The sequence below is a fragment of the Streptomyces sp. NPDC001220 genome, assembly GCF_053597895.1.
Genome location: NZ_JBSFJE010000012.1, coordinates 1 through 114689 on the forward strand (window position 1 = coordinate 1; position 114689 = coordinate 114689).

The window sequence follows — 114689 nt, forward strand, 5'->3', positions numbered from 1 at the left end:
AAACGCCCGGTTACATTCCGAACCCGGAAGCTAAGCCTTACAGCGCCGATGGTACTGCAGGGGGGACCCTGTGGGAGAGTAGGACACCGCCGAACTCCTTTTAGAGCTCTGGCTCTTGGGCATCAAGCCCGAGAGCCAGAGCTTTTTTGCGTTGAGGTAAGGTCAGGGGGCAAAGTTGGCTCGTTTCCCATCACAGGAGGCCCCCGGGTGGAGGTCCAGGAGACCCGTGTCCAGACGAACCGGGTCCTCACCATCCCGAACATCCTCAGCATGGCGCGTCTCGTCGGCGTACCCGTCTTCCTGTGGTTGATCCTCAGGCCCGAGTTCGGCGGGCCCAAGAGCGACGGCTGGGCGCTGCTGGTGCTCGCTTTCAGCGGCATCAGTGACTACCTGGACGGCAAGCTCGCCCGGCGCTGGAACCAGATCAGCAGCCTCGGCCGGCTCCTGGACCCCGCCGCGGACCGGCTCTACATCCTGTCGACGCTCGTCGGACTCACCTGGCGCGAGATCCTGCCTCTCTGGTTGACCGCCGTACTACTGCTGCGCGAACTGGTGCTGTTGGTGATGGTGGGGATCCTGCGCCGGCACGGCTATCCGCCGCCGCAGGTGAACTTCCTCGGCAAGGCCGCCACGTTCAATCTGATGTACGCGTTCCCGCTCCTGCTGCTCAGTGACGGAAGCGGCTGGATCTCGTCACTCGCTGCAATTTTCGGATGGGCGTTCGCCGGATGGGGTACAACGCTCTATTGGTGGGCAGGAGTGCTCTACGTGGTGCAGGTCCGTCGTCTCGTTCGTGCGGACGCCACAGCCGATTGAGCTCGGCGATTGTCCGGACGTAGTGCCTCGCGATGGCCCGCGGCGGAAAAGTGCGGGACAATCTGGACGGGTGAAGTCGGCTAGACCGTCATCTCTTAGAGGAGGACGCTTCCGACATGAAGGCCGTCGTGATGGCCGGTGGTGAAGGCACACGCCTTCGCCCCATGACCTCTAGCATGCCCAAGCCGCTCCTTCCGGTGGTGAACCGGCCGATCATGGAGCATGTGCTACGGCTGCTCAAAAGGCATGGGCTCACCGAGACCGTCGTCACTGTGCAGTTCCTGGCATCGCTGGTCAAGAACTACTTCGGGGATGGCGAAGAGCTCGGCATGGAGCTCACCTATGCCAATGAGGAGAAGCCACTCGGTACCGCCGGAAGCGTCAAGAACGCCGAAGAGGCGTTGAAGGACGATGCTTTCCTCGTCATCTCCGGCGATGCGCTGACCGACTTCGACCTCACCGAACTCATCAACTTCCACAAGGCAAAGGGCGCACTGGTCACGGTCTGTCTGACCCGTGTGCCCAATCCGCTGGAATTCGGCATCACCATCGTCGACGAAGAGGGGAAGGTCGAGCGGTTCCTCGAGAAGCCGACCTGGGGGCAGGTCTTCTCCGACACGGTGAACACCGGCATCTATGTCATGGAGCCCGAGGTATTCGACTATGTCGAGGCCGACGTTCCGGTCGACTGGTCCGGCGATGTCTTCCCGCAGTTGATGAAGGAAGGCAAGCCGATCTACGGCTACATCGCCGAGGGCTACTGGGAGGACGTCGGCACCCACGAGTCGTACGTCAAGGCCCAGGCCGACGTCCTGGAGGGCAAGGTCGACGTAGACATCGACGGCTTCGAGATATCGCCGGGTGTCTGGGTGGCCGAGGGCGCCGAGGTGCATGCCGATGCCGTGCTGCGCGGACCGCTGTACATCGGTGACTACGCCAAGGTCGAGGCCGGCACGGAAATCCGCGAGCACACCGTCGTGGGATCCAACGTCGTCGTGAAGAGCGGTGCCTTCCTGCACCGGGCGGTGGTCCATGACAACGTCTACGTCGGGCAGCACAGCAATCTGCGGGGCTGCGTCGTCGGGAAGAACACCGACATCATGCGGGCCGCCCGGATCGAGGACGGAGCGGTCATCGGTGACGAGTGCCTGATCGGTGAAGAATCGATCGTGCAGGGCAACGTCCGGGTCTATCCGTTCAAGACCATCGAGGCCGGTGCGTTCGTCAACACGTCCGTGATCTGGGAGTCCCGCGGACAGGCGCATCTGTTCGGCGCCCGCGGTGTCTCCGGAATCCTGAACGTGGAGATCACGCCGGAGCTGGCCGTACGGCTCGCCGGCGCGTACGCGACCACCCTGAAGAAGGGCTCCACGGTCACCACGGCCCGCGACCACTCCCGGGGTGCCCGTGCGCTCAAGCGGGCGGTCATCTCCGCCCTCCAGGCCAGCGCCATCGACGTACGCGACCTGGAGAACGTGCCCCTGCCGGTGGCACGGCAGCAGACCGCGCGGGGCAGCGCCGGCGGCATCATGATCCGGACCTCGCCCGGGGTGCCCGACTCCGTCGACATCATGTTCTTCGACGGGCAGGGCGCGGACCTCTCGCAGGCCAGCCAGCGCAAGCTGGACCGGATCTTCGCTCGGCAGGAGTACCGGCGTGCGTTCCCCGGTGAGATCGGCGACCTGTACTTCCCGGCCAGCGTCTTCGACTCCTACACGGGTTCGTTGCTGCGGAACGTCGACACGACCGGGATCGCCGAGGCCGGCCTGAAGGTCGTCGTGGACGCCTCCAACGGCAGCGCCGGGCTCGTTCTGCCCAGCCTGCTCGGAAAGCTCGGCGTGGACTCGTTGACCGTCAACCCCGGTCTCAACGAGGCCAGGCCCACGGAGACGGCGGACCAGCGTCGGTCGGGGCTGGTGCGCCTCGGCGAGATCGTGGCGTCCTCCGGGGCCGCGTTCGGTGTGCGGTTCGACCCGGTGGGTGAGCGGCTGTCCCTGGTGGACGAGAAGGGCCGCATCATCGAGGACGACCGGGCGTTGCTGGTGATGCTCGACCTGGTCGCCGCGGAGCGGCGTAGCGGCCGTGTGGCGCTTCCGGTCACCACGACCCGGATCGCCGAGCAGGTGGCCGCGTACCACGGCACCCAGGTCGAGTGGACGACCACCTCGCCCGACGACCTCACCCGTGTGGGGCGTGAGGAAGGCACCATCTTCGGTGGTGACGGCAAGGGCGGATTCATCGTCCCCGAGTTCAGCAGCGTCTACGACGGTACGGCGGCCTTCGTGCGCCTGATCGGTCTGGTGGCGCGCACACAGCTCACGCTCAGCCAGATCGACGCCCGGATCCCGCGGGCGCATGTCCTCAAGCGGGACCTGGCGACCCCATGGGCTGTCAAGGGCCTGGTCATGCGGCGTGTCGTCGAGGCGGCCGGTGATCGTTTCGTGGACACGACCGACGGGGTGCGGGTCGTGGAGACCGACGGGCGCTGGGTGATGGTGCTGCCCGACCCGGCCGAGGCGGTCACCCATCTGTGGGCCGAGGGCCCAGACGACGCCTCCGCGCAGGCCCTGTTGGACGAATGGTCGGCGATCGTGGACAGCGCCGGACGGTAGCCGCACCGCACGCACGCGTGCCGGACAAGTGTCCCCGAGGGGGCCTGTCCGGCACGCCGGTGGGGCCGTTCGGAGGTACCGGTCGCAACGTGCGACGATGTGCGGCATGCCGCAGCAACCCCCCGTTCGGAGCAGCGCCACCCGGCCGCAGCGTCCGGACGCCTCCATGTCGTTGATCACCAACGTCATGGACCACAGCCTCGACGACGGGTACGCCGAGGCGGCGGCCCGCAAGCGGGCGCGGGGAGAGGGCGGCGGCATGCCGAAGACCCTCCGGGCCAGGCTGGGCCTCGCCGGCGGTCTGGTGCTCGCGGCCCTGGTGGTGACCGTGGGCGCGGCGCAGGCGCGTGTGACGGCTCCGGTCGTGGCCAAGGAGCGCCAGGAGCTCATCGACCGCATCGACCGTGAGACGACGACCGCCGACAAGCTGGAGAGCAATGTCGACAAGCTGCGCGACGACGTCAGCGCCCGCCAGCGTGCGGCCCTGAAGGAGAGCGGCGGCAGCGGGCAGGCGGACCTGGTGGGCATCCTGTCGGGTGCCACCGCCGTGCACGGTCCCGGTGTGAAACTGGTCGTGAACGACGCCAAGGAGGCCTCCTCGGGTGGCGACGGCAGCAACCCGCGGGAGACCTCCGGGTTCTCCGACACCGGCCGGGTGCGGGACCACGACATGCAGCGCGTCGTGAACGGGCTGTGGGGCTCGGGCGCCGAGGCGATCTCCATCAACGGGCAGCGGCTGACCGCCCTGTCCGCGATCAGGGCCGCGGGAGACGCGATACTGGTCGACAACAGGCCGCTGGTACCGCCGTACACGGTGCTGGCGGTGGGGGACGGGGAGAGGCTCAGCTCCAGGTTCCAGGACAGCCCCGACGGGCTGTATCTGCATGCCCTGGAGGAGAACTTCGACATCCGGGCGACGATCTCCACGGAGAGTGACGTCCGGCTGCCCGCCGCACCCAGCGTGATCGTACGTACGGCCCAGCCGTACACCGAGAAGACTGAGAAGGGCACATCGTGATCGCCGTACTTGGCCTCGTCGTGGGCGTCGTGGCCGGACTGTTGGTCCGTCCGGAGGTTCCGGCGGTCGTCGAGCCGTATCTGCCGATCGCCGTCGTCGCGGCGCTCGACGCCGTCTTCGGCGGTTTGCGGGCCATGCTCGACGGGATCTTCGACGACAAGGTCTTCGTGGTGTCGTTCCTGTCCAACGTGGTGGTGGCCGCGCTGATCGTGTTCCTGGGTGACAAGTTGGGTGTGGGCTCGCAGCTGTCCACGGGTGTCGTCGTGGTCCTCGGAATCCGCATCTTCTCGAACGCCGCGGCGATCCGCCGGCATGTCTTCCGGGCGTGAGCGGCATGAGCGAGCACGAGAAACAGCCGGAGCACCGGTTGCGCAAGGAACTGCCCGCCGAGGTGCCCGCCACGGCACCGGAGGCCGGGTCCGCCGCCGAGCCGAAACCGGAGGCCGGGCCGAGCGGCCGCCGGAGGCTGGTCCAGGGGCTGTGGCCGCCGCGGGCGAGCCGGGCCCAACTGATCGTCGCGGTGCTGCTGTTCGGACTCGGATTCGGGCTTGCCGTGCAGGTGGCGTCGAACAGCGACAGTGACAGCGCGTTGCGCGGGGCCCGCCAGGAGGATCTTGTTCGCATCCTCGATGAACTCGACGACCGTACTCAGCGTCTTGAGGACGAGAGGACAGGACTCGAAAAGCAGCGTCAGGAGTTGCAGAGCAGCTCCGACCAGGCGGCGGAGGCTCGCAAGCAGACGGCCGAGAAGGAGCGGCAACTCGGCATTCTGGCGGGCACCGTGGCGGCGCAGGGTCCTGGCATCACGATGACGGTCGATGACCCGAAGGGGACGGTGCAGGCGGACATGCTGCTCGACGCGATCCAGGAGTTGCGTGCGGCCGGCGCGGAGGCGATCCAGGTCAACGGGGTGCGAGTGATCTCCGGCACCTACCTCACCGACTCCGGCAAGAGTGTGAGCGTCGACGGGAACAAGATCACCCAGCCTTACGTTTTCAAGGTGATCGGCAAGCCGCAGGACCTCGAGCCGGCTCTCAACATCCCGGGAGGCGTGGTGCAGACCCTGGAGAAGGAACAGGCGACTGTGACCGTCGAACGATCGACCAAGATCGTCGTGGATGCCTTGCGACCGGCGAAGCAGCCTGACTACGCTCGGTCGTCCTCACAGTGAACCGGCGGTGCATGCGGGACGTCCGGCGAGGGCATGAGGATGCGGGGGGTCGGCGCACCGGGGAACCGGTGCGTGGTGGAAACTGTCTGGTGGATACGGACGTTGTGTGGTTGTCCGGGTCGGCCGGTTTATTCAGTCAGGGTTCGTCCTGCCCCACGGGCGGGTCTGTTTCGGTCAAGGGGAATCGCCCGTGAAGTTGTTTTCGAAGTTGTTCGGCAAGAGCGCGCGAGAGGGCAGCGACAACGCGACCGCTCGCCATCGCGCACAGCCCGACGCGGACGGTCAGCGCCCGCTGTTCCGGGACCAGGTGGCTGGCCCGGGGGGTGACATTTCGGGAGGTCAGGGCGCGCCGTCAGTTGACCCGTCACAGTCCGGCGGCATAGGTTTCGGGCAACCGTCAACCTCAGGTGCGGGTGGAGGGTTTACCTCCGGCCCGTACGCGTCCAACGCCCCGGCGGGGCAGCCGCGGCAGGAGGATCCGTCCATGTCGGCCCTGGTTTGTACGAGGTGCGGTAACCGCAACGCGGAGAACGCCCGCTTCTGTTCCAACTGCGGCGCTCCGCTGCGCGCGGGCGCCGTCCCCGAGCGGGCGGCGGAGACGACGTCCACGATCTCGATCTCCGGCCTGGAGGCCTACGACGCCGAGGTCACCGGCCAGACCCAGGTCCCGGCGCTCTCGCCCGAGGCGCAGGCGGCCGTCGACGCGCTGCCGCTGGGTTCCGCGCTGCTGGTCGTGCGCCGCGGCCCGAACTCGGGCAGCCGCTTCCTGCTGGACAGCGACCTGACCACGGCCGGCCGTCATCCGCAGAGCGACATCTTCCTGGACGACGTCACGGTCTCGCGCCGCCATGTGGAGTTCCGCCGCCAGCCGGACGGCTCGTTCACCGTGGCCGACGTGGGCAGCCTCAACGGCACCTACGTCAACCGGGAGCGTATCGACCAGGTCGCTCTGTCGAACGGCGACGAGGTCCAGATCGGCAAGTACCGGCTGGTCTTCTACGCGAGCCGGCACGGCATCTGACCCTCCGGACCTCGTCCGGGGACCCCAGGGAAGAAGGTCCATGCTGCACACACCGAGCGGCGGTACCGGTCACGGCACCGCCGCCACGGAAACCGGGCTGATGAGCATCGGCACGGTACTGAACGTGCTGCGCGACGAGTTCCCCGAAGTCACCATCTCCAAGATCCGCTTCCTGGAGTCGGAGGGGCTCATCGAGCCCCGCCGGACCCCGTCCGGGTACCGCAAGTTCAGCGCCGGGGACGTGGAGCGTCTCGGACACGTCCTGAGGATGCAGCGGGACCACTACCTGCCGCTGAAGGTCATCCGGGAGTACCTGGACGCCATGGAGCGCGGCGAGGCCGTACAGCTGCCCGTGCTGGGGCGGCAGCGGGACGGCGAGGCGGTGCCGATGATGCCCGAGGCTCCGACGGTGGCCCGGATCGGCCGGGACGAGCTGCTCGCCGCCGCCGAGATCGACGAGAACTGCCTGGCGGAGTGGGAGTCGTACGGGCTGCTCGCTCCCCTGGAGGACGGCGTGTACGACGCCGAGGCGGTCACCGTGGCCGCGCTCGTGACCGAGCTGGGCAGGTTCGGGATCGAGCCGCGCCACCTGCGGGTGATGAAGGCCGCCGCCGACCGTGAGGCCGGCCTGGTGGACCAGGTGGTGGCCCCGCTCAAGCGGCACCGCAACCCGCAGACCAGGGCCCATGCCGAGGCCCGTACGAAGGAGCTGGCGGCGCTCACGGTGAAGCTGCATGCCGCACTGGTGCAGACCGCGCTCGGGGTGCGGCTGCCGTGACCATCGTGACAGGACCCGGGCGGAGGCCGGATCGGGCGCGCGTTCCGGGCCCGACTACCCAAACGTCCCGGGCACGGCCTAGGGTTGCTGTGTGAACGAGCTCGATGTCGTAGGTGTCCGGGTGGAAATGCCCTCCAACCAACCGATCGTGCTCCTGCGCGAAGTGGGAGGCGACCGTTACCTCCCCATCTGGATCGGGCCGGGGGAGGCGACGGCGATCGCGTTCGCCCAGCAGGGCATGGCCCCCGCGCGACCGCTGACCCACGACCTGTTCAAGGACGTGCTGGAGGCCGTCGGTCAGGAGCTCACCGAAGTACGCATCACCGACCTGCGTGAGGGCGTCTTCTACGCGGAGCTGGTGTTCGCCAGCGGCGTCGAGGTGAGCGCCCGTCCGTCCGACGCCATAGCGCTGGCGCTGCGCACCGGGACGCCGATCTACGGGAGCGACACGGTGCTGGACGACGCGGGCATCGCGATCCCGGACGAGCAGGAGGACGAGGTGGAGAAGTTCCGCGAGTTCCTCGACCAGATCTCGCCCGAGGACTTCGGCACCAGCAGTCAGTGAGAGACGAGAGCGGCCCGTCACTCGCCCACCAGAGGGCGGTGGCGGGCCGGTTCACTGCTGGTCACGGTCGAAACTCAAGGGCAATTGCCAGCGGCCACTGAGAGCGTCCTACGCCTTCCCGCCAGAGCATTCGGCTAGCCTTTCCCCGCGGTGGGGCACGGGAAACCACTCCTAGGGTGATTATCACTCGGCGTGCCGAGTGTGGCGATCGTTGACGCACCCCTGGTGACTGCCTACCGTCGAGAAGGCAGGTCAAGGACGGAGGTCGGCGTGAGAAGCAGCGGCGACGGTATGGCTGGGGGTGCCCCGGGACGCGGTCTCGGGGAGAGCGGTCCGTACCCTCCCTCGAGCTCTCGACTTCGTTCGAGTTGGGGGGACCCCCAGCACGGCAGCACTGCCGGTCACGCTCCGCAGCGGCCGACCTCAGTGCCGAGCGGCGGAGGGGCGGCGTCCATGACGACCGAGGAGATCGGCTACCGGGGGCCCACGGCCTGTGCGGCGGCCGGCATCACCTACCGGCAACTCGACTACTGGGCCCGCACCGGCCTGGTCGAGCCCAGCGTGCGGGCCGCCTACGGGTCGGGGACCCAGCGCCTGTACAGCTTCAGGGACGTCGTCGTCCTGAAGATCGTCAAGCGGTTCCTGGACACCGGGGTCTCCCTCCAGAACATCCGCACCACGGTCCAGCACCTGAGGGAACGCGGTTTCCGCGACCTGGAGCGCATGACCCTCATGAGCGACGGCGCCACGGTCTACGAGTGCACCTCGCCCGACGAGGTCCACGCGCTGCTCCAGGGCGGTCAGGGCATCTTCGGGATCGCGGTCGGCGTGGTCTGGCGGGACGTGGAGAGCGCGCTCTCCCAGCTGCACGGCGAGCGCGTCGACACCGGCGAGACCCTGATCGGGCCCAACCCCGCCGACGAACTGGCCCGACGCCGCAACAAGGCGGTCTGAGGTCCCGGCCCGACCTCCCTCGAATCTCCTGAGCCCGCTGGGATGCCCCGGCACGGTCGTGTGCCGGGGCGTTGTCAGTGGTGTGGTGCAGCATCGGAGATGTGAGAAACGCGCCCACGATCCTGCATCTCGACATGGATGCCTTCTACGCCTCGGTGGAGCAGGCATCCAAGCCGAGTCTGCGCGGGAAGGCCGTGGTCGTGGGCGGGCTCGGACCGCGCGGTGTGGTGGCCACCGCGTCGTACGAGGCCAGGGTGTTCGGGGTGCACTCGGCGATGCCGATGGCGCAGGCGCGCAGGCTGGCGCCGAACGCCGCGTATCTCGTGCCGCGCTTCGGGCTGTACCGGTCGATCAGCGAGCAGGTGATGGCGCTGCTGCACGAGCTGTCGCCGCTGGTGGAGCCGCTGAGCCTGGACGAGGCCTTCGTGGACCTGGAGGCGGGTGAGGTGGCCTGGGACGGCGGGTCGGCGCGTCTGGTGGGGGAGAAGCTGCGCGCGGACATACGGAGCGCCACAGGGCTCTCCGGGTCGGTCGGGCTGGCCGCCTCCAAGATGCTCGCGAAGATCGCCTCCGAGCAGGCCAAGCCGGACGGGCTGGTGCTGATCGAGCCGGGCACGGAGCGGGCGATGCTCGGGCCGATGCCGGTGCGGACCCTGCCGGGCGTGGGGCCGGCGACCGGGGACCATCTGCGGCGGGCCGGGATCACCACGGTCGACGAGATCGCCGAGGCGGGCGAGGACGAGCTGGTACGGCTGCTCGGCAAGGCCCACGGGCACGCGCTGTACGCGATGGCGCTCGCGCACGACGAACGGCCCGTGGTCGCCGAGCGGGGGGCCAAGTCGGTCTCCGTCGAGGACACCTACGACGTGGACATCCATGACCGGATGCGGGTGGGGATGGAGGTGCAGCGGCTGGCCGACCGGTGCGTGCGCAGGCTGCGGGCGGCCGGGCTGTCGGGGCGGACCATCGTGCTGAAGGTACGGCGCTACGACTTCTCGACGCTCACCCGGTCGGAGACGCTCAGGGGGCCGACCGACGATCCGGCGGTGGTGCGGGAGGCGGCCGCGCGGCTGCTGGACTCGGTGGACACGACAGGGGGTGTGCGGTTGCTGGGCGTGGGTGTGTCGGGGCTTGCCGACTACACCCAGGAGGATCTGTTCGCGCAGGCGGCGGCCGGGGAGGGGGCCGAGTTCACCGCGGAGCCGGTCGCCGAGGCGGAGCCGACCGCCGAGGCGGAGCCGGCCGCCGAGCGGCGGTGGCCCGCCGGGCACGACGTGCGGCATGCGGGGTACGGACACGGATGGGTGCAGGGGAGTGGGCTGGGGCGGGTGACCGTGCGGTTCGAGACGCCGGGGGAGGTGGAGCCGGGAAGAGTGCGGACTTTTTGGGTCGACGACCCTGAGCTGGAGCCGGTGGATCCGTTGCCGCTGGTGCCGGGATGACGGCCGACGGTGTGTGCGGGCCGGTGGGGGGCTGATCGCGCGGTTCCCCGCGCCCCTTACGGGGCGCTGAGGCCGCCGCTCGACCCCACCCCGGCCCGCGGTCAGGTGCCGGTGTCCTCCGTCCCCGCCAGTTTGCCGAAGTCGTGGTCCGGGTGGTCGGGGGGTGGGGCGGTCGTGTCCAGGCCGTAGTGGTGATAGAGCTGGAGTTCCTGCTCAGGGGAGAGATGGCGGCCCACCCCGAAGTCGGGGGCGTCCTTGATCAGGGTGCGCTCGAAGGGGACCTGGAGGGTGCCCTCGACCAGCTCACTCGGCTCCAGGGGCACGAACGCGTCCCGGGAGAACAGGCCGGTGCGTATGGCCGCCCACTCCGGCACCCCGGTCGCGTCGTCGAGGTAGACCTCGTCGATCGTGCCGATCTTCGTGCCGTTGCGGTCGAACGCCTTGCGGCCGATCAGGTTGCGCGGATCGATGTCGGTCTGCACGGGCCCTCCACTTGGTCGCAACTCATCCGTAAGCACTACAAAAGAGCACATTGAAGGAGGCGGCCACTCGAAGACCCGTGCGTTGCCCTCGCTGGTAGGCTGGCAAGCGGCTGCTGACCCCGTGCGGGAGAGTCCTCCGGACAGACCGGAGGCGCCGAAGGAGCAAATCCTCCCCGGAATCTCTCAGGCTCACGTACCGCACGGACGAGGTCACTCTGGAAAGCAGGGCGGGCGTCCACGACGTCCGCTCTCACCGACGGTGAAAGCCGGATCCCCTGGGCATCCGGCGAAGCTCTCAGGTTGAGATGACAGAGGGGGAGGCCGTCGGGGTGCCCGTGCCGGGGTACCCCTCGAAGGTCGCGTCAGACCAGGAGGCCTCCGCAATGACCGCCCAGCGTGTTCCGCTCTCCGAGCTAGAGCAGGGAATCCCCTTCGAGCAGCGCCATATCGGGCCCGACCACGAGGCCCGGGCCAAGATGCTCGCCCAGGTCGGGTACGGCTCGCTCGACGAGCTGACCGCCGCCGCCGTGCCGGACGTCATCAAGAACGCCGACGCTCTGGAACTGCCGGGCGCGCGCACCGAGGCCGAGGTGCTGGCCGAGCTGCGGTCGCTGGCCGACCGGAACCAGGTGCTCGACTCGATGATCGGTCTGGGCTACTACGGCACCTTCACGCCGCCCGTCATCCTGCGCAACGTGATGGAGAACCCCGCCTGGTACACGGCCTACACCCCGTACCAGCCGGAGATCTCCCAGGGCCGGCTGGAAGCGCTGCTGAACTTCCAGACCGTGGTCGCCGACCTCACCGGACTGCCCACCTCCGGTGCCTCGCTGCTCGACGAGGGCACCGCCGCCGCCGAGGCCGTGGCCCTGTCGCTGCGCATGGGCAAGAACAAGAAGGGTGTCTTCGTCATCGACGCGGACGCCCTGCCGCAGACCATCGCCGTGATCCAGACCCGGGCCGAGCCGACGGGGGTCGAGGTCGTCGTCGCGGACCTCAGCGACGGCATCCCGGCCGATCTCGCCGCGCGCGAGATCAACGGCGTGCTCGTCCAGTACCCCGGCGCCTCCGGTGCCGTACGCGACATCAAGCCGCTCGTCGACCAGGCGCACGAGCTGGGCGCGCTGGTCACCGTCGCCGCGGACCTGCTCGCGCTGACCCTGCTGACCTCGCCGGGTGAGCTGGGCGCCGACATCGCCATCGGTACGACCCAGCGGTTCGGTGTGCCGATGGGCTTCGGCGGGCCGCACGCCGGCTACATGGCGGTACGCGAGAAGTTCGCGCGCAGCCTGCCCGGCCGGCTCGTGGGCGTGTCCGTGGACGCCGACGGGCACCGGGCCTACCGGCTCGCGCTGCAGACACGTGAACAGCACATCCGCCGGGAGAAGGCCACCAGCAACATCTGCACCGCGCAGGTGCTGCTCGCCGTGATGGCCGGCATGTACGCCGTCTACCACGGACCCGAGGGGCTGCGGGCCATCGCCCAGCGGACCCACCGCTACGCCACGATCCTGGCCGCGGGGCTCACCGCCGGCGGGGTCGAGGTCGTGCACGGCGCCTACTTCGACACCCTCACCGCGCGCGTGCCCGGCAAGGCCGCCGAGGTCGTCGCGGCCGCCCGGCAGAGCGGTGTCAACCTGCGGCTCGTGGACACCGACCACGTCTCCATGGCCTGCGACGAGACCACCACGCGGGCCCAGCTGGGTGCCGTGTGGACGGCGTTCGGGGTCGAGGGCGACGTCGAGGCGCTGGACGCGGTCGCCGCGGACACGCTGCCCGAGGCGCTGCTGCGCGAGGACGGCTACCTGGGCCACCCCGTCTTCCACGACCACCGGTCCGAGACCGCGATGCTGCGCTACCTGCGCCGGCTCGCCGACCGGGACTACGCGCTGGACCGGGGCATGATCCCGCTGGGCTCCTGCACCATGAAGCTCAACGCGACCACCGAGATGGAGCCGGTCACCTGGCCCGAGTTCGGCCAGCTGCACCCCTTCGCGCCCGCCGAGCAGGCGCAGGGCTATCTGACGCTCATCCGTGAGCTGGAGGAGCGGCTCGCCGAGGTCACCGGCTACGACAAGGTGTCGCTCCAGCCCAACGCCGGGTCGCAGGGCGAACTGGCCGGGCTGCTCGCCGTACGCGCCTACCACCGGGCCAACGGCGACGAGCAGCGCACCGTCTGCCTGATCCCCTCCTCCGCGCACGGCACCAACGCCGCCAGCGCCGTCATGGCCGGGATGAAGGTCGTCGTCGTGAAGACCGCCGAGGACGGCGAGATCGACGTCGAGGACCTGCGGGCGAAGATCGAGCAGCACCGCGACCAGCTCGCCGTGCTGATGATCACGTACCCGTCCACGCACGGCGTGTTCGAGGAGCACGTCGCCGACATCTGCGGTCAGGTCCACGAGGCCGGCGGCCAGGTGTACGTCGACGGCGCCAACCTCAACGCCCTGGTCGGGGTCGCCAAGCCGGGGCACTTCGGCGGCGACGTCTCGCACCTGAACCTGCACAAGACCTTCTGCATCCCGCACGGCGGCGGCGGTCCGGGTGTCGGTCCGGTGGCCGTCCGGGCTCACCTCGCGCCGTACCTGCCGAACCACCCGCTCCAGCCGGCCGCAGGACCGGCGACCGGCGTCGGACCGATCTCGGCCGCGCCGTGGGGCTCCGCGGGGATCCTGCCGATCTCGTGGACGTACGTCCGCCTGATGGGCGGCGAGGGTCTCAAGCGCGCCACCCAGGTGGCCGTGCTCAGCGCCAACTACGTCGCCAAGCGGCTGGAACCGCACTACCCCGTGCTCTACACCGGCCCCGGCGGGCTGGTCGCCCACGAGTGCATCATCGACCTGCGGCCGCTGACCAAGGCGACCGGGGTGAGCGTCGACGACGTCGCCAAGCGGCTCATCGACTACGGGTTCCACGCGCCGACGATGTCCTTCCCGGTGGCCGGCACGCTGATGATCGAGCCGACCGAGTCCGAGGACCTCGGTGAGCTGGACCGGTTCTGCGAGGCGATGATCGCCATCCGGGCGGAGATCGACAAGGTCGGGGCGGGGGAGTGGCCGGCCGAGGACAACCCGCTGCGGGGTGCCCCGCACACGGCCGCCGCGCTCGGCGGGGAGTGGGAGCACGCGTACTCGCGCGCGGAGGCCGTCTTCCCGGCCGGGGTGTCCGCCGCCGACAAGTACTGGCCGCCGGTGCGCCGGATCGACCAGGCCTTCGGTGACCGGAACCTGGTGTGCTCCTGCCCGCCGCTGGACGCGTACGAGGACTGATCCGCGGCAGTACGGATGGATGTGACTGGCAGAGGCCCCGCTTCGGCGGGGCCTCTCGCGTGTGGCCCCTCGCGTGTGACCTCTGGTGTGTGGCTCTACGCCGGGTAGGCGTGGGTCTGGGTCGCCTTCACCGTCGCCCACACCGGGGTGCCCGGGTGCAGGTCCAGTTCGGCCGCCGCGACGGTGGTGAGGTCGGCGGCGAGGGACAGTTCGCCGGTCAGGTCGGCGCGGATCCGGTCGCCGTGGATCTCCAGGCCGGCGACCTCGCAGCGCCACAGGTTGCGGGCGCTGGTGCCGGTGGGGCGGTCCCGGAAGAGGGTGACGGCGCTCGGCGGGAACGCGACGAACACGTCACCGGCGAGATCCTCCGTGGTGGCGACCGCGGTGCCGGTGTCCAGCCTGACCACGTGGCCCCCTGCCTCGGCCCGGCCGCGGTAGAGGTTGAGGCCGACCAGGTGGGCGATGTAGTCGGTGCGCGGGTGGCGGGCGATGTCGGCGGGAGTGCCCTGCTGGACGATCCTGCCGTGCTCGATGACGATCAGGCGGTCGGCCAGCACCATGGCGTCCAGCGGGTCGTGCGTGACCAGGACCGCCACGGCCTCGAACTCGGCCAGGTGGCGGCGGAGCTGGGAGCGCACGTCCAGGCGGGTGCGGGCGTCCAGGGCGGCGAGCGGCTCGTCGAGGAGGAGCAGGCGGGGGCGGGTGGCCAGGGCGCGGGCCAGCGCGACGCGCTGGGCCTGGCCGCCGGACAGGCGGCGGGGTTTGGCGCCGCCGTGGTCCGCGAGGCCCATGCGGTCCAGCCAGGCGGCCGCCTGGGCGCGGGCCTCCGCCTTCGTCGCGCCATGGCAGCGGGGGCCGAAGGCGACGTTGTCGAGGGCCGTGAGGTGGGGGAAGAGGAGGTAGTCCTGGAAGACGACGCCGACCGGGCGGGATTCGGGCGGCGTGCGGTCCAACTCCTGTCCGTCCAGGCGGAGATGACCGGCGGTCAGGGGAGTGAGGCCGGCCAGGGCGCGCAGCGCGGTGGTCTTGCCCGCGCCGTTGGGCCCGAGCAGGGCGACCACCTCGCCGGGGGCGGCGGTGAGGGTGATGTCGAGGTGGAAAGCGGGGCGGGTGACGACCAGACGGGCGTCGAGGCCGTCGGTGTTCCCCGGACGGGTGGGAGGAACCCGGCCTCCGGCCGGATCGTGTTTCCCACCCGCACCACCCGTGCGGGGCCCGGTGTCAGGGGCGGGTGGCCCCTGCGGGGGCGGTGCGCCGTCGGCGGCTGCGGCCGGGGTGTGGGGCGCGTCCGGGTGGTGGGTGTTGTCCGGGGTCGTCATGAGGCGGTCATCCAGCGGTCGCGGAGGCCTGCGAGGACCGCGATCGAGACGGCCAGCAGGACCAGGCTGAGGGCGATCGCCGCGTCGGGGTCGTTCTGGAGGGCCAGGTAGACCGCGAGCGGCATGGTCTGGGTGCGGCCCGGGAAGTTGCCGGCGAAAGTGATCGTCGCGCCGAACTCGCCGAGCGCGCGGGCCCAGGCCAGTACCGAGCCGGCCGCGATGCCCGGGGCGATGAGGGGGAGCGTGACCCTGCGGAACGCCGTGAAACGGGAGGCGCCCAGGGTCGTCGCCGCCTCCTCGTAGCGCGGGTCGGCGGCGCGCAGCGTGCCCTCGACGCTGATCACCAGGAAGGGCATGGCCACGAAGGACTCGGCGATCACCACCGCGGTCGTCGTGAACGGGAGCGTGATCCCGAACCAGGAGTCCAGCCACTGCCCGACGACCCCGTTGCGGCCCAGGGCGAGGAGCAGGGCCACACCGCCGACCACCGGCGGGAGGACCAGGGGGAGTGTCACCAGCGCTCGTACCAAGCCCCGGCCGGGGAACTCCGTGCGGGCCAGCAGCCAGGCCAGCGGAACGCCGAGGACCAGGCTCACGGCCGTCGCCGCGGTCGCGCTGAGCAGCGAGAGCTGCAGGGCCTGCCACACCTCCGTGCTGGTCAGCAGCGACGGGAGGCTGCCCCAGGGGGCGCGCAGGAGGAGCGCGAGCAGGGGCAGGAGGAGGAAGGCCAGGGCTACCGCTCCGGGGAGGAGGAGCGGTAGCGGCACAGCCGACCGGACGCGCCGGCGCCGTGGACCGCCCGTGACGGCGGCGGCCCCGGCGTCCGGCTCGTCGACCTTCGTCACGGCTTGAGGAATCCGGCCTGGTTCAGGACCTGCTGGCCCTCGGCGGACCGCACCAGCGCGATGAACGCCTTGGCCAGCGTCGGGTTCGGGGCGTTCTTCAGCAGGGCGATCGGGTAGTCGTTGATGGCGTCGGCGGACTCGGGGAACTCCACGCCCTCCACCTTGTCACCCGCGGCCTTCACATCGGTCTTGTAGACGACCGCGGCGTCGGCCTCCTTGAGCACCACCTTGTTGAGGGCGGACTTCACGTCCTCCTCGTAGGAGACCGGGGTCAGCTTGAGCTTGCCGGCGTCCAGGGCCTTCTGCGCTGCGGCGCCGCACGGCACCGTCTTGTCGCAGAGGACCACCTTCAGCGAGGACTTGGTGAGGTCCTTGAGCGAGGCGACCTTGTCGGGGTTGCCCGGCAGGGTGGCGATCTCCAGCTGGTTGCGGACGAAGGTGGCCGGCGTGGTGGCCGTGTCCTTCTTGTCCGTCACGATCGCCATCGTCTTGGGGCTGGCGGCGGCGAAGACGTCGGCGGGGGCCCCGCTGGTGATCTGCGCGGCGAGGGTGTCACTGCCACCGAAGCTGAAGTTGACCTTCGTCCCCGGGTGGGCCTTCTCGAAGTCCGCCTTCAGCGTCGTGAAGCTCTCCTTGAGGGAGGCCGCCGCGAACACGGTGATCGAGCCCGACAGCTTGGGCGACGCCGAGGAAGAGGTGTCCGACTTCGTCGTCGCGGACGAGTTGTCGTCCGAGGAGGAGCAGGCGCTCAGGGCCAGCAGGGCCGCGACCGCGGTACCGGCCACCTGAAGCGTCCGCCGGGTCCGGCGCGCGGAACGGGTCATCACGAGTGAACTCCTCTTGATCCAGATGAAAAAGCTGTCGCGCCCTGTCGCGACCTGTCTATCGGCCGCCACGCGATGATACTGCCGCACTTGCCAGGCGTAAGTCTTCTGTCACATCGCATGAGCTGCACACTTATGACCTGAGCCTGGCATGTGCGTTTGTACGGAGGTGTGCCGCGGGTACCGTCATCCGGGAGGAGGCCGCACATGACGCTCGCCGAACTCGACCTCACCGGGGACCTGGCACGGCCGGCCCGGCTCACCGTGTCCGACCTCCTGCGCTGGCCCCAGCACCGGGTGCGGGTCAGCTTCGACTGCGCCACCAGCGGCGTGCAGCGCCACGGCTTCAGCGGACCCCTGCTGTACGACGTCCTGAGCGACGCGGGCCCGGGTTTCGACCCCGCCCGACGCAAGGACCGCCTGCGGTTCCTCATCGCGGTCAGCGGCGCCGACGGGCACCACGCGCTGCTCTCCTGGGCGGAGATCGACCCGGATTTCGCGCACGCCCCGGTGCTGCTCGCCGTCGGTATCGACGACACCTCACTGGCCCTGGCGGGCCCGCAACTGGTGCTGCCTCAGGACCGCTGCGGGGCCCGGCACATCAGCGGCATCACGGCGATCCGGGTGGACGGGGCGTACGGCGGCTGGCGTCCAGCGCCCGCCACACCCGGTCACGCGTCAGCGGCAACTCCGTGAACCGCACACCGGTCGCGTCCCGCAGCGCGTTGGCCAGCGCCGGGGCGACCGGGTTGAACGGGCTCTCGCTCATCGACTTGGCACCCAGCGGGCCGATGGCGTCGGCGGTCTCCATGAAGTGCACCTCGGTCCGTGGGATGTCCGCGTACTGCGGGAGCCGGTAGCGGCGGAAGGCCGCCGTCTCGACCGCGCCGCGCGCGTCCAGCCGTACGTTCTCGAAGAGCGTGGCGCCGAGCGCCTGTGCCACCCCGCCCTCCACCTGGCCCCTGCACTGCATCGGGTTCATCACCTTGCCGGCGTCGGCCGCGTGCACGCTGCGCAGGATGCGGATCTCGCCCGTGCCGGGGTCGACGGCCACCCGGAACCACTGCGCGTTGAAGGCGACCGAGCGCGGGGTGCCGCCGAAGTGGCCGTCGGCGGTGAGGTCGACGCCGACCCCGCGGGCGGCGGCGTACAGCTCCTTGAGCGGGAGCCGCCCGCCCGGGTGCTGGACGGCCTCCTGGGCGAGCCGGCAGGCGGCGCGGGGGACGCGCAACTGGGCCGCGGCGAAGTCCAGGAGCAGGTCGGCCAGGGCACGGGCGGCCCGCAGGGTGGCCTTGCCCGCGACCACGGTGCCGGTGGAGGCGAACGCGCCCGTGTCGTGCCGTACGACATCCGTGTCGGACTGGCGGATCGTGATCCGGTCGACGGTGGTGGCGAGTTCACCGGCCGCGATCTGTCTGTGCACGGTCGTGGTGCCGTTGCCGAACTCGGCCGTGCCGACGGCCAGATCGAAGCTGCCGTCGGGGAGTACGGCGGCCTTGGCGTCGGCGATGTGGCCGCCCGGCGGGCCCGTCGCGATCATCGCAAGCGCCGTGCCCTCGCCGACCAGCCAGCCGTCCGGGACCTCTTCCGGGACGGGCTCCGCCTTCGCCCGGCGGACGATGGACACGCACTTGTCGAGCCCGTAGCTCGCGATGTGCAGGTCCTCCTCGTGGCCGCCGGGGGTGAGCATCGCATCGCCCGGGCCGATGATGTTGCGCGCCTTGAAGTCGACGGGGTCCAGGCCGAGTCGGCGGGCCAGCTCGTCGAGGGCGGACTCCACGGCGAACAGGACCTGGCCCAGGCCGTAGCCGCGGAAGGCGCCCGCCGGGACGGTGTGGGTGTAGACGGAGTAGGCGTCTACCTTCTTGTGCGGGGCCCGGTACATCGCCGTGGACTCTCCGACGCTGTGGAACATCACCGCCGGGCCGTGGTTGCCGTACGCGCCGGTGTTGGAGACCACTCGCAGCTGAAGTGCGGTCAGCAGGCCGTCGCGGCCGGCGCCCGCCTTCACGTGGACGGTGAAGGGGTGCCGGGTGGTCGCGCCGTAGAACTGCTCGGCCCGGGTGTACTCCAGCTTCACCGGGCGGCGCAGCCGCAGGACGGCCAGCGCCACGATGTCCTCGACGAGCATCTCCTGCTTGCCGCCGAAGCCGCCGCCGACCCGGCCCGCGACCACCCGGACCTGGTCCAGGGGCAGGTCGTAGAGGGCGCACAGGGCGCGGCGGGTGAGGAACGGGGTCTGCGAGCTGGTGCGGACGGTGAGCCGGCCGTCCTCGTCGATCCAGGCGACCGCGCCGTGCGTCTCCAGGCTGGCGTGCTGGACCCGCTGGGTGCGGAAGGTGTCCTCGTGGACCACGTCGGCCGCGGCGAACCCGGCCTCGACGTCCCCGATCTCGCCGTGCGCCTCGCCGACGACGTTCGCCCGCGGACGGGAGATACGGGCGGCGGACGGGTCCTTGTCGTGGACGACGGGGGCGCCGGGGCGCATCGCCTCCTCCGGGTCCAGGACGGCGGGCAGGACGTCGTAGGTGACCTCGACCCGGCGGCAGCCCTCCTCCGCGGCCGCCTCGCTGTCGGCGACGACCGCCGCCACCCGCTGGCCGATGTAGCGGACCGTGTCGTCGAGGAGGCGGGTGTCGTCCGGGTCCTCCTCGGGGTGCTCGTGGCGGGCGGTGGAGTAGTGCCGCTCCGGGGCGTCGTGGTGGGTGAGGACCGCGTGGACGCCCGGTACGCGCAGCGCGGCCGAGGTGTCGATCGCCGTGATCCGGGCGTGGGCGTGCGGGGAGCGCAGCAGCTTCATGTGGAGCAGGCCCGGCACCTCGATGTCGAAGGTGTAGCGGGCGGTGCCGGTGACGACCTGCGGTCCGGCCGGGGCGGGCAGATTGCGTCCGACGGACTCGCCTGGGGACGGCTCCTCGACGTGCCTGACCCCGCGTACCGCGTCCTCGATGGCCCGGTATCCGGTGCAGCGGCACAGGTTGCCCTTGAACGCCCGCGGGAGGTCGGTGAGTTGGTCCTCGGACAGGGCGGCGGTCGTCATCAGGAAGCCCGCCGTGCAGAAGCCGCACTGGAAGCCCTGGGCGTCCAGGAACTTCTGCTGTACGGGGTGGAGTTCGCCCTCGGGGGAGGCCAGGCCCTCGACGGTGGTGACCGTGCGGCCGTCCGCCCGGAAGGCCGGGTAGAGGCAGCTGTGCACCGGCTCGCCGTCGACGTGGACGGTACAGGCGCCGCAGTCGCCGGCGTCGCAGCCCTTCTTCACCCCGAACCAGCCGCGATCGCGCAGATAGGTGCGCAGACACTGCCCGGAGCGCGGCTCCACGTCGTGGGACCGGCCGTTGACCTCGATCCTCATCGCTCCTCCAGTTCACGGCGGAGCTCCTCCGCCAGCCGGAACGTCATGTGCCGCCGCCACTCGGGCAGGCCGTGGATGTCGTCGAACCACTCGTCGTCGGCGACGGCGGACCCGATCGCCGCCCGCAGGGCCCCGGCCGTCGGCGGGAGCGGGAACCACAGCCGCACCGGGCGCACGGTCGACGCGGTGACCGTGAGGGCGAAGGAGCCGTCGGCGGGGTCGACGGCGCCGATCACCAGGACGCCGGAGCGGCCCAGGCCGTAGAGGGAGGCCTGCCGGAACGCCGTACGGCAGGCCAGGGTCCGGGCCGGCAGTGTGACCGAGCGCAGCAGTTCGCCCTCGGCCAGGTCCCTGCGGCCCGCGCCGGTCACGAAGGCGGTGACGGGGACCTGCCGTCGCCCGCCGTCCTGGGCGATCAGCAGGCACTGTCCGTCGAGGGCGGCCGTGAGCGAGATCATCGGGCCGGCCGGGAGGGCGTTGCAGAGGTTGCCGCCGACCGTGGCCATGTTCCAGATCTTGAAGGAGGCCAGGAAGGCCCGGCAGCACTGCTCGAACAGGGGGGCGGCCCCCGTCGTCGCTGTGGCCGCCCATCGCGACAGCTGGGCGATGGTGCAGGTGGCGGCGATCTCCAGGGCGCCGTCCGGGGTGACGGCGACGGGCTGCCAGCCGGTACGGCTCAGGTCGACCAGGCGGCGCAGGTGCGGCTGGGGTTCGGAGAAGAGATACGTCCCGCCGCCCAGCCAGGCGTCGCCGGGCCGCCAGGGGGCCGGGTCCCGGGCGTCGCGGATCGCCACCACCGTGTTCAGGTCCATGCCGGCCAGTGAAGCAATGTGCCGAGGCCCCGCACGACTGGTGCGGGGCACGGAAAAAACGAGCCGGGCGGGGCCGGTCCTGGATGATCCACCAAGAGGCGTTCCGTACGGAGAGACTTGCATTTACGATGCCGTAACTCGCACTCACCTGGTGAATGCGAGTTTGGCACGAGGAGTCTGAGCACATGCACGTCGAACACCTCCTGAAGGACGTCTCCCTCGGGCTGCGCCCGTTGTGGGCGCAGGACGCGCTGCTGGCGCGCGAGATCAGCGGGGTCACCGTGACGGATCTGGAGGACCCGGCGCGCTTCGTGCGCCCCGGCGAGGTGGTGCTCAGCGGGCTGGTGTGGTGGGCGCCGGGCAGGTCGGAGCGCTTCGTGTCGGGCCTCAGGGAGGCCGGGGCCGCCGCGCTGTTCGCGGGCGAGGAGACCCACGGAGGCGTGCCCGAGGAACTGGTGGAGGCGTGCGTACGGCACCGCGTCCCGGTCGCGGGGGTGCCGGCGCACATCATGTTCCGGGCGATCACGGACACCGTGTACCTGCGGCAGTGGGGCGAGCTGAGCCGTCGGCAGGCGCTGCCGGAGAACGCGCGGGTGCGGCTGAGCCGGCTGCTCGCGCAGGAGGCCGGGCCCGGGGACGTCCTCGCGGCCGCCTTCGCGCATCTGGACGGGATCGCCGCCTACGTGTTCACGCCGTCCGGGCGGACCGTCACGGCCACCGCGGGTGCGGTGGCCGTCCCGGCGCGGGAGGCGGCGGCGCTGGTCGCGGACGGGCGTGGGGTGACCGTCTCCGTGGCCGCCGACAGCGTCACGCCGTACGAGCGCTGGCTGCTGTATCTGCCGGACCCGGACGGCGCGCCGGCCGGGATGCTGCACGAGGTGGCCGGCGCGCTGGGACGTTGCCAGGAGGCCGGGGTCCGGCGTCGGGCCGCCGAGCACCAGGCCGCCGACGAGCTGGGCGCGCTGCTCACCGCGCCGGGAGCGACCGAGGGGGCTCTGTCGGCCGCCGTACGGGAGTGCGGGCTGCCCGCCGACGGGCCCTACCGGGTGTTCGTCGCCGACACCGGGGCGCGCCGGCCCGGGCTCGCCGAAGGGGCGCTGGCGGAGATCGCCGGGCAGGTGGCGCCCCGGGCGGCGGTGGGGCGGCTGCCGGAGGGGCTCGCCTTCGCGGTGCTGCCCACCGCGGCGGACGTACCGGGCGACGTCTGGGCCTCGGTCGCCGGCTGCGAGCCCGGCGTCCCGCTGCACGGCGGGACCGGGTCGGCGGCCCCCGGGCCCGGCGCCCTCGCCGGGGCGCTGGCACAGGCACGGTACGCGTTCACCTCGGCCCGCGGCACCGCCCCGGACACCTCGGCCCTCATCGACGCCACCGCGCTCACCAGCCTCGCCGCGCTGCTCACCGGCGTGCCGGCCGAGGTCCGCGCGGCCTACAGCCGGACCGTGCTCGGCCCCCTGCACACGGGCGAACGCACCGCCTCCGCCGTGCTGTTGAGCACCCTGGAGACCTTCCTGGCCTGCGACGGCTCCTGGGCGCGGACCGCCGAGGCGCTCCATCTGCACGTCAACACCGTGCACTACCGGATGCAGCGGGTGGAGCACTTCACGGGGCGCGACCTGTCCCGGCTGAGCGACCGGCTGGACCTGTGGGCGGCACTGATGTGCCGGTGACCGCGTCGGCCCGGTGGCCGGTACGGGCGTCGGCCGGGGGGTGCCGGGAACGGCGTTGGCCGGTCGCCGGGAACGGCGTTGGCCGGGTCGCCGGGAACCGCGCCTGCCGGGGACGCCGGTGCGGATCTCGGGTGGGGGCGCCGGTGACGGGGTCAGACGCGGTCGATGTGCACGTTCGTCGACTTCACCCGGGCGGTGGCCTCCATGCCCACCTCCAGGCCCAGTTCCTCGACGGCCTCGCGGGTCAGCAGGGAGACCAGACGGTGCGGTCCGGCCTGGATCTCGACCTGGGCGGCGACGTCACCCAGCTTGATCGCGGTGACGATGCCGGGGAAGGCGTTGCGGACCGAGGTGTAGGAGGCGTCCTCCTCGACGCTGCCGGCCCTGGCCAGTTCGACGGAGAAGGCGGCGAGGTCCTTGCCGTCGATGAGCCGCCGGCCGCCCTCGTCGCGATGGGTGGTCACCCGGCCGGCGTCGGCCCAGCGGCGGGCGGTGTCCGGGCTGACGCCGAGCAGCCGCGCCGCCTGGCCGATCGTGTAGGACTGCATGGGGTCACGATAGGGCCGGTCGGCGGGGCCCGCGGACCCGGCATCCGGCGGTCGGGGATGCCGGTCGGATGTGGCAGCATCCGGCGCATGACGACCACAGGAGCAAGCCGGGGCCTGGACCTGTTCCGGTACCAGGACATCCCGATCTACACGCTCACCTTTGTGCGGGACGTGGCCCCCGAGGAACTGCTGACCCGGATGGGAGCCGACCCCGGGACTCTCGCGCTGCGCGGTGCCGCCGTCGATCTCTCGGACGACCTCGGTGACGATCTCTACGACGGGGACGAACCGGTCGTCATGACCGGTGTCGACGGCCCCTGGACGTGGGCCTGGGAGCTGGGCGGCCTGCACGGGCTCGACGAGGGGATCCTCGGTGCCGTCTCGGCGGGGACCGAGGCCGTCGTGGTCCACTACAACGAGAAGCCGATGCACTGGTTCAAGTACGCGGTCGGCGGCGACGTCCTCGTGGACTTCCACACCCTCCACGCGATCGACCCGATCGGGTACGACCCGGCACGGCTCGACGACACCATGCGGCCGCTGGGGCTGGTCCGGGGCGAGATGGCGCCGCCGCACAGTGTCCTGGCGCTCCTGGAGAACGCCTTCGGCATCGGCCTGACCGACCCCGCCACCGCCGGCGGCGAGCGCTGGAGCGGCAGGCTGCGCGCCCTGCCCATGGAGTGAACGGCGCGGCGCTCAGGTCAGGCCCGATGCCCTGAGGACCGCGAGCGCGTTGGTGTCGTCGATCTGGTGGCCGAGCTGGGTGAGCACCTCGGCGCCCCGGCGCAGGGTGCCGCGGGCCAGGGAGCGGCGGACGCCGGTGTCGAGTTCGTGCCAGAGCAGCGGATTCGCGTGCAGGACGTTCGGGTCGAGTTCCAGGCGGTTGCCGGCGGTGTCACGGAGCACCAGATGGGCGGAGACGTCGCCGTACCGGCCGACGTAGACGAGGGAGTCGGTACGGACGGTACGCCGGCGCAGGGGCCCGCGGACGGCCAGCCAGCCGGGGCCCGCCGTGACCCGGGCCGGCAGCAGAATGACGAGGATGGCCGCCGACAGGGAGACCCAGAGCAGGGCGCGGCCCGGGGTGAGGGTGCCGGCGTCCCAGTCGACCACGAGCGTCAGGCCACCGAAGCCGAGGGCGCAGCCGACGGCCAGCCGTGCGCTGCCGCGCCAGGTGCGGTCGCCGGCTGCCCGGCCCCTGAGTGCTCTGTCCTCCATGAGGCCGACGGTAGGGGCCGGTGGGCGGCCGGGGACGGCGGCTGACGGGGTTCTAATGCGGACCGAGCGGTTATTGACGGGATTCTTACGATCGGGTCGTCTCCGGTGGGCGGTCAGCCCGTGTGGACGCGCGGTCGGCGGGAGCGGTCCGGCTCCGCCTCACGCAGTACCTCCCGGGTGACCGGGGCGACCTCGCCCTGGCCGAAGAGGAAGAACCGCAGGAAGTTGGCGAACGGGTTGCCCTCGGTCCACTCGAAGTAGATGTGCGGGATGCAGCCGGTGTCGTCACGGACGTGCAGCAGCAGCGCGGCCAGCGCGTTGGGGATGGAGGCCGACTCCAGGGTCAGGACGCGGTAGCGGTTGTGCAGCACCTCGCCGCGCACGGTCAGGCCCGCCTCGAACTCGGAGGGGTCGGTGACCGTGACCTCGACGAAGACGAAGTCCTCCTGCTCGGGCATGTCGTTGTCGGCCCGGATCTGCTCGATCTTGTCGCGGTACTCGGCCTTGTCGCGCCGGTCCGGCTCATTGGCGATGAACCGCATCCTGCGGCTCGCCATGTCCCGGATGAACCGTTCCGCCATCGGGTCCAGGCTCACGCTCGTCACGCGCAGTTCGAAGGCACGGGCGAGGCGGGAGAGCAGCGATACGAGGATGATGCCGACGATGAAGCAGGCACCGATCTTCACACCGTCGGGCCGCTCGATGACGTTCACGACGGTCGTGTAGAGGAACACCGCCGAGATGACCCCGAACCCGATCGTCCACTTGCGCTGCCCGGCCTTGTGGGCGGCGATGGTCACCGCGACGGCGGCGGAGCTGATCAGCACCAGCACACCGGTGGCGTAGGCGCCGCCCTGCGCGTCGACGTCGGCGTCGAAGATCCAGGTGACCAGGAAGGCGACCAGGGTGAAGACGATGACCATCGGGCGCACCGCGCGGGCCCAGTGCGGGGCCATGCCGTAGCGGGGCAGGTAGCGCGGCATCAGGTTGAGCAGGCCGGCCATCGCGGAGGCGCCGGCGAACCACAGGATGCAGATGGTCGAGACGTCGTACACGGTGCCGAAGGCGTTGCCGAGGTACTCGTGTGCCAGATAGGCCAGCGCACGGCCGTTGGCGTCGCCGCCGGACTTGAACTCCTGCTCCGGGATCAGCAGCGTGGTGATGAAGCTGGTCGCGATCAGGAAGCAGCTCATGATCAGGGCGGCCGTGGTGAGCAGCTTCCTGGTGTCCCGGATCCGGCCGGTGGGCCGCTCCTCGGTGTCGCCCGGGTCGCCCTGGACGTGCGGCATGACGGCGACGCCGGTCTCGAAGCCGGAGAGGCCCAGCGCCAGCTTGGGGAAGACGATCAGGGCCACGCCGATCATGACGAAGACGTTGCCGTGTTCCGTGGTGAGGGCGCTGGTCCAGTCGGTGATGACGTGCTCGGCGGTGATGACGTGGTAGATGCCGACGATCACGACGACGACGTTCAGCGCGAGGTAGATGCCGACGAGGGCGACCGCGACGCCGATGGCCTCCAGGAAGCCCTTGAGGAAGACCGCGCCCAGCAGGGCCACCAGGATCAGCGTGATGATCATCTGCTTGCCCTGCAGGGCGGCGGTCAGATGCGGGTTCTCGACCAGGTGGGTGGAGGCGTCGGCGGCCGACAGGGTGATGGTGATGAGGAAGTCGGTGGCGGCGAAGCCCAGCAGGGTGAGCACGAAGAGCTTGCCCTGCCAGAAGGAGAGCAGCCGCTCCAGCATGGCGATGGAGCCCTCGCCGTGCGGGCTCTCCGCGGCGACGCGCCGGTAGACCGGCAGGGCGCCGGCCAGGGTCACGATGACCAGCACGATGGTCGCGATCGGCGACAGCAGGCCGGCCGCGAGGGCCGCGATGCCGGGCTGGTAACCGAGGGTCGAGAAGTAGTCCACGCCGGTCAGGCACATCACCCGCCACCAGCGCTGGCCCTTGTGCGCGGCCTCGGGCTGCGCGTGGGGCCCGGTGTGGCCGCCGCTCTTGCCCATGTCGGACAGCCCCTCCAGCATCCAGGCGCGCAGGCGACCGGGAGGGGGGTGTTCGGTCGTGGCCATCGGTCGGGCTCCTGGTGTCCGGCGCGCTGAATGCGGGGCAGTTCGATTCCGGCCATCACGCGGACGGCGGCACCAGCGTAAGCAGAGAGTGACGCGTGGGCCCACGGATCAGTGGGTGCCGGGCGTCAAGCTTGCGTTAAGAATCCCCTGGCAGGCGCCGGTGCAGCATCAAGAAGCGGGGGCCGGCAGTCAGGGACCGGGCATTCGGCTGTACGGGGGACGACGAACGGGTGCGCGGGGCCGGACACCGAGCGTTATCCCGCTGGAGTGCGCCGCGGCCCCCGCCGGCGGACTCTCGGTGACGGGACGTCACACGTCCGTCAGTCGCGCCTCCTCCAGGTCCAGGGACCGTTGGAGGCGCCTTCGGGTCGTGTCGCTGATCGTGTGTTCGTCGTACAGCCGCCGGAGCTCCGCCGCCTCCACCGCTATCAGGTCGCGGCGCAGCTGCCGGTAGACCAGGTCGGCCGACTCGACCGTGCTGTCGGTCAGCCGGTCGCGGGCGTCGTCGAGGCGGGCGTGGAGGCCGCGCCGGAGCCGGTCGAGGACCACGTCCGGCACGGCCTCCAGCTCGGACAGCTCCGCCAGGCGCCGGATGCCCGCGTCGGCCAGCCGGCAGCGGGCGGCGGCCTCCTCGCGCTCGGTGTGGTCGGGCTCCAGGGCTATGCCGGAGCGGCGCACGACGGAGGCCAGGGAGAAGCCCTGCACGACGAGGGTGACCACGACGACCGAGGTGGTCAGGACCAGGACCAGCGGGCGCTCGGTCAGCGCCGAGCCGTCCTCGGCCGCCACCGGGATCGACAGCGCGGCCGCCAGCGGCACCACACCCCGGGTGCCGGCCCAGGTCAGCACCACCGGCACCCGCCAGTTCGGCCGCTGGATGCCGCCCTTGCGCTGCACCACCGCCGACAGCGGCGCCACCCACAGCAGGCGTACCGCGATCAGCGTGCCGGCCACCGCCAGCGCGTACAACGGCCACGCCCTGTCACCGTCGGACAGTGCCCGCACCTGGCCGGGCAGTGCGAGCCCTATCAGGCTGAAGACCACGCTCTCCAGCAGGAAGACCACCGTGCCGTAGACGGCGTGCAGCTGCAGCCTTATGCGGGCGTTGGTGAGCCGGTCGCCGCGGCCGCCCAGGACGACCCCCGCGACCACCACGGAGGTGACACCGGAGGTGTGGGCCGCCTCCGCGAGGACGTACGCGGTGTACGGCGTGACCAGCGATATCACCGTCTCCAGGACCGGATCCTCGGTGCGCCGCCTGATCACCGCCACGACACCGGCGACGACGGCTCCGATCAGGGTGCCGCCGCCCGCGAGCAGCAGGAACTCGCCTCCCGCGGCCCCCCAGTTCGCCGCCGCCGAGGCCACCGCGACGCTCACCGCGACCCGGTAGAGAACCAGGGACGTCGCGTCGTTGAAGAGGCTCTCGGCCTGGACCAGCATCTGCACCTTCGGCGGCAGGGCGAGCCGGCGGCCGAGCGCGGTCACCGCGACCGGGTCGGTGCTGGCCAGGATCGCGCCCAGCACCAGCGCCATCCGCCAGGACAGCGGGGTGACCAGCGAGGCGACCGCACCGACGGCCGCCGCCGAGGCCAGCACCAGGCCGACCGCGAGTACTCCGACCGGCTTCCAGACCGCGCGCAGCTCGCGCCAGGAGAGTTCCTCGGCGCTGGCGTAGAGCAGCGGCGGGAGGACGACGAGACCGATGACCTGCGGGCTGATCCGGATCTCCGGGGTGCCCGGCAGCAGGGCCACGGCGAGGCCCGCGACGACGAGGAGGGAAGGAGCGGGAATCCGCCACCGGCGGGCGAAGGTCGCCACCACCGTGGCCAGGACCACAAGTGCGAGAACCGTACCCACGCCGCGCATGCCGTCCCCCTGGGGCCTCAGGGCCTGGCTGTCGGATCCCGCCGCAGACGCGGAGCCGACGGGTCACCGCCGATCTCCTGCGACCTGGTCCGAGAGACAGGCCCGACAGGAGCCACTGTGACTCCCGGCCGACCAGACTTCCCGGCACACCGCCTTCACCCTATCGGGCCAAGGTCCGTCAAGACAGTGTCAACGTCCTCGTCAGTGGCGCCAGAGACGCGTCAAGACGCCGCTCCCGGGGCCATGCGGCGCGCTTGTCTTTGAGGTGATGAACGACGTACCGCGCGGACGACTGAAGGTCTACCTCGGTGCCGCCCCAGGGGTGGGCAAGACCTACCGCATGCTCGACGAGGCGCAGCGCCGCGCGTCCCGGGGTGCGGACGTGGCGGTGGGGTTCGTGGAGTTCCACGGGCGCCCCCGGACCGAGGCCATGATCGACGGCCTGGAGGTGGTGGCGCGGCTGCGCTGCGACTACCGGGGCGGCGAGTTCGAGGAGATGGACGTCGCGGCCGTGCTGGCGCGCCGCCCGAAGGTGGCGATCGTCGACGAGTTCGCCCACACCAACATCCCGGGCGGCGGCCGGCACCCGAAACGCTGGCAGGACGTCGAGGACCTGCTCGCGGCCGGCATGGACGTGATCACCGCGGTCAACATCCAGCACCTGGAATCACTCAAGGACGTCGTCGAGAAGATCACCGGGGTGCCGCAGCACGAGACGGTGCCCGACGAGGTCGTCCGGCGGGCCGAGCAGATCGAGTTCGTGGACATCCCGCCGGAGGGACTGCGCCGTCGCATGGCGCACGGCAACATCTACGCCCCCGAGAAGGTCGACGCGGCCCTCGCCAACTACTTCCGCCCCGGCAACCTCACCGCCCTGCGCCAGCTGGCCCTCCTCTGGGTCGCCGACCGTGTCGACGAGGCACTCCAGTCCTACCGCGCCGAGCACGCCATCGGCGGGGTGTGGGAGACCCGGGAGCGGGTCGTGGTCGCGCTGACCGGCGGTCCGGAGGGCGACACGCTGGTACGACGGGCCGCCCGCATCGCCGACCGGTCCGCGGGCGGCGACCTGCTCGCCGTGCACGTGGCCCGCAGTGACGGACTGGCCGCCGGTGTCTCGCACGCCTCGCTGGCCCGGCAGCGCAGGCTGGTCGAGGACCTCGGCGGCAGTTACCACTCGGTGGTCGGCGACGACGTGGCCGCCGCCCTGGTCGAGTTCGCCCGCGCCGAGAACGCCACCCAGCTCGTCCTCGGCACCAGCCGCCGGGGCCGCCTCGAACGCTTCCTCACCGGACCGGGCACGGGGGAGACCGTCACGGCGCTCTCCGGTGACATCGACGTCCACCGGGTCACCCATGAGCGCGCCGGCCGCGGCACGCTGCTGCCCTCCCGGCGCCGTACCCTCTCCCCCCGCCGTCTGATCGCGGGACCGGTGGCGGGGCTGGTGCTCCCGGTGCTGCTGACCGTCGCCCTCGCCCAGGTCCGCGGCACCGTCAACCTGACCAGCGAGGCCCTGCTCTTCCTGCTCGCGGTGGTCGGCGTGGCCTGCATAGGCGGGGTCACCTCCGCCGTGATCGCCTCCGTCACCGCGTCCCTGCTGCTCAACTACTGGTTCATACCGCCTGTCGGCCAGTTCACCCTCGACGATCCCAACGCCCTGCTGGCGCTCGGGGTGTTCGCGGTGGTGGCCGCCACCGTCGCGGGGGTCGTGGACCGCTCGCTGCGGCTGTCGCGGCGCGCGGCCCGGGCCGCCGCGGAGGCGGAGACCATGTCGTCGCTGGCCGGGAGCATCGTGCGCGGCGGCCAGACCATCCCGGCCCTGCTGGAACGCACCCGCGAGACCTTCGGCATGGATTCCGCCGTGCTCGTCGACGAGCCGCCCGACGGCGCCGACGCCACCACCGTGCCGGCCGGCCCAGGCAACTACCTGGTTCTGCGCGGTCGTACCCCCTCCGCCTCCGAGCGACGGGTGCTCGGCGCCTTCGCCGCGCACGTCGGCTCGGCGGTGGAGAGGGCCCGGCTCGCGCAGGCCGCGGCCGAGGTCGAACCGGTACGCGCCGCCGACCGGATGCGCACCGCGCTGCTGCGGGCCGTCGGCCACGACCTGCGCACCCCGCTGGCGGCGGGCTGGGCGGCGGTCACCTCGCTGCGCAGCCGCGAGGTGGATTTCTCCCCGGAGGACCGGGACGAACTCCTCGCCACCGCCGAGGAGTCCATGGCCCGGCTGAGCCGGCTGATCGACAACCTCCTCGACCTCAGCCGCCTGGAGGCCGGCGTCCTCACCCTCAACCTCCGGGCCACCGCGCTGGAGGAGGTGCTCCCGGCGGCCCTCGCGGACACGCCGACGGCCGACGTGCACGGCGAGCCGGAGAACATGCCCCCGCTGCTGGCCGACCCGCCGCTGCTGGAGCGCGTGATCGCCAACCTGGTCGGGAACGCGGCCCGTTACAGCCCGCCCGGCAAGCGGGTGCTGGTGACGGCGAGCGCGCTGGCCGGGCGCGCCGAACTCCGGATCATCGACCGGGGTCCGGGCCTGCCCGCGGGCGGCCGCGACCGCCTCTTCGAGCCCTTCCAGCGGCTCGGCGACACCGACAACACCACCGGCCTCGGCCTCGGACTCGCCCTCGCCCGCGGGCTCACCGAGGCGATGGACGGCACCCTGACCCCCGAGGACACCCCGGGCGGCGGACTGACCATGGTCGTCTCGCTGCCCCTGGCCGATCGCACCCGTCCCTCCCGGACGCCGCAGAGCGTAGGAGGCGGCTCATGAGCAGCACACCCGCCGGTGCGGGACGGAGGAGTCGCACCTCAAGACCCCGGGACGAGGTCTAGCCGTACATCGATGCGGCCCCGCGCCCCTTTGGGGCGCCCTGCGGTCGGCGTTGTCAAGAAGGCGTCAAAGTCGGTCTGTTCGGCGCGAAGAAAACGCAAGGGATTGGCGGACCCGGCCGGGACGGGACAGAACCTGGTCGCATCGCGCGCGGTACCACCGCGCGCGAAGGCATATCCCGTTCGTGAAGGAGCACCCTCCCATGTCCGTACTGACCGCCGAACCGGGCGCCGTGCCCGCCGGTGAGGAGCCGCCCGATACCGACGAGCGGCACCGGCTCACCGCCGTCACCGGCCTCGCCGCGCTGTCGCTGGACGCCATGGCGTCGGTGGCGTACGGACCGGAGGCCATCGTGCTCGTGCTGGCCGCCGCCGGTGCGCACGGGCTCGGCTTCACGCTGCCGGTCACCCTCGCCATCGCGGCTCTGCTGGCGGTGCTCGTCGCCTCGTACCGGCAGGTCATCGCGGCCTTCCCGGACGGGGGAGGGTCGTACGCCGTGGCCCGGCGGCATCTCGGTGCCCGCACCGCTCTGGTGGCCGCCGCGTCCCTGGTGCTCGACTACGTCCTCAACGTCGCCGTCGCCGTGACCGCCGGTGTCGCCGCCCTCACCTCCGCCTTCCCGTCGCTCTACCCGGACCGGCTGTGGATCTGTCTGGCCGTGCTGGTGCTGATCACCGGTGTGAACCTGCGGGGCATCGTGGAGTCGGCCAAGGCGTTCATCGTGCCGACCGCGGTGTTCGTGGGATCCATCTTCGTGCTGATCGTCGTGGGGCTCTTCCGGTCCGCACCGGCCAGCACCGCCACCGCCGCCGGGCATGCCTCGGTGCTCGCCGACAACGCCTCCGGCGTCGGCGCCCTGCTCCTGCTGAAAGCCTTCGCCTCCGGTTGTGCCGCGCTCACCGGTGTCGAGGCCATCGCCAACGCCGTGCCCTCCTTCCGGGCGCCGCGCGTCCGGCGGGCCCAGCGCGCGGAGATCGCCCTCGGCGCCGTGCTCGGCGTGATGCTGATCGGGCTGTCGGTGCTGATCTCCCGCTTCCACCTCCAGCCGGTCGCGGGCGTGACCGTCCTCGCGCAGCTCGCCGACGCCTCACTCGGCCACAACTGGGGTTTCTACGTCATCCAGTTCGCCACGATGATCCTGCTGGCGTTGTCCGCCAACACGTCGTTCGGCGGCCTTCCGGTGCTGCTCAAGCTGCTCGCCCGGGACAACTACCTGCCGCATGTCTTCGCGCTCAAGGCCGACCGGCAGGTGCACCGGCACGGGGTGCTCGCCCTGGCCCTGGTCTCGGCGGCGCTGCTGGTGTTCTCCGGTGGCGACACCAACACGCTGGTGCCGCTGTTCGCCATCGGTGTCTTCGTCGGCTTCACGATCGCCCAGGTGGGCATGGTGAAGCACTGGAGACTGGAGCGCGGGCCCGGCTGGCGGGGGAAGGCGCTGCTCAACGGCTTCGGGGCGGTCCTGACCGGTGTCGCGTCCGTCGTCGTCACCGCCGGCAAGTTCACCGCGGGCGCCTGGCTCGTCGTCGTGATGCTGCCGCTGCTCGTCGCCGCCTTCGGGGCCGTGCATCGCGCCTACGGGCGGATCGGGGAGCGGCTCGGGCTCGGGCGGATCCCGCGGGCACCGTACCGCGAGCGCTCGGTCGTGATCGTGCCGGTGTCGACCCTGTCCCGGCTCACCTCCCAGGCGCTGTCCGCGGCCGCCTCCCTCGGCGACGAGGTCCGGGCCGTGACCGTCTGCCATCCCGACCCCGAGGACCGGGCCCAGCTGCACGCCCTGGAGCGCGCCTGGGCCGAGTGGGACCCCGGCGTGGAGCTCGTCCGGCTGAACTGCGACCGGCGCACGCTGGGCCGTCCCATCGCCGCCTACGTCCGTGAGGTGACCGCGGCCGAGCCGGCCACCCAGGTGACCGTGCTGATCCCGGAGACCGAGCCCGAGCGGCTGTGGCAGCGACTGCTGCAGAACCAGCGGGGCGCCGTCGTCGCGCACGCCGTGCGCCGGGAGACCGACGCGGTGATCTGCCGGCTGCGGTTCCGGCTCTCCTGACGCCTGCCCGGCCATCCGTCCCGGCGTCTGTCCTGACGCCTGCCCCGGCGTCCGTTCTGGCGCCGTTCTGCCGTGTCCGCCGCGCGCTGCCCGTGCTGTGTGTGTGGCGCAAGAGGCCCGCGTTCCCCCTGTTCAGGGGGTTTCTGAGGCTGAACGGCGGCTTCCGGTCGCGGGTCGGTCGAGCGGGCGTAAGAGTCCCGTCAAAGGCGTGAACACCGCCGTATGGGACCCGTCAACGGCGGCTGAATCCGGCCAGAAAGACGCTTTCCTCTAACAGTCCGAGTCCGTTCCGAACCTCATCCAGGAGTTCACGATGGCCGATCTGGCCTTCGTCGTCACCGTACTCGCGGGTTTCGCGCTGGTGGCCCTCGTCGCCAAGGGGGTGACCAAGCTGTGACCGCCGAGAACATCGTCGGCCTCGTCGTGGCCGTCGCCCTGCTGGGCTATCTCGTCCTCGCCCTGATCTTCCCGGAGAGGTTCTGAGACAGTCATGGGTCCCGTAACCGCCGCCGTGCTCCAGCTCGCCGCCCTCATAGGCGCGCTGGCGCTCTGCTACATCCCCTTCGGCAACTACATGGCCAAGGTCTACTCCTCCGACAAGCACTGGCGCGTCGAGAAGTGGATCTACAAGGGCATCGGCGCCAACCCCGACACCGAGATGCGCTGGCCCGCCTATCTGCGCGGAGTTCTCGCCTTCTCCTTGGTCGGCGTCATCTTCCTCTACCTGCTGCAGCGGCTCCAGGGCATCCTGCCCGGCTCGCTCGGCTTCTCCTCGGTCAACCCGGCGCAGTCGTTCAACACGGCCGTCTCCTTCGTGACCAACACGAACTGGCAGTCGTACTACGGCGAGCAGACCATGGGTCACGTGGTGCAGACCGCCGGTCTGGCCGTGCAGAACTTCGTCTCCGCGGCCGTCGGCATCGCCGTCGCCGTGGCGCTGGTGCGCGGCTTCGCGCGCTCGCGTACCGGTGAGATCGGCAACTTCTGGTCCGACCTGGTGCGCGGCACCGTCCGCATCCTGGTGCCGGTCGCCGCGGTCGCCGCGGTGATCCTGGTCGCCTGCGGTGCCATCCAGAACTTCTCCGGCATCCACGCGGTCGGTCAATTCTTCAATGGGCACAGCATGGGCGGCTCGCAGCAGTGGAACGGCGGCGCGGTCGCCTCCCAGGAGGCCATCAAGGAGCTGGGCACCAACGGCGGCGGTTACTTCAACGCCAACTCCGCCCACCCCTTCGAGAACCCGACGCCCTTCACCAACCTGTTCGAGATCTTCCTCATCCTGCTGATCCCGTTCGCGCTGACCCGCACCTTCGGTGTGATGGTCGGCTCGGTCAAGCAGGGTTACGCGATCCTCGCCACCATGGGCACCATCTGGCTCGGCTTCACGGCGCTGATGATGTGGACCGAGTTCGCCCACCACGGTCCCGCGCTGCAGATCGCGGGCGGTGCCTACGAGGGCAAGGAGGTCCGCTTCGGCGTCGGCGGCTCGTCGATCTTCGCCGTGGCGACCACGCTCACCTCGACGGGCGCGGTGGACTCCTTCCACTCCTCGTTCACCGGCCTGGGCGGCGGTATCACCCTGCTCAGCATGATGCTGGGCGAGATCGCCCCCGGTGGTACCGGCTCCGGCCTCTACGGCATCCTGATCATGGCGATCATCGCGGTGTTCATCGCCGGTCTGATGGTCGGCCGCACACCCGAGTACCTGGGCAAGAAGATCGGCGCCCGCGAGATCAAGCTGTCGGCGATCTACATCCTGATCACTCCGGCGCTGGCGCTCGTGTTCGCCGCGGTCTCCATGGCCCTGCCGACTCCGCCGCACTCCATGCTGAACCCGGGAGCGCACGGCTTCTCCGAGGTGCTGTACGCCTTCACCTCGGCGGCCAACAACAACGGCTCGGCCTTCGCCGGCCTGAACGCGAACACCGACTGGTACAACACCATGACCGGACTCGCGATGCTGTTCGGCCGCTTCCTGCCGATGGTGTTCGTGCTGGCGCTGGCCGGCTCGCTCGCCGAGCAGCGGCCCGTCCCGGCCACGGCCGGCACCCTGCGCACCGAGAAGCCGCTCTTCACCGGCCTGCTCGTCGGCGCGATCCTGATCATCACCGGTCTGACCTACTTCCCGGCCCTGGCGCTGGGCCCGCTGGCCGAGGGGCTGGCGTCGTGACCACCCGAACGGAAGCCCACGAGGACACCATGTCCACACCCACCCTTGCGCCCCACCAGGACGCGCCGACCGGGCACAAGCCCGCCGAAGGCCGCGTCGGCGCGGGCCTGTTCGACCCCAAGCAGCTGATCAGGTCCCTTCCCGAGGCCTGCCGCAAGCTCGACCCGCGGGTCATGATCAAGTCGCCCGTGATGTTCGTGGTGTGGGTCGGCTCGATCCTGACCACGGTCTTCTCCTTCAAGGACCCGGGCGACTGGTTCGGCTGGACCATCAGCGCCTGGCTGTGGCTGACCGTCATCTTCGCCAACCTCGCGGAGGCGGTCGCCGAGGGCCGCGGCAAGGCCCAGGCCGACACCCTGCGCAAGGCCAAGACCGACACCGTCGCCCGGCGACTGGTCGGCGACACCGAGGAGCAGGTGCCCGGCACCGAGCTGAAGATCGGTGACCTGGTGGTCTGCGAGGCCGGCGACATCATCCCGGGTGACGGAGACGTCATCGAGGGTGTCGCCTCGGTCGACGAGTCGGCGATCACCGGTGAGTCGGCTCCGGTCATCCGCGAGTCCGGCGGTGACCGGTCCGCGGTCACGGGCGGTACCAAGGTGCTGTCCGACCGGATCGTCATCAAGATCACGACGAAGCCGGGCGAGACCTTCATCGACCGGATGATCGCCCTGGTCGAGGGCGCGGCCCGGCAGAAGACGCCGAACGAGATCGCGCTGAACATCCTGCTCGCCTCGCTGACGATCGTCTTCCTGCTGGCCGTCGCCACCCTCCCGCCCTTCGCGGACTACGCGGGCACCCACCTGACGATGGTCGTGCTGGTCGCCCTGCTGGTCTGCCTCATCCCGACCACCATCGGCGCGCTGCTCTCCGCGATCGGCATCGCCGGCATGGACCGGCTGGTGCAGCGCAACGTGCTCGCCATGTCGGGCCGTGCGGTCGAGGCCGCCGGTGACGTCTCCACCCTGCTGCTGGACAAGACCGGCACCATCACCCTCGGCAACCGCCAGGCCTCCGAGTTCCTGCCGGTGCGCGGGGCCACCGAGGCCGAGGTGGCCGACGCGGCCCAGCTGTCGTCGCTGGCCGACGAGACCCCCGAGGGCCGCTCCATCGTCGTCCTGGCGAAGGAGAAGTACGGGCTGCGCGAGCGGCACCAGGGCGAGCTGGCGCACGCCGAGTGGATCGCCTTCACCGCCCAGACCCGGATGTCGGGTGTGGACGTCGACGGCAGGAAGATCCGCAAGGGCGCGGCCGGTTCGGTCATCGCCTGGGTCCGCGAGCAGGGCGGCACCGTCGCCGAGGACGCCGACACCCTCGCCGACCGCATCTCCGAGTCCGGCGGCACCCCGCTCCTGGTCGCGGTCGAGGACGCCGAGGGCGCCCGGATCCTGGGCGTCATCCACCTCAAGGACGTCGTCAAGGACGGCATGCGCGAGCGGTTCGAGGAACTGCGCCGCATGGGCATCAAGACCGTCATGATCACGGGTGACAACCCGCTGACCGCCAAGGCGATCGCCGACGAGGCGGGCGTGGACGACTTCCTCGCCGAGGCCACCCCCGAGGACAAGATGGCCCTCATCAAGCGGGAGCAGGCGGGCGGCAAGCTGGTCGCGATGACCGGCGACGGCACCAACGACGCGCCGGCCCTCGCGCAGGCGGACGTCGGCGTGGCGATGAACACGGGTACGTCGGCCGCGAAGGAGGCCGGCAACATGGTCGACCTCGACTCCAACCCGACCAAGCTCATCGAGATCGTCGAGATCGGCAAGCAGTTGCTGATCACGCGCGGTGCGCTGACCACGTTCTCCATCGCCAACGACGTCGCGAAGTACTTCGCGATCATCCCGGCCATGTTCGCCGTGGTCTACCCGGGCCTGGACAAGCTCAACATCATGCACCTGTCCTCGCCCAGCTCCGCGATCCTGTCCGCGGTCATCTTCAACGCGCTGATCATCATCGCGCTGGTGCCGCTCTCGCTGCGGGGCGTCCAGTACAAGCCGGTCAGCGCCGACAAGATGCTCCGCCGCAACCTCGGGATCTACGGCCTCGGCGGTCTGGTCGCGCCCTTCATCGGCATCAAGATCATCGACCTGATCATCTCCCTCATCCCCGGGCTGTAATTTCTTGAAAGCGTGCTGAACGCCATGAACAACTCCGTAAGCAACACCGCCCGGTTGCTCTGGGCGGGCCTGCGTGCCCTCCTCGTGCTGACCCTGGTGACGGGCGTCGTCTACCCGCTGGTCGTCACCGGCATCGCCCAGGCCGCGTTCAGCGGCAAGGCGAACGGCTCCGAGGTCAAGGCGGACGGCAAGGTCGTCGGCTCGTCCCTGATCGGGCAGTCGTACAACCTGCCGCTGAAGAAGGGTCAGGAGACCCCGGACGCGGCCCTGCAGTGGTTCCAGGGCCGCCCGGCCAACGGGCTCGGCAGCAACAGCATCAACACCAAGTACACGTTGATCCTCTCGGGTGCGACCAACCTCGCCGCCGACAACAAGGTCCTGATCCAGCAGGTGAAGGACGCCAAGGCCGCGGTCGTCAAGGACAACTCGGTGCCCGGCCACCCGGTCACGCCCGCCCAGGTGCCGGCCGACGCCGTCACCTCCTCGGGCTCCGGCCTGGACCCGGACATCTCCCCGGCCTACGCCGAGCTCCAGGTCCACCGGGTCGCGGCGAAGAACCACCTCTCCGTCGCCCAGGTGGAGAAGCTGGTCAAGGACCACACCGACGGCCGCACCCTCGGCTTCATCGGTGAGCCCCGGGTGAACGTCCTCGAACTCAACATCGGGCTGAAGGAACTGATCAAGGGCAGCTGATGACCCGAGTGCTGGTCGTGGAAGACGACCCCCAGCTCGTACGGGCACTCGTGATCAACATGCAGGCACGCCAGTACGGAGTGGACGCGGCGCCCGACGGCGCCACGGCCCTCCGGCTGGCGGCCGCGCGTCAGCCGGACGTGGTGATGCTCGACCTCGGACTGCCCGACATGGACGGGGTCGACGTCATCAAGGCGCTGCGCGGCTGGACCCGTGTACCGATCCTGGTGCTGTCGGCACGGCAGGCCTCCGACGAGAAGGTCGCCGCGCTGGACGCGGGCGCCGACGACTACATCACCAAGCCGTTCAGCATGGACGAACTCCTCGCCCGGCTGCGGGCGGCTGTGCGCCGTACCGAGGACGTGCCGCTCGCCCCCGAGACCACCCTGGTGGAGACGGACGACTTCACCATCGACCTGCTCGCCAAGAAGGCCCTACGCGCCGGCCGCGACGTACGGCTCACCCCCACCGAGTGGCATCTGCTGGAGATCCTGGTCACCAACCCCGGCCGGCTCGTCACACAGAAGCACCTGCTGCTCGAGGTGTGGGGGGTCACCCAGAGCAACAAGACCAACTACCTGCGGGTCTACATGGCCCAGCTCCGCCGCAAGCTCGAGGCGGATCCCTCCCACCCCCGATACCTGATCACCGAGCCCGGCATGGGCTACCGCTTCGAAGGATGACATGGCACGCGGCAGGCTTCGGATCTACCTCGGCGCGGCACCCGGCGTGGGCAAGACCTACGCCATGCTCTCCGAGGCCCACCGCAGGATCGAGCGCGGCACCGACTGCGTGGTCGCGTTCGTCGAGCACCACGACCGGCCGCGCACCGAGGTGATGCTGCACGGCCTGGAGGAGATCCCGCGCAGGGAACTGGAGTACCGGGGCGCGGTGTTCACCGAGATGGACGTCGACGCCGTGCTCGCGCGCCGCCCCCAGGTCGCCCTCGTCGACGAGCTCCCGCACACCAACATCCCCGGCTCCCGCAACGCCAAGCGCTGGCAGGACGTCGAGGAACTGCTGGCCGCCGGGATCGACGTCGTCTCCACCGTCAACATCCAGCACCTGGAGTCGCTGGGCGACGTCGTGGAGTCCATCACCGGGGTACGGCAGCAGGAGACCGTCCCCGACGAAGTGGTGCGCCGCGCCGACCAGATCGAGCTGGTCGACATGTCCCCGCAGGCGCTGCGCCGCCGCATGGCGCACGGCAACATCTACCAGCCGGACAAGGTCGACGCGGCCCTGTCGAACTACTTCAGGCCCGGCAACCTCACCGCCCTGCGCGAACTCGCGCTGCTCTGGGTCGCGGACCGGGTCGACGAGTATCTCAACGAGTACCGCAGCGAGCACCAGGTCTCGAAGATCTGGGGCTCGCGGGAGCGGATCGTGGTCGGCCTGACCGGCGGCCCGGAGGGACGCACCCTCATCCGGCGGGCCGCACGGCTGGCCGAGAAGGGCGCCGGCGGCGAGGTGCTGGCCGTCTACATCTCGCGCAGCGACGGGCTCACCTCGGCCTCCCCGAAGGAACTCGCCGTCCAGCGCACCCTGGTCGAGGACCTCGGTGGCACCTTCCACCAGGTCGTCGGCGAAGACGTCCCGGTCGCCCTGCTCGACTTCGCGCGCGGGGTCAACGCCACCCAGATCGTGCTCGGCGTCTCCCGTCGCAGCAGTTGGCAGTACGTCTTCGGGCCGGGCGTCGGCGCCACGGTCGCCCGCGAGTCGGGACCCGATCTCGACGTCCACCTCATCACGCACGACGAGGCAGGCAAGGGGCGGCTCCCGCTGGGGCGTTCGGCACGGCTCGGCCGGTCCCGGATCATCTGGGGCTGGCTGACCGGCGTGCTCGGGCCGGTCCTGCTGACCTGGCTGCTGACCAGTGCCGCACCGGAGGTGGGCCTGGCCAACGACATGCTGCTGTACCTCACCCTGACGGTCGCCGCGGCCCTGCTCGGCGGACTGCTCCCGGCGCTCGCCTCGGCGGCGGTCGGATCCCTGCTGCTCAACTGGTTCTTCACCCCGCCGGTGCACACCCTCACGATCGCCGACCCCAAGAACATCGTCGCCATAGCGATCTTCGTCGGGGTCGCGGTGTCGGTGGCGTCGGTGGTGGACCTGGCGGCCCGGCGCACCCAGCAGGCGACCCGGCTGCGCGCCGAGTCGGAGATCCTCTCCTTCCTCGCCGGCAACGTGCTGCGCGGCGAGACCAGCCTGGAGGAGCTCCTGGAGCGGGTGCGGGAGACCTTCGGCATGGAGTCGGTGGCGCTGCTGGAGCGGGCGGACGACGTGACACCGTGGACCTGCGCCGGCAGCGTCGGGCCGCGGCCCTGCCGGACACCGGAGAACGCGGACGTCGACATGCCGGTCGGCGACCATATGACGCTCGCCCTGTCCGGACGGGTGCTGCCGGCCTCCGACCGGCGCGTGCTGGCCGCGTTCGCCGCCCAGGCGGCCGTCGTGCTCGACCGGCAGCGGCTCCGGCAGGAGGCGGACCAGGCGAAGGAGCTGGCGGAGGGCAACCGGATCCGTACCGCGCTGCTGGCCGCTGTCAGCCACGATCTGCGCACCCCGCTGGCCGGCATCAAGGCCTCGGTGTCGTCGCTGCGTTCGGACGACGTGGAGTGGTCCGAGGAGGACCGGGCCGAGCTCCTGGAGGCGATAGAGGCGGGCGCCGACCGGCTGGACCTCCTGGTGGGCAACCTGCTCGACATGTCCCGCCTGCAGACCGGCACCGTCAAGCCCATAGTCCGCGAGGCCGACCTGGACGAGGTGGTGCCGATGGCACTCGGCGGGGTCCCCGAGGACAGCGTCGAGCTGGACATCCCGGAGACGCTGCCCATGGTCCACGTCGACAAGGGGCTGCTGGAGCGGGTCGTGGCCAACGTGGTCGAGAACGCCGTCAAGTACAGCCCCGCGGACACGCCCGTGCTGGTGAAGGCCAGTTCCGTGGCCGACCGGGTGGAGGTGCGGGTCGTGGACCGCGGGCCCGGCGTCCCGGACGAGGCCAAGGAGCGCATCTTCGAGCCGTTCCAGCGGTACGGCGACTCGCCGCGCGGCGCCGGGGTCGGTCTCGGTCTGGCCGTGGCCCGGGGGTTCGCGGAGGCGATGGGCGGCACACTGACGGCCGAGGACACGCCGGGCGGAGGGCTCACGATGGTGCTGGGCCTGCCGCCGGCGCCGGGCCGGAGACCGGGGCGGCCGGATCTCTCGGCCGCGGTGACGTCGTAGGGTCCGGTCCGCCGCGGTGACGTCGTAGGGCCCGGTCCGCATCTGACCTCGTCGGGTCTGGTCCGCCGCACCGACGCCCACACGTGTCAGGACGACAACTGCCGTACGCTCATCGGCAGATGCCAGCTGTTGCGGCGGTGTGCCGACGCCAGCGCGTCCTCCAGCGGGGACGGCGGTATCGCGAGGACCGGACAGTGCGCGTGGGTCAGGCAGTAGCGGGTGACGCGGCCCGAGAAGGCCCGGTGCCAGCCGCGCCGGCCCGCGCCGACGACCAGGACGTCGTCGTCCCGGTCCGCCGTCTCCACCAGGGCCAGGCCGGGGGTGGCGCGGACGACGAGACCGTGCAGCGGCACGCCGGCCGGCGTCGCCTCGCCGAAGACCTCGCCGAGCACGACCAGCAGCCGCCGGCGGGCCAGCCGCTGCCACTCCTCGACCAGCGCCGGCGGGGTGGGGGAGTGACGCGCCGCCAGCTCACCGCCCGGCGGCTCCCAGGCCAGCACCGGCCACAGCTCGGCTTCCCGCCTTCGGGCCTCCGCCGCCGCGCGGCGCAGGGCAGTGACGCTGCCCAGCGAACCGCTCACACCGACGACGACCCGACCGGATGTGCAGGTGTCGTAACCGGACATGTATCCACCGTACTTCCGCAGCGGACCCCGGGCGTGTCCCGGGGACGGACCGCCTCCATGACACTCCCCGGAGCCGCGCGCGGGCCAGCCCGGCAGCCGCTTCTTGGCACGCCTCTGACGCCCGCGACCAGCATCGGCGGCCCTTCCGTCAGCGTCCCGTCAACGTCACCGCGATCACCGTCAGCGTCCCGTCATGAGGCATCCAAGGACCGCCGGGGGCGGCCATAGCTTCTTGGGTGAGCCCCGGTCGGCCTCCCCGCTTCCGGGGCACCAGCTCTTTCCTGTACCAGGAGGCATCCCATGCCAGAACTCTTGTGCGGTGACGATCCGGAGCCTTCCGATCGCTCCCCGGCCGGACCCCTGTTCGTACCGGTCCGGCCGGGACCCGCGGGATGTGCGGCCCGTCTGTTCCGCACTCCGCTGGGCGAGCGCACCGCCGTCGGTTTCACCTCGGCCCGCGCACTCGCCGCGACGCTCGGCCCCGACCAGGCCTGGATCCGGCTCGCCGAGCCCGCGCTGCGTGCTCTGACCGCACCGCTCGGCGTCACCACCGTCACGGTCGACCCCCAGTTGTCCGCACCGGCCCCGACGCCGGTACGACCGCTCGCGCCCGTCGCCGTGCCCCTGCGGATCGTCCGAACCGCCTGAACCGTCTGAGAGGGGAGCGGTCGATGACCACCCTGCACGAACCCGTCCTCACCACCACGCCCGCCGATCTGTCGGTGTGGCCCGCCTCCACCACCGAGCCCAGGGCCGGCGACCTGGCCGTGGGCGGTGTCCCGCTCGCCGAGGTCGCCGACCGCTTCGGCACGCCCGTCTACGTCCTGGACGAGGACGAGGTCCGCGAGCGCTGCCGCACCTACCGCCATGCCTTCCCCGACGCCGAAGTCCTGTACGCCGCCAAGGCGTTCCTGTGCCGGGCGATGGTCCACTGGACCGAGGAGGAGGGCCTCGGCCTGGACGTCTGCTCGGCCGGTGAGCTGGAACTGGCGGTCACCACCGGGTTCCCGCCGGAGCGGATCGTGCTGCACGGCAACGCCAAGTCCCCGCGGGACCTGGAGACCGCGCTGCGGCTGGGCGTGGGACGGATCGTGATCGACAGTCCGTCGGAGATCGCCCGGCTGGCCGCCGCCGTCGGGCCCGACGGGCACCAGAAGGTGATGGTGCGGGTGGTGCCCGGGATCAGCGCGGGCGGCCACGAGAAGATCCGCACCGGCACGGACGACCAGAAGTTCGGGCTGTCCATCGCCGACGGGTACGCGCAGCACGCCATCGCCCGGATACTGGACCAGCCGCAGCTGGAACTCACCGGACTGCACTGCCACCTGGGCTCCCAGATCACCAGCGTCAAGCCGTACCTCGCGGCGGTGCGCCGGATGGTCGGCCTCATGGCCCGCCTGCACGAGCAGCACGGACTGGTGCTGCCCGAGCTGGACCTCGGCGGCGGACACGGCATCGCCTACCGGCCCGGCGAGGAGGCTCTCGACCTCACCGCCCTGGCCCGTAAGGTACGTGCCGAGCTGACGGAGGCGTGCGCGGCCGCCGGGCTGCCGGTGCCCCGCCTGATCATCGAGCCGGGCCGGGCGATCGTGGGGCCGGCCGGGATCGCCGTCTACCGCGTCCTCGCCGTCAAGAAGACCGGTGACCACACGTTCGTCGCCGTCGACGGCGGGATGAGCGACAACCCGCGGCCCGCTCTGTACGGCGTCCGGTACGCGCCCCGGCTGATCGGCCGCACGAGCGGCGCCGCGCCGGCGCCGGTGACCGTCGTGGGGCGGCACTGCGAGGCCGGGGACATCCTGGCCGCCGACGTCGAACTCCCCTCCGACCTGCGCCCGGGCGACCTGCTCGCGGTCCCGGTGGCCGGTGCCTACCACCTCTCCATGGCCTCCGGCTACAACCTGGTCGGCCGTCCGCCGGTCACCGCGGTCCGGGACGGCCACGCCCGGCTGCTGGTCCGCCGTGAGTCCCTGGAGGACATCCGCCGCCGGGACGTCGGGCTGTAGTCCGGCCCGTCCCCCCGATCCACCTCCGGGCGAGCGACGGCCCGGCCCTCGCCCGGAGGTGTCCCATCCCAAGTCATCACATCGGAACCGCTCCTCCAGAGGCTCCCGGACGGGCCGGCCATCCTCACTCACGCCGGCCGGCCCGTCCGGGCCTGTCACGGGGCGGTCCCGGCGACCGCGGAGGACACTGTTGCCGACCGTCCCACCGGCCGTTGATGGGGTCCCGATGGCGTATGGCCTGGCACGTCGTGAACTGAGACCGAGGGTTCCGCTGCGCCCGGGCGAGGGCGGCAAACACGGTCTGACCAGTCTGCAGGGGCTGGCCGCGCTCTCCCTGGACGCGCTCAGCTCGGTGGCGTACGGCCCCGAGGCGATCGTGCTGGCCCTGGTGGTCGCCGGCACCGGGGCGCTCACCGCCACCCTGCCCATCACCCTGGCGATCACCTTTCTGCTCGCCGCGCTCGTCGTGTCGTACGGCCAGGTCATCGCCGTTCACCCGGACGGCGGCGGCGCCTACGCCGTCGCCAAGACGGATCTAGGCGGCACCGCGAGTCTGCTCGCCGCCGCCAGCCTGGTCGTCGACTACGTGCTCACCGTCGCCGTCAGCCTCGCCGCCGGTGCCGACGCGCTCGCCTCGGCCTTCCCGTCCCTGGGCCACGACAAGCTGCTCGTCTGCCTGATCGGCCTGGCACTGCTGACGGCCGTGAACCTGCGGGGCATCGCCGAGAGCGCCCGGGTGCTGATGCTGCCGACCCTCCTGTTCATCGTGGCGATCCTCGGGGTGATCCTGCTCGGCCTGCTGCGCTCGCACCCGGTCGCCGTCGTCGGCACCGGCCGGCCCGTGCACGCGACCGAGGCGCTGGGCGTGCTGGTGATCCTCAAGGCGTTCTCGTCCGGCTGCTCGGCCCTGACCGGCGTGGAGGCCATCGCCAACGCCGTACCGACCTTCCGGCCCCCCAGCGTCCAGCGCGCCCAGCGCACCGAGCTGATGCTCGGCGGGCTGCTCGGGATCATGCTGATCGGCCTGGCGGTCCTCATCCACCGCGACCACGTGGCCCCCCGCGGCGGGGTGACCGTCCTCGCCCAGCTCACCGCGGGCGCCTACGGCACCGGCTGGCCCTACTACGTCACCAACCTCGTCGTCACCCTGGTCCTGGGCCTGGCCGCCAACACCAGCTTCGGCGGGCTCCCGGTGCTGATGAGCCTGCTCGCCCGCGACCACCGGCTGCCCCACCTCTTCGGCCTGCGCGCCGAACGCCCGGTCTACCGTTACGGCGTGGTGGCCCTCGCCGTGCTGGCCGCGCTGCTGCTGATCGCCACCGACGCCGACACCCACCGGCTGCTGCCGCTCTTCGCCATCGGCGTCTTCATCGGCTTCACCCTGAGCCAGACCGGCCTGGTCCGGCACTGGGCGACCCAGCGGCCGCCCGGCTGGAAACGCCGGGCGCTGATCAACGGCACCGGCGCCCTGCTCACCACCCTGGCCGGCGTCATCCTGCTGCTCACCAAGTTCCTCGGCGGCGCCTGGGTGGTCGTGATCGCCGTACCGCTGCTGATGCTGCTGTTCGCCCGCATCGAGCGCTACTACACCGCCGTGGGCCAGGAACTGGGCCTCGGCCGCACCCCGCAGCCGCCGCCCCGGCACACCGGCAGCCTGGTGATCGTGCCGATCGGCGAGGTCAGCAAACTCGCCCGGCACGCCCTGGGCGCCGCCCTCGCCCTCGGCGACGAGGTGGTCGCCGTCGCGGTGCACGCCGACCCGGTCAGGTCCCGTGCGCTGGAGGAGGCCTGGGACCGGTGGAACCCCGGAGTGCGCCTCGACATCGTCAACAGCCCGCACCACTCGCTGGTGCAGCCGATCGTCGACTACGTGCAGCGGGCTGCGGAGGGCGGCCGCCAGGTCGCCGTCCTCATCCCGGAGGTGGAGCCGAAGCACCGGCGCTACGAGATCCTGCAGAACCAGCGCGGCCTGCTCCTCGCCACCGTCCTGCGGGCCCGCACCGACGTCGTGGTCTGCCTGCTCCCCTACCGCCTGAAGCTGTAGTACACCCGCCTTGTCGGGCCCCGGACACCCCCTTACAGTGCGCTTCGTAATGTTCGCCGACCTTGCCGAAACTTTCGGCGACGGCTGCGGAGGGGCACGCACATGCGGACGTACGACAACCCGGTCATCCCCGGCTTCCACCCCGACCCGAGCGTGTGCCGGGTGGGGGAGGACTACTACCTGGTCTGTTCCAGCTTCGAGTACTTCCCCGGCGTTCCGCTCTTCCACAGCCGGGACCTGGTGCACTGGCGGCAGCTCGGCAACGTGCTGGACCGGCCGGGTCAGTTGGCGCTGCCGGACGGGACGCCGGCCTCGGGCGGGGTGTACGCCCCGACGATCCGGCACCACGACGGGCTCTTCCACGTCGTGACGACCCACGTCGGCGCGGGTGGCAACTTCCTGGTCACCGCCGAACGCCCCGAAGGACCCTGGTCCGACCCGGTGTGGATCGACGTCCCCGGCATCGACCCCGACCTCGCCTGGGACGAGAACGGCGACTGCTGGTGCGCGGTGGCGGGGGTGGCGGTGGCCCGGATCGACACCCGGACCGGGAAGGTGCTGGAGGGGCCGCTGCCGATGTGGTCCGGGACCGGGCTGCGCGACCCCGAGGCGCCGCACCTGTACCGGGTCGGCGAGTGGTGGTACCTGCTGGTCGCGGAGGGCGGTACCGCGCTCGGGCACGGGGTGTCCGTGGCCCGCGCCCGCTCGCCGCGCGGCCCCTGGGAACCCTCGCCGGGCAACCCGCTGGTCTCCCACCGGGGCACCTGGGAGCCCGTCCAGTGCACCGGCCATGCCGACCTGGTCCAGGCCGCCGACGGCAGTTGGTGGGCGGTGCTGCTCGGCACCCGGCCGCGCGGCTGGTTCCCGGAGTTCCACGTCCTCGGCCGGGAGACCTTCCTGGCTCCGGTGGAGTGGGCGGACGGCTGGCCGCGCATGGGACGGGTGCGGGAGCGGGAGCAGGCCCCGGCGGTCTGGCATCCGGTCGAACAGCCGCCCGTACGGGACGACTTCACGGCCGCCGTCCTCGCGCCGCACTGGATCTCCCCGCGCAGCCGGCCGGACGGCTCCTGGTCGCTGACCGAACGGCCCGGGTGGCTGACGCTCACGGCCACCGGGGACAGCCTCGACCGGGCCGGGCACACCTTCGTCGGCCGCCGCCAGCAGCACCCGGACTGCCGTGCCGCCGCGCTGCTCGACCCGGGCTCGGCACGCGCGGGTCTCTCGGTCCGTATCGACGAGGCCCACCACTACGACCTGGAGGTGAACGGGGGCACGGTGCGTGCGGTCGCCCGGATCGGGCCGCTGCGGCAGACAATCTCCGAACACCCCGTACCAGCAGGGCCGGTGACCCTGGTCGTCGAGACCCGCACGACCGGGGCCGGCCGCGGAGGGCCCGACGCCGTGACCCTCTCGGTCGAAACGTCCGACGGTGTCGTTCGGCCGGCCGAACTCGACGGGCGGTATCTCTCCACGCAGGTGGCGGGCGGGTTCACCGGCCGGGTCATCGGTATGTACGTCACCGAGGGCCGGGCCGCCTTCGACTGGTTCGCGTACGCGCCCATGAGCTGATGCGCGACACCTTGACGCTCCTGATGCGCCTTTCTAGAGTCGCCGTTCGGAACGTTCGGTGAAATTGTCGAATGTTTCGAAAACGGCGACCCGAGAGCACCACCGAACCAGGACGGCGTCGGTCGTCCCGTATCCCAAGGAGCGCATCATGGGCGACCCGGCACTGTCCCGACGCGGTTTCCTGGCGGCCACCGCGGCCGCCGGACTGGGCATGACCGCCCTCAGCGGCTGCGGCGGCGACTCGGACGGAGGCTCGTCGGGGGGGAACACCACCATCGAGTGGTGGAACATCTCCACGACCAACCCGACCAAGGGCGTGTGGGCCGCCCTCGCCAAGAAGTTCGAGGCGCAGAATCCCAAGGTCAAGGTAAAGATCGTGCAGTTGGAGAACGACGCCTACAAGTCGAAGATGACGGCCCTGATCGCCTCCGGGAAGCTCCCCGACATCTTCCACACCTGGGGCGGCGGAGTCCTTCAGCAGCAGGTCGACGCCGGGCTCGTCAAGGACCTCACCGACCCCACCAAGTCCTGGGCCTCGGGGCTGCTCCCGGTCGCCAAGGAGCCGTACCTCATCGGCAACAAGACGTACGGCATCCCCTTCGACATCGGCATGGTCGGCTTCTGGTACAACAAGGCGCTCTTCAAGAAGGCCGGCATCAGCACACCCCCCACCACCTGGAGCGCCTTCCTCGACGCCGTGAAGAAGCTGAAGGCCGCCGGTGTCACCCCGCTCGCGCTGGCCGGCAAGGAGAGCTGGACCGGCATGTACTACTGGGCGTACCTGGCGATGCGCACCGCCGGGATCGCGGCCCTCAAGAAGGCCGACGAGGACAAGGACTTCACCGGCGACGGGTTCGTCCAGGCCGGGCAGCACCTGAAGGACCTGGTCGCCCTGGAGCCGTTCCAGAAGGGCTTCCTGGGCGCCGCCTACTCCAGCCCGACCGGCCAGGCCGCCACCGTCGGCAACGGCAAGGCCGCGATGGAGCTGATGGGCCAGTGGGCCCCGGTCGTCGAGGCCGACGCCGGCAAGGGCGTCGGCGCGAACCTGGGCTTCTTCCCGTTCCCGGCCGTGGAGGGCGGCGAGGGCACCATCACCGAGGTGTTCGGAGGCGGCGGCGGACACGCGCTGCGCGCCGACGCCCCACAGGCGGCCGTCGACTTCCTGAAGTTCTTCGCCTCCGAGACCACGGACGCCGAACTGGTGAAGAAGACCGGCGTGCTGCCCGTCGTCCCCGCCGCCGAGAGCGCGCTGACCGACGCCAACCTGAAGCTCGTACAGACCCAGTTGAAGGCCGCCACCGGCTTCCAGCTCTACCTCGACCAGGCGTACGCGCCCGCCGTCGGCCAGCAGGTCAACGACAGCGTCGCCGGGCTGATCGCCGGGTCCAAGTCGCCCGGGGACGTCACCCAGGCGATCACCAAGACCGCGAAGGAAGAGCAGTAGGCCGGCCGATGACCTCGACCTACCTGTCCGACATGCGGTCGGGACCGGACGCCCCGCCCGAGCCGCCGCCGTCCGCCGACCGGAGCCGATCCCGGCGCCGGCTGCTGCACTGGCTCACCGCGATGGGCTTCCAGCTGCCCGCCCTGGTGCTGTTCGGCGTGCTCGTCCTGCTGCCGATCCTGTTCGCGGTCTACGCCTCGTTCTTCCGCTGGGGCGGCTTCGGCATGCCGTCCGACTACACCGGCACCGACAACTTCACCCGGCTCTTCCAGGACGACGTCTTCCTCGGCGACCTCTGGCGCTGTCTGCTCCTGGTGCTGCTCTCACTGGCGCTGCAACTGCCGTTCGCGCTCGCCATGGCGGTCCTGCTCAACCAGAGGATCCGGGGCCGGGCCGTCTACCGGATGCTGTTCTTCGCGCCCTACGTGCTGTCCGAGGCGATCACCGGTGTGCTGTTCGGCATGATCTTCGCGCCCGACCAGGGGCTCGCCGACCACGTGCTGGGCGCCATCGGGCTCGGCGGCCTCGGCGGGGAGTGGTTCTCCGACCCCTCCACCGTGATGGCCACCCTCTTCCTGGTCATGACCTGGAAGTACTTCGGCTTCCACATGATGCTCTACCTGGCCGGACTCCAGTCCATCCCGGCCGAGTTGACCGAGGCGGCGACCGTCGACGGCGCGAACCCCTGGCAGCGCTTCCGCCACGTCACCCTGCCGCTGCTGGCCCCGACCCTGCGGATCAGCGTCTTCCTGTCGGTCATCGGCTCCATCCAGCTCTTCGACCTGGTCTGGGTGATCACCGCGGGCGGCCCCGACCACCACTCCGAGACCATGGCCGTGACCATGTTCCAGTACGGCTTCAAGCGCTACCAGGTCGGATACGCCAGCGCGATCAGCGTGGTCATGTTCGCCATCAGCCTCGTCTTCGCCCTTGCCTACCAGCGGTTCGTGCTCCGCCGCGACCTGGCGGGCGCGACCACGAACATGAGGGGAGACGGCGCATGAGCGGCCGTAGGACGACCGTCCGGAACCTGCCCCTGCACCTGGTCCTCGTCGTGGTCGGCGCGGTCATGGTCGTACCCCTGCTGTACGCGGTGCTGTCCGGGTTCAAGTCCACCGACGAGCTGTCCCGCAACCCGGTCGGGCTGCCGGACTCCTGGATCGTCTCCAACTACACCGACATCCTCGGATCCGGCGGGTTCTGGCGGCTGGTCGGCAACAGCACGCTGATCGCGGTGGGTACGACCGTGCTGGTGGTCGCGGTGTCGGCGCTCGCGGCCTTCTCCTTCGCGCGGTTCGCCTTCCGGGGCCGTGAGGTGCTGTTCACGGTGTTCACGATCGGGCTGATGTTCCCGTTCGCGGTGGCGGCGCTGCCGCTGTTCCTGCTGCTGCGCTCGATGCACCTGCTGGACAACCCGCTGGGCGTGATCCTCCCGCAGGCCGCGTTCGGACTGCCGATGACCATCATCATCCTGCGCGGCTTCTTCCGGGAGATCCCGGGCGAGCTGGAGGAGGCGGCCACCCTGGACGGCTGCGGTCCCTTCGCCTTCTTCTGGCGGATCCTGCTGCCCATGGCCCGGCCCGCGCTCGGCACGGTCTCCGTGCTCGCGGTGGTCACCAGCTGGAACAACTTCTTCCTGCCGCTGCTGGTCTTCACCGACTCCACCTGGTGGACCATCCCCATCGGCGTCCAGCAGTTCCAGGGCCAGTACTCCGCCGAGTACGCCCGGGTCTTCGCCTATCTGGTCCTCGCCATGGTCCCGGCCCTGGCCTTCTACTCGGTCGCCGAGCGCCAGCTCGTCGGCGGCCTCACCGCCGGCGCCACCAAGGGCTGAATCCGCACTCCCCACTGATCGGAGTCGCACGATGTCCCGCACACGTCTCAGACTCGCCGGTGCCCTCGCGGCCGTGCTGGTGGCCGCGGGGGTGGCCACCGGCCCCGCCGCCCAGGCCCACGGCCGGCCGCCCACCCTCGCCGAACTGGCCCAGCGGCACGGCCGTTACTTCGGCAGCGCCACCGACAACCCCGAACTCACGGACACCGCCTACACGAAGATCCTCGGCACCGAGTTCGACATGATCACCCCCGGCAACGGAATGAAGTGGTACGCCACCGAGCCCCAACAGGGCGTCTTCGACTGGACCAACGGCGACCAGATCGTCAACTCGGCTCGCAGGAACCACCAGCGGGTGCGCGCCCACACCCTGGTCTGGCACAGCCAGCTGCCCGACTGGCTCACCTCCCGCGCGTGGACGGCCACCGAACTGCGGGCGGTGCTGAAGAAGCACATCCAGACCGAGGTACGGCACTACCGGGGCAAGGTCTACTCCTGGGACGTCGTCAACGAGGCCTTCAACGAGGACGGCAGCTACCGCGACACCCTCTGGTACAGGACACTCGGCCCCGGCTACATCGCCGACGCGCTGCGCTGGGCCCACCAGGCCGACCCGCACGCCAGGCTCTACCTCAACGACTACAACATCGAGGCCACCGGCCCGAAGAGCGACGCCTACTACGCGCTCGCCCAGGAGCTGAAGGCGGCGCACGTGCCGCTGAACGGCATCGGCTTCCAGGCCCATCTCGCCCTCCAGTACGGCTATCCGGCCACCCTGGAGGAGAACCTCCGCCGCTTCTCCCGGCTCGGCCTGGACACCGCGCTCACCGAGGTGGACGTCCGGATGGAACTGCCGGCCACGGACGAGAAGCTGGCCGAGCAGGCCACCTGGTACGCCGATCTGGCCAAGGCCTGCCTGGCGGTCCGGCACTGCGTGGGCATCACGGTCTGGGACTACACGGACAAGTACTCGTGGATCCCGGCGTTCTTCCCGGGTGAGGGGGCGGCCCTGCCCTGGGACGAGCAACTCGCGCCCAAAGCGGCCTACTTCGCGCTGCGCCTAGCCCTCGGTTACAGGGGGTGATCACCCCTGGACGCACGTCGGGGCCGGTGCGCACCATGTGTGTGCGTCCGGCCCCTGCTGGTCACCGGGCGGAGCGGCGGGGCCGCCCGGGGGTGGTGCGTCGGCTGTCAGGCGGCGGTCACCACGCGGCCGGCACCGAGCGGGCGGTGCGGCGCGATGATCTGACCGTCGGGCAGAAGCTCACCGGTGTCCTCGAAGAGCAGGACGCCGTTGCACAGCAGGCTCCACCCCTGCTCCGGGTGGTGTGCCGTCAGGCGGGCGGACTCCCGGTCGGCGGACTCTGCTGTCGGGCACGGTGGCTGGTGCTGGCACATGGGTGGGGTCTCTCGCTCTGTCGTGGTCATCTCGGTCCCCCGTGGTGATGAGTCGGTCGGAAACCAGTGTTGCCCTCCGGGCGATGTTCCGCAGGGATTTAGCCGCACCGCTTCTCACAGATTGGAGACGCGTCACTCGCGCGGACGGTTCATCTCGACCGGGCTGCCAATTCGGATGGTTCCGCATGGCCGGATGGAGCTAGTCAGGTCGGCGGAGGAGGGTTATCGGGCTCTTAGGAGCGGTGAATTGCTCGTACGAGCGGCTTCCGATGTCCCACGGATCGACTTGTGGAAATACGACCGTACCCCGTCACTCGTACAAGAGTGACGGGGTACGGCGGGTGACGGTCTCAGGCGGGCGTGATCAGCAGGGGTGCCGTGGTGACCCGGTGGGTCAGCACGGGGAGCAGTTCGGCCACCTGGTGCGGCCGGTGGGCCGCGATGCCGGGCGGGGCCGGGGCGAGCGGGACGAGCAGGTCGTCGGCGGCCGGGTGGCCCTCGGCGCCGTCCGCCGTGCGGTCGCCGTGCAGCCACAGGTTGAGCATGTAGAGGCCGGGCACGGACAACAGGCGCGGCTGGTAGGTCTGTTGCAGGGCCTCGGCCTGATGCAGGGCCCGCTCGGTGGAGGAGATGTAGGGCCCCTCGAAGAAGTGCGAGAAGGCCCAGCCGTCCGGGGTGAGCATCGTCTCGGCCGCGGCCACCGCGCGGTCGCCGCAGCGGATCAGGAAGCGCCAGCCGGCCAGCCGGGTGGTGGACACGCCCTCCGGGGTGATGCGGTCCATGACGTGCACGGGCAGGGGGAGTTCGGGGGTCGCGGGTCCCTGGGCGGTGCGCAGGGAAGGGGTACGGGCCTCGCGGACCGCAGTGGGGGAACCGAGGGCGGTGAGGACGGAACGCAGGGCGGGCGCGGGGGCAGGAGGGAAGTGCAGCGGCATGGTGGGTCGCCTCTCGTTCGACAGGCGCGGCGGCGCGAGGGCAGGGGCGGACGGCGCTGTCAGCTCACAGGGGGGTCAGAGAGGCGGGGGCCCGGCTCGGTGAAGAGAGGTGCGGGCGTGTCTGCCGCACATCATTCAGAGGGCAGGAACCAGACCGTGGGCGCCAGCCTTCTGCCTTGTTCGCGGAGTTTATACGACGCCTGTTCAGACGGCGTTTCACCGCGTCGTTTCACAGAACAGAACAAGGCGCAATTCAGCCGTTGATACGTACGGAATCCTCCCGATTTCCGGCCTACCGCGACCGCGCTGACCTCGGAATACGGGGTTCTCGCGGTCGGCCGAATGTCGTCGGCGTTTTTCACGAGGACATCGGGGAACCCGAAGTTGCATGATGCCCCATGCCCCGTGAATGTGCCGCAGGACACATTCCAACAGACTAGCGGCTACCGGTGCCGCGCGCGACGTTATCGATCGCTTCCGGTGGGCATCATCCCACCTGGACCCGGGACCACCGGCGGCCGGAACCCCGGTCCGCCCATTCGAGGAGGGACGCTTCGATGGGGGAGAAGGTCGTGGCGGGCCGGTTCGACCTGTCCGATCGCCAGCGCTACCGTGAAAAGCTCCGCGACTGTCTGTCGGGGCTGGAGCGACTGCTGGTGGAGAAGCGGTTCGACCGCCCCAAGAACCTCATGGGCGTCGAGATCGAATTGAATCTCGCCGGTGCGGACGGCATGCCGAGAATGTTGAACGGACAGGTGCTGGAACGCATCGCGAGCCGAGATTTCCAAACAGAACTCGCCATGTTCAATCTGGAAGTGAACATAGCTCCACACCGGCTCGGCGGCCGGGTATTCGACCGGCTCGACGAAGAACTCCGGACCTCGCTGGCGTACGCCGACCGCAAGGCGGGCGAGGTGGACTCCGGGATCGTGATGATCGGCATCCTGCCCACGCTGGAGCGGGACGACCTGGTCTCCGCGAACCTCTCCGAGGTCGACCGGTACACCCTGCTCAACGACCAGATCGTGGCCGCCCGGGGCGAGGACTTCGTGCTCGACATCGAGGGCGTCGAGCATCTCAGGTGCACGTCGAAGTCGATCGTCCCGGAGGCCGCCTGCACCTCCGTGCAACTGCACCTCCAGGTCACCCCCGCCCGTTTCGCCGACGTGTGGAACGCGGCGCAGGCGGCGTGCGCCGCGCAGATCGCGGTGGGCGCGAACTCCCCCTTCCTCTTCGGCCGTGAACTGTGGCGGGAGTCCCGGCCCCCGCTGTTCCTCCAGGCCACGGACACCCGGCCCCCCGAACTCCAGGCGCAGGGCGTACGGCCGCGCATCTGGTTCGGTGAGCGCTGGATCAGTTCCGCGTACGAACTCTTCGAGGAGAACCTGCGTTTCTTCCCGTCGCTGCTGCCGATCTGCGACGAGGAGGACCCGCTGGCCGTGCTGGACGCGGGCGGGGTGCCGAAGCTCGCCGAACTCGTCCTGCACAACGGCACGGTCTACCGCTGGAACCGGCCGGTGTACGGCATCGCCGACGGTGTCCCGCACCTGCGCGTCGAGAACCGGGTCCTGCCGGCCGGGCCGACCATCACCGACGTCATCGCCAACGCGGCGTTCTACTACGGCCTGGTGCGCGCCCTCGCGGAGGAGTCACGGCCGGTGTGGACCCGGCTGCCGTTCGCCGCGGCCGAGGCGAACTTCGACGCGGCGTGCCGTCATGGCATCGACGCGCGGCTGGTGTGGCCGAGGAAGGGCCGGTACGGCGGCGGTACGACCGAGGTGGACGCGGTCACCCTGGTCCGCGACGAACTGCTGCCGCTGGCGGCGGCGGGGCTCGACGCGTGGGGGGTGGAGGCCGCCGACCGGGACTTCTACCTGGGCGTGATCGAGGAGCGCTGCCGGCGACGGGTGAACGGGGCGTCCTGGCAGGCGGCGACGTTCCACCGGGCGGTGGAGCGGGGGCTGCCGCGGGACGAGGCGCTGGCCGCGATGACGCGGCGCTATGCGGAGCTGATGAATCAGGGGGAGCCGGTGCACACCTGGCCGGTCGGGTTATTGGAGCCGGTGCTGACGGGCTGAGGGGGAGCGCGGTGCGCGGTGCGGTTCGGTGCCGGGTGCGGCGGCGTCGGGGCTGGTCGCGCAGTTCCCCGCGCCCCTGATGGGGCGCTTCGGCTCGCCTCCGTTGACACGGTCGCCCGAGGCGCGGGGGTCGGCCGTGCCCGGCCGGGGTTGATCGGGCAAGCTGTGACCTCCCAGACGGTGGTGCCGGCCCTGTCCCCCCCGACAACCCGGCACGCACTGTCTTGCTCAACCGGAGGCAGGAGTGCAGGTGGAGGCGGATCAGGTGGCCGGTGCTTACCCGCTGGAGCGGCCCTCGCAGCGCATGTTCAGGGATGAGACGCTGCTCGTTCTGGGGCTTTCGCTCGGCGCGAGTGGGGTGTCCGCCCTGATCAGCTTCGTCGGATCGGTCACCAAACCGGGCGGCCTCAAGGACCAGGCGGCCACCCTCAACGCGTCCGCCGCGCCGGGCCGCCCCTGGCTGGATCTCGCCTGGCAGCTGTTCGGCATCGCGAGCGCGCTGGTCCCCGTCCTCCTGGTCGCCCACCTCCTCCTGCGCGAGGGCGCGAGCCTGCGCACGCTCGGCTTCGACCGCACCCGACCCTGGCCCGACCTCGGGCGCGGGGCGGGGATCGCGGCGGTCATCGGCAGCACCGGAATCGCCTTCTACCTGGCCGCACGCGGCCTCGGCTTCAACCTCACGGTGGTGCCCGAGGCGCTGCCGGACGTGTGGTGGAAGTACCCCGTGCTGATCCTCTCCGCGATGCAGAACGCGATCCTCGAAGAGGTCGTCGTCGTCGGCTATCTGCTGCGCCGGCTGGACCAGTTGGGGTGGAGCGCGGGCACGGCCCTGGTGGCCAGTTCCGTACTGCGCGGGTCGTACCACCTGTACCAGGGGATCGGCGGCTTCGTCGGCAACATGGTGATGGGCGTGGTCTTCGTCCTCCTCTACCGGCGGTGGGGCCGGGTCGGTCCCCTGGTGGTGGCGCACTCCCTGCTCGACATCGGCGCGTTCGTCGGCTACGCGCTGCTGGCGGGCAAGGTGGGCTGGCTGCCTACGGCGTGAGCAGTTCCCCGTCGATCACGGTGACGGCCCGGCCGGTGAGCAGGGTGCGGTCGCCGCGAAGCGAGGTGCGGACGAAGCCGGTACGACGGGAGGCCTGGAGGCCGGTCAGATCGGGCCTGCCGAGCCGGGCCGACCAGTGCGGGGCGAGGGCGGTGTGCGCGCTGCCGGTCACCGGGTCCTCGTCGATACCGACGTTGGGGAAGAAGCAGCGGGAGACGTAGTCGTACCCCTGCGCCGGGTCCTCGGCACGTGCGGTGGCGATGATCCCGCGGGTGGAGTAGGCGCCCAGGGCCCTGAGGTCGGGGGAGAGGCCGAGTACGGTCTTCTCGCCGGCGAGTTCGAGCAGCAGGTCGCCGACGTTCGGTCCGGTGTCGAAGCCCGCCACCGGTTCGGCGCCGAGCGCGTCGGCGACGCCGGCGGGGATGTCGACGCGGGTGAGCGGGGCGGTGGGGAAGTCGAGGGTGATCGCCCCGTCCGCGCCGGGCGTCGCGATCAGCACCCCGCTCCGGGTGGCGAACCGCACGGGGCCCGCCTGCGCCCCCGTCGTAGCGATGACATGGGCGGTGGCGAGCGTGGCGTGCCCGCACATCGCGACTTCCGTGACCGGGGTGAACCAGCGCAACGCCCAGTCGGCGTCCGCACCCTCGGGCAGGGGGTGCGCGAACGCGGTCTCGGCGTGGTTCACCTCCATGGCGACGTTCTGCATCCACCCGTCATCGGGAAACTCGTCCAGCAGCACGACTCCGGCCGGGTTCCCGGCGAAGGCCCGCTCGGTAAAGGCGTCGACGATTCGAATCCGCATGGACCAGACGCTACGGCTTGCCCACCGCACCCGCCCAAGGCCAATCCCGGAACCCTGGCCCGATTTCCACCGGGTGGACCCGGCACCGGGGCTGTGAAGCGAGGGCGACATCGCGGGAGTCTGAGGCAGGGCACCCCGCCAGGGGCGCGGGGAACTGCGCGAGCAACCACGACGGCGCCGCACCGGCACACCGAGGGCGGTCCACGACGGCGCGCCCTTCAGGGGCGCGGGGAACTGCGCGAGCAACCACGACGGCGCCGCACCGGCCGACGGGCCGTCCGTTCCCACGGCGCGTCGCCGGCCGCACCCCGGCAACGAAAAGGGCCGACCCGTCACCGAGCCGGCCCTCCTGAGCGGCACGCTCAGTCCGTGCCCATTTCCATGGCCGCCCGGTCCAGGAGTTCGTCGGCGTCGGCCGCGGCCTCCCCGCGGGACGCGATCGCCTCGGCGCCGCCCTCCGGCATGCTGCCGATCAGGCCCGTCGCCGCTGCCTGCGCCGCACCGATCGCGGGGTTGGCGGAGCCGATCAGGCCGAGGCCCGCGTACTGCTCAAGCTTCGCGCGGGAGTCGGCGATGTCGAGGTTGCGCATGGTGAGCTGGCCGATCCGGTCCACCGGACCGAACGCCGCGTCCTCGGTGCGCTCCATCGACAGCTTGTCGGGGTGGTAGCTGAACGCCGGCCCCGTGGTGTCGAGGATCGAGTAGTCCTCGCCGCGCCGCAGCCGCAGCGTCACCTCACCGGTGACGGCCGCGCCGACCCACCGCTGCAGGGACTCGCGGATCATCAGCGCCTGCGGGTCCAGCCACCGGCCCTCGTACATCAGCCGGCCGAGCCGCCGCCCCTCGTTGTGGTACTGGGCGACCGTGTCCTCGTTGTGGATCGCGTTGACCAGCCGCTCGTACGCGGCGTGCAGCAGCGCCATGCCCGGCGCCTCGTAGATCCCGCGGCTCTTGGCCTCGATGATCCGGTTCTCGATCTGGTCGGACATGCCGAGCCCGTGCCGGCCGCCGATGGCGTTGGCCTCCATGACCAGCTCGACGGCGGTCCCGAACTCCTTGCCGTTGACCGTCACGGGACGGCCCTGGTCGAAGCCGATCGTCACGTCCTCGGGGAGGATCTCGACCTCGGGGTCCCAGAACCGCACGCCCATGATCGGGTCGACGGTCTCGATGCCGTTGTCCAGGTGCTCCAGGGTCTTCGCCTCGTGCGTGGCGCCCCAGATGTTGGCGTCCGTGGAGTACGCCTTCTCGGTGCTGTCCCGGTACGGCAGCCCGTGCGCGAGCAGCCACTCGGACATCTCCTTGCGGCCGCCGAGTTCGGTGACGAAGTCCGCGTCCAGCCAGGGCTTGTAGATCCGCAGGTGCGGGTTGGCGAGCAGGCCGTACCGGTAGAACCGCTCGATGTCGTTGCCCTTGAAGGTCGAGCCGTCGCCCCAGATCTGGACGTCGTCCTCCAGCATGGCCCGCACCAGCAGGGTGCCGGTCACGGCGCGGCCCAGCGGGGTGGTGTTGAAGTACGCCCGCCCGCCCGAGCGGATGTGGAACGCGCCGCAGGTCAACGCGGCCAGGCCCTCCTCGACCAGCGCGGCCCGGCAGTCGACCAGGCGCGCGATCTCGGCACCGTAGGTGTGTGCGCGGCCGGGCACCGAGGCGATGTCGGGCTCGTCGTACTGGCCGATGTCGGCGGTGTAGGTGCACGGGACGGCGCCCTTGTCGCGCATCCACGCGACCGCGACGGAGGTGTCGAGCCCGCCGGAGAAGGCGATGCCGACGCGCTCGCCGGCGGGAAGGGAGGTGAGGACCTTGGACATAGGAAGAGTATGCATCACAACGCATGGTCATGCAACGCCGCAGCTCGCGGCCGAGGGGGGGTAGCTGGAAGAGGGTTGTCATCCGAACGCTCCCGATATATCGTTGAGGCATCGCGAACGATACGCGACAGATCAACGATGGAATGGAGTGATTGCCATGCGTTCCCACGGACACGAGCGTGGACATGGACAGCGACAGGAACGCCGCGCGGCGTTCGGGCCCTTCGGCCCGGGTGGCCCCGGCTTCGGCCCCGGCGGCCCCGGCTTCGGTCCGGGGCACTGGGGGCCGCGAGGGCGTGGAGGTCCCAGGGGCAGGGCGCGGCGCGGTGACGTCCGGGCCTCGATCCTGGCCCTGCTGAAGGACCGCCCGATGCACGGCTACGAGATGATCCAGGAGATCGCCGAGCGCAGCGGCGGCGCGTGGAAGCCCAGCCCCGGCTCGGTCTACCCCACCCTCCAGCTGCTGGAGGACGAGGGCCTGATCACCAGCGAGAGCGAGGGCGGCAAGAAGCTGTTCTCCCTCACCGACAGCGGCCGTACGGCCGCCGACGAGGGCCCGGAAGCTCCCTGGGAAGAGGCCTCCCGCGGGGTCGACTTCGAAGCCCTCGGTGAGATCCGGCAGGCCGGGTTCGGTCTGATGGAGGCCTTCGGGCAGGTCTGGAAGACCGGCACCAAGGAGCAGCGCGAGAAGGCGCTGGCCGTCATCAACGAGACCCGCAAGAAGCTGTACCTCATCCTCGCCGACGAGGACTGACCCCCGTGGTCACGGCGAACAGGGCGCCCCGTGGAGTGATCCGCGGGGCGCCCTCGCGTCCTCTCCGGGCGGGGGTCAGGCCACCAGTCCGCCCAGCTTGCGCAGCGACTCGTTCAGGGCCGCCGTCGCCGAGTCCTTGAGCTTGCCCGCCATCAGTGACACCGCCGCGCCCGTGAACTCGCCGTCGATCCGCACCCCGGTCGCGTCCCCCTCCGGGGTCAGCGTGTAGCGGGTCGCGACGGTCACCGCCATCGGGCCCTTGCCGCGGATCGCCAGCACCCGCGCCGGCTCCAGCTCCTCGATGGTCCACTCGACCTCCGCCGGGAAGCCCATCAGCTTCATGTTCTCCTGGAAGGTGCCGCCCACCGCCAGGTTCTCCGGGCCGCCCTTGGGGAAGCTGGTGTGGGTCGCGTTCCACTCCCCGTACGCCGGCCAGTCGGTGAGCTGCGCCCACACCTTCTCGGCCGGTGCCTGGATGCGTGCCTCCGCGCTGACTTCGGCCATGCGACCACCCCTTCGTGTCGGGCTACGGTGTCGCGGAACGTAGCCGCAGGGCCGTGAACATTCAATACTGATGAACCGTCAGGAAGTGTGCGGATACCGGCCGCGCCCGGAACTCAGCCCACCCGCCGTATCTCCGCCGCGTCGAACCGGTCCCAGGCCCGCGGGAACGCGCTTTCGTCGTGGCAGTGCCACGCGGCCCAGAACAGGTCCGCGGGCAGCGCGTCCTCGGGCGCGTACACCCGGTACACGTACTGCCTGCCGTCGACCGCAGGCAGCGCGACCAGCCAGCAACCGCACCCGCTCTCCACGACGAAGAGAGACGTGCGCCCGGTGCGCGGCGGTTGCGTACGGGGCGCACGGTACAACGGCGCGCGCCCCTGCGGGGGAATCGGCCTGATCTCATCCGTAAGGAGGAGATTCCGGCCGTCGCCGTCCACTCTGCGTGGGACGCGAAGATGCTTCCCCTCGGCGATGACTCAAGCGCTTGCGGTTGATGAGGTAGGGGATGTGCAACCCCGTATTCCCCGCCAGCCCGACCAGGACCAGGGCGGCATCCACGCGGACGACGATGCCGGGCTCGGCGCCGAGCTGGCAGCGGTGGTCGCCGGTGCCCGCCGGAGGGCGGTACGGGACGGGGACCGGCAGGTCGACACCGCACATCTGCTGCACTCGCTGATCGAGTACGACCCCGAGGTCCGCGCCGTCATCGGCGACGCCCCGCAACTCGCCAGGCTGCTCGGCTACCTCGTGCAGCGCAGCATCGGCTACGGCCTGCGCTGGCAGAGCGGGATCGAGGACTCCGGCGCGCTGCCGGCCGTTCCGCAACCCGGGGCGAAGGGTGACGGGGCCTGGTCGCCGGTGGCCGCGGCCGCCCTGGAGTACGCCCGCAGCCGCGCCCGGCGCCGCACCGCGGACCAGGCCGACGGCACCGATCTGCTGGCCGGCCTGGTGGTGGACCCGGAGTCCCGGGCCGTGGAGGTGCTGGAGCGGGCCGGTGTGCCCGTCCGTGCCCTGGCCGTGCGGGTCGACGGGAACGGCGGAGTGTGGGACGCCGAGGCGGAAAGCCGCACGTCCAGCCGTTGAGACAGGGGTCAAAGGGCGTGACGCTCATGTCGTCCCCTGGCATCATGTGCCGGTGCGTATCACTGACAGCGGTCATGGCAGGGGTCTCGGGCTCACCCTCGCCCTCGGATCGGCGCTCGCCTTCGGCGGCTCCGGCGTCGCGGCCAAGCCGCTGATCGAGGCCGGGCTCGACCCGCTGCACGTGGTGTGGCTGCGGGTCGCGGGTGCCGCCCTGGTGATGCTGCCGCTCGCCGTCCGCCACCGTGACCTGCCGCGCCGCCGGCCCGCGCTGCTCGCCGGGTTCGGCCTGCTCGCCGTCGCGGGTGTCCAGGCCTGCTACTTCGCCGCGATCTCCCGCATACCCGTGGGAGTGGCGCTGCTCGTGGAGTACCTCGCCCCCGCGCTGGTGCTCGGCTGGGTCCGCTTCGTCCAGCGCCGGCCGGTCACCCGTGCCGCCGCGCTCGGTGTCGTCCTCGCGGCCGGCGGCCTCGCGTGTGTCGTGGAGGTGTGGGCGGGGCTGAGTTTCGACGCGCTGGGGCTGACGCTGGCCCTGGCGGCGGCGTGCTGCCAGGTGGGGTACTTCGTGCTCGCCGATCACGGCGGCGGAGACGGCGTGGATCCCCTGGGGGTCATCGCGTACGGGCTGCTGGTGGGGGCCGGGGTGCTGACGGTGGTGGCACGGCCGTGGGCGATGGACTGGTCGGTACTGGCCGGCTCCGCGCGGATGAACGGGACGACGGTGCCCGCGGCCGCCCTGCTGGTGTGGATCGTGCTGGTCGCGACGGTCGTCGCCTACGTCACCGGTGTGGTGTCGGTACGACGGCTGTCTCCGCAGGTCGCCGGCGTGGTGGCCTGTCTCGAGGCGGTCGTGGCGACCGTGCTGGCCTGGGTGCTGCTGGGGGAGCGGCTGGCGGCGCCGCAGATGCTGGGCGGGGCCGTCGTGCTGCTGGGCGCGTTCATCGCGCAGTCGTCGGCTCCGGCGAAGGAGTCGGTGGTGGACCGGAGCGCGGTGGAGGGGCGGGTCGCCCCGACGTCCGCGGGGTGACCCGCCCGTCGGCGGGTGCGGCGGGAGCTTGCAACGCCGGGGCCCCGCGCCCCCGAGGAAGGGGCGCGTCGGCCCTCGCCGGAGCGTGCGTCAGGCGTGCTTCACGTACGACGGCACCGGGACGTCCGCCGCCAGGTCGTCGTTGGCGATCGGAGTGCCGTAGCCCTTCCGCAGCGGCACCACGCCCGCCCAGTACGGCAGGTCCAGGTCCTCGGGCTCGTCGTGGGCGCCCCCCGTGCGGGTCTTGGCCGAGACCTCGGTCAGGTCCAGGCGGATCACCGCCGTCGCGGCCAGTTCCTTCTTGTCCGCCGGCCGGGAGTCGGCCGAGCGGCCCGGGACCACATGGTCGACCAGGGCGTCCAGCGCGAGCCGCTTCTCCTCGGGGTCGGTGACCTGGTGGGCGACGCCGTGCACCACGACCGAGCGGTAGTTGATCGAGTGGTGGAAGGCGGAGCGGGCCAGCACCAGGCCGTCGACATGGGTCACCGTCACGCACACCGGGAGCCCGGGGTCGGCCTGGCCGGTCATCCGCAGCGGGCGCGAGCCCGTCGAGCCGTGCAGGTACAGGACCTCGCCGACCCGGGCGAACAGCGTCGGCAGCACCACCGGCGCGTCGTCGCGCACGAAACCGAGGTGGCAGACGTACCCCTCGTCGAGGATCGAGTGCACCACGTCCTTGTCGTACGACGCCCGCTCGGCGGAGCGTGTGGGGACGGTGCGGTCGGACGGGGTGTAGGCGGCGGGCTGCGTCGGTACGGTCCCCTGCACGGCGGGCTCGGCGGTCTCCATTGCGCATCTCCATTGCACTAGTGCATAATCTGCTTTGTGCTAGGAGAATATCGGATCGAAGGCCGGGGCGCAGCGGAGATCGCCGCCAGCGTCGAACGCGCGGTCGGTGCGGGCGAGCTGGAACCGGGCCGACTGCTGCCGCCGATGCGGGAGCTGGCGGCCCGGCTCGGGGTGAACCCCAATACGGTCGCGGCCGCCTACCGCACCCTGCGTGAGCGCGGGGTCATCGAGACCGCCGGCCGGCGGGGCAGCCGTGTCCGGTCCAAACCGGCCACCACCGGACGGGACCAGATCCGGGTCGACGTCCCGGCCGGCGTACGCGACCTGTCCTCCGGCAACCCCGACCCCGCGCTGCTCCCCGCCCTCGCCCCGGCCCTGGCGGCGATGGCGGCCGACGAGCGCGACCGCGCCCCGGTCCTCTACGGCGCCGACCCCGTCGAGCCGGAGCTGGAGCGGATCTCGCGCGCCGAACTCGCCGCCGACGGAGTGCCCGACGGGCCGCTCACCGTCACCTCCGGCTCCCTCGACGCCGTCGAACGGGTCCTGCTGGCACACCTCAGGCCGGGCGACCCGGTCGCCGTCGAGGACCCCGGCTGGGGCCGCACCCTCGATCTCGTCCCCGCGCTGGGGCTGCGCACCGCCCCGGTGGCCGTCGACGACGACGGGCCGCGCGCCGACAGCCTGCGCCGGGCACTGGAGTCCGGGGCGCGCGCCCTGATCGTCACCGCCCGGGCGCACAACCCCACCGGCGCCGCGGTGAGCGCCGCACGCGCGCGTGCGCTGCGCGCCGTGCTGCGCGACCACCCGCACACCCTGCTGATCGAGGACGACCACGGCCACGGCATCGTCGACCTCCCGCTGCATCCTCTGGTGGGCGCCACCAGGCACTGGGCCTTCGTCCGCTCGGTCGCCAAGGCCTACGGCCCGGACCTGCGGCTGGCCGTCATGACCGGCGACGAGGTCACCGTCGACCGGGTGCGGGGCCGGCAGCGGCTGGGACCGGGCTGGGTGAGCCACCTGCTCCAGCGCACGGTGGTCCGGATGCGGGCGGACGGCGCGGTGCACGGCCCGGAGATCGCGGCGGCCTACCGGGCTCGCCGCGAGCTGCTCGTCGACGCGCTCGCGGACCACGGCATCGAGGCCCACGGCCGCAGCGGCATGAACGTGTGGGTCCCGGTCCCGGACGAGACGGGCGCGGTGTCCCGTCTGCTCCACGAAGGATGGGCGGTGTCCCCGGGGGCGGTGTACCGCCTGGCCTCCCCGCCCGGCATCCGGATCACGGTCTCGACACTGACCTCCGAGGAGACCGGTCCGCTGGCGGCGGCCGTGGCGGCGGCGGTCACACCGGCGAGGGGGCGCATCCAGGCCTAGGCGAGCCTCTCCCTCACGGCGGCGAGGTCGCGGTGCAGGTGGTGGCGGTGGCGGTGCCGGTCTCGGTGCCGGTCTCGGTGCAGGTCCCGGTGTCGACGTCGTAGCACAATCGCGGCTTCCCGGACGGCACCTCTTAGGATCGCTTACATGTTGAACCTGGAGCGCCTGCGCACCCTTGACGCCCTCGCCCGGTACGGCTCGGTGAGCGGGGCCGCCGAGGCCCTGCATGTCACCACGTCGGCGGTGTCGCAGCAGATGGGCAAGCTGGAGCGGGAGGTGGACCAGCAGCTGCTCGCCAGGAACGGCCGGGGGGTGCGGCTCACCGACGCCGGCCGGCTGCTCGCCGAGCACGCGACCCGGATCCTCTCCCAGGTGGAACTGGCCCAGTCCGACCTGGAGGCGCACCGCGGTCAGGTCGTCGGCGAGCTCAGGGTGGCGGCGTTCCCGACGGCCGCCCGTGGCCTGTTCCCGACCGCACTGGCCGCCCTGCGCGCCGAGCACCCGGCGCTGCGCGTCCGTTCCAGCGAACTCGAACCGGAGATCGGCGTCGCCGGGGTGGTGCGCGGCGACCTCGACCTCGCCGTCGTCCTGGACTGGTACAACAAGCCGATGCCGCTGCCCGACGGGCTGGTCAAGGCGCCGCTGATGGACGACCCCGCCGAGGTGGCCCTGCCGGTCGGGCACCGGCTGGCCGGGCGGGACGAGGTGGACCTGGGGGAGTTCACCGACGACGAGTGGATCACCTGGGGCGAGGGCGAGTTCTGCCACGAGTGGCTGATGTTCACGCTCCGCTCCCGCGGCATCGAGCCGCTCATCGGGCACCGCGCGGCCGAGACCCACACCCAACTCAACCTGGTGGCCGCCGGGTTGGGGGTCTGCATCGCCCCGCTGCTGGGCCGCCACCCGGTGCCCGAGGGCATCCTGACGGTGCCGCTGAAGCAGCGGGTGCGCCGCCACGTGTACGTCGTCTGGCGGGCCGACGCCGACCGCCGCCCCTCGATCCGGGCGGCGGTACAGGCCCTGCGGGGCGCCGCCGAGACGATCTCCTGAACCACCCCCCCCCCCCCGCCGAGCGCCTGCCGGTCGTCCGGGGCGGCCCTCGGCCGTTCAGCGCAGTACGGCCGCCAGCAGGTCGGTGCCCAGTGCCGTCAGGTCGGGCAGGCTGAGCGTGTAGCGGACGTACCGGCCGTGGCGCCGGGTCGTGAGCAGGCCGGCGCGGCGCAGGACGGCGAGGTGACGGGAGACCTCGGGGGGCGAGAGTTCCCAGGCGTGGGCCAGTTCGCGGGTGGTGTGCGGGCCTCGGGCCAGCGTGCGCAGCAGCCGCAGCCGTACCGGATGCGCGAGTGCCTCCAGCCGTAGCGTGACCGTCTCCAGCGGCACCGGCTCCGCCGGGCCCGGCTCGGCCACGGGGTACTGCACCACCGGCTGCCAGCCGGGGGTGTGGACCGCCACCAGGTGCGGGCGGCCGAAGACCGTCGGGATGAAGGTGACCCCGGTGCCATGGGCCGTGGTCGACTTGTCCTGCAGCTTGTCCACGATGATGCAGTCGCCGTCCGGTGCCAGGGTGACCGCCCCGGAGACCGAGGCGAGCGCCGCGCCGACGCCCTGGCGTTTCAGCACGTCGTTCTTCAGCCGCAGATCCGCGGCGAGCCGCACCGCGCTACCCGTCCAGGCGGCGTCGAAGAACGCTTCGGCACATTGTTCGAGGGTGTCGCGCAACCGGGCCCGCACCGCGGCCGGATCCGCCAGCAGCCGTTCCGCGAAGGCCTCCTGGGACGCGCCGCGCGCCTGGGCCAGATCCAGGGCACGCCGGCGCGCGGCCGGGTCGGCGAGCGGCGACCGGGCGGCGAAGTGCACCCGGCTGCTGCCGCACGTGGTGACGAGCGCGGCGGTCACATACCGTTCGTCGTCGATCCGGTCCACGTCGTCCAGCTCCTCGGCGAGGGTCGGCCGGGGCCGCGCCGGAACCAGGAAGTCGGCCTGTGAGGACCGCCAGAGGAAGCCCGCCTCCCGGAGCCGCTCGGCCAGCTCCGGCCGCAGCCCGGCCCAGACGTCCGCGGCCCAGCCGGCCAGCTGCGGATGGTGCCCGGGTTCGGCCAGCACATGCAGCATCGCGGTCAGCTCGGCCAGCGGCGAGGCGGCGAACCGCAGCCGCTCGGCCGGCGGCCCGCTGATGTCGATGCGAAGCGTCATCCGGTCATCATCCCCGGCCGGACGGCGGACGCCGACGCGGGTTGACGGTATCCGTCAACCCGCGTGCCCCGCAGGACGGGCGACCGCAACTTGGGCGCCATGACCACCACCACCGGCATCCGGCCCCGCACCCTCGTCCGGGACTCGGGAGGCCCCCGCTATGCCTTCGCCCTCGCCGTGGACGCGCTCGGCACCGGCCTGCTGCGGCCCTTCCTGCTGCTCTACGGAGTGACGGTGCTCCGGCTGTCCGCGCCGGTCACCGGCGCGGCCATGACCGTCGGCATCGTCGCGGGCCTGGCGTGCATGCCCGTGGTGGGCCGCCGGCTGGACCGGGGCGCCCGGAGCTCGGCCGTGGCGGCGTCGATGCTGGTGCGGGTGGTGGGCGTGGCCCTGCTGCTGGCGGCCCCGGCGGGACACGTCTCCTTGTTCGTGGCGGCGTCGCTCTTCCTCGGCATCGGCAACCAGGCCTGGCCGGCCGCCCACGCCGCCCTCGTGGCCACGGTCGCGCACGGCAGGGACCGCGACGCGGCCCTGGCGGCCGGCCGCGCCCTGCGCAACGCCGGTCTGGGCGTCGGCGCCCTCGTCGCCACCGCCTGCCTGGCGGGCGGCGGCACCGCGTTCCGGGTACTGGCGGCCGGCACCGGGCTCACCTACTGCGTGGCCGCGGCCCTGGCCTGGTCGGTCCGCATCCGTGCGCGGCCGGCCGCCGCCCCGGCCGAGGACGGGGACGGCCGGCCCGCACCCCGGATGCGTGCGCTGCTGATCGCCAACGTGGTCTACGTCTTCTGCCTCAACGTGCCCGAAGTCGCGCTCCCGCTGGTCCTGGTGACGCAGCTGCACGCGTCCCCGGTGTGGTCGGCCGTGATCTTCGTGGCCAACACGGTGCTGGTGGTCGTCCTGCAGGTACCGGTCACCGTCCTGATGTCCCGGTTCTCCCGGCGGGCCGCGCTCGCCCTGGCCGGACTGGTGCTCACCGCGTCCTACCTCGGCTTCCTCGCGGTCGCCGGGGCGGGAACCGGGTGGGGCGCCCTGGCCCTCGCCGCGGTGTCCGTGGTCTGCACCCTCGGCGAGATCGGCTACGCCGGCAGCGCGACCGCGCTCGTGACCCATCTCGCCCCGGCCCATGTCCTGGGCCGGGCCCTGGCCCGCTTCCAGCTCTCCACCGGGTTCGGCCTCGCGGTCTCCCCGGCGGTCATCACCACGCTCGCGGCGCGCGGGCCGGCCGCCCTCTGGGGCACTCTGGCCGCGGCCACCCTGCTGTCCGCCGCGGCCGTCGCCACCGAGTAGGCGCGAAGTTCCTCAGCTCCCCAGCTTGCGGAAGTCCCAGGAGGCGATCTTCGCCGGGGTCAGCCGGGCCCAGGCGTGCCGGCCGTCGTGCGGCATCTCGTCCAGGCCGAAGTTCTTGCGGGCGAACAGCGTCTCGACGTAGTCGAGTTCGGCCACCAGCTCACCGGTGCGCGGCACCTCGCCCACGAACTCGACGGTCCCTCTCAGCTCCACGCCGCGCAGCTGGTCGTACTCCTCACCGGAGTCGACCACGACCGCCACCCGCGGGTCGCGGCTCAGGTCCTTCCAGCGCTGACTGCGCACCACCGAGTACAGCCACAGCGACTTGCCGTCCCAGGCGAACCACAGGGCGCTCACATGCGGGGCGCCGGACGCCGACACGGTCGCCACCCGGCAGGTGCGCTGTGTGGTGAGGAACTCGTCCAGCTCACCGGGCGTCATCATGATCTTCCGGCCCCGGCGCTGCGTGTCGGTCATGCGGCCCCCTCTTCTTCCGTTCCCGCGGAATGCTGGTTAGTCTCGCCCGCCCCGCACCAAGGCGGAAGGGGGCGTCATGCCGTCGTACGAACGGCTCGCGGAGCTCATCGATCCCGTGAGCACCGTCCTGCTCACCGTGGAGTGCCAGCAGGGCGTGGTCGGCCCGCAGAGCGCGCTGCCCGAACTCGCCCACGAGGCCCGGGCGTCGGGCGCCCTCGCCAACATCGCCCGGCTGGTCGCCGCCGCGCACGACACCGGCGTCCAGGTGATCCACGCGCTCGCCGAACGCCGCCCCGACGGCCGGGGCGCGAACCGCAACGCCCGCCTGTTCCGGGCCGCCGAGCGGCTGCCCGTCCAGCAGCTCTCCGGCACCGCGGCGGTCCGCGTGGCGCCCCCCATCGAGGTCTCGGAGGAGGACCTGGTGGTACGGCGGCTGCACGGCCTGTCGCCGATCCAGGGGACCGACGTCGACCCGCTGCTGCGCAACCTCGGCTGCCGCACCCTGATCGTCACCGGGGTCTCGGCCAACGTGGCCGTCCCCAACGCCGTGTTCGACGCGGTGAACCGGGGCTACACGGCCGTCGTCCCGGCCGACGCCATCGCGGGAGTGCCCTCCGAGTACACCCCCGCGATGGTCCGCAACACCCTCGCGCTGGTCGCCACGGTCGCGACCACCGACGAGGTGCTGGGCTGCCTCAAGAACCCACGCGGGCGGCCCTGAGCCGAGGGTCAGGCCAGCGTGATCTGGTCACCGGAGACGGTGATGTTCGCGGCCGTCAGACCCGTCGTCGCCGGGCCCTTCTTCACGCTGCCGTCGGCGATGGCGAACTGGCTGCCGTGGCACGGGCACACGATCGCGCCGTCGGCCACGCTGGACACCGCGCAGCCGGCGTGCGGGCACTTCGTCGAGAACGCCTTGTAGGTGCCCGACGTCGGCTGGGTCACGACCACGGCCTGGTCCTTGTAGATCGTGCCGCCGCCCTCGGGTATGTCCGTGGTCTTGGCGAGCGCGGCGCCACCGGCCGCCGCCGTGGAGGTGTCGGTCGAGCCGCCCGAGCCGTTGCTGTCCTGGGTGGTGGAGCCGCCGCCCGCGTTGCTGTTGGTCGTCGAGCCCGACGAGTCGTCGGACGACCCGCAGGCGGTCAGCGCGGCGGCGAGCCCCGCCGCTCCGGCCGCCGCCACGATCGTACGGCGGGCCGGTTTGGCCGAGGGGTTGAACGATGCGCTGGTCATGTGAGGGGTTCCCTTCCGCGGAGCTTCTCGTTGATCCGTCCAGGGGTACGGTCTTCGGGCCGCGCCTGTTCAGACGGCATCCCCGATAGTGACCACCCGGACATGAGCGCCCGGTGAAAGAGCGCTGTCGGTTCCCTGTCGGCGTGCGCGGGCCGGCGCCCGATTCAGGACGAGAGGGACCGTGTCGCCCCGAGGGTGCGTCAGACGCCGCGTACGGGGCGGCCCGCGGCAGATGGGTGCCGGCCACCATCTGAGGTGGTCCATCGTCTCGGCGGCGCTCCGCCCGGCACCGAGCACGACCGCCCGCCGCACCGGTTTCGGCCAGTTGCTCACATGCGGTGACGTCAGTCCCCGATTCTCTTACGCCGGTTGGGCGATGACGATCCGACGGGGGGATGCGACGCCTCCCTTTCGCCGTCAGACACGGAGGTGGCTCCCGCGCCGTCGTCAGGGCGACGGCGTGCCCGGTCTCGGTGATGTCGTCGAGGCGTGCTCGGTGAGGGCATCGAAGAGGAGAAGGCCCTGATCCACCAGTTCCTCCCTCGAGATGTCCAGGACCCCGTTGAACCAGCTCAGCAGCATCTCGCCGACCGCGCCCACGACGGCCACGGACAGGGGGGCGGTGTCGATCCGTGGATCGTGGATCCCCTCCCTCAGGAGGGAGTCCACGAGGCCGCTCATGCGCTGCAGGCCCAGACGTCGTTCGTGTGCCGTGAGCGGACCGGCGCCCAGCGACTCCGCGAGTTTGACGCGCCCTTTCCGCGGGTCCTGCAGAGGCAGCCCCACGACGACGTCGATCACCCCCCGAGCCCGGTCGCGCAACGGCTGGTCCGCGTCGATCGCCGCGGCGCATCGGGTGATCTGCTCCTCGTAGATGTCCCTGACGAGCGCTGCCATGAGGTCGTCGAGGGAGGAGAAGCTCTCCGTGAAGTACCTGTCCTTCAGTCCGGCGTGGCGCAGTACCGCACTGATCGACGTGTGGGCGTACCCCTGGCTGGAGAAGAGTTCGAGACCGCTCTCCATCAGGCGCCGTCGGCGGAGCGATGCGCGCTGTTCCGCCGTTGCCCCGCCGTATGTCCTCATGACGCGCCACCTCGTTTCGCCCATGTTCTACCCATCTGGTGGTGTATTACCCCAGATGGGTGTAACGTCGCATTTATTCAGTCGTGAACCAGGAAAGCGCTCCTCGCGAGACCGATACCAGCCGCAAGGGGCGTCGCAGATGCGGCCGGCCGGCAGGTTCGACATGCCGGGCCGCCGCACAGGAAGGTCATGACCGGCGGCGGCCTGCGTCCCGTGCTGAGCACCCTGGTGCCCGCTGGTCCTCCACGTACCGAACACCACGGCGTGCTGTGGTCCCTGGGCCATGCCGTGGGGAGAGTCCACCATGGATCCCACACATCTGTTCATCGGCGGACGCTGGGTGCCCCCGTCCGGCGACCGTGTCATCGATGTCGTGTCCGCGAGCACCGGCGACCACCTCGGCGCCGTACCGGAGGGTTCCCGGGCCGACATCGACCGGGCGGTCGGCGCCGCTCGCGCCGCGTTCGACGCACCGACCGGCTGGGCCTCCTGGGGCACGGAACGCCGCGCGGCCGCCATGATCCGTCTCGCTGCCGCGCTCGAAGCCAGGAACACGGCGACGTCCGACGTCGTCAGCGCGCAGAACGGCATGCCGATCACGATCGCCCGGTCCTTCGAAGGCGTGGTGCCGTCAGCCCTGCTGCGCTATTACGCGGCTCTGGCCGACAGCATGCCGTCCGAGGAACTGCGGACCGGACTGCCCCGTGGCACCACCCTGGTCCGCCGGGAACCCGCGGGTGTCGTAGCCGCCATCATGACCTGGAACTTCCCTCAGACCATCGCCTTCTTCAAGATCGCCCCGGCTCTGGCGGCCGGCTGCGTGCTCGTCCTCAAGCCGGCGCCGGAGACCGTCCTCGACTCGGTGCTGCTGGCCGAGGCGGTCGAGGAGGCGGCCATCCCCGACGGTGTGATCAACATCGTCCCGGGCGGCCGTGACATCGGCGCGTATCTGGTCTCCCACCCTGACGTCGACAAGGTGTCGTTCACCGGATCCACCCGGGCGGGGCGCCAAGTGGCCGCCGTGTGCGCGGAGTTGCTGCGGCCGGTCACCCTGGAACTGGGCGGCAGGTCCGCCGCCGTCGTGCTGGACGACGCCGACCTCGCCGCGCACGCGGAGCAGTTCTTCATGGCCGGTCTGCTGAACAACGGGCAGACCTGTTATGCGAGTTCCAGGATCCTGGCCCCCCGCGGCAGGTACCGGGAAGTGGTCGAGTTCTGTACGGCGCTGGCCCGTGACGCCGTCGTCGGTGACGCGCTCGACCCCGAGACCCAGATCGGCCCGCTGGTCAGCCGGCGCCAGCGCGAACGCGTGCTGGGTTACATCAAGACCGGCCTCAACGAGGGGGCCCGGCTCACCACCGGAGGGGGCCGGCCGCCCGGCCTCGACCGGGGCTGGTTCGTCGAACCCACCGTGTTCGCCGACGTCGACAACACATCGACCATCGCACAGGAAGAGATCTTCGGCCCGGTCCTCACGATCACGCCCTACGACGGCGAGGACGAGGCGGTGCGCCTGGCGAACGAGTCGGTCTACGGCCTCGCCGGCACCGTCTGGACCACGGACCTGGAGCACGGTGCCCAGGTGGCCCGCCGGATCCGGACCGGCACCGTCGGGCTCAACGGCTATCTGCCCGACCTCACCTCCCCCTACGGGGGCAGGAAGGCCAGCGGACTCGGTACCGAACTGGGGCCCGAGGGGCTCCAGGCGTACCAGCAGGTCCAGTCGATCTACCACCCCTGATGCGACGGACGGCATCCGTCGCCCGGCTCGGGCGACTCCGGGTGACGGCCGTTCGCCGGACGAGGGAGCCGGCATGACTTCCACCGGAACCGAAGGATTCGACTACGTCATCGTGGGCGCAGGCAGCGCGGGTTGTGTGCTCGCGGAGCGCCTCAGCCGCGACGACCGCGTCCGCGTGCTGCTCCTCGAGGCGGGCGGCCCCGACACCGACGAACTCATCCACATTCCGGCCGCGCTCGGGATGCTCTTCGGATCGCATGCCGACTGGAGCTACCGGACGGTCGAACAGCCCCAGCCGGGCCGCGCGTTCTCCTGGCCCCGGGGAAGGACACTGGGCGGCTCGTCATCCACCAACGTCATGATCTATACCCGGGGCAACCGGCACGACTACGACGGCTGGCGCGACGAGCACGGTGCGAAGGGCTGGGGCTACGACGACGTCCTGCCGTATTTCGTCAGGTCCGAGTCGAACCGCCGCCTCGGTGCGCCCTACCACGGTGCCGACGGGCCCCTGTACGTCGAGGACCGTGTCTACACCCACGAACTCTCCCGGTCCTGGCTGGATGCCGCCGTGGAGTGGGGACTGGACCCCAACGACGACTTCGCGGGCGCGTCCCCGGCCGGCGCCGGCCTGTACCAGGTGACATGCCATCACGGCCGACGATGGTCCGCGGCCGACGCCTATCTGCGCCCGGCCATCGAGCGACCCCAGCTCACGGTACGCACCGGAGCCACGGCAACGAAGATCGCACTCGACGGATCACGCGCGGCCGCCGTCACCTATCTCCTGGACGGACAGGAGCGGGTGGCCCGGGCCGACAGTGAGATCCTGCTCTGCGGCGGATCCGTCAACTCGCCCCAGCTGTTGCTCCTGTCGGGCATGGGCGATCCCGGCGAGCTGCGCGACGTGGGGATAGACGTCCGGGTCCCCCTGCCGGGGGTCGGGCGGAACCTGCAGGACCATTTGATGGCTCCCGTCGTGTGGGAGACCCGGAACTCCACCGACATCGTCCGGGACCTGCTCACCCCGGACAACCTGGAACGCTGGCGCGCCCACGGCGACGGGCCGTTCGCCTCCAACTACGGTGAGGTCGGCGCGTTCCTCGACGTCGCGGACGGCACCGGCCGTCCCGACGTCCAGCTGGTGGGCGGGGCCACCGCGCTCATTCTCAGCGGTGCGGAAGTACCCGACCGGCCGGTGTTCACGATGAACTGCTGCCCCCTGAACCCACGGACCCGTGGCACCGTCCGTCTCGCGTCGGCCGATCCGCAGGCCCCGCCGCTGATCGATCCCCGGTACTTCGACGAACCCGCGGACATGTCGGTGATGGTCGCCGGACTCAGAGCCGTCATGGACATCGCCCACCGCGCACCGTTCGCCGTACACCTGGCGCGGTCGTACCTGCCGGCCGGTGACGGCCCGGACCGCCTGGACGGCATGGACGACGCGGCTCTGGAAGAGTACGTCCGCAGGTGGAGTGCCACGTCGTACCACCCGGTGGGCACCTGTGCCATGGGAACCGGAGACGATGCCGTCGTCAACCCTGACCTGGAGGTCCACGGAGTCGAGGGACTCCGTGTGGTCGACGCCTCGGTCATGCCGACCGTCGTCAGCGGAAACACCAACGCACCCACGATCATGATCGCCGAGAAGGCGGCCGATCTGATCGGGGCGTGGCGCCCCGGTCAGGGCTGACCGACTCTTTTCCCAGGCGGTCTCCTGCGGTCACCCTCGGTTACTATGCTCACTTCATACCGGAGGCCGGGGCCCAGGGGCGCACCGAAGCCGGCCGCGGATCGCGAAGTCGAAGAGACGGGTGGCCTGGGACAGTGCTGAGAGAGGTCATCGCGACCCGCTATGTCACGCCCTTGCGTGAGGGTGGCTCACTGCCGGGGCTCGTCGAGGCCGACGACTTCGGGACGTACGTCATGAAGTTCACCGGCGCGGGGCAGGGCCGGAAGACACTGGTCGCCGAGGTCGTCTGCGGTGAACTCGCCCGTCGGCTCGGGTTCCGGATGCCCCGTCTGGTCACCGTCGAACTGGACCCGGTGCTGGGGCTCGGCGAACCCGAGCAGCAGGTGCAGGACCTGCTGCGGGGGAGCGGCGGCACCAACCTCGGCATGGACTTCCTGTCCGGCGCCCTCGGCTTCGACCCGCTCGCCTTCGCGGTGAGCCCCGAGGAGGCCGGGCGGATCGTCTGGTTCGACGCGCTGATCAACAACGTCGACCGCTCCTGGCGCAACCCCAACCTGCTGGTGCACCGCGGCGACCTGTGGCTCATCGACCACGGCGCCACCATGATCTGGCAGCACAACTGGCCCGCAGCCGAGGCCTCCGCCGCCCGCGCCTACGACGCCGCCGACCACGCGTTGAGCGGCTTCGCCCCCGATGTCCGGGCCGCCGCCGCCGAGTTGGCGCCCCGGGTCACCGAGGACCTGCTCGCCGAGGTCACCGCCGAGATCCCCGACGTCTGGCTGGCCGACGAACCCGGCTTCGACACCCCCGACGACCTGCGGCGGACCTACGCCCGGCCGCTGCTCGCCCGGGCCGCCGTCATCCATGAGCGCATCACCGGCGTCGAGCCCCGCACCCAGGGAGCAAAGTGAGCCAGACCCACATCCACGTCGCCGGACATGTGGTCGAGCGCCACATCACCCGGTCCGGCCAGGGCGGCGACCGGGATGTCTTCGAGTACGCCCTGCTGCGTGTGGTACCCCGCGTGGAGCGCGGCGAGTGCATCAACGCGGGCGTGATCGTCTACTGCCGGGCCAAGGCCTACGTCGGCGCCCGCACCCATCTCGACGAGGCCCGGCTGCTGGCCCTGGACCCGGACGCGGACCTCGCCGGGGTACGGGCCGCGCTCGGGGCCGTCGAGGCCGTCTGCGCGGGCGGGGAGGCGGCCGGGCACGCGGCGGCCGACGACCCGGGTCGGCGCTTCCGCTGGCTCGTGGCGCCCCGCTCGACGGTCGTGCAGCCCGGGCCCGTACACACCGGACTCACCCTTGACGCGGCGGCCGAGACCGAGCGCTTGCTGGACCTCCTGGTGAGGTGATGGATCACACCCGTGACCTGAGGGGCAGGTCTCAGCCCCACCGGTTGTGCGTCGGGAGATTCTCCGGCCCGACGACACGGAACCGATTCTTCCCGTCATAGATCCGGGCAGTCCCCTCGTGGTCTCCGCTGGTCCAGTCGAGGTCCAGATGAAATTCGCAGTCACATTTAGCGGTCTCGGCGGAGACCAGGAAAACTTCGGGTTCGGTCGACGAGATCACGTAGGGAAACTTGACGGCAGGAGTGCCGTCCTGGCCTGCCTTCGTCTCCACCGTCAGATTTCGGTCGTCGAGATCCACTCCGAAATATCTCGCCGGCAGTCCTCCGCATCCGCCATCGGGGTTGTACACGGCCCCTCTGGGCGTGCTTCTCGAGTCCACTCCCACCCGAAGCGCGTGGAGTACGACGCTGTCCGTGGTTTTCCCCTGGAGGGCGACCCGGATGACGACTCTGTACGCGTGGACACCGCCCTCGCGTCTCACCCAGGCGTCCCAATCGCTCCACGGTGGTAAGGAAGCCAGGGCATCGGGGATGACGACGGCTCTGTCGCACGGTGCGTCTTCCGGCGCGTTCACCTGTGTCGTCCACGAGAACGGAGCCTCGGTGCCGTCCCAGATTGCTCTGGTGCTTCCGCGGATCGCTTCCACGGCGAATGGGCTCAGACTCGCGACGACAATCGCGGAAAGCAGGGCCGAGATGCCTTTCCAGTGGCGACCCCACCGGCCCCGAGGCGTCGCATGGGCGGTGCGTGCGGTGCGCTTGGGTGGCCGACCGGGGGGCATGGGCTTCTCCTGGCAGTGGGGCTCTCTGCGCGTTATTGCCCTTTGTGCCGGAGCGGCGCACGTAATTCACCCGCACGCGTCATCCTGGAGCCGCAGGTCATGATGCCGGGGGCGGCGCGAGGCGACGCCGCGGAGGGCCTGGGTGGGGTGTGACGTTGACACCGCGTGCCAGGGCTTCTAGCGTCACGTCTACTGAAGGTACTAAGCGGTCGCTCACCGCAGGGCGGGCTCCGTGAGCGGGCTCACTCGATCAGGTTCTCTCAAGGGCGAGGAGACACAGGAATGTCCACCACAGAGCAGCGGGTCGCGGTCGTCACCGGTGCCGCACGCGGGATCGGCGCCGCCACCGCCGTACGACTGGCCGCCGAGGGCCGCGCGGTCGCCGTGATCGACCTCGACGAGGCCGCCTGCAAGGACACCGTGGAGAAGATCACCGCGGCCGGCGGCAAGGCGATCGCGGTCGGCGCCGACGTCTCCGACGAGGCCCAGGTCGCCGCCGCGATCACCCGGGTCGTCGAGGAGCTGGGCGCCCCGACCATCCTGGTCAACAACGCCGGCGTGCTCCGCGACAACCTGCTGTTCAAGATGTCCGTGTCCGACTGGGACACGGTCCTGAACGTGCACCTGCGCGGCTCCTTCCTGATGACCAAGGCCGTCCAGCAGCACATGGTCGAGGCCGGCTGGGGCCGGGTCGTCAACCTGTCCTCCTCCTCGGCGCTCGGCAACCGCGGCCAGGCCAACTACTCCGCCGCCAAGGCCGGTCTGCAGGGCTTCACCAAGACCCTCGCCATCGAGCTCGGCAAGTTCGGCATCACCGCCAACGCCGTCGCCCCCGGCTTCATCGCCACCGAGATGACCAAGGCCACCGCCGAGCGCGTGAAGATGGGCTTCGAGGAGTTCAAGGCCGCCGCCGCCACCCAGATCCCGGTACAGCGCGTCGGCGAGCCCGAGGACATCGCCAACGCCATCGCCTTCTTCACGAACGAGGCGGCCGGGTTCGTCTCCGGCCAGGTGCTGTACGTGGCCGGCGGACCGCTGGACTAGCGGGCGGCAGGGACTCTCCAGGGACTATCGAGGATCACGGACATGACTGAACTGCCCGAGCTTTCCGGCAAGGTCGCCATCATCACCGGCGCCAGCCGCGGCATCGGCTACGGCGTCGCCGAGGCGCTGATCGCCCGAGGCGACCGGGTCGCCATCACCGGCCGCAACGAGGACGCGCTCAAGGAGGCCGTGGAGAGCCTGGGCTCCGAGCGCGTCATCGGCATCGCCGGCAAGGCCCACGACCTGGCCCACCAGAGCGAGGTCGTCGACCGCACCATGGAGGCCTTCGGCCGCGTCGACTTCCTGGTCAACAACGCCGGCACCAACCCGGTGTTCGGCCCGATCGCGGACGTCGACCTGGACGTGGCCCGCAAGGTGTTCGAGACCAACGTGGTCTCGGCCCTCGGCTTCGCCCAGAAGACCTGGCACGCCTGGCAGAAGGAGAACGGCGGCGCCATCGTCAACATCGCCTCCGTCGCCGGTCTTTCGGCCTCGCCGTTCATCGGCGCGTACGGCATCAGCAAGGCCGCGATGATCAACCTGACCCAGCAGCTGGCGCACGAGTTCGCGCCGGGCGTCCGGGTCAACGCGATCGCCCCCGCGGTCGTCAAGACCAAGTTCGCGGAGGCTCTCTACGAGGGCCGGGAGGCGGAGGCCGCGGCGGGCTACCCGCTCCAGCGGCTCGGCGTGCCCTCCGACATCGGCGGCGCCGCCGCGTTCCTGACGTCGGAACAGTCCGACTGGGTCACCGGCCAGACCCTCGTCGTCGACGGCGGCATCTTCCTCAACGCCGGCGTGGCCTGACGGCACCACGGGTCGTCCGGGCCCCCTCCGGGCGTCGTCTTCGTCACAGACATTTCGTTCCAGAAATGACGGAAACGACGCCCGGACCGCCGTACAGGATCCGCACAGCTGAATGACAACGTCGTCATAGCACATTCGATCAACGCCCGTGTTTCCGGGGCGGTTCAACGAGGACAACGCTGCGGTATGGTCTGCCGCCGACCCCTGGTATGGCGGATCGAGGAGCGAGCGCGTGTTCAACCGGAACCGAGGCCTTCGAAGAGTGGCCGCTGTCGCGTCCATAGCCCTGGTGGCCGGCTGTGGAGTGTTCTCCAGCACCGGTACGGGTGACAGCGGGCCGATCGTCGTCGGGACCACCAGTGCCCCCAGCACCCTCGACCCCGCCGGTTCCTGGGACGGCTCCTGGGAACTGTTCCGGAACATCTACCAGACCCTGCTCGCCTACCCCGACGGCGCCACCACCCCGCAGCCCGACGCCGCCGAGAAGTGCGCCTTCACGGACTCCGGCAACCGCACCTACCGCTGCGAACTGCGCTCCGGCCTGAAGTTCGCCGACGGCGACCCGCTCGACGCCGAAGCCGTCAAGTACTCCATCGACCGGATCCGGACCATCAACGCGCCCAGCGGACCCGCCGGACTGCTCGGCAGCCTCGACCGGGTGCAGGCGCTCGGCGACCGCGAGGTGGTCTTCCACCTCGACAAGGCCGACGCCACCTTCCCGTTCGTGCTCGCCACCCCGGCCATGTCGATCGTCGACCCCGACGACTACCCCGCCAAGTCGCTGCGCAAGGACGACTCGGTGCACGGCTCCGGGCCGTACACCCTCAAGTCCTACGACGACGGCAAGCGGGCCGAACTCGTCCGCAACGACCGCTACCAGGGCTTCGCCGACCCGCAGAACGACGCGGTGACCATCCGCTACTTCCAGGACTCGGCCACCATGGTCAAGGCCCTGCGGTCCGGGGACATCGACGTCACCTACCGCGGCCTCGCCGCCGCCGACATCGTCGCCCTGGAGGCGCACACCGACACCGACCTGCAACTGGTCGACGGCACCGGCACCGACATCAGCTACCTGGTGTTCAACCCCAAGGACCCCTGGGCGAAGGTGCCCGCCGTGCGCAAGGCCGTCGCCCAGCTCGTCGACCGCGCCGCGATCGCCCACACCGTCTACAAGGACACCGTCGACCCGCTCTACTCCATGGTCCCGGCGGGCCTGACCGGCCACACCACCGGCTTCTTCGACGACTACGGCGACCCCAGCACCTCCAAGGCCCGCAAGATCCTCGCCGACGCCGGCATCACCCAGAGGATCCCGCTCACCTTCTGGTACACCACCGACCGCTACGGCTCCGAGACCGGCCGGATGTTCCAGGAGCTCAAGCAACAGCTGGACGGCTCCGGGCTGTTCACCATCACCCTCAGAAGCCGTCCCTGGAAGACCTACGTCGTCGGCTACCAGAAGGGCGAGTACCCGGTGTTCGGGCGCGGCTGGTTCCCGGACTTCCCCGACGCGGACAACTTCATCGCCCCGTTCGTCGGCGAGCAGAACGCCCTCGGGACGCCGTACCCGTCGCCCGTGATCACCGGCAGGCTGCTGCCCGAGTCGCGCACCGAGAGCGACCGCGGCGAGGTCGTCAAGGAGTTCGAGGAGGCCCAGCAGATCCTCGTGAACGACGCCCGGCTGATCCCGCTGTGGCAGGGGCGGCAGTACGTCGCGGCCAGCGACGACATCTCCGGCGGCGAGCAGGCGCTCGACCCGTCGACGATCATGATGATGTGGGAGCTGCACCGCAAGACCAGCTGGTGAACCGGCGCGCGAGGGCGATTGTCAGTGGCCGCCTGTAGGTTCTTGGGCATCGGCAGGAACTGCAAGTGACCGAACATCGTGAGGACGTTGACGTGACCGACATCGCCATGCTGCCCGAGTCCTGGCGCGGGGTTCTGGGCGACGAACTGCAGCAGCCCTACTTCAAGGAGCTGACCGAGTTCGTCGAGGAGGAGCGGGCGAAGGGCCCTGTCTACCCGCCGCGCGAGGAGGTCTTCGCCGCGCTGGAGGCGACGCCGTTCGACCAGGTCAAGGTGTTCGTCCTCGGTCAGGACCCGTACCACGGCGAGGGCCAGGGCCATGGCCTGTGCTTCTCGGTCCGCCCGGGGGTGAAGATCCCGCCGTCCCTGCGGAACATCTACAAGGAGATGAAGGAGGAGCTGGGCTGGGAGGAGACTCCGGACAACGGCTATCTGATGCCGTGGGCCCAGCAGAGCGTGCTGCTGCTCAACGCGGTGCTCACGGTCCGTGCCGGTGAGGCCAACTCGCACAAGGGCAAGGGCTGGGAGAAGTTCACGGACGCGGTGATCCGCGCGGTCGCCGAGCGGCCCGACCCTGCGGTCTTCGTCCTCTGGGGCGGTTACGCGCAGAAGAAGCTCCGCCTGATCGACGAGACCCGGCACGTGGTGGTCCAGGGCGCCCACCCGTCCCCGCTCTCGGTGAAGAAGTTCCTCGGCTCCCGCCCCTTCACCCAGATCAACGAGGCCGTCGCGGCGCAGGGCCACGAGCCGATCGACTGGCGCATCCCGAACCTGGGCTGAACACGCGTGGCCGGGGCCGGTGCGGGGGAACACGTCGGGTTCGGGGTGGGTCGGATGGCGCTGAGGGGCCCTGGTGGCGGTTAGCGTCGTCGGAGACAGCGGAGAGCTCGGAGGACGTGGTGGCGGAGCGACAGGAGCGCACGGCACCCGATGCCGTGCTCACACGGATCGGGCAGGTCGTGATGCTGCACCACGCCGGGGACCGTGAGGAGGCCCGCCGGCGCCTGCTCGACCTGTGGGCGGAGCTCGGCGAACACGGCGAGCCGTTGCACCGCTGCACCCTGGCCCACTATCTGGCCGACACCCAGGACGACCCGGCCGACGAACTCGCCTGGGATCTGAGGGCGTTGTCGGCGGCGGACGAGGCGGAGGGAGCCGAGGGGCTGCGCGGCTTCTACCCCTCGCTGCATCTGAACCTCGCCGCCGACTACGTCAAGCTCGGCCGCACCGGAGCCGCCCGCACCCACCTGCGCCGGGCCCGCGGCGCGGCCGCCGCCGCCCTCGGCGACGACGGGTACGGCGACGGGGTGCGGGCCGCGATCAGCCGCCTGGAGTTGCGGCTGGGGGACGACGACACGCCGGACGGCGACTCCTGGGGCCCACCACGGCAGCGGCCGAACTAGCGACGGTCCGGTCGGTCGCCGTTCACCGCACCATGGCCGGCGCCTCCTCAACGCCCGTACGTCTGCTCGCAGATCCGCGCCTCCGGGCTGTCCGTGTGCCAGCCGCCGTACTGCCTGCCGAGGGCGCACACGTCCGAGGCCTTCGGCACGGACCCGGAGAGACCGGGGATGTCGGTCCCCGCGCCACGGGTCCGCTGCGGGTGCGGGTGGGGATGCGGGGCGGCGACGCGCGGGCCGGGGGTCCGGTGGTGGGCCGGGGGAGGGGGCGCCGGGGCGTGGGCGGCCGTCGGCGTGGCCCGGTGGGCCGGGCGGGACGGGCCGACCATCTCCAGGGCCTCCTTGACCGGCGCCTGCACCACCCGGGGCTCGGCGGTGCCGTCCGGGCGGGGCACCGACGGCTGCGAGGGCGCCGTGCCGGGCAGCGCGCCGGGCGCCGCCGGACGCTGGACCGTCACGCAGCCCGCGAGGGCCGAGACGGTCACGGTGACCAGGAGCGCTGCGGTGGTGGTCGTTCGATGCACCCGCGCAACTCTGCTGGGTCTGCGCGGAGGTTGACACCGCCGACAGGAGTTTGGTGCCCCGCACGGGTGATCTCGTGCCCCGTACGAGGGACCGGCGGATGCGAGGTTGACGCCAGTCGCCGGTCACGCCGTCGATGCGCTCCCGGACCAGGTCCGCGTGACCGTTGTGCCGGGCGTACTCCTGGATCATGTGGGTGTGGATCCGGCGCAGGCTGATCCGAAGGCGGGTGAACGGCGTTCGGCCGTCATGCCCGGCATCCTCGCCCACCTCACCCCACCTCACCCCCCTCACCCCACCCGGTCCCACCACGGATTATCGGCCCGTATGCTTCCGGACAGGCACGTAGGCAACCGCGAGAGGAAGCGTCAGTGAAGGTCGGCTGCATCGGACTCGGCGACATCGCGCGGAAGGCGTATCTGCCGGTGCTGGGTGCCCAGCCGGGCCTCGAACTCCATCTCCAGACCCGCAACCCGGCCACCCTCACCGAGGTCGCCGACAGCCTGCGGCTGCCCGCCGACCGCCGGCACGCGACCCTCGACGACCTCCTCGCCCAGGATCTCGACGCCGCCTTCGTGCACGCGGCCACGGTCGCCCACCCCGAGATCGTCACCCGGCTCCTGGAGGCGGGCGTACCGACGTACGTCGACAAGCCCCTCGCCTACCGACTCGACGACTCCGTGCGCCTTGTGACGCTCGCCGAGGCGCGGAACGTGTCGCTGTTCGTCGGCTTCAACCGGCGCCACGCCCCCGGTTACGTCCAGTGCGCCGACCACCCGCGCGAGCTGATCCTGATGCAGAAGAACCGCGTCGGGCTGCCCGAGGAACCCCGCGTGATGATCCTCGACGACTTCATCCATGTCGTCGACACCCTCCGCTTCCTGGCCCCCGGCCCGGTCGACGACGTCACGGTCCGCGCCCGGGTCGCCGAGGGCCTGCTGCACCACGTGGTCCTGCAACTGTCCGGGGACGGCTTCACCGCGCTCGGCGTGATGAACCGGCTCAGCGGCTCGGCGGAGGAGATCCTGGAGGTCTCCGGTCAGGACACCAAGCGCCAGGTCCTCAACCTCGCCGAGGTCATCGACCACAAGGGGCAGCCGACGGTCCGGCGGCGCGGCGACTGGGTGCCGGTCGCCCGGCAGCGCGGCATCGAACAGGCCGTGCTCGGCTTCCTCGACGCCGTCCGCGCCGGCAAGGTGCTCAGCGCCCGGGACGCACTGGCGACTCACGAGCTGTGCGAGCAGGTGGTACGAGAGGTCCAGCGGTACCCCGGCGCAGCCTGACCGCCCGCAGCCGCAGGGCCTCGCTGACACAGAAGCCGGCCAGCACCAGCAGCGCGCCGTCCACCGTCCAGTCGCCGTAGCGCACGAACGGCGTGACACCGTGGGCGATCGGCACCTCGTAGACCCGCGCCGTGCCGGCGTCCGTGCCCAGCCACGGGCCCAGCCGCTCCCCGCCCGGGCCGTACACCGCGGAGACGCCGGTCAGCGTGGCGTGGACCATGGTGCGGCCGGTCTCGGCGGCCCGCAGGGCGGCCAGCGAGGCATGCTGTTCGGGGGCCCAGCTGTGCTGGAACGACGAGGTCGACGTCTGGCCTATCAGCACCTCGGCGCCGTCCTGGGCGAGATGCCGGCTCATGTCGGGAAACGCGGTCTCGAAACAGACCATGGGCCCGACCCGCAGCCCGTGGCCGACGTTCATCACCACCTGCTCGGTGCCACGGCGCCGGTCCTCGCCGGCCGCCTTGCCGACCGAGGTGGCCCAGCCGAGCAGCGAACGGGCCGGTATGTACTCGCCGAAGGGGACCAGCCGCATCTTGTCGTAGCGGTCCCCGGTCGGGCCGTCCGCGCCCACCAGGAGGGAACTCTTGTAGATGCCGGGCCGGTCGGAGCGCCGGGCGTCCACGTTGACCAGGATGTCCGCGCCGGTCTCCCGGGAGAGGGCGGCGATCCGCCGGGCGAGATCGGGCCGGTCACCGAGGTCGTACCCGACGCTGCTCTCACCCCAGACGATCAGGTCGGGGCGCTGCCCGGCCAGTTGCCGGGTCAGCTGCTCCTCGCGGGCGAAACGCCGGTCGCCGCTGTCGGTGCCGTCGACGATGCCGGGCTGCACGAGGGCGATACGGACGTGACCGTCGACGTCCGGGCGCGGTGACCAGACCCAGGCGGCGGAGGTCGCGGCGGCCGTGGCCACCAGCGAGGCCACCGCCGGCACCCGCGCCTCGCGCACGGAGACCAGCACGGTCAGCGCCACGTTGACGGCCACCACCAGGAAGCTCAGCAGCCACACCCCGCCCACGGAGGCCAGCCGCAGCGCGGGCGTCACCTGCCACTGAGTGGCGCCGAGCATGCCCCACGGACCGCCCAGCCCCTGCCAGGACCGCACCAGTTCCACCATCAGCCAGCCCGACGGCAGCACCAGCACCGCGACCGCGGCCCGCCCCGGTGACGGTGTCCCGCCCAGCAGCCGGCGGGTCACCAGGCCCCAGGGCGCCCAGAGCACGCTCAGCAGGCCGGCGATCAGGAAGATGAAGACGTGCAGGCTCGGCAGCAGCCAGTGGTGCACGGCGACCATGAACCCGAACCCGCCGCACCAACCGTCGTACGCCGCCCGCCGCCCGGTCGGTGCCGAGCGCGCCAGGAGCAGCCAGGGGATCAGGGCGACGTAGGCGAACCACCACAGCGACGGTGCGGGAAAGGCCAGTACGGGCAGCGCGCCCGTGAACGCCGCCACGCAGGAACGCCGCCAAGGGGAGGTGAGCCAGCGCTCGACGGTCCTCATGCGTCGCCTCCTGCCTGCGGGGCCTTCCAGTGTGCGGGACCGGCGGGGATCTCCGACAGGGGGCATGGGCGCGAGGTCAGTCCGGTACGACCGCCGCGCGCTGGTCGCTCATCCTGCGCCACTTCTCCTCGACGACCACCTGACGCAGCCGCCAGCCGTCCCGGGTGCGCAGGAAGGCGAAGGCGTAGCGGCCGCCGCACACGAAGTCCGGGGCGGTGGAGGCGCCGTCGCCGCCGGCGAACCGCATGGGGTTGATGTAGTCGGCCTGGAGGTGGGCGGTGTCCCCGGCGTCGTGCTCCAGGACCCCGAACCGCACCTGACGGTTGACGATCAGATGCTGCCGCATCGAGAACAGTGTGAGGTTCTCCGAGAGCCAGCCGGCCACCTGCCCGGCATCCCCCTCGATCCCGCCGGCCGACCGGTAGTCGGCCCGCCCGTCCGCGGTGAACAGTCCCCGGTACGCCGTCCAGTCCCCGTCGTCGACGGCCACCGCGTAGTCGGTGACTAGTCCGTCCACGGCCAGGCGGTCCATCACGGTCGCGAGCTCCACGCGCTGCGTCATCGGCTCAGTGTTGGGCACGGGGCGACCACAGCCAAGGGGTGCGCGCGATATGCGGGTGATATTCGGCGATGTTCGAACCGAACCGGTCCCGACCTCGGCCACCTGCACGACCAGTGGACCCGAAAGGAACGCGAGTTCGACGAAATCCCGGCCGTTCCTGCGGAGCACGGCGGACGACCTCGCATCGGACACCGTCGGCCCGTACGGATTCCCCGGGTGCGGTCGGCGGAGCCGGCCCCGCGGACCCGCTGTTGCGCGAGGAGTGGCCGCGCCCGGTGGCCGGCCGGGCTCCGGTGTGTCTTGAGCCGCCGTAAGATCATCGCTCGGTCGATCTCAGGAGGCTCGTATGGCACGTCCCGTCACGGTCGTCACTGGTGGGAGCCGCGGTATCGGCGCCGCGACCTGCCTGCGGCTCGCGGCCGATGGGCATGATCTCGTGATCGGATACGTCCGGGACGCGGGTGCCGCCGAGACGGTCGCGGAGGGGGTACGCAAGGGCGGGGCGCGCTGTGCCGTCGTAGCGGTGGACACGGCCGTGGAAGCCGATGTGGAGCGGCTGTTCGACACGGCGGAACGGGAAGTCGGCGCTGTCACCGGGCTGGTCAACAACGCTGCCGTGACCGGGCCGTTGGGGCGGCTCGCGGATACGGAGAGCGCCGACCTGCGGCGGGTCGTCGAGGTCAACCTGCTGGGCGCGCTGCTGTGTTCACGCCGGGCGGCCCGGCTGATGGCCGCGCGGGGGAACGGGGCGATCGTGAACGTGTCCTCGGCGGCGGCCACGCTCGGCAGTCCCGGCGAGTACGTCCACTACGCGGCGACGAAGGCGGCCGTCGACGCTCTGACGGTGGGCCTCGCCAAGGAGCTGGGACCGGACGGGGTGCGGGTCAACGCGGTCGCGCCCGGCGCCGTCGACACCGACATGCACGCGGCGATGGGCGACCCCGGCCGAGCCCGACGGATCGGCGCCGCCGTGCCGTTGGGGCGGGCTGGCCGGCCGGAGGAGATCGCCGCCGCCATCGCCTGGCTGCTGTCGCCGGAGGCCTCCTACACGACGGGCGCGGTGCTGCGGGTCTCCGGCGGACGCTGAACCCGGTCCCCGGTCAGGCCGCCTCGACGATCCGCCCGCGGATCGCCTCGGCCCACTCGACCACCAACAGCTCGTACTCCGCCCGTTCCTGTGCCGACAGGGTTCCGCCCGCACGCAGCCACAGCGCCCGGATGTGCTCGTTGACCTCGGCAGCAGACCGCGCGGAACCAGGGGTTCGGGAATCGGGGGACATACCGAACAGCGTAGGGGCAAGAACTGACCGTGCGCTACCAGGCGGCTACGCAGACCGTATGGGGTTGGTCACGGGCGATACGGCGGGCGGGGCGCCACGCCTCGGCATTTGCCGGGCGGGTGGTCGCGACACGGGCACGGCGATACGCCCCTGCCCTGGCCTTCGCCCTCACCAAAGCCGGTACGGCGCCCCCAAACCCCGGAAAAGCGGCGGGCGTTGGGGGTTGGCCGAGACAAGTCACCCACCCGCGCCCACACCACGCACGACCGCCCCGCGCGCACGCCCCAGGAACCGAGCCGGCGCGCTCGCACGGTAACCATCGCCCTCCCTACGCCCGCGCCTGAAGTCGTCTCCCGACGCTCACGCCATGGTCGTCGCCGACGCGAGCAGCCCCAGTTTCTCGGCGCTGTCGGTGTCCGGGGCCGGGTGGTAGATGACGAGGGTCTGGCCGGTCGTGCCGGTGACGGTCAGGCGTTCGCGGTTCAGGTGCAGGCGGCCGACCTGGGGATGGTCGATGTGTTTGGTCGCACCCTCGCAGGCGGCCACGTCGTGGCGGGCCCAGAGCCGGCTGAAGTCGGGGCTCGCGAGGGAGAGTTCGCCGACGAGGTCGATGACGCGGGGATCGTCCGCATCGGTCCCGACGGAGCCGCGGAAACCGGCGATCATGCCGGCGCCCGCGTTCTCCCAGTCCGGATGGAGAGCCTGTTCGGCGGGGTCGAGGAAGGTGTCCCGCAGCCGGTTGGCGCCGACCGTGAGACGCGGTGACAGCGCGGTCGCCAGGGCGTTCACGGCGAGCACGTCGAAGTAGCGGCCCTCGACGAGCGCGGGCAGCGGGAGGGCGGCGACCAGTTGGGCGATACCGGGCGGAACCGTCTCCCTGCGCCGACGGCGCCGGTGTGGGCGGGGCCTTCCGGCGCCCAGGCTCAGCAGATGGGCCGTCGCGGCCTCGTCGAGGCGCAGCACCCGGGCGAGGGACTCCAGGACCTGTACCGAGGGGTTGCGGTCGCGGCCCTGTTCCAGGCGCAGGTAGTAGTCGGCGCTGATCCCGGCCAGCATCGCCACCTCCTCCCGGCGCAGGCCCGGCACCCGCCGCGTCCCGAGCACGGGGATGCCGGCCTGCTCGGGCGTGACGAGCTCACGGCGGGCACGTACGTACGCGCCGAGCAGGTTCGGTTCGTCCGTCATCCCGCCACCGTAATGCGGACCGCGCGCCCCTGCCTGGTCCTGTCACCCCCAGGATCAGCGGGGCTCTGCCCCGGCCGGAGCGGGCGCGGAAGCGTGACCGGCGACCGTCACGGCCACAGTGAGGAGCGGGATCATGTCGACGTATGTACTGGTGCACGGAGCCTGGCACAGCGGAGAGTGCTGGGACCGGGTCGTTCCCGAACTGACGGCGGCCGGACACCGGGTGTTCGCGCCGTCGCTGACCGGACACGGCGGGAAAGCGCATCTGCTCGGCCCCGAGGTCGGCCTCGACACCCACGTCGACGACGTCGTCGGGCTGATCACGGACCAGGACCTGAGCGACGTCGTACTCGTGGGACACAGCTACGCGGGCCTGGTCGTCTCGTCCGTCGCCAACCGGGTCCCCGACCGTATCGGACACCTGGTGTACCTCGACGCGATGGTTCCGCAGGACGGTGAGAGCGCCGCCGACGTCCAGCCCGTGAGCCGGCTCCTGATCGACCGGGCCCTGGCCTCCGACAGCGGCTGGCGGGTCCCGCCGCTGCCCGAACTGCCGCCGCCGCACGGTCTGTTCGGCGTGACCGATGCCGCGGACGTGGCCTGGCTGCGCACGATGCTGACCGACGAGTCGGTGCGCTGCCTCCAGCAGCCGGTGCGGCTGGACAACCCGGCCGCGGGGACCGTCCCCCGGACCCACATCCACTGCGTGGCCGACGTACCGGAAGGCATCGTCCGCCGTCCGGTCCCCGCGACGGAGCAGGTGTGGCGACTGCCCACCGGCCACGACTGCATGATCACCATGCCGGCGGAACTCGCGGAACTCCTGCTCAAGCTCGGCTGATCCCGAGGGGGAAATGCGCTGTGCCGGGGGCGGTACGAGGCCGTAACCTCCCCGCATGACGGACCAGGACGAGCGCGCGGTACGGGCGGCCATCGACGGGGAGCTGCGGCTTCTCGATCCCGAGGTGCGCGCCTCCCCGGACCTCGTCCTGGAGCTTCTCGACCCGGAGTTCACCGAGATCGGGGCGTCCGGCCGCCGCTGGGACATCGTGTCGGTCCTCACGGTGACCAGCGGCGGATCGGTGTCCCCCGACTCGCCGGTCCGGGTGAGCGAGATGTCCGGGACCGTGCTCGCACCGGGCGTCGTCCATCTGACGTACTTCGCGGACAACCAGGGGCGCCGGGCCTGGCGCAGCTCCCTGTGGCGGCTGACGGAGACCGGCTGGCGGATGTACTTCCACCAGGGCACACTCGCCGCCTGACAAGGCACCCGCCGAACCGTCGGTCGGGAAGCGCCGGTTGAGAACCGCCGGTCGGGAAGCGCCGGACGCAGGCCGCCCGTCGAGACCCCCCGGACGTAGGCCGCCCGCCGAAAACCGCCCGCCGGGAACCGCCCGCCAAGAACCGCCCGCCAAGAACCGGCCGCCGAAAGCCGCCCGCCAAGAACCGCCCGCCGGGAACCGCCCGGCGTGCTAGCCCGCCGACTCCGCCGCGTGCGGGCTCAGCACGTCCGCCGAGACCAGGGCGATGATCACGACGCCGAGGGCGATGCGGTACCAGACGAACGGCATGAAGCTCTTGTTGGAGATCCACTTCATGAACCATGCGATCACCGCGTACCCGGAGGCGAACGCGATCACCGTCGCGAACAGCGTCGGACCCCAGGCCACATGGCCCTCGCTCACCGAGTCCTTGACCTCGAAGGCGCCGGAGGCCAGCACCGCCGGGATGGCGAGCAGGAAGGAGTAGCGGGCCGCCGCCTCGCGCCTGTAGCCCATGAACAGGCCGCCGCTGATGGTGGCGCCGGAGCGGGAGACGCCCGGGATCAGGGCGCAGGCCTGGCAGAGGCCGTAGATCAGGCCGTCCCTCACGCTCAGGTTCTCCAGCGTCTTGCGCTGCTTCGGCGCCCGGTGCCGGCCGCCCGTCTCGTCACGGGCGGCGAGCCGGTCGGCGACGCCGATGACGATGCCGACGACGATGAGCATGGTGGCCGTGATCCGCAGATCGCGGAACGGGCCCTCGATCTGGTCCTTGAGCGTCACACCCAGCAGCCCGATCGGGATCGAGCCGACGATCACCAGCCAGCCCATCCGGGCGTTGTGGTCCCGGCGCATCGCCTTGTCGGACAGCGACCGGAACCAGGCCGAGATGATCCGCCCGATGTCCTTGCGGAAGTAGATCAGCACCGCGGTCTCCGTGCCGATCTGGGTGATCGCGGTGAAGGCCGCGCCCGGGTCCTTCCAGCCGGAGAAGGCCGCGGTCAGCCGCAGATGCGCACTGGAGGAGACGGGCAGGAACTCGGTCAGCCCCTGGACGAGTCCGAGGATCAGCGATTCGAACCAAGACATGAAGGTACGGCGTCCAGGGGTGAGAGAGGGCCGGCGAGTGCGCGGGCGCGCGTGATCATGCGTGTGCAACGGCAGCGTAGCGGGCCTCGTCGACGACGCGGACACAGGGGTTCGGCGGGCGGACACGGGCGAGGGGGTGTTGACCGGCCTGGGCGGCGCCGCTTACGTTTCCCCAGGAGAAAGCGCTTGCTCCCGCACATCGGGGTGCGGGTCCGGCGCACGTCGGGCGACGGTTCGCGCCCATCGTCGGTCCCCGCCCCCGAGGAGTGCTGATCACGTCCATGCCCCGCACGCCCCTTGCCTCCCTTCCCGGAGCCCCCTTCGCCGGTCGCCGCATCCGGGCCGCCGTCGTCGGCGCCGGCGCCATCGGACGCGGCTCCCACCTGCCCGCGCTCGCCCAACTGGCCGCGGAGGGCGAGACCGAGGTCGTCGCCGCCGTTGACATCGATGCCACGGCCGTCGAGGCGTTCCGCGCCGAGGCCGGCATCCCGCACGCCTACACCGACCTGGACCGGATGCTCGCCGAGCAGCGGCCCGACCTGGTCACCATCGGCACCCCGCCGACCCTGCACCGGGACCAGACGGTGGCCGCGCTGCGGGCCGGGGCCTGGGTGTGGTGCGAGAAGCCGCCGGTGCCGTCGCTCGCCGACTTCGACGCGGTCGAGGCCGAGGAGGGCACCGACGGCGGGCCTTACGCGTCCATCGTCTTCCAGCACCGGTTCGGCTCCGCCTCCACCCATGTGCGCGGGCTGCTGGCCGCGGGGGCGCTGGGCCGCCCGCTGGTCGCCCACTGCCAGACCACCTGGTACCGGGACACCGCCTACTACGCCGTGCCCTGGCGCGGCCGCTGGGCGACCGAGGGCGGCGGCCCGGCGATGGGTCACGGCATCCACCAGATGGACCTGCTCCTCGACCTGCTCGGGCCGTGGCGCGAGGTGCGGGGCATGGCCGGCCGGCTCGTGCACGACGTGGAGACCGAGGACGTCTCCACCGCCCTGGTCCGGTTCGCGAACGGCGCCCTGGCGACCGTCGTCAACAGCGTGCTCAGCCCCGACGAGGTCAGCCGTATCCGCATCGACTGCGAGCGCGCCACCGTGGAACTGACCCACCTCTACGGCCACTCCAACGAGAACTGGCGCATCACCCCCGCACCGGGCGTCCCCGCCGACGAGGCGGCGGCCTGGCAGGACTTCGGCCCGGACGTGCCCAGCTCGCACCTGGCCCAGCTGCGCGAGCTGATCGCCAGCATGCGCGCGGGGGAGCGGCCGCGCAGCAGCGGCGCGGACGGGCGCACCAGCCTGGAGCTGATCACCGCGCTGTACAAGTCGGCGTTCACCGACACCACCGTGCGTGCGGGCGAGATCGGTCCCGGTGATCCTTATTACACAGCTCTGCACGGAGGCGCCCAGGGCTGGGCGCCGGTCGAGCACGAGGAGGTGTCCGCGTGAGCGGCGAACTGCGGATCACGCACACCCACGGCGACCGGATCTCCGTGACCGAGCCGGTCACCGGGGTGCAGCTCTTCGCGTACGTCTACCGGCCCGAGGCGGCCTGGGAGGCACCCAAGCCCTACCTGCATCCGATCCGCACCCTCGCCGGGGACGTCGTCACCGACTACCGGCCCAACGACCACCGCTGGCACAAGGGCCTCTCCCTGACCGCCTCGCACCTGTCCGGCGCGAACCTGTGGGGCGGCAACTCCTATGTCCACGGCGAGGGCTACCTCGTCCTCCCGGAGCGTGTCGGCTCGATGCGGCACGTCGGCTTCGACGAGCTGTCCTCGGTGGACGGCCGGCTGGTCGTCGCGGAGCGGCTGACCTGGCACCCGTACGACGGGACGCTGTGGGCGCGGGAGGTGCGGCGCATCGAGGTCCATGACGTCGATCCCGCATCCGGTGCCTGGGCGCTGACCTGGTCCAGTGCCGTCACCAACGTCCGTGACGAGCCGCTCCGGTTCGGCAGCCCGACCACCGCCGGACGCGAACAGGCGGGCTACACCGGCCTGTTCTGGCGCGGTCCGCGCGCCTTCCGGGGCGGCCGGATCCTCGGCCCCGAGGGCGAAGGCCCGGAGCTGATGGGATCCCAGTCGTCCTGGCTGGCCCTGTCCGGCGAGCACGACGGCACCGACGGCCACGCCACCGTCGTCTTCGAACACGCCCCGGAGAACGACCACTCGGGCGCGGGCGGCAGCCACCCCGCGCACTGGTTCGTGCGCAACGACCCGTTCGCCGGCATCGCCCCCTCCTGGGCCTTCCACGACGAACTCGAACTGGCCCCGGGGGACACCCTCCGGCGCCGCTACCGGGTCGTGATCGCGAACGGCGCCTGGGAACACGCGGACATCGCCAAGTACCTGGAGGCGCATCCGTGGTGAGCGGCGGGGAGTCCGGGTTCGCGGGGCTGCCGGGCGGGGTGGCGGTCTCGCGCCTGTGCGTGTACGACTGGCCCGCCGCCGACGGGGTGCGCGGCGGGACTCCCCATCTGCACCTGGTCTGTTCGGAGGGGTACGTCGTCACCGGCGGCCGGGGAGCGGTGCAGACACTGACCGCCTCCGGGTACCAGGTCACCCCTCTCACGCCCGGCACGGTCGCCTGGTTCACGCCGGGCACCGTGCACCGCCTCGTCAACGAGGACGACCTGCGCATCACGGTGCTGATGCAGAACAGCGGCCTCCCGGAGGCCGGCGACGCGGTGCTGACGCTGCCGCCGCGCTACCTGGCCGACCCGGAGACCTACGCCTCGGTGACCACCCTCCCCGCGGACGCGCCGGAGGCCGAGCGGGAGCGGATCGCCCGCGCCCGCCGTGACCTGGCCCTGGAGGGCTACCGCGCGCTGCGCGAGGCCACCGGTCCGGAGCCGCTGGCCGCCTTCCACCGGGCCGCCGCCGCCCTCGTACGGCCCCGGCTCGCCGACTGGCGCGCCCGCTGGGAGCGCGGCGCCCGGGCGGCCGCCGCGGCCACGGGGGAGCAGCTCGACCGCCTCGAACGGGGCGATGCCGGCCACCTGGCCGACGCCGTCGTACAGGCAGAACAGCCCTGTGAGCAGGGGCGGTTCGGGATGTGCGGGCGGCTGGACGTGTACCGGCAGGGCCGGTAGCGCCGCAGAGCCGAAGGAGGGGCGGACGGTCGGGCGACCGTCCGCCCCTCAGCCGTGGGCGCGCGGGCGGGTGGGTCCACTCCAGAGAGAAGGTTGGATTTTCCTACTCACGGAGTTATGGTGAGTTTGGATTTCCTACTCACCGGTAATCGAGACGTTCAATCGAGGTCCCCGTGATGCGTGACGCAGTCATCGTCGAAGCCGTACGTACCCCCGTCGGGAAGGGCAAGCCGAACGGGTCCCTGGCGCACGTCCACCCCGTCGAGCTACTCGCCCACACCCTGCGCACCCTCGTCGAGCGCTCCGGCGTCGACCCGGCCCTCATCGACGACGTGATCGGCGGCACCGTCGACCAGGTCGGTGAGCAGGCCATGAACACCACCCGGTACGCCGTGCTCTCGGCTGGCTTCCCGGACACCGTCCCCGCGACCACCGTCGACCGCCAGTGCGGCTCCTCGCAGCAGGCCGTGCACTTCGCGGCGCAGGGGGTCATGTCGGGGGCCTACGACATCGTCGTGGCCTGCGGCGTCGAGTCGATGAGCCGGGTGCCGATGTGGTCCAACGTGCCGCCCGGCAAGGACCCCTTCGGTCCCGGAGTCGCCGCCCGCTACCCGGAGGGTCTGGTCCCGCAGGGCATCAGCGCGGAGCTGATCGCGGCGAAGTGGTCGATCAGCCGGGCGGAGATGGACGCGTTCGCGGTCTCCTCGCACCAGAAGGCCGCGGCCGCCTGGGAGGCGGGGCTGTTCGACGCCGAGGTGGCGGGGCTGGAGGGGGTCGGCCGGGACGAGTCCGTGCGGCCCGGCACCACCGCCGAGATCCTCGCCGGGCTCAAGCCCGCCTACTACGACCCCGGGTTCGCCGAGCGCTTCCCGGGGATCGACTGGAGCGTCACGGCGGGCAACGCCAGCCCGATCAACGACGGCGCCTCCGCCGTGCTGATCATGGCCGGCGAGACCGCCGAGCGGCTCGGGCTGCGGCCGCTGGCCCGCCTGCACGCGTTCGCCGTGACCGGCTCCGACCCGTTGCTGATGCTGACCGGCGTCATCCCGGCCACCGAGAAGGTGCTGCGCAGGGCGGGGCTGGAGCTCGGCGACATCGACCTCTTCGAGGTGAACGAGGCGTTCTCCAGCGTGGTGCTGGCCTGGCGTCAGGAGACCGGGGCGGATCTGGCCAAGGTCAACGTGCACGGTGGGGCCATCGCGCTGGGGCATCCGCTGGGGGCGAGCGGGACGCGGCTGACCACGACGCTGGTGCATGCCATGCGGGAGCGCGGCGCCCGCTTCGGCCTGCAGACCATGTGCGAGGCGGGTGGGCTGGCGAACGCGATGATCCTGGAGGCGGTGCGGTAGGACGGCGGGCGCCTTCCGGGGTGCCGCGCCGTGCCGTCATGCGGCTGCCGCGTCACCGTGGCCGGTCGCGCAGTTCCTCACGCCCCTGCGGGGTGCCGCGCAGGTGGTGGCGCTTTCGCCAGGCCACCACCGCGCCTGCCACCGCCGGGACCACGATCGCCGCCACCGAGATGAGGAAGACCGGGGACGTCGGCGTCGAGGCCCGGGCGCCGGCCACCACGTACGCGGCGACGTTCGGGATCGAGCCCAGCCCCGTCGCCAGCAGGAACGGCGCGTAGCGCATCCGGGAGACGGATGCCGCGTAGTTCGCCGCCCAGAACGGGACGCCGGGGAACAGCCGTACCGCCAGCATCGAGCGGAAGCCGTGCTTGCTGAACTGGTTGTCCGCCGCCTTCAGCAGCCGGCCGCGCAGCAGCGGGCGCAGCGCGTCCTGGCCGAGGATGCGGCCGAGCGCGAAGGAGATCCAGGCCCCGAGCAGGGTGCCCGCCATGGCCGCGCCCATGCCGAGCGCCGAGCCGAACAGCGCGCCGGCCGCCAGGTTCAGGATCGGCCGCGGTACGAACGCCACCGTGATCAGGCCGTACGCCACGGCGAAGATCACCACCGCGGTGGCGCCCTCCACCTGGGGCGGCCAGCCCTGCTGCATCAGCTTCTGCGGCTCGAAGAGCAGCACCGACGACGCGGCCGCGGCCAGCAGGGCGACCAGCAGGGACAGCCGGGTCCACGGCGACAGCAGCACTCTCGTGCAGCGCGCGGTGAAGCTCACCGGACCGGACAGGGCAATGGTCAGCTCCTTGGCGGCGGCCGGGGGAACGGCCGTGGCGGTGCCAGAGCGGTTGGCATCGAGCATTCGGTGACACTAGCCGAAGCGGATGTGTGATCGCCGTATGGTTCCCGCCCCTTGGGCGGAACCGGCGCCACGGAAAACCGTTCGACGTGCGGCGACGCATCGGCAATGATCTGCGTCATGTTCCGGTACGCCTTCCTCCTCGCAGCATCCGCAGCCGCGGATGCGCCGAAGGCTGCCGTGCCCGTTCTGTTGGCCGCCGCCGACGGCGCCCGAAGCTGACCCTCCCCGGATCGTCCGGCGGACCCCGTAGGGGGAGGGTCGGCGGTTCTCCGGGGTCCCCGCGTCTCGCGCTGACGAGACGCTTCACCGCAGTTCAGGCTTCGAGGTAGAGCCATGCCCAAGACGGCATACGTCCGCACCAAACCGCATCTCAACATCGGCACGATGGGCCACGTCGACCACGGCAAGACCACCCTGACCGCCGCCATCACCAAGGTCCTCGCCGAGCGCGGCACCGGCACCTTCGTGCCGTTCGACCGCATCGACCGGGCCCCGGAGGAGGCGGCCCGCGGCATCACCATCAACATCGCGCACGTCGAGTACGAGACCGACACCCGGCATTACGCCCACGTGGACATGCCGGGCCATGCCGACTACGTCAAGAACATGGTCACCGGGGCCGCGCAGCTGGACGGCGCGATCCTCGTGGTCTCCGCGCTCGACGGGATCATGCCGCAGACCGCCGAACACGTCCTGCTCGCCCGGCAGGTGGGCGTCGACCACATCGTGGTCGCGCTCAACAAGGCCGACGCGGGCGACGAGGAACTGACCGACCTCGTGGAGCTGGAGGTCCGTGAACTGCTCACCGCGCAGGGGTACGGCGGCGACGCCGTGCCCGTCGTACGGGTCTCCGGGCTCAAGGCCCTGGAGGGGGACCCGCGATGGACGGCGTCGATCGAGGCGCTGCTCGACGCGGTGGACACGTACGTGCCGATGCCGGAGCGGTATCTGGACGCGCCGTTCCTGCTGCCGGTGGAGAACGTGCTCACCATCACCGGGCGCGGGACCGTCGTGACCGGTGCCGTGGAGCGGGGGACCGTGCGGGTCGGCGACCGGATCGAGGTGCTCGGCGCGGCCGTCGAGACCGTCGTCACCGGCCTGGAGACCTTCGGCAAGCCGATGGACGAGGCGCAGGCCGGGGACAACGTGGCGTTGCTGTTGCGCGGGGTGCCGCGGGACGCGGTGCGGCGCGGGCACGTGGTGGCGGCGCCGGGGAGTGTGGTGCCGGCGCGGCGGTTCTCGGCGCGGGTGTACGTGCTGTCGGGGCGCGAAGGGGGTCGTACGACCCCTGTCTCGACGGGGTACCGCCCGCAGTTCTACATCCGTACGGCGGACGTGGTCGGGGATGTCGACCTCGGTGAGGTGGCGGTCGCCCGGCCCGGGGACACGGTGGAGATGACCGTGGAGCTGGGGCGGGAGGTGCCGCTGGAGGCGGGGTTGGGGTTCGCGATCCGTGAGGGTGGCCGGACCGTGGGGGCGGGGACCGTGACCTCGGTGGAGTGAGGCCGAGGCGGGTGGGGACCGCGGGCCGGTGGGGGCCGGTCGCAGGCGGGACAATGGTGGCGTGAACGAAGCCATACCCGTCGTCCGGGTCACCGACCACGGCACCGCCAAGCTCATGCCCGACGTCGACCGGGAGCGGGCCTGGCTGCTGACGGTCGACGGGGCGCCCCAGTCGTACGTCGATCTCGACGCGCCGACGCATCTGGAGTTCGAGTACGCCCGGCGGCTCGGGTACGTGCTGGACGCGGTGGCGGAGACCGGGGCGCCCCTGGACGTGCTGCATCTCGGCGGGGGCGCCCTCACACTGCCCCGGTACGTGGCGGCGACCCGGCCGGGGTCCCGGCAGGACGTCGTGGACGCCGACGGGGGACTGCTGGACCTGGTCACCGAGCACCTGCCGCTGTCGGACCGCACCGGGATCGCCCTGCACGCCGCCGACGCACGCGGCTGGCTGGAGGGCGCTCCCGGCGACTCGGCCGACGTGCTGATCGCCGATGTCTTCGGGGGGTCCCGGATCCCCGCGCATCTGACCTCGCTGGGCTATGCGCGGGAGGCCGAGCGGGTACTGCGGGACGACGGGGTCTACCTGGCCAACCTCGCGGACTCCGCGCCCTTCGACTTCCTGCGCTCCCAACTCGCCACGTTCGCGGCCGTGTTCGAGGAGCTGGCGGTCATCGCCGAGCCGGGGGTGCTGCGCGGGCGGCGGTTCGGGAACGCGGTGCTCATCGCCTCGCACCGGCCCGTCGACACCGCTTCGCTGGCCCGGCGCACGGCCGCCGACGTCTTTCCCGCACGGGTCGAACACGGGCCCGCGCTGCGGCGGTTCCTCGGCGGTGCCGGACCGGTCGGCGACGCGGACGCGGTGCCCTCACCCGAGCCCCCCGGCGGAACGTTCGGCATCGGGTGAGGCCGGCACCGAGCGGGCGGTGACCGGTACCGTGCGGCGGGTGAGGTTGCGGACGTCCGGCACCAGCAGGACCGCGGCGGTGACGGCGACGACCAGGCCCGCGCAGCCCCACAGCGCCGGACCCCGGCCGAAGGCGTCCTCCGCCGGGCCCGCCAGCGCGGTCGCCAGCGGCAGCAGGGAGACGGAGCCGAACCAGTCGTACGCCGAGACCCGGGAGAGCTTGTCCTCGGGTATCTCCTGGTGCAGCACCGTCATCCAGGAGACGCCGAAGACCTCGACCATGGTCCCGGAGACGAACATCACCGCGTAGAGGATCCCCACCGGGACGGGCACCGCCAGCGCCGCCGAGGGCAGGGCCAGCGGGAAGATGCAGAGGGTGCCGACGAACAGCGGCCGGCGGGGTTTCCAGCGGGTCATCAGCAGGGCGCCGGCCACGGTGCCCGCGCCGAAGGCGCCCAGTGCCAGGCCCCACGGGCCCGGTCCGCCCAGGCTGTCGCGGGCCACGAGCGGGCCGTAGACGGCGTCGGCGGCGCCCACCACCGCGTTCGCGATCGAGAACTGGACGACGATGCCCCACAGCCAGGGGCGCCCTTTGACCTCCTGCCAGCCTTCCCTGAGGTCGGCCAGCAGCCCCTCGCCGGGGGCGCGCGGCGGGATATGGCCGACGTCGAGGAGCGAGCGCAGCGCGCCGGCGACCGCGAACGCGGCCGCGTCCACCGCCAGCACCCAGCCGGGGCCCACCGCCGCCACCAGGGCACCGCCGAGCGCCGCGCCGCCCAGGGCCGCGCCCTGCATCGCGATCCGGAACACGGCGAAGGCGCGGCCCGCCTGCTCCCCGCTCACCGAGGACATCAGCATGCCCTCGGCCGCCGGGCTGAAGAACGCCTGGCCGGTACCGCCCAGCGCCGTGAGCAGCATCATCTGCCACAGCCGGGGGTGACCCGCGAGCACCAGGACGGCGAAGGTGCCCTGGGAGAGGAAGTTGAGGGCGTTGGCCGCGACCATCACCCGGTGGCGGGGGAACCGGTCCGCCACCGCGCCGCCGATGAGCAGGAACAGCACCAGCGGAAGGGTCCGGGCGGCGGCCACCAGACCGACGTCCCCGCCGTCGCCGCCCGCGTCCAGCACCGCGAACGCGGCGGCGATCAGCGAGCCGTTGGCGCCCAGGCTCGTCACGACCGCCGCCGCGGTCAGCAGACTGTAGTTACGGCCTGCCCAGCCGGGTCTGCGCAGGCGGGCGGGGGTGCCGGGGGCGTCGGAGGTGGAGTTCACCGCCTGACTATCCCTGCCTGGGGTCCGGCTTGCCAAACCGTCCGGTGGGCGTCGGGCCCCCTGACCAGGTCAGCTCGCGGTCGGGGTGCCGTGCAGCCGTACCGTGCTGAGGATCTTCATGATCGTGGCCGTGGGGACCTCGCCATTGACGCCCTTGGCGCCGTAGAAGTCCCAGGACACCAGGTCGCCGGCCGAGTTCTCGAAGCCGAACGTGATCGCCTTGCCGTCGCTCGCGCACTTGCCCTTCTGCGGGGTGTCCGCCGAACGCGCCCAGGCGTAGGCGCCCTTGAGGCCGGACGCGGTGGTGTAGGCGGTGGCCTTCTTGTCGTAGCCGATGGTCTTCTTGTCCGGCTGCGTGTAGCCGCCGTAGACCCACCAGGGGACTTCCCGGACGGCCGCGTCGCCGCCGCTCTTCGCGCCGCTCTCGCCCTTGGTGCCGACCCCCGCGAGGGAGGTGTCCTCGGTCCTGCCGTCCTTGTCGTCGTCGCTCGTGCACCACTTCGACTTGTACTGGGCGGCCCCCGACATGGTGATGATCGGCTTGCCGTCCTTGTCCTCGAAGCCGATGGACGTACCGGGGGTGAGCACCTCCCAGTCGGCCGGCACGTCGAAGGCCGTGCCCCACTTGGGGTTCACGACGGTCTTCCAGCCCGCGACCGTCGGCTTCTCGGTCTCGTCACCGCGCGGGTTGTCGTCCGTCGAGGCGGACGCGGAGACGGTCGGCGACGGTGCCGGCGACTGGGTCGCCCGCCGGTCCTTCCCGTTGTCCGCCTTGTCGTCCTTCTTGCCGCCGAGCACCAGGAACCCGGTCACCCCGGCCGCCACCACGACGGCCGCGGCCGCGATGATCGCGACCAGTTTCGTCCGGTTGCCTCCGCCCCCGCCCCCGCCCTGCGGTGCCTGCGGGCCGCCGGCCGGTCCGGGCGGACCCCACGGCGGCTGCTGCCCGTGGCCGCCCGGCGGCGGATACTGCTGGTATCCGGGCTGCTGGTACGGATTCGGCTGTTGGTAACCCGGTTGCTGATACGGGTTGTTCTGCGGGTACTGCTCGCCCCCTGGCGGCTGCTGTTCTGGCCACATGGCTCGTAACCCTAGTGCCGCCCGGGACCTCGTACACCCCTGGCGTCGGCGAACGCCACGGCGGCAGGTCGCCGCCACCATGACGACGATCTGCGCACCGGCACTGTTCAGAGTCTGCTACCCGTGAGTAACATGGCCGTCATGAGCACAGACCAGATGTCGATCGGCGAGATGCTCGCCGCCACGGTCCCGATGGTGCGGACCCTCAACCTGGAGTACCTGGAGACCACTCCGGAGCGGGCCGTGCTGTCCCTCCCGGACCAGGGCGACTTCCACAACCACATCGGCGGCCCGCACGCGGGCGCGATGTTCACCCTCGCCGAGTCGGCCAGCGGCGCGATCGTCCTCGCCGCCTTCGGCGACCAGCTCTCCCGGGCCGTGCCGCTCGCCGTCAGCGCCGAGATCGCCTACAAGAAGGTGGCTCTCGGACCGGTCACGGCGACCGCGACCCTGGGCCGGCCGATCGCCGACGTCGTCGCCGAACTCGACGAGGGCAAGCGCCCCGAGTTCCCGGTCGCCGTCGCCATCCAGCGCGAGGACGGCGCGGTGACCGGCGAGATGACCGTCGTCTGGACCCTGCGCCCCAACGGTTGAGCGATCGCGTACGCCCACGTCCGCCGGGACCGGGGCCGGGCGGGCGGGCCGCCCGGCGGTCGCGGCCGGCTACTCCTCGATGAAGGCGAGGATGTCGGGGTTGAGGACGTCCGGATGCGTCGTCAACATGCCGTGCGGGTAGCCGTCGTAGGTCTTGAGCCGGCCGTTCTTGAGCAGCTCGGCGGACTTCGGGCCGGCGTCGGCGTACGGCACGACCTGGTCGGCGGTGCCGTGCATCACGAGCACCGGGACCTCGATCTTCTGGAGGTCCTCGGTGAAGTCGGTCTCGGAGAAGGCCTTGATGCACTCGTAGTGCGCGTTGGCGGCGCCTGTCATGCCCTGGAGCCACCAGTGGTCGATCAGGGCCTGCGACTTCTCGACCCCGGGCTGGTCGAAGTTGTAGAACGGCCCCGACGGCACGTCGATGTAGAACTGGGCGCGGTTGGCGGCCAGCGCGGCGCGGAACCCGTCGAACACCTCGATGGGCAGGCCCTCGGGGTTGCTCTCCTTCTTCACCATCACCGGCGGGACGGCCGCGGCGAGGACGGCCTTGGAGACACGCCCCGGCTTGGCCCGCGCGACATAGCGGGCGACCTCGCCGCCGCCGGTGGAGTGGCCGATGTGCACCGCGTCCTTCAGGTCGAGGGCATCGGTCAGCGCGGTCACGTCGGCCGCGTAGGTGTCCATGTCGTGGCCGGTGGCGGTCTGGCTCGAACGGCCGTGGCCGCGCCGGTCATGGGCGATGACGCGGTACCCCTTGGACAGGAAGTACAGCATCTGGTTGTCCCAGTCGTCGGCGCTCAGCGGCCATCCGTGGTGGAAGACGATGGGCTTGCCCTCGCGGGGACCCCAGTCCTTGTAGAAGATGATCGTGCCGTCGGATGTGGTGACCGTGCTCATTGCTCATCCTTACGTGAGGCCGGCCGGACCGGCCGGATCGGAAGCTTTTGGGCAGGCGCGGATCCCGCGGCCGAGAGGCAGGCGCCGGTTCCGGGATGCGTTGGTCGCCCGCCGCCTCATCGCAGGGACGAGGCTGCCGACTGGATCACTTTCGTCACGGCTGCCGGGTCCGACACCAGCGTGAGGTGCGAACCGCCGTTGTAGACGGTCACGTTGGCCTTCGCGCGGCGCGCCATCATCTTCTCCGAGTCGGGCGTGATGATCTGGTCGCCGGTGCTGATGAAGTACCAGGAGGGGATCGTCTTCCACGCCTGGTACTTGGAGGGGGTGTTGAAGGCCACCGTGGTCGCGGCACGCTGTGTGGCCCACAGGTTGACCGCCTGGTCATGGGGCAGACCGTTCGCGAACTTGTCGACGAACACGTTCTCCTTGAGGTACAGCGCGGACGCCTTGGACGGTGCGTTCGGGTACGGCACGGCGTCGTACAGATCGGCCGGCTTCCCCTTGGTCAGGGCGGACGTCGGGCCACTGAGCCGCGCCGTGGTCTCCCCGACCGCCGGTGCGGCGGCGTCGACGTAGACGAGTGCCTTGACGTTGGCGACTCCCTGGGCGGCGTTGGTGATCACCGAGCCGCCGTAGGAGTGCCCCACCAGGACGATCGGGCCCTTGATGCTCTGGAGGAAGTACTTGACGGTCTGCGCGTCGGTCGTCAGGTTCTCCAGCGGGTTGCCGATGGCGCGCACCGGGTAGCCCGCGCGGCGCAGGAGAGTGACCTCGCCGCTCCAGCTCGACGTGTCCGCCCACGCGCCGTGCACGAGGACGATGGTGGGTTTCGTCTGCCTGCCGGCCGTGGGGCCGGTGCTCGCCGAACCGCCCGGTGGGGCCGCGGCGACCATGCTGGTGACGGCGACCGTGACGGCCGTCAGAGTCATCGAGAGATTCCGCCGCGGTGCGGTGGACGCCATCGGAAGCCTCCTTGTTCCAGCTTCACCGGAATGAACGCGTCCGGACAGGAAGGAAGGGCCGGGCACGCGGACCAGGGAACAGGCCCGCGGCACCGAGGGACACGCCCCTGGCTCTCCACATGACGGTAGCGCCATGCCGCCGCATCAGCACCTGGGCCCGGAACGACCGGGCCGGGCCGCCGGAGAGGTCTCCTCGGATCAGCTGCCGGCCGGGACGCCCCCTGCGTCGATGACGTCGAGGACCCTGGCGCGGTGAAGCGGGGGCCACCGAAGTCGGCCTCGGAAACCGTGCGCGTCGGCTTCCCTCTCTCGCGCGGCCCGTTTCAGGCGGCCCGGTCGGAGCGCCGTGCGGTCTCCTCGGCTGCCAGGCCCGCCACGAACTCCCGCAACCACGCCGTGAACTCGGGGCCCAGATCCGGGCGTTCGCAGGCGAGCCGGACCACCGTGCGCAGGTATTCGGCCTTGTCTCCCGTGTCGTAACGCAGTCCGTCGAAGACGACCCCGTGCACCGTGCCGCCCGCGGCCAGCTCCTGCAGCGCGTCGGTCAGCTGGATCTCACCGCCCCGGCCGGGCGCGGTCCGCTCCAGGACGCCGAACACCTCAGGGGCCAGGACATAGCGGCCGATGACCGCGTAGTTGCTGGGCGCGTTCTCCGGGGACGGCTTCTCCACCAGGCCGGTCACCCGCACCACGCCGTCCTCGCCGGTGTGCTCGACGGCGGCGCACCCGTAGAGGTGGACCTGTGACGGGTCGACCTCCATCAGCGCCACCACACTGCCCTCGAAGCGGTCGCGGACCTCGAGCATCCGGCTGAGCAGGGTCTCGCGCGCATCGATCAGGTCGTCACCGAGGAGCACCGCGAACGGCTGGTCGCCCACGTGGTGCTTCGCGCACAGCACCGCGTGGCCGAGGCCGAGCGGGTCGCCCTGCCGGATGTGGTGGATGTCGGCGAGCCGTGCGGGATCGCGTACGGCGTCCAGGCGCACGGTGTCGCCCTTGGCGGCCAGCGCCTGCTCCAGCTCGAAGGCGTTGTCGAAGTGGTCCTCGATGGCCCGCTTGTGCCGGCCGGTCACCATGAGGATGTCGTCGAGTCCGGCCTTGGCCGCCTCCTCGACGACGTACTGGATCGCCGGCTTGTCGACGACCGGCAGCATTTCCTTCGGGGTCGCCTTGGTGGCGGGCAGGAACCGGGTGCCGAGTCCGGCGGCCGGGACGACGGCCTTGCGCACCGACCGGGGGGTGGGGGTGGCTGAGGTGTGGGGGGCGGTCATGCGGCACATGCTGGCGCACCGGGATGAGAGCGGGCCGAGAGAAGCGTGGGAGACGGCTGTGGAAGGCCGCGTTCCGCCATCCGTGACGGCAGCCGTACGGTAGTTGAAGGTTTCGTGTGCCACCGGACCCGCGGCACACACAAGGTGAACCTGTGCGCCCGCTGAATGCGAGCCGGTCATGGATACCGGCGGTAACTTATCTGAATTCGCCGAACTTTGAACTTGGGTCACCTCGCCTTCTTGTTTCCTATGAGGCCCGTGTGCGAAGGTGAGCCTCCCCGCGGGAGGGTCCAGAGGCCGGTATGGCCGTTAGTCCGGTCCTTATGGTCTCCAAAAGGTACGCACCAATCAGGCACTGCATTTCGTCAGGGCGCCATTTCGCATGCCGTCCTGCGGCTCGGAAGGAAATGGTTCAGTGCAATCCCCCTACCCCCCACGCCCGCCTTACCCGCCGCACCCCGGTTCGACCCCAGGGGAGTCCGACCGCAATCTCATCGCCGAACTCACCGGAACCCCCGCGGCCAGGCACCATGCCGTCGCCCTGCTGCTCACCCGCCACTGGCGCGCCACCTGCGACTACGCGGCCGTCTGCCTCGCCTCCGCCACGCCCGCCGCGCAGTTGGTCGCCAGCGCCGCCTTCGAGCGGGTGCTCGGCCGGCTGGCCGGAGGCGCGGTCGGCGGCGCCCTGCGTCCGCGGCTCCTCGTGGCCGTACGGGAGACGGTCCGCGCCTGGGCCGCCGACGAAGCCATTTCCGTGGTCGTACCGGAACTGCGCAAAACCACCGGCGGTCGCGGACTCAGTGCCGCGAGACCGGGCACCCCCGAAAGGCGGCAACTCGCAGAACGCGCTTTCCAGGCTCTTCCCGCGGCCTCGCAATGCCTCCTCTGGCACACCGAGGTCGAAGCCGAACCCATAAACATACCCGCCGGTCTGTTGGGTGTCGACACCCCGACCGCCACGGCCGCCCTCGACCAGGCCCGTGAACAATTCCGGGTCGGCCTGGTGCGCGCCCACCGGGAACTCGCGCCTTCGCAGGAATGCCGTTTCTACAACCGGCTCCTCGACGTCCCCATTCGCCGGGGCGGCTCTCTGCTCCCCGATGTGCAACAGCACCTCACGGTGTGCCGGTTCTGCCGGCACGCGGCCGAACAGCTCAGCCATTTCGACGGCGGACTCGAGGTCCTGCTCGCCGAGACCGTGCTCGGCTGGGGCGCCCGCCGCTATCTCGACGCGCGGTCCGGCCACGGCGCTGTCGAGGCCTGGCCGACCGGTACCGAACCCGCGCCCCCCGCGGTGCCCGGCGGCCGGCACCGCACGGTGTCCGAGGGCGGCAGGCGCAAGGCCCTGCTGGCCGGCGCCGGCCTGGTCTCCCTCGCGCTGCTCGCCACCGTGCTCGTGGCCAGGAGCTGGTCCGACGACAACGGTGTCCCGCACCCCGGCACCACCACCTGGGGCGCCCCCAGGACCAGCACCAGCCGGCCCGGGCCGGACGGGAAACCGCCCACCGCCACCTCCCCGTCCCCGGCGTCCGTGGGCGAGCCCGTCGAGATCGCCCACGGCAGACTGCGCAGCCTCGACTCCGGGCTCTGCCTCGACGTGCGCGGCGGCCGGGTGCGGGTGGGCGCCGACCTGCGGCTCGGCAAGTGCGCGGACGCCGGGTCCCAGCAGTGGTCGTACCAGGACGACGGCATGCTGCGCAGCGCACTCGACCCCAGCCTCTGCCTCGCCGCCGACCCGGGCGCGCGCAGGGTCGTGGTCGCCGGCTGCCTGGTGCACGCGGGCGAGGTGTCGTACGACCTGACGGTCCGCGGTGAGCTCCTGCTGCGCTGGGACAAGGACCTCGCGCTGGCCGTGAACGGCACGAAGGTGGCCGTGGCCCGACGGAACGGCTCGTTCCAGCAGCGCTGGGAGCTGGCGTCGGGCGGCGGGGGCGAACCGGTGACGCCGGACGCCACACACCCCGCGTCACCCGGACCGAAGAAGGACAAGGGGGCGGAGCTCCCCGCGCCCCCGCCGGATCCGGAGACTCCGTCGCAGGCGCCCGGGAGTCCGCAGGACCCGTACAGCACCCGGATCGCGCAGGTCGGCACCCATGACGGTCCCGCCCCGGCCGTGCCGCCCGGCCCGCAGGAGCAGCCCGAGCCCGTCGCAACGCTCGCCGGAACCGTCGGCGACGTCCTGGAAGCCGTGCCGGCCACGGTGTCGGGTGTGGTGAACGGGGTGGGAAGCCTGCTCGGCTAGCCGGCCGGTGGGGATTACGCGCTGAAGCGGTGGAGGTCCAGTCCCAGCGTGTGGACCGGCGGAGGGCCACGGTGTGGCGTGGCCCTCCGTCTTCGGTTCCTGTCGGCGCCGGGCCGTTTTCTGTTCGGGTCGTTGACACGAGTCACCACCGGATCTACGTTTCCGAGGCGCCGATGGTGCGACTGACGGGCCGTCAAGGTCGTGTGACGGGAGGTGCGTTCACATGCCGAAGGCGGGCCGGGCACCCGGGCGCTCCTGCGCGGTTCACACCGTCGTGCCCGCACACCGAAGGAGTGACGGCTCATGTCCGAAACCGTCTCCCGACGATCCGCCCTGCGCCTGACGGCCGGCGCCATCACGGTCGCCGCCGCGGCCACCGGCGGACTCGTCCCGCTCCCGGCCGCCGCGTCGGCCGGGAGGCCCGAGGCCGGGGCCGGCCCCCGGGTCGAGCGGCTGATCGCCAGACTCACGCTGGACGAGAAGATCTCCCTGCTGCACGGCACCACCGACCCCGGCTCGCTCGGCCAGGCAGGCTATGTGCCCGGCGTCCCCCGGCTGGGCATCCCGCCCCTCAGACTCGCCGACGGCCCGGCCGGCGTCCGGATCACCGCACACGCCACCGCCCTGCCCGCCCCCGTGCTGCTCGCCTCCGCCTTCGACCCCGAACTGGCCCGCCGCTACGGCCAGGTGATCGGCCGCGAGGGCCGCGCCCTCGGCCAGGACGTGCTGCTCTCCCCGATGGTCAATCTCATCCGCACCCCCTACGCCGGCCGCAACTTCGAGACCTTCAGCGAGGACCCGCTGCTCGCCTCCGACCTGGTCGCCGCCGAGATCGGCGGTATCCAGGGCGAGGGCCTGATCGCGACCGTCAAGCATTTCGCCCTCAACAACCAGGAGAAGGACCGCAACACGATCGACGTGCACGCCGGCGAACAGACCATGCACGAGATGGAACTGCGCGGCTTCGAGGCCGCGGTGGAGGCCGGCACCGGCGCCGTCATGGGCGCCTACAACAAGGTCGACTCCACCTTCGCCTGCGAGAACAAGGCGCTTCTCACCGACATCCTGCGCGACCAGTGGGGCTTTGACGGCTGGGTGATGACCGACTGGTTCGCCGCGCACAGCACGGTCGCCGCCATCACCGCCGGCCTCGACATGGAGATGCCCGACGGGACGCACTTCGGTACGGCCCTCAAGTCGGCGGTGAAGAACGGCAGCGTGGCCGAGAAGTACGTCGACCGGGCGGTGCGGCGGATCCTCTCGGTGATGGACCGCTTCGGCCTCCTCGACGGCAGCGCACCGCCGCGCCCCGGCCGCGACGCGGCGGCGGGCGCGGCCGTGGCCCGGGAGGTCGCCGAGGCGGGCGCGACCCTGCTGCGCAACGAGCGCCGCACGCTGCCCCTGGACGGCGGCGGCATCGCGGTGATCGGACCGACCGGCAGCCTGCCGTTCGTCAGCGGCGGCGGCAGCGCCCACGTCATCCCCGACCACGCCGACAGCCCGCTCGACGCCATCAGGGCCCGCGCGCACGGCAAGGTCACCTACTCGCTCGGCGAGGACCTCTTCGGCAAGGCGCTGCCCGCGGCCTCGCTCAGTCCCGCCTTCGACAGCGAGGGGCAGCAGGCCGCCGCCGGGAAGACCTGGGAGTACGACGGCACGCTCACCGTGGCCGAGACCGACGAGTGGACTCTCGTCCTGCACTTCTCGTCCGCGGCCACCGCCCGCCCCACGGTCCTGCTGGACGGCGAGGACCTGTTCCCCATCGCGCCCGGCTACGGCGAGTACTTCTCCGGCGGGCTGGTGGCCGTCGCCCCCGACGGCCTCGGCGTCCGCCGTGCCACGCTCCGACTCGCCAAGGGCGTGCACAAGTTGAAGATCACGGCGGTCGGAGGCGACTCTGGTCTGCTGTTCCGGCTGCGGCGGATCACCGGAGCCACCCGGGCCCAGGACGTCGCCGAGGCCGTGAGCGCGGCCCGCGCCGCACGCCATGCCGTGCTGTTCGCCTACGAGGACGCGACCGAGGGCCTCGACCGCACGACCCTCGCCCTGCCCGGCCACCAGGAGCAGCTGATCCGCGCGGTGACGGCGGCCAACCCGCGCACCACCGTCGTCCTCAACACCTCGTCGTCCACCTCCATGCCGTGGCTCGCGGGCACCGGAGCCGTGCTCCAGATGTACTACCCCGGCCAGGAGGGTGCGGCCGCGACCGCCGCCGTCCTCTTCGGTGACAGCGACCCCGGCGGGCGCCTCACCCAGTCCTTCCCGGTCGACGACGAGCACCACCCGGTCGCCGGGGATCCGCGGCGCTACCCCGGCGTCGACGGCATCGAGGAGTACTCGGAGGGCATCCACGTCGGCTACCGCTGGTACGACGCGCAGGACGTGCGGCCCCTCTTCCCCTTCGGGCACGGGCTGTCCTACACCTCCTTCGCCTACTCCGACGCGCACGCGCGCTGGACGCGCGGCGGTCTGGAGGTGACGTTCGGCGTGCGCAACACCGGGCACAGGACGGGGGTGGAGGTGCCACAGGTGTACGTCGGACGCTCGCCCGACCTCCGACTCGACCAGGCGGTACGGGTGTTGGGCGGGTTCCGGCGGCTGGTCCTGCGGGCGGGGGAGCGGCGGCGGGTCACCGTGCGGGTCGCCGCGCGCACCCTGTCGTCGTGGGACGCGCGTCGCCGTCGCTGGACCCTCGGCACCGGGCGGCGCACCGTCTGGGTGGGTGCCTCGTCGGGCGACCTGAAGCTGCGCACCAGCACGCGGGTGAGCGGCTGAGATCACTGAATCCATGTCAATGGGCGGTCGGCGGGCGAAGGCTCTCCGGCCGCTTTACTTCAAGGGTTTACAAGGATTTTCCCCGTCGCGTGTTTCATGTGAAGCAATACGCTTGACGGCCGGTTTTTGTCAGGCTTGGGTCAGGGTTGGTGCAGGCTTCGTGCAGGGGTGGTCGTCACGCGTTTCCGGTGTGCCACGATCGAGCCAGCGGACCGAAGTCATCCGGAATTTACAGAGCTCGGCGCGGCCGCACGGGGTGTTGCGCCGGGGTGAGTGCCGGGTGAAGTGCCCGGGTGCTTTGACGGTCTTGTGACGGTGTGACGCCAGTGCTCCACCGGTTCGGAGGCCGTTCCGGCGCAGTGGATTGCTCGGATTTTCGGCTCTTGCGGTGAATTTCCCCGACTGGCCGAATCAATGCCACCGCTCGTGATAAGGCCGTTCCGTTATTGACCCGCGAGTAATGAACTCGCTAGTTTCCGGGGGCCTCACCCCGAGCTTTCCGCCGCACACATCCCCCACCGTGCTGTCCTCCCGATTATTCGGAGCATCATGACGTCCCCTGTGCGTGCCGTCGACCTGATCATGTGCATCACCCCTTTCGGAGAACCCGACGCCCGGCTCGCCGCAGCGGTCTGTGCCGCCGGCGGACTCGGCGTCCTGGACCTGGGGCGCGGTGACCGAAGAACCCGGGAGGCGCTGGCCCGGCTGAGACGGGCGGCGCCGGCCCCGTACGGCGTGCGGGTCGCCCCGGGCTGCGCGCTCACCCCGGAGGATCTCGACCGGACTCCCGACACGGTGGTCCTGGCCGTCGACGCACCCTGGACCGTCGATCAACTCAGCTCCAGCTGCCGGGTGCTGGCCGAGGTGACCGACCTGGCCCGGGCCCGCGAGGCGGTCGCGGCCGGAGCGCACGGGCTGATCGCCCGGGGCGCCGAGAGCGGCGGCCGGACCGGCGGTCTCAGTACCTTCGTCCTGCTCCAACAGCTGCTCGACGCACCGGAGTTGGACGTACCGGTGTGGGCCTGCGGAGGCATCGGGCCGCGTACCGCGGCGGCCGCGGTGGCCGGCGGCGCGGCCGGAGTCGTCCTGGACAGCCAGCTGGCGCTGCTCGCCGAGTCCCGGCTGCCCGAGGCGACGGCGGCCGTACTGCGCTCCCTGGACGGCTCCGAGACGGCCGTCGTCGCCGGTCACCGGGTACTGCACCGGCGCGGTCCGGACGCCGTGCGCCCGCCCGCCGACGACCCGGCCGCGGTCGGCGCGCTGCTGGGCGCCGAGGACCTGCGCACCCAGCTGCTGCCGGTGGGACAGGACGGCTTCCTCGCCGCCCGGTTCGCCGAGCGCTGGGGCGATGTGCGGCGGACCGTACGGGAGCTGACGGCGGCGATCCGGGAGGGCGGCGGTGCCGTCGACCCGGCCGCGGTACGGCCCGAGACGTCCGCCCCGGACGCGGTACGGCCCGAGACGTCCGCCCCGGCCGCGGTACGGCCCGAGACGTCCGCCCCGGCCGCGCCGGGGTCCGGTCTCTGCGCCCCGGACGCGTTACGGCCCGCCACCTCCGCCATGAGCCGCGCCCTGGGCACCCGGCTGCCCGTCGCCCAGGGCCCGATGACCCGGGTCAGTGACCGGGCCGCCTTCGCCGCGGCCGTCGCCGCCGACGGGGCGCTGCCCTTCCTGGCGCTGGCCCTCGCCGACGGTGCCCGCACCCGGGAGATGCTCACCGAGGCCAAGGCCGCCCTGGACGGCCGGCCCTGGGGCGTCGGCGTGCTCGGCTTCGCCCCCGAGGAACTCAGGAACGCCCAGCTCGACGCCGTACGGGAGCTGCGGCCCAGCCACGCGATCATCGCGGGCGGCCGACCCGCCCAGGCGGAGGCACTGGAGCGGGCCGGGATCAGCACCTTCCTCCATGTGCCCTCGCCCGGGCTGCTCCGGCAGTTCCTGGAGGCCGGGGCCCGCAGGTTCGTGTTCGAGGGCTCCGAGTGCGGCGGCCACGTCGGACCGCGCGCGAGCTTCCCGCTCTGGGAGGCCCAACTCGCCGTGCTGGAGGACTTCCCGCAGGCCGAGGGCCTGGAGGTGTTCTTCGCGGGCGGCATCCACGACGAACGCTCCGCGGCGATGGTCGCCGCGCTCGCCGCGCCACTGACCGCCCGGGGCGCCGCCGTCGGCCTGCTGATGGGCACCGCCTACCTCTTCACCGAGGAGGCCGTGGACCGGGGCGCGATCCAGCCCCTCTTCCAGCGCCAGGTCAGGGCCGCCGCCTCGACCGCCCTCCTGGAGACCGCACCCGGCCACGCCACCCGCTGCGTACCCAGCCCGTTCACCCTCGACTACCACAGGCGCGAGGCGGAACTGCGGGCGAACGGGGTGCCGGACCGGCAGCTGTGGGAGGAGCTGGAGCGGCTCAACGTCGGCCGGCTGCGCATCGCCAGCAAGGGCGTCGACCGCGCGGACGGCGGCGAGCCGGCCCCGGTGGACGAGCAACGGCAGCTCAACGAGGGGATGTTCATGGCCGGGGAGGTCGCCGTACTGCGCTCGGCGACGACCACCCTGGCCGCCCTGCACCACGCCGTGACCGACGGCGCCGCCGACTTCCTGGCCCGGCGGCGGCCGGCACCCGAACAGCGCCCGGAGCCGCCCGCCCCCGCCCCGCTCGACGTCGCGATCGTCGGCATGGCCGGGATGTTCCCGCACGCCCCCGACCTGGCCACCTTCTGGGCCAACGTGGTCGCCGGACACGACGCCGTCACCGAGGTCCCGCCCGAGCGCTGGGACCCGGCCGTCCACCACGCCGACGGCACCACCACCTCCAAGTGGGGCGGCTTCCTGCCCGCCATCCCCTTCGACCCGCTGAGCTACGGCATCCCGCCCGCCTCCCTCGGCCACATCGAACCGGTCCAGCTGCTCGCCCTGGAGGCCGCCCGGCGCGCCCTGGACGACGCCGGATACGGCACCCGGGGACGCGAGTTCGACCGCACGCGCACCTCCGTGGTCTTCGGCGCCGAGGCCGGCAGCGACCTCTCCAACGCGGCCACCCTGCGCGCCGTACTGCCCTCGTACTACGGCAAGATCCCCGACGCCCTCGAAGAGCAGCTGCCCCGGCTCACCGAGGACTCCTTCCCGGGCATGCTCGCCAACGTCATCTCCGGGCGGATCGCCAACCGCCTCGACCTGGGCGGCGCCAACTACACCGTGGACGCCGCCTGTGCCTCCTCACTGGCCGCCGTCGACGTCGCCTGCAAGGAACTCACCGCCGGCACCAGCGACGTCGTACTGTGCGGCGGCGCCGACCTGCACAACGGCATCAACGACTACGTCCTGTTCTCCTCGGTGCACGCCCTCTCGCCGACCGGCCGCTCCCGTGCCTTCGACGGCTCCGCCGACGGCATCGCGCTCGGCGAGGGCGTGGCCTGCGTCGTCCTCAAGCGGCTGGCCGACGCCGAGCGCGACGGGGACCGCATCTACGGTGTGATCAAGGGGCTCGGCTCGTCGAGCGACGGCCGCTCCCTGGGCCTGACCGCACCACGACCCGAGGGGCAGCGGGCCGCGCTGCTCCGCGCCTACCGCAACGCCGGTGTCTCCCCGGCGCAGGTCGGCCTGGTGGAGGCGCACGGCACCGGCACCGTCGTCGGCGACCGCACCGAACTCACCATCCTCAGCGAGGTGTTCGCGGAGGCCGGCGCGGAGAAGGGCGGTTGTGCGCTCGGCTCGGTCAAGTCCCAGATCGGGCACACCAAGTGCGCCGCAGGACTCGCCGGGCTGATCAAGACCACCCTCGCCCTGCACACCGGCGTCAAGCCGCCCACCCTGCATCTGGACCGGCCCAACCCGGCGTGGAAGGAGGAGGACAGCCCGTTCGCCTTCCACACCGAGGCCCGGCCGTGGGCCACTCCCGCCGCCGAACGGCTCGCCGGGGTCAGCGCTTTCGGCTTCGGCGGCACCAACTTCCACGTGGTGCTGAGCGCCTACGACAGCGTCGTACCGCCGGAGCAGGGGCTGGACCTCTGGCCCGCCGAGCTGTTCCTGTTCCGCGGACGGGACGAGAAGGCCGCCCACCGGGGTGCCGAGGAGATCCTGCGGGCCGCCGAGACGGGGTCGTGGCGGCTGCGTGACCTGGCGCTCGCCGCCGCCCGCCGCTCGGACGCCTCGCACGAGCCGGTGCGGGCCGCGGTGGTGGCGCGCGACCCGGACGAACTGGCCGGGCAGCTGCGGCGGGTCCTCGCGGGCGAGCACGACCCGGCCGCCGGCATCCACCTGGCCGACCCGACGGCCGACACCGACGCCAAGGTCGCCTTCCTCTTCCCCGGCCAGGGCAGCCAGCGCCCCGGCATGCTCGCCGACCTCCTCGTCGCCCTCCCCGAGTTGCAGCACTACCTCCAGCTCGGCCGCGCCCACGCCGGCCCCCTCTACCCGCCGACCGCCTTCGACGACGCCACCCGCGAACGCCACCGGGCCGCGCTCACCGACACCCGGGCCGCCCAGCCCGCCCTCGGCATCACCGGCCTCGCCGCCCACGCCCTGCTGACGGCGGCCGGGGTCCGCCCCGACATGGCCGCCGGACACAGCTACGGCGAACTCGTCGCCCTCAGCGCGGCCGGCGCCCTCACCCCCGAGACCCTTTTGGAGCTCAGCGCCGAACGCGCCGCCGCGATCCTGGCCGCCGCGGGCGACGAACCGGGCACCATGGCCGCCGTGTCCGGCCCGGCCGAGGACGTCGAGCACGCCCTGCGCACCGCCGGCGTCCCGGACTCGGTCGTCGTCGCCAACCACAACTCGCCCAAGCAGAGCGTGATTTCCGGCCCGACGGCAGAAGTGACCGAAGCCGTCAGGCGGTTGCGCGAGGGCGGGCTCGGCGCCAAGCGGATCCCGGTGGCCTGCGCCTTCCACAGCCCGGTGGTCGCCGGTGCCGGGGCCCGGTTCGCGGAGGTCCTCGCGGAGACGGCCGTACGACCGCCCGAGTTCCCGGTGTGGTCCAACCGCACGGCGGCCCCCTACCCGCCCGAGCCCGGAGCCGTGCGCGCCGAACTCGCCGCCCAGATCGGCTCCCCCGTCGCCTTCGCCGCCCAGATCGAGGCGATGTACGAGGCCGGGGCCCGGGTCTTCGTCGAGGCCGGGCCCGGCACCGTCCTCACCCGGCTCGTCGGGCAGATCCTCGGCGACCGCCCGCACACCACCGTGGCCTGCGAACCCCGCGCCGACAGCGGACTGCGCGGCTGGCTCGACGCACTCGCCCGGCTGGCCGTGGCCGGGGCACCGGTACGCACCGCCTGGCTGCTGCGCGGCCGTGACGCCGTGGACGCGGTCCGCACCCCGGTGCCCAAGCGGCCCGGCTGGACGGTCGACGGACACCTCGTGCGCACCGCCGCCGGAGACCTCCTGCCCGGTGCCCTCGCACCGGCCCGACGAGTCGTGGAGACGACTGTGACGACGAACCAGCCGCACGGCGACCCGGCCGACCGGG

At 71.6% G+C, this 114689-nt stretch carries 96 protein-coding genes, 1 rRNA gene, 2 pseudogenes and 1 riboswitch (1 of these 100 running past the window's edge); of the genes and pseudogenes, 63 read left to right on the top strand and 36 right to left on the bottom strand.

Annotated features, from left to right (window positions below):
- The 11 genes and pseudogenes from rrf to ACWDGI_RS27140 form a co-directional block, all read left to right on the top strand.
- A 5S ribosomal RNA gene (gene rrf / locus ACWDGI_RS27090) occupies positions 1 to 95 on the top strand; the annotation flags it as partial.
- 112 nt (positions 96 to 207) lie between these two features.
- On the top strand, positions 208 to 816 hold the full coding sequence (locus ACWDGI_RS27095) for a CDP-alcohol phosphatidyltransferase family protein (RefSeq protein WP_450763218.1): 609 nt from the start codon (positions 208 to 210) through the stop codon (positions 814 to 816).
- A gap of 116 nt (positions 817 to 932) precedes the next feature.
- Complete coding sequence (locus tag ACWDGI_RS27100; RefSeq protein ID WP_450763220.1) at positions 933 to 3428, top strand: sugar phosphate nucleotidyltransferase; 2496 nt, start codon at positions 933 to 935, stop codon at positions 3426 to 3428.
- A gap of 106 nt (positions 3429 to 3534) precedes the next feature.
- Entirely contained in the window at positions 3535 to 4446 is a 912-nt protein-coding gene (locus ACWDGI_RS27105; protein WP_450763222.1) for a DUF881 domain-containing protein, read from the top strand.
- Positions 4443 to 4775, top strand: a complete 333-nt coding sequence (locus ACWDGI_RS27110; RefSeq protein WP_046727248.1) for a small basic family protein — start codon at positions 4443 to 4445, stop codon at positions 4773 to 4775. The genes ACWDGI_RS27105 and ACWDGI_RS27110 overlap by 4 nt, the downstream gene beginning before the upstream one ends.
- A 5-nt stretch (positions 4776 to 4780) precedes the next feature.
- On the top strand, positions 4781 to 5617 hold the full coding sequence (locus ACWDGI_RS27115) for a DUF881 domain-containing protein (protein WP_450763224.1): 837 nt from the start codon (positions 4781 to 4783) through the stop codon (positions 5615 to 5617).
- Positions 5618 to 5807: 190 nt separating this feature from the next.
- Positions 5808 to 6638, top strand: coding sequence for an FHA domain-containing protein (locus ACWDGI_RS27120; RefSeq protein WP_450763226.1), 831 nt, complete (start codon positions 5808 to 5810; stop codon positions 6636 to 6638).
- A gap of 40 nt (positions 6639 to 6678) precedes the next feature.
- Positions 6679 to 7416 (top strand): transcriptional regulator FtsR, encoded by a 738-nt coding sequence (ftsR, locus tag ACWDGI_RS27125; protein WP_360497208.1) that lies wholly within the window; start codon positions 6679 to 6681, stop codon positions 7414 to 7416.
- Between the two features lie 91 nt (positions 7417 to 7507).
- Positions 7508 to 7981, top strand: coding sequence for a bifunctional nuclease family protein (locus tag ACWDGI_RS27130; protein ID WP_026253112.1), 474 nt, complete (start codon positions 7508 to 7510; stop codon positions 7979 to 7981).
- A 270-nt stretch (positions 7982 to 8251) separates the two neighbouring features.
- The gene (locus tag ACWDGI_RS27135; protein ID WP_450763228.1) at positions 8252 to 8935 is read left to right on the top strand and encodes a MerR family transcriptional regulator; all 684 of its coding nucleotides are present in this window, start codon (positions 8252 to 8254) and stop codon (positions 8933 to 8935) included.
- Between the two features lie 101 nt (positions 8936 to 9036).
- Positions 9037 to 10566 (top strand): annotated as a pseudogene (locus ACWDGI_RS27140) (DNA polymerase IV).
- Here the strand turns inward: ACWDGI_RS27140 and ACWDGI_RS27145 are convergent.
- A complete protein-coding gene (locus ACWDGI_RS27145; protein WP_450763230.1) occupies positions 10479 to 10859 on the bottom strand; it encodes a PRC-barrel domain-containing protein in 381 nt (126 codons plus the stop codon). The pseudogene ACWDGI_RS27140 and the gene ACWDGI_RS27145 sit on opposite strands and share 88 nt — an antisense overlap.
- A gap of 114 nt (positions 10860 to 10973) precedes the next feature.
- Positions 10974 to 11068: riboswitch (glycine riboswitch) on the top strand.
- Positions 11069 to 11242: 174 nt separating this feature from the next.
- Here ACWDGI_RS27145 and gcvP point away from each other — a divergent pair.
- Positions 11243 to 14128 (top strand): aminomethyl-transferring glycine dehydrogenase, encoded by a 2886-nt coding sequence (gene gcvP, locus ACWDGI_RS27150; RefSeq protein WP_450763232.1) that lies wholly within the window; start codon positions 11243 to 11245, stop codon positions 14126 to 14128.
- A gap of 95 nt (positions 14129 to 14223) precedes the next feature.
- On the opposite strand, the gene ACWDGI_RS27155 is transcribed toward gcvP, so the two are convergent.
- Genes ACWDGI_RS27155 through modA form a run of 3 tightly spaced genes read right to left on the bottom strand, consistent with a single transcriptional unit; the run spans position 14224 to position 17116 of the window.
- On the bottom strand, positions 14224 to 15447 hold the full coding sequence (locus tag ACWDGI_RS27155) for an ABC transporter ATP-binding protein (protein WP_450763234.1): 1224 nt from the start codon (positions 15445 to 15447) through the stop codon (positions 14224 to 14226).
- Complete coding sequence (gene modB, locus ACWDGI_RS27160; RefSeq protein ID WP_450763236.1) at positions 15444 to 16292, bottom strand: molybdate ABC transporter permease subunit; 849 nt, start codon at positions 16290 to 16292, stop codon at positions 15444 to 15446. Before modB ends, ACWDGI_RS27155 begins: the two co-directional genes overlap by 4 nt.
- Positions 16289 to 17116 carry a molybdate ABC transporter substrate-binding protein gene (gene modA / locus ACWDGI_RS27165; RefSeq protein WP_450763238.1) on the bottom strand — a complete coding sequence of 276 codons (828 nt, stop codon included), beginning with the start codon at positions 17114 to 17116 and terminating at the stop codon, positions 16289 to 16291. Before modA ends, modB begins: the two co-directional genes overlap by 4 nt.
- Before the next feature lie 207 nt (positions 17117 to 17323).
- Here modA and ACWDGI_RS27170 point away from each other — a divergent pair, with 207 nt between their 5' ends.
- Positions 17324 to 17812 carry a molybdopterin-dependent oxidoreductase gene (locus ACWDGI_RS27170; RefSeq protein ID WP_450763240.1) on the top strand — a complete coding sequence of 163 codons (489 nt, stop codon included), beginning with the start codon at positions 17324 to 17326 and terminating at the stop codon, positions 17810 to 17812.
- On the opposite strand, the gene ACWDGI_RS27175 is transcribed toward ACWDGI_RS27170, so the two are convergent.
- A complete protein-coding gene (locus ACWDGI_RS27175; RefSeq protein ID WP_450763242.1) occupies positions 17727 to 20468 on the bottom strand; it encodes a molybdopterin-dependent oxidoreductase in 2742 nt (913 codons plus the stop codon). The genes ACWDGI_RS27170 and ACWDGI_RS27175 overlap by 86 nt on opposite strands.
- The gene (locus ACWDGI_RS27180; RefSeq protein WP_450763244.1) at positions 20465 to 21280 is read right to left on the bottom strand and encodes an FAD binding domain-containing protein; all 816 of its coding nucleotides are present in this window, start codon (positions 21278 to 21280) and stop codon (positions 20465 to 20467) included. Before ACWDGI_RS27180 ends, ACWDGI_RS27175 begins: the two co-directional genes overlap by 4 nt.
- 185 nt (positions 21281 to 21465) lie before the next feature.
- Between ACWDGI_RS27180 and ACWDGI_RS27185 the strand changes: the two genes are divergently transcribed.
- On the top strand, positions 21466 to 22947 hold the full coding sequence (locus ACWDGI_RS27185) for a PucR family transcriptional regulator (protein WP_450763246.1): 1482 nt from the start codon (positions 21466 to 21468) through the stop codon (positions 22945 to 22947).
- A gap of 152 nt (positions 22948 to 23099) precedes the next feature.
- On the opposite strand, the gene ACWDGI_RS27190 is transcribed toward ACWDGI_RS27185, so the two are convergent.
- Positions 23100 to 23495 (bottom strand): TOBE domain-containing protein, encoded by a 396-nt coding sequence (locus ACWDGI_RS27190; protein WP_450763248.1) that lies wholly within the window; start codon positions 23493 to 23495, stop codon positions 23100 to 23102.
- An 87-nt stretch (positions 23496 to 23582) separates the two neighbouring features.
- Here ACWDGI_RS27190 and ACWDGI_RS27195 point away from each other — a divergent pair, with 87 nt between their 5' ends.
- Positions 23583 to 24179 carry a DUF6461 domain-containing protein gene (locus tag ACWDGI_RS27195; RefSeq protein ID WP_450763250.1) on the top strand — a complete coding sequence of 199 codons (597 nt, stop codon included), beginning with the start codon at positions 23583 to 23585 and terminating at the stop codon, positions 24177 to 24179.
- 12 nt (positions 24180 to 24191) lie between these two features.
- Here the strand turns inward: ACWDGI_RS27195 and ACWDGI_RS27200 are convergent, their stop codons facing one another.
- The 3 genes from ACWDGI_RS27200 to ACWDGI_RS27210 form a co-directional block, all read right to left on the bottom strand.
- Positions 24192 to 24713 (bottom strand): hypothetical protein, encoded by a 522-nt coding sequence (locus ACWDGI_RS27200; protein WP_450763252.1) that lies wholly within the window; start codon positions 24711 to 24713, stop codon positions 24192 to 24194.
- 113 nt (positions 24714 to 24826) lie between these two features.
- Positions 24827 to 26782 carry an APC family permease gene (locus tag ACWDGI_RS27205; RefSeq protein ID WP_450763253.1) on the bottom strand — a complete coding sequence of 652 codons (1956 nt, stop codon included), beginning with the start codon at positions 26780 to 26782 and terminating at the stop codon, positions 24827 to 24829.
- Between the two features lie 309 nt (positions 26783 to 27091).
- Positions 27092 to 28651: a Na+/H+ antiporter gene (locus ACWDGI_RS27210; protein ID WP_450763255.1), complete on the bottom strand. Its 1560-nt coding sequence runs from the start codon at positions 28649 to 28651 to the stop codon at positions 27092 to 27094.
- Between the two features lie 268 nt (positions 28652 to 28919).
- Between ACWDGI_RS27210 and ACWDGI_RS27215 the strand changes: the two genes are divergently transcribed.
- The 8 genes from ACWDGI_RS27215 (at position 28920) to ACWDGI_RS27250 (ending at position 41730) form a co-directional block, all read left to right on the top strand.
- Positions 28920 to 31418: an ATP-binding protein gene (locus ACWDGI_RS27215; protein ID WP_450763257.1), complete on the top strand. Its 2499-nt coding sequence runs from the start codon at positions 28920 to 28922 to the stop codon at positions 31416 to 31418.
- 262 nt (positions 31419 to 31680) lie between these two features.
- A complete protein-coding gene (locus ACWDGI_RS27220) occupies positions 31681 to 33522 on the top strand; it encodes an APC family permease (RefSeq protein WP_450763259.1) in 1842 nt (613 codons plus the stop codon).
- Between the two features lie 393 nt (positions 33523 to 33915).
- Complete coding sequence (gene kdpF, locus ACWDGI_RS27225) at positions 33916 to 34005, top strand: K(+)-transporting ATPase subunit F (RefSeq protein WP_016434100.1); 90 nt, start codon at positions 33916 to 33918, stop codon at positions 34003 to 34005.
- Positions 34006 to 34012: 7 nt separating this feature from the next.
- Positions 34013 to 35692, top strand: coding sequence for a potassium-transporting ATPase subunit KdpA (gene kdpA, locus ACWDGI_RS27230; RefSeq protein WP_450763261.1), 1680 nt, complete (start codon positions 34013 to 34015; stop codon positions 35690 to 35692).
- Between the two features lie 29 nt (positions 35693 to 35721).
- Positions 35722 to 37812, top strand: coding sequence for a potassium-transporting ATPase subunit KdpB (kdpB, locus tag ACWDGI_RS27235; RefSeq protein ID WP_450763757.1), 2091 nt, complete (start codon positions 35722 to 35724; stop codon positions 37810 to 37812).
- 24 nt (positions 37813 to 37836) lie between these two features.
- On the top strand, positions 37837 to 38505 hold the full coding sequence (locus tag ACWDGI_RS27240; RefSeq protein ID WP_450763263.1) for a potassium-transporting ATPase subunit C: 669 nt from the start codon (positions 37837 to 37839) through the stop codon (positions 38503 to 38505).
- Positions 38505 to 39188: a response regulator gene (locus tag ACWDGI_RS27245; RefSeq protein WP_450763265.1), complete on the top strand. Its 684-nt coding sequence runs from the start codon at positions 38505 to 38507 to the stop codon at positions 39186 to 39188. Before ACWDGI_RS27240 ends, ACWDGI_RS27245 begins: the two co-directional genes overlap by 1 nt.
- Before the next feature lies 1 nt (position 39189).
- The gene (locus tag ACWDGI_RS27250; protein WP_450763267.1) at positions 39190 to 41730 is read left to right on the top strand and encodes an ATP-binding protein; all 2541 of its coding nucleotides are present in this window, start codon (positions 39190 to 39192) and stop codon (positions 41728 to 41730) included.
- An 86-nt stretch (positions 41731 to 41816) separates the two neighbouring features.
- On the opposite strand, the gene ACWDGI_RS27255 is transcribed toward ACWDGI_RS27250, so the two are convergent.
- A complete protein-coding gene (locus ACWDGI_RS27255) occupies positions 41817 to 42356 on the bottom strand; it encodes a universal stress protein (RefSeq protein ID WP_450763269.1) in 540 nt (179 codons plus the stop codon).
- 300 nt (positions 42357 to 42656) lie between these two features.
- Between ACWDGI_RS27255 and ACWDGI_RS27260 the strand changes: the two genes are divergently transcribed.
- The 8 genes from ACWDGI_RS27260 to ACWDGI_RS27295 all read left to right on the top strand — a co-directional run bounded on the left by ACWDGI_RS27260 (position 42657) and on the right by ACWDGI_RS27295 (position 52337).
- Positions 42657 to 43004, top strand: coding sequence for an SAV_915 family protein (locus ACWDGI_RS27260; RefSeq protein WP_450763271.1), 348 nt, complete (start codon positions 42657 to 42659; stop codon positions 43002 to 43004).
- 23 nt (positions 43005 to 43027) lie between these two features.
- Positions 43028 to 44362 (top strand): diaminopimelate decarboxylase, encoded by a 1335-nt coding sequence (gene lysA, locus ACWDGI_RS27265; RefSeq protein ID WP_450763272.1) that lies wholly within the window; start codon positions 43028 to 43030, stop codon positions 44360 to 44362.
- Between the two features lie 226 nt (positions 44363 to 44588).
- On the top strand, positions 44589 to 46406 hold the full coding sequence (locus ACWDGI_RS27270; RefSeq protein WP_450763274.1) for an amino acid permease: 1818 nt from the start codon (positions 44589 to 44591) through the stop codon (positions 46404 to 46406).
- A 102-nt stretch (positions 46407 to 46508) separates the two neighbouring features.
- Positions 46509 to 47975 (top strand): glycoside hydrolase family 43 protein, encoded by a 1467-nt coding sequence (locus ACWDGI_RS27275; protein ID WP_450763276.1) that lies wholly within the window; start codon positions 46509 to 46511, stop codon positions 47973 to 47975.
- A gap of 148 nt (positions 47976 to 48123) precedes the next feature.
- Positions 48124 to 49419: an extracellular solute-binding protein gene (locus ACWDGI_RS27280; RefSeq protein WP_450763278.1), complete on the top strand. Its 1296-nt coding sequence runs from the start codon at positions 48124 to 48126 to the stop codon at positions 49417 to 49419.
- Positions 49420 to 49427: 8 nt separating this feature from the next.
- Positions 49428 to 50423 carry a carbohydrate ABC transporter permease gene (locus ACWDGI_RS27285; RefSeq protein WP_450763280.1) on the top strand — a complete coding sequence of 332 codons (996 nt, stop codon included), beginning with the start codon at positions 49428 to 49430 and terminating at the stop codon, positions 50421 to 50423.
- Complete coding sequence (locus tag ACWDGI_RS27290) at positions 50420 to 51253, top strand: carbohydrate ABC transporter permease (protein WP_450763282.1); 834 nt, start codon at positions 50420 to 50422, stop codon at positions 51251 to 51253. Before ACWDGI_RS27285 ends, ACWDGI_RS27290 begins: the two co-directional genes overlap by 4 nt.
- 31 nt (positions 51254 to 51284) lie before the next feature.
- Positions 51285 to 52337 (top strand): endo-1,4-beta-xylanase, encoded by a 1053-nt coding sequence (locus ACWDGI_RS27295; protein ID WP_450763284.1) that lies wholly within the window; start codon positions 51285 to 51287, stop codon positions 52335 to 52337.
- A 107-nt stretch (positions 52338 to 52444) separates the two neighbouring features.
- Here ACWDGI_RS27295 and ACWDGI_RS27300 read toward each other — a convergent pair whose 3' ends face one another.
- Positions 52445 to 52651: a DUF5999 family protein gene (locus ACWDGI_RS27300; protein WP_089105610.1), complete on the bottom strand. Its 207-nt coding sequence runs from the start codon at positions 52649 to 52651 to the stop codon at positions 52445 to 52447.
- Between the two features lie 350 nt (positions 52652 to 53001).
- A complete protein-coding gene (locus ACWDGI_RS27305; protein ID WP_450763286.1) occupies positions 53002 to 53586 on the bottom strand; it encodes a hypothetical protein in 585 nt (194 codons plus the stop codon).
- Between the two features lie 557 nt (positions 53587 to 54143).
- On the opposite strand from ACWDGI_RS27305, the gene ACWDGI_RS27310 reads away from it, so the two are divergent.
- On the top strand, positions 54144 to 55664 hold the full coding sequence (locus ACWDGI_RS27310) for a glutamate--cysteine ligase (RefSeq protein WP_450763288.1): 1521 nt from the start codon (positions 54144 to 54146) through the stop codon (positions 55662 to 55664).
- 304 nt (positions 55665 to 55968) lie between these two features.
- Positions 55969 to 56709: a CPBP family intramembrane glutamic endopeptidase gene (locus ACWDGI_RS27315; protein ID WP_450763759.1), complete on the top strand. Its 741-nt coding sequence runs from the start codon at positions 55969 to 55971 to the stop codon at positions 56707 to 56709.
- Here the strand turns inward: ACWDGI_RS27315 and ACWDGI_RS27320 are convergent.
- The gene (locus ACWDGI_RS27320) at positions 56699 to 57511 is read right to left on the bottom strand and encodes a PhzF family phenazine biosynthesis protein (protein WP_450763290.1); all 813 of its coding nucleotides are present in this window, start codon (positions 57509 to 57511) and stop codon (positions 56699 to 56701) included. The two genes, ACWDGI_RS27315 and ACWDGI_RS27320, sit on opposite strands and share 11 nt — an antisense overlap.
- Before the next feature lie 362 nt (positions 57512 to 57873).
- Positions 57874 to 59322 (bottom strand): argininosuccinate synthase, encoded by a 1449-nt coding sequence (gene argG / locus ACWDGI_RS27325; protein WP_450763292.1) that lies wholly within the window; start codon positions 59320 to 59322, stop codon positions 57874 to 57876.
- A gap of 157 nt (positions 59323 to 59479) precedes the next feature.
- On the opposite strand from argG, the gene ACWDGI_RS27330 reads away from it, so the two are divergent.
- Positions 59480 to 60076 (top strand): PadR family transcriptional regulator, encoded by a 597-nt coding sequence (locus ACWDGI_RS27330; RefSeq protein ID WP_450763294.1) that lies wholly within the window; start codon positions 59480 to 59482, stop codon positions 60074 to 60076.
- A gap of 75 nt (positions 60077 to 60151) precedes the next feature.
- Here the strand turns inward: ACWDGI_RS27330 and ACWDGI_RS27335 are convergent, their stop codons facing one another.
- Complete coding sequence (locus ACWDGI_RS27335) at positions 60152 to 60580, bottom strand: type II toxin-antitoxin system Rv0910 family toxin (RefSeq protein ID WP_450763296.1); 429 nt, start codon at positions 60578 to 60580, stop codon at positions 60152 to 60154.
- 113 nt (positions 60581 to 60693) lie between these two features.
- The gene (locus ACWDGI_RS27340) at positions 60694 to 60888 is read right to left on the bottom strand and encodes a hypothetical protein (protein ID WP_450763298.1); all 195 of its coding nucleotides are present in this window, start codon (positions 60886 to 60888) and stop codon (positions 60694 to 60696) included.
- A gap of 199 nt (positions 60889 to 61087) precedes the next feature.
- Here ACWDGI_RS27340 and ACWDGI_RS27345 point away from each other — a divergent pair, with 199 nt between their 5' ends.
- On the top strand, positions 61088 to 61663 hold the full coding sequence (locus ACWDGI_RS27345) for a Clp protease N-terminal domain-containing protein (RefSeq protein WP_450763300.1): 576 nt from the start codon (positions 61088 to 61090) through the stop codon (positions 61661 to 61663).
- Between the two features lie 52 nt (positions 61664 to 61715).
- Positions 61716 to 62687 (top strand): EamA family transporter, encoded by a 972-nt coding sequence (locus ACWDGI_RS27350; protein WP_450763302.1) that lies wholly within the window; start codon positions 61716 to 61718, stop codon positions 62685 to 62687.
- Between the two features lie 90 nt (positions 62688 to 62777).
- Here the strand turns inward: ACWDGI_RS27350 and ACWDGI_RS27355 are convergent, their stop codons facing one another.
- Positions 62778 to 63476 (bottom strand): pyridoxamine 5'-phosphate oxidase family protein, encoded by a 699-nt coding sequence (locus tag ACWDGI_RS27355; protein WP_450763304.1) that lies wholly within the window; start codon positions 63474 to 63476, stop codon positions 62778 to 62780.
- Positions 63477 to 63512: 36 nt separating this feature from the next.
- Here ACWDGI_RS27355 and ACWDGI_RS27360 point away from each other — a divergent pair, with 36 nt between their 5' ends.
- Positions 63513 to 64847 carry an aminotransferase class I/II-fold pyridoxal phosphate-dependent enzyme gene (locus tag ACWDGI_RS27360; RefSeq protein ID WP_450763306.1) on the top strand — a complete coding sequence of 445 codons (1335 nt, stop codon included), beginning with the start codon at positions 63513 to 63515 and terminating at the stop codon, positions 64845 to 64847.
- 147 nt (positions 64848 to 64994) lie between these two features.
- On the top strand, positions 64995 to 65897 hold the full coding sequence (locus ACWDGI_RS27365; RefSeq protein WP_450763308.1) for a LysR family transcriptional regulator: 903 nt from the start codon (positions 64995 to 64997) through the stop codon (positions 65895 to 65897).
- A gap of 57 nt (positions 65898 to 65954) precedes the next feature.
- On the opposite strand, the gene ACWDGI_RS27370 is transcribed toward ACWDGI_RS27365, so the two are convergent.
- On the bottom strand, positions 65955 to 67040 hold the full coding sequence (locus tag ACWDGI_RS27370; protein WP_450763310.1) for a DUF5937 family protein: 1086 nt from the start codon (positions 67038 to 67040) through the stop codon (positions 65955 to 65957).
- A 99-nt stretch (positions 67041 to 67139) separates the two neighbouring features.
- Between ACWDGI_RS27370 and ACWDGI_RS27375 the strand changes: the two genes are divergently transcribed.
- Positions 67140 to 68327, top strand: coding sequence for an MFS transporter (locus ACWDGI_RS27375; RefSeq protein WP_450763312.1), 1188 nt, complete (start codon positions 67140 to 67142; stop codon positions 68325 to 68327).
- 12 nt (positions 68328 to 68339) lie between these two features.
- Here the strand turns inward: ACWDGI_RS27375 and ACWDGI_RS27380 are convergent, their stop codons facing one another.
- Complete coding sequence (locus ACWDGI_RS27380) at positions 68340 to 68804, bottom strand: pyridoxamine 5'-phosphate oxidase family protein (protein ID WP_450763314.1); 465 nt, start codon at positions 68802 to 68804, stop codon at positions 68340 to 68342.
- 76 nt (positions 68805 to 68880) lie between these two features.
- Here ACWDGI_RS27380 and ACWDGI_RS27385 point away from each other — a divergent pair, with 76 nt between their 5' ends.
- Entirely contained in the window at positions 68881 to 69525 is a 645-nt protein-coding gene (locus ACWDGI_RS27385) for a cysteine hydrolase (protein WP_450763316.1), read from the top strand.
- Between the two features lie 8 nt (positions 69526 to 69533).
- Here ACWDGI_RS27385 and ACWDGI_RS27390 read toward each other — a convergent pair whose 3' ends face one another.
- Both ACWDGI_RS27390 and ACWDGI_RS27395 read right to left on the bottom strand, forming a co-directional pair.
- Positions 69534 to 70037, bottom strand: coding sequence for a Rieske (2Fe-2S) protein (locus tag ACWDGI_RS27390; protein WP_450763318.1), 504 nt, complete (start codon positions 70035 to 70037; stop codon positions 69534 to 69536).
- A gap of 447 nt (positions 70038 to 70484) precedes the next feature.
- Complete coding sequence (locus tag ACWDGI_RS27395; protein WP_450763320.1) at positions 70485 to 71120, bottom strand: TetR/AcrR family transcriptional regulator; 636 nt, start codon at positions 71118 to 71120, stop codon at positions 70485 to 70487.
- Between the two features lie 304 nt (positions 71121 to 71424).
- Here ACWDGI_RS27395 and ACWDGI_RS27400 point away from each other — a divergent pair, with 304 nt between their 5' ends.
- From ACWDGI_RS27400 to ACWDGI_RS27415, 4 genes are all read left to right on the top strand, one after another.
- Positions 71425 to 72861, top strand: a complete 1437-nt coding sequence (locus tag ACWDGI_RS27400; protein ID WP_450763322.1) for an aldehyde dehydrogenase — start codon at positions 71425 to 71427, stop codon at positions 72859 to 72861.
- A 73-nt stretch (positions 72862 to 72934) separates the two neighbouring features.
- Entirely contained in the window at positions 72935 to 74557 is a 1623-nt protein-coding gene (locus tag ACWDGI_RS27405) for a GMC family oxidoreductase (protein WP_450763324.1), read from the top strand.
- Positions 74558 to 74691: 134 nt separating this feature from the next.
- Positions 74692 to 75468: a HipA family kinase gene (locus ACWDGI_RS27410; RefSeq protein ID WP_450763326.1), complete on the top strand. Its 777-nt coding sequence runs from the start codon at positions 74692 to 74694 to the stop codon at positions 75466 to 75468.
- The gene (locus tag ACWDGI_RS27415) at positions 75465 to 75914 is read left to right on the top strand and encodes a DUF3037 domain-containing protein (RefSeq protein ID WP_450763328.1); all 450 of its coding nucleotides are present in this window, start codon (positions 75465 to 75467) and stop codon (positions 75912 to 75914) included. The genes ACWDGI_RS27410 and ACWDGI_RS27415 overlap by 4 nt, the downstream gene beginning before the upstream one ends.
- Before the next feature lie 31 nt (positions 75915 to 75945).
- Here ACWDGI_RS27415 and ACWDGI_RS27420 read toward each other — a convergent pair whose 3' ends face one another.
- Positions 75946 to 76395 (bottom strand): hypothetical protein, encoded by a 450-nt coding sequence (locus tag ACWDGI_RS27420; RefSeq protein WP_450763330.1) that lies wholly within the window; start codon positions 76393 to 76395, stop codon positions 75946 to 75948.
- 582 nt (positions 76396 to 76977) lie between these two features.
- On the opposite strand from ACWDGI_RS27420, the gene fabG reads away from it, so the two are divergent.
- The 5 genes from fabG to ACWDGI_RS27445 all read left to right on the top strand — a co-directional run bounded on the left by fabG (position 76978) and on the right by ACWDGI_RS27445 (position 81755).
- A complete protein-coding gene (gene fabG, locus ACWDGI_RS27425) occupies positions 76978 to 77739 on the top strand; it encodes a 3-oxoacyl-ACP reductase FabG (protein ID WP_450763332.1) in 762 nt (253 codons plus the stop codon).
- A gap of 42 nt (positions 77740 to 77781) precedes the next feature.
- Positions 77782 to 78543, top strand: coding sequence for an SDR family oxidoreductase (locus ACWDGI_RS27430; RefSeq protein ID WP_360493238.1), 762 nt, complete (start codon positions 77782 to 77784; stop codon positions 78541 to 78543).
- A 232-nt stretch (positions 78544 to 78775) separates the two neighbouring features.
- A complete protein-coding gene (locus ACWDGI_RS27435) occupies positions 78776 to 80353 on the top strand; it encodes an ABC transporter substrate-binding protein (protein ID WP_450763334.1) in 1578 nt (525 codons plus the stop codon).
- A 92-nt stretch (positions 80354 to 80445) separates the two neighbouring features.
- The gene (gene ung, locus ACWDGI_RS27440; protein WP_450763761.1) at positions 80446 to 81132 is read left to right on the top strand and encodes a uracil-DNA glycosylase; all 687 of its coding nucleotides are present in this window, start codon (positions 80446 to 80448) and stop codon (positions 81130 to 81132) included.
- Positions 81133 to 81251: 119 nt separating this feature from the next.
- Positions 81252 to 81755: a hypothetical protein gene (locus tag ACWDGI_RS27445; protein WP_450763336.1), complete on the top strand. Its 504-nt coding sequence runs from the start codon at positions 81252 to 81254 to the stop codon at positions 81753 to 81755.
- A 47-nt stretch (positions 81756 to 81802) separates the two neighbouring features.
- Here ACWDGI_RS27445 and ACWDGI_RS27450 read toward each other — a convergent pair whose 3' ends face one another.
- The gene (locus ACWDGI_RS27450) at positions 81803 to 82276 is read right to left on the bottom strand and encodes a hypothetical protein (protein WP_450763338.1); all 474 of its coding nucleotides are present in this window, start codon (positions 82274 to 82276) and stop codon (positions 81803 to 81805) included.
- 115 nt (positions 82277 to 82391) lie between these two features.
- Positions 82392 to 82496 (bottom strand): annotated as a pseudogene (locus tag ACWDGI_RS27455) (mycothiol transferase); the annotation flags it as partial.
- Positions 82497 to 82645: 149 nt separating this feature from the next.
- On the opposite strand from ACWDGI_RS27455, the gene ACWDGI_RS27460 reads away from it, so the two are divergent.
- Positions 82646 to 83557: a Gfo/Idh/MocA family protein gene (locus ACWDGI_RS27460; protein WP_450763340.1), complete on the top strand. Its 912-nt coding sequence runs from the start codon at positions 82646 to 82648 to the stop codon at positions 83555 to 83557.
- On the opposite strand, the gene lnt is transcribed toward ACWDGI_RS27460, so the two are convergent.
- Both lnt and ACWDGI_RS27470 read right to left on the bottom strand, forming a co-directional pair.
- Positions 83475 to 85055, bottom strand: a complete 1581-nt coding sequence (lnt, locus tag ACWDGI_RS27465; protein ID WP_450763342.1) for an apolipoprotein N-acyltransferase — start codon at positions 85053 to 85055, stop codon at positions 83475 to 83477. The two genes, ACWDGI_RS27460 and lnt, sit on opposite strands and share 83 nt — an antisense overlap.
- A 76-nt stretch (positions 85056 to 85131) precedes the next feature.
- Positions 85132 to 85617, bottom strand: a complete 486-nt coding sequence (locus ACWDGI_RS27470) for a nuclear transport factor 2 family protein (protein ID WP_450763344.1) — start codon at positions 85615 to 85617, stop codon at positions 85132 to 85134.
- A 346-nt stretch (positions 85618 to 85963) separates the two neighbouring features.
- Between ACWDGI_RS27470 and ACWDGI_RS27475 the strand changes: the two genes are divergently transcribed.
- Positions 85964 to 86704, top strand: a complete 741-nt coding sequence (locus tag ACWDGI_RS27475) for an SDR family oxidoreductase (protein WP_450763346.1) — start codon at positions 85964 to 85966, stop codon at positions 86702 to 86704.
- A 13-nt stretch (positions 86705 to 86717) separates the two neighbouring features.
- Here the strand turns inward: ACWDGI_RS27475 and ACWDGI_RS27480 are convergent, their stop codons facing one another.
- Both ACWDGI_RS27480 and ACWDGI_RS27485 read right to left on the bottom strand, forming a co-directional pair.
- Entirely contained in the window at positions 86718 to 86897 is a 180-nt protein-coding gene (locus ACWDGI_RS27480; protein WP_450763348.1) for a hypothetical protein, read from the bottom strand.
- Positions 86898 to 87257: 360 nt separating this feature from the next.
- Positions 87258 to 88082, bottom strand: coding sequence for a helix-turn-helix domain-containing protein (locus ACWDGI_RS27485; RefSeq protein ID WP_450763350.1), 825 nt, complete (start codon positions 88080 to 88082; stop codon positions 87258 to 87260).
- Between the two features lie 133 nt (positions 88083 to 88215).
- Here ACWDGI_RS27485 and ACWDGI_RS27490 point away from each other — a divergent pair, with 133 nt between their 5' ends.
- Together ACWDGI_RS27490 and ACWDGI_RS27495 are read left to right on the top strand one after the other, a co-directional pair.
- On the top strand, positions 88216 to 88923 hold the full coding sequence (locus ACWDGI_RS27490; protein WP_450763352.1) for an alpha/beta fold hydrolase: 708 nt from the start codon (positions 88216 to 88218) through the stop codon (positions 88921 to 88923).
- A 55-nt stretch (positions 88924 to 88978) separates the two neighbouring features.
- Complete coding sequence (locus ACWDGI_RS27495) at positions 88979 to 89344, top strand: nuclear transport factor 2 family protein (protein ID WP_450763354.1); 366 nt, start codon at positions 88979 to 88981, stop codon at positions 89342 to 89344.
- 210 nt (positions 89345 to 89554) lie between these two features.
- On the opposite strand, the gene ACWDGI_RS27500 is transcribed toward ACWDGI_RS27495, so the two are convergent.
- Positions 89555 to 90430 carry an undecaprenyl-diphosphate phosphatase gene (locus ACWDGI_RS27500; protein WP_450763356.1) on the bottom strand — a complete coding sequence of 292 codons (876 nt, stop codon included), beginning with the start codon at positions 90428 to 90430 and terminating at the stop codon, positions 89555 to 89557.
- A 281-nt stretch (positions 90431 to 90711) separates the two neighbouring features.
- Between ACWDGI_RS27500 and ACWDGI_RS27505 the strand changes: the two genes are divergently transcribed.
- From ACWDGI_RS27505 to ACWDGI_RS27520, 4 genes are all read left to right on the top strand, one after another.
- Positions 90712 to 91878 (top strand): Gfo/Idh/MocA family protein, encoded by a 1167-nt coding sequence (locus ACWDGI_RS27505; RefSeq protein ID WP_450763358.1) that lies wholly within the window; start codon positions 90712 to 90714, stop codon positions 91876 to 91878.
- Positions 91875 to 92804, top strand: coding sequence for a DUF6807 domain-containing protein (locus ACWDGI_RS27510; RefSeq protein WP_450763360.1), 930 nt, complete (start codon positions 91875 to 91877; stop codon positions 92802 to 92804). The genes ACWDGI_RS27505 and ACWDGI_RS27510 overlap by 4 nt, the downstream gene beginning before the upstream one ends.
- On the top strand, positions 92801 to 93526 hold the full coding sequence (locus tag ACWDGI_RS27515) for a cupin domain-containing protein (RefSeq protein WP_450763362.1): 726 nt from the start codon (positions 92801 to 92803) through the stop codon (positions 93524 to 93526). The genes ACWDGI_RS27510 and ACWDGI_RS27515 overlap by 4 nt, the downstream gene beginning before the upstream one ends.
- Positions 93527 to 93702: 176 nt before the next feature.
- Positions 93703 to 94875: a thiolase family protein gene (locus ACWDGI_RS27520; RefSeq protein ID WP_450763364.1), complete on the top strand. Its 1173-nt coding sequence runs from the start codon at positions 93703 to 93705 to the stop codon at positions 94873 to 94875.
- 52 nt (positions 94876 to 94927) lie between these two features.
- Here ACWDGI_RS27520 and ACWDGI_RS27525 read toward each other — a convergent pair whose 3' ends face one another.
- Positions 94928 to 95725, bottom strand: coding sequence for a TVP38/TMEM64 family protein (locus ACWDGI_RS27525; protein WP_450763366.1), 798 nt, complete (start codon positions 95723 to 95725; stop codon positions 94928 to 94930).
- Between the two features lie 333 nt (positions 95726 to 96058).
- Between ACWDGI_RS27525 and tuf the strand changes: the two genes are divergently transcribed.
- Together tuf and ACWDGI_RS27535 are read left to right on the top strand one after the other, a co-directional pair.
- Positions 96059 to 97228, top strand: coding sequence for an elongation factor Tu (tuf, locus tag ACWDGI_RS27530; RefSeq protein ID WP_450763368.1), 1170 nt, complete (start codon positions 96059 to 96061; stop codon positions 97226 to 97228).
- A 61-nt stretch (positions 97229 to 97289) separates the two neighbouring features.
- The gene (locus ACWDGI_RS27535) at positions 97290 to 98135 is read left to right on the top strand and encodes a spermidine synthase (protein WP_450763370.1); all 846 of its coding nucleotides are present in this window, start codon (positions 97290 to 97292) and stop codon (positions 98133 to 98135) included.
- Here ACWDGI_RS27535 and ACWDGI_RS27540 read toward each other — a convergent pair.
- Entirely contained in the window at positions 98097 to 99407 is a 1311-nt protein-coding gene (locus ACWDGI_RS27540; protein WP_450763372.1) for an MFS transporter, read from the bottom strand. The two genes, ACWDGI_RS27535 and ACWDGI_RS27540, sit on opposite strands and share 39 nt — an antisense overlap.
- Positions 99408 to 99476: 69 nt before the next feature.
- Complete coding sequence (locus ACWDGI_RS27545) at positions 99477 to 100487, bottom strand: hypothetical protein (RefSeq protein ID WP_450763374.1); 1011 nt, start codon at positions 100485 to 100487, stop codon at positions 99477 to 99479.
- A gap of 156 nt (positions 100488 to 100643) precedes the next feature.
- On the opposite strand from ACWDGI_RS27545, the gene ACWDGI_RS27550 reads away from it, so the two are divergent.
- Positions 100644 to 101081 (top strand): DUF4442 domain-containing protein, encoded by a 438-nt coding sequence (locus ACWDGI_RS27550; RefSeq protein WP_450763763.1) that lies wholly within the window; start codon positions 100644 to 100646, stop codon positions 101079 to 101081.
- Between the two features lie 69 nt (positions 101082 to 101150).
- Here the strand turns inward: ACWDGI_RS27550 and ACWDGI_RS27555 are convergent, their stop codons facing one another.
- The 3 genes from ACWDGI_RS27555 to galU all read right to left on the bottom strand — a co-directional run bounded on the left by ACWDGI_RS27555 (position 101151) and on the right by galU (position 104217).
- Entirely contained in the window at positions 101151 to 101981 is an 831-nt protein-coding gene (locus tag ACWDGI_RS27555; protein WP_450763376.1) for an alpha/beta fold hydrolase, read from the bottom strand.
- 116 nt (positions 101982 to 102097) lie between these two features.
- Complete coding sequence (locus tag ACWDGI_RS27560) at positions 102098 to 102946, bottom strand: alpha/beta hydrolase (protein ID WP_450763378.1); 849 nt, start codon at positions 102944 to 102946, stop codon at positions 102098 to 102100.
- 323 nt (positions 102947 to 103269) lie between these two features.
- Complete coding sequence (gene galU, locus ACWDGI_RS27565) at positions 103270 to 104217, bottom strand: UTP--glucose-1-phosphate uridylyltransferase GalU (RefSeq protein WP_450763380.1); 948 nt, start codon at positions 104215 to 104217, stop codon at positions 103270 to 103272.
- A gap of 415 nt (positions 104218 to 104632) precedes the next feature.
- Here galU and ACWDGI_RS27570 point away from each other — a divergent pair, with 415 nt between their 5' ends.
- The 3 genes from ACWDGI_RS27570 to ACWDGI_RS27580 all read left to right on the top strand — a co-directional run.
- Positions 104633 to 106459 carry a ricin-type beta-trefoil lectin domain protein gene (locus ACWDGI_RS27570; protein WP_450763382.1) on the top strand — a complete coding sequence of 609 codons (1827 nt, stop codon included), beginning with the start codon at positions 104633 to 104635 and terminating at the stop codon, positions 106457 to 106459.
- Between the two features lie 303 nt (positions 106460 to 106762).
- The gene (locus ACWDGI_RS27575; RefSeq protein WP_450763384.1) at positions 106763 to 109234 is read left to right on the top strand and encodes a beta-glucosidase; all 2472 of its coding nucleotides are present in this window, start codon (positions 106763 to 106765) and stop codon (positions 109232 to 109234) included.
- A 549-nt stretch (positions 109235 to 109783) separates the two neighbouring features.
- A protein-coding gene (locus ACWDGI_RS27580) for an SDR family NAD(P)-dependent oxidoreductase (protein ID WP_450763386.1) crosses the window boundary here: on the top strand, positions 109784 to 114689 show its 5' portion. The gene runs 2153 nt beyond the window's last position; the window shows 4906 of its 7059 coding nt (coding positions 1–4906); it begins with the start codon at positions 109784 to 109786; its stop codon lies beyond the right edge, outside the window.

What these genes read in the sequence shown, in the direction of transcription:
- ACWDGI_RS27100 (WP_450763220.1), top strand. Translation starts at nt 933, where the DNA reads ATGAAGGCCGTCGTGATGGCCGGTGGTGAAGGCACACGCCTTCGCCCC.
- ACWDGI_RS27105 (WP_450763222.1), top strand. Translation starts at nt 3,535, where the DNA reads ATGCCGCAGCAACCCCCCGTTCGGAGCAGCGCCACCCGGCCGCAGCGT.
- ACWDGI_RS27115 (WP_450763224.1), top strand. Translation starts at nt 4,781, where the DNA reads ATGAGCGAGCACGAGAAACAGCCGGAGCACCGGTTGCGCAAGGAACTG.
- ftsR (WP_360497208.1), top strand. Translation starts at nt 6,679, where the DNA reads ATGCTGCACACACCGAGCGGCGGTACCGGTCACGGCACCGCCGCCACG.
- gcvP (WP_450763232.1), top strand. Translation starts at nt 11,243, where the DNA reads ATGACCGCCCAGCGTGTTCCGCTCTCCGAGCTAGAGCAGGGAATCCCC.
- ACWDGI_RS27155 (WP_450763234.1), bottom strand. Translation starts at nt 15,447, where the DNA reads ATGACGACCCCGGACAACACCCACCACCCGGACGCGCCCCACACCCCG.
- modA (WP_450763238.1), bottom strand. Translation starts at nt 17,116, where the DNA reads ATGACCCGTTCCGCGCGCCGGACCCGGCGGACGCTTCAGGTGGCCGGT.
- ACWDGI_RS27170 (WP_450763240.1), top strand. Translation starts at nt 17,324, where the DNA reads ATGACGCTCGCCGAACTCGACCTCACCGGGGACCTGGCACGGCCGGCC.
- ACWDGI_RS27175 (WP_450763242.1), bottom strand. Translation starts at nt 20,468, where the DNA reads ATGAGGATCGAGGTCAACGGCCGGTCCCACGACGTGGAGCCGCGCTCC.
- ACWDGI_RS27180 (WP_450763244.1), bottom strand. Translation starts at nt 21,280, where the DNA reads ATGGACCTGAACACGGTGGTGGCGATCCGCGACGCCCGGGACCCGGCC.
- ACWDGI_RS27185 (WP_450763246.1), top strand. Translation starts at nt 21,466, where the DNA reads ATGCACGTCGAACACCTCCTGAAGGACGTCTCCCTCGGGCTGCGCCCG.
- ACWDGI_RS27190 (WP_450763248.1), bottom strand. Translation starts at nt 23,495, where the DNA reads ATGCAGTCCTACACGATCGGCCAGGCGGCGCGGCTGCTCGGCGTCAGC.
- ACWDGI_RS27195 (WP_450763250.1), top strand. Translation starts at nt 23,583, where the DNA reads ATGACGACCACAGGAGCAAGCCGGGGCCTGGACCTGTTCCGGTACCAG.
- ACWDGI_RS27200 (WP_450763252.1), bottom strand. Translation starts at nt 24,713, where the DNA reads ATGGAGGACAGAGCACTCAGGGGCCGGGCAGCCGGCGACCGCACCTGG.
- ACWDGI_RS27205 (WP_450763253.1), bottom strand. Translation starts at nt 26,782, where the DNA reads ATGGCCACGACCGAACACCCCCCTCCCGGTCGCCTGCGCGCCTGGATG.
- ACWDGI_RS27210 (WP_450763255.1), bottom strand. Translation starts at nt 28,651, where the DNA reads ATGCGCGGCGTGGGTACGGTTCTCGCACTTGTGGTCCTGGCCACGGTG.
- ACWDGI_RS27215 (WP_450763257.1), top strand. Translation starts at nt 28,920, where the DNA reads ATGAACGACGTACCGCGCGGACGACTGAAGGTCTACCTCGGTGCCGCC.
- ACWDGI_RS27220 (WP_450763259.1), top strand. Translation starts at nt 31,681, where the DNA reads ATGTCCGTACTGACCGCCGAACCGGGCGCCGTGCCCGCCGGTGAGGAG.
- kdpA (WP_450763261.1), top strand. Translation starts at nt 34,013, where the DNA reads ATGGGTCCCGTAACCGCCGCCGTGCTCCAGCTCGCCGCCCTCATAGGC.
- kdpB (WP_450763757.1), top strand. Translation starts at nt 35,722, where the DNA reads ATGTCCACACCCACCCTTGCGCCCCACCAGGACGCGCCGACCGGGCAC.
- ACWDGI_RS27240 (WP_450763263.1), top strand. Translation starts at nt 37,837, where the DNA reads ATGAACAACTCCGTAAGCAACACCGCCCGGTTGCTCTGGGCGGGCCTG.
- ACWDGI_RS27245 (WP_450763265.1), top strand. Translation starts at nt 38,505, where the DNA reads ATGACCCGAGTGCTGGTCGTGGAAGACGACCCCCAGCTCGTACGGGCA.
- ACWDGI_RS27250 (WP_450763267.1), top strand. Translation starts at nt 39,190, where the DNA reads ATGGCACGCGGCAGGCTTCGGATCTACCTCGGCGCGGCACCCGGCGTG.
- ACWDGI_RS27255 (WP_450763269.1), bottom strand. Translation starts at nt 42,356, where the DNA reads ATGTCCGGTTACGACACCTGCACATCCGGTCGGGTCGTCGTCGGTGTG.
- ACWDGI_RS27260 (WP_450763271.1), top strand. Translation starts at nt 42,657, where the DNA reads ATGCCAGAACTCTTGTGCGGTGACGATCCGGAGCCTTCCGATCGCTCC.
- lysA (WP_450763272.1), top strand. Translation starts at nt 43,028, where the DNA reads ATGACCACCCTGCACGAACCCGTCCTCACCACCACGCCCGCCGATCTG.
- ACWDGI_RS27270 (WP_450763274.1), top strand. Translation starts at nt 44,589, where the DNA reads ATGGCGTATGGCCTGGCACGTCGTGAACTGAGACCGAGGGTTCCGCTG.
- ACWDGI_RS27275 (WP_450763276.1), top strand. Translation starts at nt 46,509, where the DNA reads ATGCGGACGTACGACAACCCGGTCATCCCCGGCTTCCACCCCGACCCG.
- ACWDGI_RS27280 (WP_450763278.1), top strand. Translation starts at nt 48,124, where the DNA reads ATGGGCGACCCGGCACTGTCCCGACGCGGTTTCCTGGCGGCCACCGCG.
- ACWDGI_RS27285 (WP_450763280.1), top strand. Translation starts at nt 49,428, where the DNA reads ATGACCTCGACCTACCTGTCCGACATGCGGTCGGGACCGGACGCCCCG.
- ACWDGI_RS27290 (WP_450763282.1), top strand. Translation starts at nt 50,420, where the DNA reads ATGAGCGGCCGTAGGACGACCGTCCGGAACCTGCCCCTGCACCTGGTC.
- ACWDGI_RS27295 (WP_450763284.1), top strand. Translation starts at nt 51,285, where the DNA reads ATGTCCCGCACACGTCTCAGACTCGCCGGTGCCCTCGCGGCCGTGCTG.
- ACWDGI_RS27300 (WP_089105610.1), bottom strand. Translation starts at nt 52,651, where the DNA reads ATGTGCCAGCACCAGCCACCGTGCCCGACAGCAGAGTCCGCCGACCGG.
- ACWDGI_RS27305 (WP_450763286.1), bottom strand. Translation starts at nt 53,586, where the DNA reads ATGCCGCTGCACTTCCCTCCTGCCCCCGCGCCCGCCCTGCGTTCCGTC.
- ACWDGI_RS27310 (WP_450763288.1), top strand. Translation starts at nt 54,144, where the DNA reads ATGGGGGAGAAGGTCGTGGCGGGCCGGTTCGACCTGTCCGATCGCCAG.
- ACWDGI_RS27315 (WP_450763759.1), top strand. Translation starts at nt 55,969, where the DNA reads ATGTTCAGGGATGAGACGCTGCTCGTTCTGGGGCTTTCGCTCGGCGCG.
- ACWDGI_RS27320 (WP_450763290.1), bottom strand. Translation starts at nt 57,511, where the DNA reads ATGCGGATTCGAATCGTCGACGCCTTTACCGAGCGGGCCTTCGCCGGG.
- argG (WP_450763292.1), bottom strand. Translation starts at nt 59,322, where the DNA reads ATGTCCAAGGTCCTCACCTCCCTTCCCGCCGGCGAGCGCGTCGGCATC.
- ACWDGI_RS27330 (WP_450763294.1), top strand. Translation starts at nt 59,480, where the DNA reads ATGCGTTCCCACGGACACGAGCGTGGACATGGACAGCGACAGGAACGC.
- ACWDGI_RS27335 (WP_450763296.1), bottom strand. Translation starts at nt 60,580, where the DNA reads ATGGCCGAAGTCAGCGCGGAGGCACGCATCCAGGCACCGGCCGAGAAG.
- ACWDGI_RS27355 (WP_450763304.1), bottom strand. Translation starts at nt 63,476, where the DNA reads ATGGAGACCGCCGAGCCCGCCGTGCAGGGGACCGTACCGACGCAGCCC.
- ACWDGI_RS27365 (WP_450763308.1), top strand. Translation starts at nt 64,995, where the DNA reads ATGTTGAACCTGGAGCGCCTGCGCACCCTTGACGCCCTCGCCCGGTAC.
- ACWDGI_RS27370 (WP_450763310.1), bottom strand. Translation starts at nt 67,040, where the DNA reads ATGACGCTTCGCATCGACATCAGCGGGCCGCCGGCCGAGCGGCTGCGG.
- ACWDGI_RS27375 (WP_450763312.1), top strand. Translation starts at nt 67,140, where the DNA reads ATGACCACCACCACCGGCATCCGGCCCCGCACCCTCGTCCGGGACTCG.
- ACWDGI_RS27380 (WP_450763314.1), bottom strand. Translation starts at nt 68,804, where the DNA reads ATGACCGACACGCAGCGCCGGGGCCGGAAGATCATGATGACGCCCGGT.
- ACWDGI_RS27385 (WP_450763316.1), top strand. Translation starts at nt 68,881, where the DNA reads ATGCCGTCGTACGAACGGCTCGCGGAGCTCATCGATCCCGTGAGCACC.
- ACWDGI_RS27390 (WP_450763318.1), bottom strand. Translation starts at nt 70,037, where the DNA reads ATGACCAGCGCATCGTTCAACCCCTCGGCCAAACCGGCCCGCCGTACG.
- ACWDGI_RS27395 (WP_450763320.1), bottom strand. Translation starts at nt 71,120, where the DNA reads ATGAGGACATACGGCGGGGCAACGGCGGAACAGCGCGCATCGCTCCGC.
- ACWDGI_RS27400 (WP_450763322.1), top strand. Translation starts at nt 71,425, where the DNA reads ATGGATCCCACACATCTGTTCATCGGCGGACGCTGGGTGCCCCCGTCC.
- ACWDGI_RS27405 (WP_450763324.1), top strand. Translation starts at nt 72,935, where the DNA reads ATGACTTCCACCGGAACCGAAGGATTCGACTACGTCATCGTGGGCGCA.
- fabG (WP_450763332.1), top strand. Translation starts at nt 76,978, where the DNA reads ATGTCCACCACAGAGCAGCGGGTCGCGGTCGTCACCGGTGCCGCACGC.
- ACWDGI_RS27430 (WP_360493238.1), top strand. Translation starts at nt 77,782, where the DNA reads ATGACTGAACTGCCCGAGCTTTCCGGCAAGGTCGCCATCATCACCGGC.
- lnt (WP_450763342.1), bottom strand. Translation starts at nt 85,055, where the DNA reads ATGAGGACCGTCGAGCGCTGGCTCACCTCCCCTTGGCGGCGTTCCTGC.
- ACWDGI_RS27470 (WP_450763344.1), bottom strand. Translation starts at nt 85,617, where the DNA reads ATGACGCAGCGCGTGGAGCTCGCGACCGTGATGGACCGCCTGGCCGTG.
- ACWDGI_RS27475 (WP_450763346.1), top strand. Translation starts at nt 85,964, where the DNA reads ATGGCACGTCCCGTCACGGTCGTCACTGGTGGGAGCCGCGGTATCGGC.
- ACWDGI_RS27480 (WP_450763348.1), bottom strand. Translation starts at nt 86,897, where the DNA reads ATGTCCCCCGATTCCCGAACCCCTGGTTCCGCGCGGTCTGCTGCCGAG.
- ACWDGI_RS27485 (WP_450763350.1), bottom strand. Translation starts at nt 88,082, where the DNA reads ATGACGGACGAACCGAACCTGCTCGGCGCGTACGTACGTGCCCGCCGT.
- ACWDGI_RS27490 (WP_450763352.1), top strand. Translation starts at nt 88,216, where the DNA reads ATGTCGACGTATGTACTGGTGCACGGAGCCTGGCACAGCGGAGAGTGC.
- ACWDGI_RS27495 (WP_450763354.1), top strand. Translation starts at nt 88,979, where the DNA reads ATGACGGACCAGGACGAGCGCGCGGTACGGGCGGCCATCGACGGGGAG.
- ACWDGI_RS27500 (WP_450763356.1), bottom strand. Translation starts at nt 90,430, where the DNA reads ATGTCTTGGTTCGAATCGCTGATCCTCGGACTCGTCCAGGGGCTGACC.
- ACWDGI_RS27505 (WP_450763358.1), top strand. Translation starts at nt 90,712, where the DNA reads ATGCCCCGCACGCCCCTTGCCTCCCTTCCCGGAGCCCCCTTCGCCGGT.
- ACWDGI_RS27520 (WP_450763364.1), top strand. Translation starts at nt 93,703, where the DNA reads ATGCGTGACGCAGTCATCGTCGAAGCCGTACGTACCCCCGTCGGGAAG.
- ACWDGI_RS27525 (WP_450763366.1), bottom strand. Translation starts at nt 95,725, where the DNA reads ATGCTCGATGCCAACCGCTCTGGCACCGCCACGGCCGTTCCCCCGGCC.
- tuf (WP_450763368.1), top strand. Translation starts at nt 96,059, where the DNA reads ATGCCCAAGACGGCATACGTCCGCACCAAACCGCATCTCAACATCGGC.
- ACWDGI_RS27545 (WP_450763374.1), bottom strand. Translation starts at nt 100,487, where the DNA reads ATGTGGCCAGAACAGCAGCCGCCAGGGGGCGAGCAGTACCCGCAGAAC.
- ACWDGI_RS27550 (WP_450763763.1), top strand. Translation starts at nt 100,644, where the DNA reads ATGTCGATCGGCGAGATGCTCGCCGCCACGGTCCCGATGGTGCGGACC.
- ACWDGI_RS27555 (WP_450763376.1), bottom strand. Translation starts at nt 101,981, where the DNA reads ATGAGCACGGTCACCACATCCGACGGCACGATCATCTTCTACAAGGAC.
- ACWDGI_RS27560 (WP_450763378.1), bottom strand. Translation starts at nt 102,946, where the DNA reads ATGGCGTCCACCGCACCGCGGCGGAATCTCTCGATGACTCTGACGGCC.
- galU (WP_450763380.1), bottom strand. Translation starts at nt 104,217, where the DNA reads ATGACCGCCCCCCACACCTCAGCCACCCCCACCCCCCGGTCGGTGCGC.
- ACWDGI_RS27575 (WP_450763384.1), top strand. Translation starts at nt 106,763, where the DNA reads ATGTCCGAAACCGTCTCCCGACGATCCGCCCTGCGCCTGACGGCCGGC.